General features: G+C 64.4%; 107 protein-coding genes and 2 tRNA genes (1 of these 109 running past the window's edge). 41 read left to right on the top strand and 68 right to left on the bottom strand.

The annotated features are described in order from the left end of the window. On the top strand, positions 1–819 hold the final stretch of the coding sequence (locus JQ616_RS08430) for a bifunctional diguanylate cyclase/phosphodiesterase (RefSeq protein WP_212014754.1). Its footprint begins 1,914 nt before the window's first position; 819 of the gene's 2,733 nt are visible here — the last part of the coding sequence; the start codon falls outside the window, past its left edge; the stop codon is at positions 817–819. 133 nt (positions 820–952) lie between these two features. On the opposite strand, the gene JQ616_RS08425 is transcribed toward JQ616_RS08430, so the two are convergent. Further along, complete coding sequence (locus tag JQ616_RS08425) at positions 953–2,311, bottom strand: S41 family peptidase (RefSeq protein WP_212013629.1); 1,359 nt, start codon at positions 2,309–2,311, stop codon at positions 953–955. Positions 2,312–2,497: 186 nt separating this feature from the next. Beyond that, entirely contained in the window at positions 2,498–3,685 is a 1,188-nt protein-coding gene (locus JQ616_RS08420; protein WP_212013628.1) for an NADH:flavin oxidoreductase/NADH oxidase, read from the bottom strand. A 195-nt stretch (positions 3,686–3,880) separates the two neighbouring features. Here JQ616_RS08420 and JQ616_RS08415 point away from each other — a divergent pair, with 195 nt between their 5' ends. After that, on the top strand, positions 3,881–4,972 hold the full coding sequence (locus JQ616_RS08415; protein ID WP_212013626.1) for a rhomboid family intramembrane serine protease: 1,092 nt from the start codon (positions 3,881–3,883) through the stop codon (positions 4,970–4,972). Between the two features lie 72 nt (positions 4,973–5,044). Here the strand turns inward: JQ616_RS08415 and JQ616_RS08410 are convergent, their stop codons facing one another. The 4 genes from JQ616_RS08410 to JQ616_RS08395 form a co-directional block, all read right to left on the bottom strand. Further along, positions 5,045–5,194 (bottom strand): hypothetical protein, encoded by a 150-nt coding sequence (locus tag JQ616_RS08410; protein WP_212013624.1) that lies wholly within the window; start codon positions 5,192–5,194, stop codon positions 5,045–5,047. Positions 5,195–5,559: 365 nt separating this feature from the next. After that, complete coding sequence (locus JQ616_RS08405; protein ID WP_349629972.1) at positions 5,560–6,576, bottom strand: ABC transporter substrate-binding protein; 1,017 nt, start codon at positions 6,574–6,576, stop codon at positions 5,560–5,562. Positions 6,577–6,736: 160 nt separating this feature from the next. Beyond that, positions 6,737–7,648, bottom strand: coding sequence for an amino acid ABC transporter substrate-binding protein (locus JQ616_RS08400; protein WP_212013623.1), 912 nt, complete (start codon positions 7,646–7,648; stop codon positions 6,737–6,739). A gap of 131 nt (positions 7,649–7,779) precedes the next feature. Further along, a complete protein-coding gene (locus JQ616_RS08395) occupies positions 7,780–8,712 on the bottom strand; it encodes a DUF3280 domain-containing protein (RefSeq protein ID WP_212013622.1) in 933 nt (310 codons plus the stop codon). 239 nt (positions 8,713–8,951) lie between these two features. Between JQ616_RS08395 and JQ616_RS08390 the strand changes: the two genes are divergently transcribed. Next, the gene (locus tag JQ616_RS08390) at positions 8,952–10,358 is read left to right on the top strand and encodes a sensor histidine kinase (protein ID WP_212013621.1); all 1,407 of its coding nucleotides are present in this window, start codon (positions 8,952–8,954) and stop codon (positions 10,356–10,358) included. Next, positions 10,355–11,017 carry a response regulator gene (locus tag JQ616_RS08385; protein ID WP_212013620.1) on the top strand — a complete coding sequence of 221 codons (663 nt, stop codon included), beginning with the start codon at positions 10,355–10,357 and terminating at the stop codon, positions 11,015–11,017. Before JQ616_RS08390 ends, JQ616_RS08385 begins: the two co-directional genes overlap by 4 nt. A 617-nt stretch (positions 11,018–11,634) precedes the next feature. On the opposite strand, the gene JQ616_RS08380 is transcribed toward JQ616_RS08385, so the two are convergent. After that, positions 11,635–12,210 carry a TetR/AcrR family transcriptional regulator gene (locus JQ616_RS08380; RefSeq protein ID WP_212013619.1) on the bottom strand — a complete coding sequence of 192 codons (576 nt, stop codon included), beginning with the start codon at positions 12,208–12,210 and terminating at the stop codon, positions 11,635–11,637. Positions 12,211–12,319: 109 nt separating this feature from the next. On the opposite strand from JQ616_RS08380, the gene JQ616_RS08375 reads away from it, so the two are divergent. The 9 genes from JQ616_RS08375 to JQ616_RS08335 all read left to right on the top strand — a co-directional run bounded on the left by JQ616_RS08375 (position 12,320) and on the right by JQ616_RS08335 (position 19,912). Further along, the gene (locus JQ616_RS08375; protein WP_212013617.1) at positions 12,320–13,162 is read left to right on the top strand and encodes an alpha/beta hydrolase; all 843 of its coding nucleotides are present in this window, start codon (positions 12,320–12,322) and stop codon (positions 13,160–13,162) included. A gap of 73 nt (positions 13,163–13,235) precedes the next feature. Then, positions 13,236–14,126 (top strand): alpha/beta fold hydrolase, encoded by an 891-nt coding sequence (locus tag JQ616_RS08370; protein ID WP_212013616.1) that lies wholly within the window; start codon positions 13,236–13,238, stop codon positions 14,124–14,126. 36 nt (positions 14,127–14,162) lie between these two features. Beyond that, positions 14,163–15,293, top strand: coding sequence for an acyl-CoA dehydrogenase family protein (locus tag JQ616_RS08365; RefSeq protein WP_212013615.1), 1,131 nt, complete (start codon positions 14,163–14,165; stop codon positions 15,291–15,293). Between the two features lie 10 nt (positions 15,294–15,303). Next, positions 15,304–15,726: a thioesterase family protein gene (locus JQ616_RS08360; RefSeq protein ID WP_212013614.1), complete on the top strand. Its 423-nt coding sequence runs from the start codon at positions 15,304–15,306 to the stop codon at positions 15,724–15,726. A 303-nt stretch (positions 15,727–16,029) separates the two neighbouring features. Next, a complete protein-coding gene (locus tag JQ616_RS08355; RefSeq protein ID WP_212013613.1) occupies positions 16,030–16,656 on the top strand; it encodes an HAD family hydrolase in 627 nt (208 codons plus the stop codon). Between the two features lie 25 nt (positions 16,657–16,681). Continuing rightward, positions 16,682–17,893 (top strand): molybdopterin molybdotransferase MoeA, encoded by a 1,212-nt coding sequence (locus tag JQ616_RS08350; RefSeq protein ID WP_212013612.1) that lies wholly within the window; start codon positions 16,682–16,684, stop codon positions 17,891–17,893. Positions 17,894–18,136: 243 nt separating this feature from the next. Further along, positions 18,137–18,841, top strand: a complete 705-nt coding sequence (lexA, locus tag JQ616_RS08345; protein WP_212013610.1) for a transcriptional repressor LexA — start codon at positions 18,137–18,139, stop codon at positions 18,839–18,841. A 257-nt stretch (positions 18,842–19,098) separates the two neighbouring features. Continuing rightward, a complete protein-coding gene (locus JQ616_RS08340) occupies positions 19,099–19,527 on the top strand; it encodes a hypothetical protein (protein WP_212013608.1) in 429 nt (142 codons plus the stop codon). A 157-nt stretch (positions 19,528–19,684) separates the two neighbouring features. Next, positions 19,685–19,912: a hypothetical protein gene (locus tag JQ616_RS08335; RefSeq protein WP_212013605.1), complete on the top strand. Its 228-nt coding sequence runs from the start codon at positions 19,685–19,687 to the stop codon at positions 19,910–19,912. On the opposite strand, the gene JQ616_RS08330 is transcribed toward JQ616_RS08335, so the two are convergent. The 3 genes from JQ616_RS08330 to JQ616_RS08320 form a co-directional block, all read right to left on the bottom strand. After that, on the bottom strand, positions 19,909–22,191 hold the full coding sequence (locus JQ616_RS08330) for a ComEC/Rec2 family competence protein (protein ID WP_212013603.1): 2,283 nt from the start codon (positions 22,189–22,191) through the stop codon (positions 19,909–19,911). The two genes, JQ616_RS08335 and JQ616_RS08330, sit on opposite strands and share 4 nt — an antisense overlap. A 125-nt stretch (positions 22,192–22,316) precedes the next feature. Beyond that, entirely contained in the window at positions 22,317–22,703 is a 387-nt protein-coding gene (locus JQ616_RS08325; RefSeq protein ID WP_212013602.1) for a YybH family protein, read from the bottom strand. Between the two features lie 46 nt (positions 22,704–22,749). Continuing rightward, positions 22,750–24,429, bottom strand: a complete 1,680-nt coding sequence (locus JQ616_RS08320) for a glutamine--tRNA ligase/YqeY domain fusion protein (RefSeq protein WP_212013601.1) — start codon at positions 24,427–24,429, stop codon at positions 22,750–22,752. 167 nt (positions 24,430–24,596) lie between these two features. Between JQ616_RS08320 and gltX the strand changes: the two genes are divergently transcribed. Both gltX and gltA read left to right on the top strand, forming a co-directional pair. Further along, complete coding sequence (gltX, locus tag JQ616_RS08315) at positions 24,597–26,018, top strand: glutamate--tRNA ligase (RefSeq protein WP_212013600.1); 1,422 nt, start codon at positions 24,597–24,599, stop codon at positions 26,016–26,018. 160 nt (positions 26,019–26,178) lie between these two features. Then, complete coding sequence (gltA, locus tag JQ616_RS08310; protein WP_212013599.1) at positions 26,179–27,480, top strand: citrate synthase; 1,302 nt, start codon at positions 26,179–26,181, stop codon at positions 27,478–27,480. A 32-nt stretch (positions 27,481–27,512) separates the two neighbouring features. Here gltA and JQ616_RS08305 read toward each other — a convergent pair whose 3' ends face one another. The 5 genes from JQ616_RS08305 to lpxA form a co-directional block, all read right to left on the bottom strand. Beyond that, a complete protein-coding gene (locus JQ616_RS08305) occupies positions 27,513–27,848 on the bottom strand; it encodes an ArsR/SmtB family transcription factor (RefSeq protein ID WP_212013598.1) in 336 nt (111 codons plus the stop codon). Positions 27,849–27,854: 6 nt separating this feature from the next. Beyond that, positions 27,855–28,514, bottom strand: coding sequence for an SRPBCC family protein (locus JQ616_RS08300; RefSeq protein ID WP_212013597.1), 660 nt, complete (start codon positions 28,512–28,514; stop codon positions 27,855–27,857). Positions 28,515–28,627: 113 nt separating this feature from the next. Next, positions 28,628–29,806, bottom strand: coding sequence for a lipid-A-disaccharide synthase (gene lpxB, locus JQ616_RS08295; protein ID WP_212013596.1), 1,179 nt, complete (start codon positions 29,804–29,806; stop codon positions 28,628–28,630). Beyond that, positions 29,806–30,663 (bottom strand): LpxI family protein, encoded by an 858-nt coding sequence (locus tag JQ616_RS08290; protein WP_212013594.1) that lies wholly within the window; start codon positions 30,661–30,663, stop codon positions 29,806–29,808. The genes lpxB and JQ616_RS08290 overlap by 1 nt, the downstream gene beginning before the upstream one ends. A gap of 19 nt (positions 30,664–30,682) precedes the next feature. Next, entirely contained in the window at positions 30,683–31,477 is a 795-nt protein-coding gene (gene lpxA, locus JQ616_RS08285) for an acyl-ACP--UDP-N-acetylglucosamine O-acyltransferase (protein WP_212013592.1), read from the bottom strand. A 109-nt stretch (positions 31,478–31,586) separates the two neighbouring features. Here lpxA and JQ616_RS08280 point away from each other — a divergent pair, with 109 nt between their 5' ends. Beyond that, positions 31,587–31,937 (top strand): KTSC domain-containing protein, encoded by a 351-nt coding sequence (locus tag JQ616_RS08280; RefSeq protein WP_349629971.1) that lies wholly within the window; start codon positions 31,587–31,589, stop codon positions 31,935–31,937. Positions 31,938–31,949: 12 nt separating this feature from the next. On the opposite strand, the gene fabZ is transcribed toward JQ616_RS08280, so the two are convergent. The 13 genes from fabZ to JQ616_RS08215 all read right to left on the bottom strand — a co-directional run bounded on the left by fabZ (position 31,950) and on the right by JQ616_RS08215 (position 48,849). Next, positions 31,950–32,408 carry a 3-hydroxyacyl-ACP dehydratase FabZ gene (fabZ, locus tag JQ616_RS08275; RefSeq protein WP_016841580.1) on the bottom strand — a complete coding sequence of 153 codons (459 nt, stop codon included), beginning with the start codon at positions 32,406–32,408 and terminating at the stop codon, positions 31,950–31,952. After that, positions 32,408–33,469 carry a UDP-3-O-(3-hydroxymyristoyl)glucosamine N-acyltransferase gene (lpxD, locus tag JQ616_RS08270; RefSeq protein ID WP_212013589.1) on the bottom strand — a complete coding sequence of 354 codons (1,062 nt, stop codon included), beginning with the start codon at positions 33,467–33,469 and terminating at the stop codon, positions 32,408–32,410. Before lpxD ends, fabZ begins: the two co-directional genes overlap by 1 nt. 32 nt (positions 33,470–33,501) lie before the next feature. Further along, positions 33,502–36,054 (bottom strand): outer membrane protein assembly factor BamA, encoded by a 2,553-nt coding sequence (bamA, locus tag JQ616_RS08265; protein WP_212013587.1) that lies wholly within the window; start codon positions 36,052–36,054, stop codon positions 33,502–33,504. A gap of 175 nt (positions 36,055–36,229) precedes the next feature. After that, positions 36,230–37,381 (bottom strand): RIP metalloprotease RseP, encoded by a 1,152-nt coding sequence (gene rseP / locus JQ616_RS08260; RefSeq protein WP_212014750.1) that lies wholly within the window; start codon positions 37,379–37,381, stop codon positions 36,230–36,232. Between the two features lie 44 nt (positions 37,382–37,425). Next, on the bottom strand, positions 37,426–38,652 hold the full coding sequence (gene dxr / locus JQ616_RS08255; protein ID WP_212013585.1) for a 1-deoxy-D-xylulose-5-phosphate reductoisomerase: 1,227 nt from the start codon (positions 38,650–38,652) through the stop codon (positions 37,426–37,428). Between the two features lie 4 nt (positions 38,653–38,656). Then, on the bottom strand, positions 38,657–39,547 hold the full coding sequence (locus JQ616_RS08250; RefSeq protein WP_433995958.1) for a phosphatidate cytidylyltransferase: 891 nt from the start codon (positions 39,545–39,547) through the stop codon (positions 38,657–38,659). Then, entirely contained in the window at positions 39,544–40,302 is a 759-nt protein-coding gene (locus tag JQ616_RS08245) for an isoprenyl transferase (protein WP_212013583.1), read from the bottom strand. The genes JQ616_RS08250 and JQ616_RS08245 overlap by 4 nt, the downstream gene beginning before the upstream one ends. A gap of 20 nt (positions 40,303–40,322) precedes the next feature. After that, positions 40,323–40,886 carry a ribosome recycling factor gene (gene frr, locus JQ616_RS08240; RefSeq protein ID WP_028334007.1) on the bottom strand — a complete coding sequence of 188 codons (564 nt, stop codon included), beginning with the start codon at positions 40,884–40,886 and terminating at the stop codon, positions 40,323–40,325. Positions 40,887–40,938: 52 nt separating this feature from the next. Continuing rightward, complete coding sequence (gene pyrH / locus JQ616_RS08235; protein WP_212013581.1) at positions 40,939–41,655, bottom strand: UMP kinase; 717 nt, start codon at positions 41,653–41,655, stop codon at positions 40,939–40,941. Positions 41,656–41,726: 71 nt separating this feature from the next. Then, positions 41,727–42,650, bottom strand: a complete 924-nt coding sequence (gene tsf, locus JQ616_RS08230) for a translation elongation factor Ts (RefSeq protein ID WP_212013579.1) — start codon at positions 42,648–42,650, stop codon at positions 41,727–41,729. Positions 42,651–42,777: 127 nt separating this feature from the next. Next, on the bottom strand, positions 42,778–43,770 hold the full coding sequence (locus JQ616_RS08225) for a 30S ribosomal protein S2 (RefSeq protein WP_212013577.1): 993 nt from the start codon (positions 43,768–43,770) through the stop codon (positions 42,778–42,780). Between the two features lie 223 nt (positions 43,771–43,993). Continuing rightward, a complete protein-coding gene (dnaE, locus tag JQ616_RS08220; protein WP_212013576.1) occupies positions 43,994–47,521 on the bottom strand; it encodes a DNA polymerase III subunit alpha in 3,528 nt (1,175 codons plus the stop codon). 593 nt (positions 47,522–48,114) lie between these two features. Then, a complete protein-coding gene (locus tag JQ616_RS08215) occupies positions 48,115–48,849 on the bottom strand; it encodes an outer membrane protein (protein WP_212013575.1) in 735 nt (244 codons plus the stop codon). 293 nt (positions 48,850–49,142) lie between these two features. Here JQ616_RS08215 and JQ616_RS08210 point away from each other — a divergent pair, with 293 nt between their 5' ends. Then, positions 49,143–49,436: a DUF3551 domain-containing protein gene (locus JQ616_RS08210; protein ID WP_249136581.1), complete on the top strand. Its 294-nt coding sequence runs from the start codon at positions 49,143–49,145 to the stop codon at positions 49,434–49,436. Between the two features lie 104 nt (positions 49,437–49,540). Next, a complete protein-coding gene (locus JQ616_RS08205) occupies positions 49,541–49,810 on the top strand; it encodes a DUF3551 domain-containing protein (RefSeq protein WP_212013573.1) in 270 nt (89 codons plus the stop codon). 112 nt (positions 49,811–49,922) lie between these two features. Here JQ616_RS08205 and JQ616_RS08200 read toward each other — a convergent pair whose 3' ends face one another. The 8 genes from JQ616_RS08200 to JQ616_RS08165 form a co-directional block, all read right to left on the bottom strand. After that, positions 49,923–50,621, bottom strand: coding sequence for an ABC transporter ATP-binding protein (locus tag JQ616_RS08200; protein ID WP_212013572.1), 699 nt, complete (start codon positions 50,619–50,621; stop codon positions 49,923–49,925). A gap of 9 nt (positions 50,622–50,630) precedes the next feature. Beyond that, positions 50,631–51,911: a lipoprotein-releasing ABC transporter permease subunit gene (locus JQ616_RS08195; RefSeq protein ID WP_212013571.1), complete on the bottom strand. Its 1,281-nt coding sequence runs from the start codon at positions 51,909–51,911 to the stop codon at positions 50,631–50,633. Positions 51,912–51,982: 71 nt separating this feature from the next. Then, complete coding sequence (gene proS / locus JQ616_RS08190; RefSeq protein ID WP_212013570.1) at positions 51,983–53,302, bottom strand: proline--tRNA ligase; 1,320 nt, start codon at positions 53,300–53,302, stop codon at positions 51,983–51,985. Between the two features lie 164 nt (positions 53,303–53,466). Then, positions 53,467–55,029: a copper resistance CopC/CopD family protein gene (locus tag JQ616_RS08185; RefSeq protein WP_212013569.1), complete on the bottom strand. Its 1,563-nt coding sequence runs from the start codon at positions 55,027–55,029 to the stop codon at positions 53,467–53,469. Positions 55,030–55,032: 3 nt separating this feature from the next. Further along, positions 55,033–55,560: a YcnI family copper-binding membrane protein gene (locus JQ616_RS08180; RefSeq protein ID WP_212013568.1), complete on the bottom strand. Its 528-nt coding sequence runs from the start codon at positions 55,558–55,560 to the stop codon at positions 55,033–55,035. 7 nt (positions 55,561–55,567) lie between these two features. Then, on the bottom strand, positions 55,568–56,089 hold the full coding sequence (locus tag JQ616_RS08175; protein ID WP_212013567.1) for a copper chaperone PCu(A)C: 522 nt from the start codon (positions 56,087–56,089) through the stop codon (positions 55,568–55,570). 38 nt (positions 56,090–56,127) lie between these two features. After that, positions 56,128–58,608, bottom strand: coding sequence for a TonB-dependent receptor (locus tag JQ616_RS08170; RefSeq protein ID WP_212013566.1), 2,481 nt, complete (start codon positions 58,606–58,608; stop codon positions 56,128–56,130). Positions 58,609–58,691: 83 nt separating this feature from the next. Next, a complete protein-coding gene (locus tag JQ616_RS08165) occupies positions 58,692–59,075 on the bottom strand; it encodes a DUF2946 domain-containing protein (protein ID WP_249136579.1) in 384 nt (127 codons plus the stop codon). 447 nt (positions 59,076–59,522) lie between these two features. Between JQ616_RS08165 and JQ616_RS08160 the strand changes: the two genes are divergently transcribed. The 8 genes from JQ616_RS08160 to JQ616_RS08125 all read left to right on the top strand — a co-directional run bounded on the left by JQ616_RS08160 (position 59,523) and on the right by JQ616_RS08125 (position 67,534). Continuing rightward, entirely contained in the window at positions 59,523–59,948 is a 426-nt protein-coding gene (locus JQ616_RS08160; RefSeq protein ID WP_212013564.1) for a globin, read from the top strand. 89 nt (positions 59,949–60,037) lie between these two features. Further along, positions 60,038–61,087 carry a sugar ABC transporter substrate-binding protein gene (locus tag JQ616_RS08155; RefSeq protein ID WP_212013563.1) on the top strand — a complete coding sequence of 350 codons (1,050 nt, stop codon included), beginning with the start codon at positions 60,038–60,040 and terminating at the stop codon, positions 61,085–61,087. Positions 61,088–61,096: 9 nt separating this feature from the next. Further along, positions 61,097–62,599, top strand: a complete 1,503-nt coding sequence (locus JQ616_RS08150; RefSeq protein WP_212013562.1) for a sugar ABC transporter ATP-binding protein — start codon at positions 61,097–61,099, stop codon at positions 62,597–62,599. A 102-nt stretch (positions 62,600–62,701) separates the two neighbouring features. Continuing rightward, the gene (locus JQ616_RS08145; protein ID WP_212013561.1) at positions 62,702–63,736 is read left to right on the top strand and encodes an ABC transporter permease; all 1,035 of its coding nucleotides are present in this window, start codon (positions 62,702–62,704) and stop codon (positions 63,734–63,736) included. Between the two features lie 231 nt (positions 63,737–63,967). Continuing rightward, entirely contained in the window at positions 63,968–64,915 is a 948-nt protein-coding gene (locus JQ616_RS39770; protein WP_212013560.1) for a helix-turn-helix transcriptional regulator, read from the top strand. A gap of 216 nt (positions 64,916–65,131) precedes the next feature. Next, entirely contained in the window at positions 65,132–66,139 is a 1,008-nt protein-coding gene (locus JQ616_RS08135) for an alpha/beta fold hydrolase (RefSeq protein WP_212013559.1), read from the top strand. 15 nt (positions 66,140–66,154) lie between these two features. Beyond that, positions 66,155–66,871, top strand: coding sequence for an SDR family NAD(P)-dependent oxidoreductase (locus tag JQ616_RS08130; protein WP_249136577.1), 717 nt, complete (start codon positions 66,155–66,157; stop codon positions 66,869–66,871). Positions 66,872–66,892: 21 nt separating this feature from the next. Further along, complete coding sequence (locus JQ616_RS08125; RefSeq protein ID WP_212013558.1) at positions 66,893–67,534, top strand: HD domain-containing protein; 642 nt, start codon at positions 66,893–66,895, stop codon at positions 67,532–67,534. 93 nt (positions 67,535–67,627) lie between these two features. On the opposite strand, the gene mtnK is transcribed toward JQ616_RS08125, so the two are convergent. From mtnK to JQ616_RS08020, 21 genes are all read right to left on the bottom strand, one after another. Further along, on the bottom strand, positions 67,628–68,932 hold the full coding sequence (mtnK, locus tag JQ616_RS08120) for an S-methyl-5-thioribose kinase (RefSeq protein WP_212013557.1): 1,305 nt from the start codon (positions 68,930–68,932) through the stop codon (positions 67,628–67,630). Between the two features lie 393 nt (positions 68,933–69,325). Continuing rightward, entirely contained in the window at positions 69,326–69,601 is a 276-nt protein-coding gene (locus JQ616_RS08115) for a DUF1467 family protein (RefSeq protein ID WP_212013555.1), read from the bottom strand. A gap of 6 nt (positions 69,602–69,607) precedes the next feature. Beyond that, a complete protein-coding gene (gene mce / locus JQ616_RS08110; RefSeq protein WP_016841811.1) occupies positions 69,608–70,012 on the bottom strand; it encodes a methylmalonyl-CoA epimerase in 405 nt (134 codons plus the stop codon). A 41-nt stretch (positions 70,013–70,053) separates the two neighbouring features. Then, positions 70,054–71,724 (bottom strand): ribonuclease J, encoded by a 1,671-nt coding sequence (locus JQ616_RS08105; RefSeq protein ID WP_212013553.1) that lies wholly within the window; start codon positions 71,722–71,724, stop codon positions 70,054–70,056. Beyond that, positions 71,724–72,530, bottom strand: a complete 807-nt coding sequence (locus JQ616_RS08100; RefSeq protein ID WP_212013551.1) for a biotin--[acetyl-CoA-carboxylase] ligase — start codon at positions 72,528–72,530, stop codon at positions 71,724–71,726. The genes JQ616_RS08105 and JQ616_RS08100 overlap by 1 nt, the downstream gene beginning before the upstream one ends. 60 nt (positions 72,531–72,590) lie before the next feature. Next, positions 72,591–74,027 (bottom strand): NADH-quinone oxidoreductase subunit NuoN, encoded by a 1,437-nt coding sequence (gene nuoN / locus JQ616_RS08095; protein ID WP_212013549.1) that lies wholly within the window; start codon positions 74,025–74,027, stop codon positions 72,591–72,593. Between the two features lie 10 nt (positions 74,028–74,037). Beyond that, positions 74,038–75,552 (bottom strand): NADH-quinone oxidoreductase subunit M, encoded by a 1,515-nt coding sequence (locus tag JQ616_RS08090; RefSeq protein ID WP_212013548.1) that lies wholly within the window; start codon positions 75,550–75,552, stop codon positions 74,038–74,040. Beyond that, a complete protein-coding gene (gene nuoL, locus JQ616_RS08085; RefSeq protein WP_212013547.1) occupies positions 75,553–77,625 on the bottom strand; it encodes an NADH-quinone oxidoreductase subunit L in 2,073 nt (690 codons plus the stop codon). It abuts the gene before it with no gap. Between the two features lie 7 nt (positions 77,626–77,632). After that, positions 77,633–77,941, bottom strand: coding sequence for an NADH-quinone oxidoreductase subunit NuoK (gene nuoK, locus JQ616_RS08080; RefSeq protein WP_016841823.1), 309 nt, complete (start codon positions 77,939–77,941; stop codon positions 77,633–77,635). Next, on the bottom strand, positions 77,938–78,576 hold the full coding sequence (locus JQ616_RS08075) for an NADH-quinone oxidoreductase subunit J (protein ID WP_212013546.1): 639 nt from the start codon (positions 78,574–78,576) through the stop codon (positions 77,938–77,940). Before JQ616_RS08075 ends, nuoK begins: the two co-directional genes overlap by 4 nt. A gap of 9 nt (positions 78,577–78,585) precedes the next feature. Continuing rightward, on the bottom strand, positions 78,586–79,080 hold the full coding sequence (gene nuoI, locus JQ616_RS08070) for an NADH-quinone oxidoreductase subunit NuoI (protein WP_018271854.1): 495 nt from the start codon (positions 79,078–79,080) through the stop codon (positions 78,586–78,588). Positions 79,081–79,087: 7 nt separating this feature from the next. Further along, positions 79,088–80,158, bottom strand: a complete 1,071-nt coding sequence (nuoH, locus tag JQ616_RS08065; protein ID WP_212013545.1) for an NADH-quinone oxidoreductase subunit NuoH — start codon at positions 80,156–80,158, stop codon at positions 79,088–79,090. A 10-nt stretch (positions 80,159–80,168) separates the two neighbouring features. Continuing rightward, positions 80,169–82,244 (bottom strand): NADH-quinone oxidoreductase subunit NuoG, encoded by a 2,076-nt coding sequence (nuoG, locus tag JQ616_RS08060; RefSeq protein ID WP_212013544.1) that lies wholly within the window; start codon positions 82,242–82,244, stop codon positions 80,169–80,171. A gap of 9 nt (positions 82,245–82,253) precedes the next feature. Further along, complete coding sequence (nuoF, locus tag JQ616_RS08055) at positions 82,254–83,579, bottom strand: NADH-quinone oxidoreductase subunit NuoF (protein ID WP_163153446.1); 1,326 nt, start codon at positions 83,577–83,579, stop codon at positions 82,254–82,256. A 19-nt stretch (positions 83,580–83,598) separates the two neighbouring features. Then, on the bottom strand, positions 83,599–83,811 hold the full coding sequence (locus JQ616_RS08050; RefSeq protein WP_212013542.1) for a hypothetical protein: 213 nt from the start codon (positions 83,809–83,811) through the stop codon (positions 83,599–83,601). Continuing rightward, the gene (gene nuoE, locus JQ616_RS08045) at positions 83,811–84,422 is read right to left on the bottom strand and encodes an NADH-quinone oxidoreductase subunit NuoE (protein ID WP_016847752.1); all 612 of its coding nucleotides are present in this window, start codon (positions 84,420–84,422) and stop codon (positions 83,811–83,813) included. The genes JQ616_RS08050 and nuoE overlap by 1 nt, the downstream gene beginning before the upstream one ends. Positions 84,423–84,463: 41 nt before the next feature. Continuing rightward, positions 84,464–85,660, bottom strand: a complete 1,197-nt coding sequence (locus tag JQ616_RS08040) for an NADH-quinone oxidoreductase subunit D (RefSeq protein ID WP_212013540.1) — start codon at positions 85,658–85,660, stop codon at positions 84,464–84,466. Then, positions 85,657–86,274: an NADH-quinone oxidoreductase subunit C gene (locus tag JQ616_RS08035; protein ID WP_212013539.1), complete on the bottom strand. Its 618-nt coding sequence runs from the start codon at positions 86,272–86,274 to the stop codon at positions 85,657–85,659. The genes JQ616_RS08040 and JQ616_RS08035 overlap by 4 nt, the downstream gene beginning before the upstream one ends. Positions 86,275–86,284: 10 nt before the next feature. After that, positions 86,285–86,875 (bottom strand): NuoB/complex I 20 kDa subunit family protein, encoded by a 591-nt coding sequence (locus JQ616_RS08030; RefSeq protein WP_163153433.1) that lies wholly within the window; start codon positions 86,873–86,875, stop codon positions 86,285–86,287. Continuing rightward, positions 86,866–87,231, bottom strand: coding sequence for an NADH-quinone oxidoreductase subunit A (locus JQ616_RS08025; protein WP_018271860.1), 366 nt, complete (start codon positions 87,229–87,231; stop codon positions 86,866–86,868). The genes JQ616_RS08030 and JQ616_RS08025 overlap by 10 nt, the downstream gene beginning before the upstream one ends. Positions 87,232–87,445: 214 nt before the next feature. Further along, positions 87,446–87,961, bottom strand: a complete 516-nt coding sequence (locus JQ616_RS08020) for a MarR family winged helix-turn-helix transcriptional regulator (protein ID WP_212013538.1) — start codon at positions 87,959–87,961, stop codon at positions 87,446–87,448. A 132-nt stretch (positions 87,962–88,093) separates the two neighbouring features. On the opposite strand from JQ616_RS08020, the gene JQ616_RS08015 reads away from it, so the two are divergent. Then, positions 88,094–89,284 (top strand): aromatic ring-hydroxylating dioxygenase subunit alpha, encoded by a 1,191-nt coding sequence (locus tag JQ616_RS08015; protein WP_212013537.1) that lies wholly within the window; start codon positions 88,094–88,096, stop codon positions 89,282–89,284. 53 nt (positions 89,285–89,337) lie between these two features. Beyond that, on the top strand, positions 89,338–90,630 hold the full coding sequence (locus tag JQ616_RS08010) for a spinster family MFS transporter (RefSeq protein WP_212013536.1): 1,293 nt from the start codon (positions 89,338–89,340) through the stop codon (positions 90,628–90,630). Here JQ616_RS08010 and JQ616_RS08005 read toward each other — a convergent pair. The 3 genes from JQ616_RS08005 to JQ616_RS07995 form a co-directional block, all read right to left on the bottom strand. Next, the gene (locus JQ616_RS08005) at positions 90,627–91,445 is read right to left on the bottom strand and encodes an alpha/beta fold hydrolase (RefSeq protein WP_249136574.1); all 819 of its coding nucleotides are present in this window, start codon (positions 91,443–91,445) and stop codon (positions 90,627–90,629) included. The two genes, JQ616_RS08010 and JQ616_RS08005, sit on opposite strands and share 4 nt — an antisense overlap. Before the next feature lie 133 nt (positions 91,446–91,578). After that, on the bottom strand, positions 91,579–94,752 hold the full coding sequence (locus JQ616_RS08000; RefSeq protein WP_212013535.1) for an autotransporter domain-containing protein: 3,174 nt from the start codon (positions 94,750–94,752) through the stop codon (positions 91,579–91,581). Positions 94,753–95,253: 501 nt separating this feature from the next. Then, the gene (locus JQ616_RS07995; RefSeq protein ID WP_212014740.1) at positions 95,254–96,267 is read right to left on the bottom strand and encodes a TRAP transporter substrate-binding protein; all 1,014 of its coding nucleotides are present in this window, start codon (positions 96,265–96,267) and stop codon (positions 95,254–95,256) included. Between the two features lie 200 nt (positions 96,268–96,467). On the opposite strand from JQ616_RS07995, the gene JQ616_RS07990 reads away from it, so the two are divergent. From JQ616_RS07990 to JQ616_RS07960, 7 genes are all read left to right on the top strand, one after another. Further along, on the top strand, positions 96,468–96,671 hold the full coding sequence (locus tag JQ616_RS07990; protein ID WP_212013533.1) for a hypothetical protein: 204 nt from the start codon (positions 96,468–96,470) through the stop codon (positions 96,669–96,671). A gap of 335 nt (positions 96,672–97,006) precedes the next feature. Next, complete coding sequence (locus JQ616_RS07985) at positions 97,007–97,996, top strand: UbiA family prenyltransferase (protein WP_212013531.1); 990 nt, start codon at positions 97,007–97,009, stop codon at positions 97,994–97,996. Positions 97,997–97,998: 2 nt separating this feature from the next. Next, complete coding sequence (locus JQ616_RS07980) at positions 97,999–99,624, top strand: hypothetical protein (protein ID WP_212013529.1); 1,626 nt, start codon at positions 97,999–98,001, stop codon at positions 99,622–99,624. Beyond that, positions 99,617–100,261 carry a haloacid dehalogenase-like hydrolase gene (locus JQ616_RS07975; protein WP_212013528.1) on the top strand — a complete coding sequence of 215 codons (645 nt, stop codon included), beginning with the start codon at positions 99,617–99,619 and terminating at the stop codon, positions 100,259–100,261. Before JQ616_RS07980 ends, JQ616_RS07975 begins: the two co-directional genes overlap by 8 nt. A 97-nt stretch (positions 100,262–100,358) precedes the next feature. Beyond that, positions 100,359–100,559: a hypothetical protein gene (locus JQ616_RS07970; protein ID WP_212013527.1), complete on the top strand. Its 201-nt coding sequence runs from the start codon at positions 100,359–100,361 to the stop codon at positions 100,557–100,559. A 14-nt stretch (positions 100,560–100,573) separates the two neighbouring features. Beyond that, a complete protein-coding gene (locus tag JQ616_RS07965) occupies positions 100,574–100,765 on the top strand; it encodes a hypothetical protein (RefSeq protein WP_212013526.1) in 192 nt (63 codons plus the stop codon). A gap of 166 nt (positions 100,766–100,931) precedes the next feature. Next, positions 100,932–102,233 carry a hypothetical protein gene (locus JQ616_RS07960; protein ID WP_212013525.1) on the top strand — a complete coding sequence of 434 codons (1,302 nt, stop codon included), beginning with the start codon at positions 100,932–100,934 and terminating at the stop codon, positions 102,231–102,233. A gap of 29 nt (positions 102,234–102,262) precedes the next feature. Here the strand turns inward: JQ616_RS07960 and JQ616_RS07955 are convergent, their stop codons facing one another. Next, positions 102,263–103,174, bottom strand: coding sequence for a class I SAM-dependent methyltransferase (locus JQ616_RS07955; RefSeq protein WP_212013524.1), 912 nt, complete (start codon positions 103,172–103,174; stop codon positions 102,263–102,265). 342 nt (positions 103,175–103,516) lie between these two features. Between JQ616_RS07955 and JQ616_RS07950 the strand changes: the two genes are divergently transcribed. After that, positions 103,517–103,702, top strand: a complete 186-nt coding sequence (locus tag JQ616_RS07950; protein WP_212013523.1) for a hypothetical protein — start codon at positions 103,517–103,519, stop codon at positions 103,700–103,702. A gap of 146 nt (positions 103,703–103,848) precedes the next feature. Here the strand turns inward: JQ616_RS07950 and JQ616_RS07945 are convergent. Next, positions 103,849–103,925 (bottom strand) — tRNA-Asp (locus tag JQ616_RS07945). A gap of 307 nt (positions 103,926–104,232) precedes the next feature. Between JQ616_RS07945 and JQ616_RS39765 the strand changes: the two genes are divergently transcribed. Together JQ616_RS39765 and pepT are read left to right on the top strand one after the other, a co-directional pair. Beyond that, the gene (locus JQ616_RS39765; RefSeq protein WP_349629985.1) at positions 104,233–104,556 is read left to right on the top strand and encodes an HU family DNA-binding protein; all 324 of its coding nucleotides are present in this window, start codon (positions 104,233–104,235) and stop codon (positions 104,554–104,556) included. Between the two features lie 158 nt (positions 104,557–104,714). Beyond that, positions 104,715–105,971, top strand: a complete 1,257-nt coding sequence (gene pepT / locus JQ616_RS07935; RefSeq protein ID WP_212013519.1) for a peptidase T — start codon at positions 104,715–104,717, stop codon at positions 105,969–105,971. On the opposite strand, the gene JQ616_RS07930 is transcribed toward pepT, so the two are convergent. The 3 genes from JQ616_RS07930 to JQ616_RS07920 form a co-directional block, all read right to left on the bottom strand. After that, positions 105,972–106,823, bottom strand: a complete 852-nt coding sequence (locus JQ616_RS07930) for a class I SAM-dependent methyltransferase (RefSeq protein ID WP_212013517.1) — start codon at positions 106,821–106,823, stop codon at positions 105,972–105,974. A 77-nt stretch (positions 106,824–106,900) separates the two neighbouring features. Continuing rightward, positions 106,901–107,164, bottom strand: coding sequence for a YciI family protein (locus tag JQ616_RS07925; RefSeq protein WP_212013516.1), 264 nt, complete (start codon positions 107,162–107,164; stop codon positions 106,901–106,903). Between the two features lie 22 nt (positions 107,165–107,186). Then, positions 107,187–107,477, bottom strand: a complete 291-nt coding sequence (locus JQ616_RS07920; protein ID WP_212013515.1) for a hypothetical protein — start codon at positions 107,475–107,477, stop codon at positions 107,187–107,189. 281 nt (positions 107,478–107,758) lie between these two features. Between JQ616_RS07920 and JQ616_RS07915 the strand changes: the two genes are divergently transcribed. Continuing rightward, complete coding sequence (locus tag JQ616_RS07915; protein ID WP_212013514.1) at positions 107,759–107,968, top strand: PRC-barrel domain containing protein; 210 nt, start codon at positions 107,759–107,761, stop codon at positions 107,966–107,968. Between the two features lie 162 nt (positions 107,969–108,130). Here JQ616_RS07915 and JQ616_RS07910 read toward each other — a convergent pair. Continuing rightward, positions 108,131–108,207: transfer RNA gene (locus tag JQ616_RS07910), tRNA-Val, on the bottom strand. A 55-nt stretch (positions 108,208–108,262) separates the two neighbouring features. Beyond that, the gene (locus tag JQ616_RS07905; protein WP_212014738.1) at positions 108,263–108,682 is read right to left on the bottom strand and encodes a GFA family protein; all 420 of its coding nucleotides are present in this window, start codon (positions 108,680–108,682) and stop codon (positions 108,263–108,265) included. 173 nt (positions 108,683–108,855) lie between these two features. Between JQ616_RS07905 and JQ616_RS07900 the strand changes: the two genes are divergently transcribed. Next, positions 108,856–109,524, top strand: a complete 669-nt coding sequence (locus JQ616_RS07900; RefSeq protein ID WP_212013513.1) for a GntR family transcriptional regulator — start codon at positions 108,856–108,858, stop codon at positions 109,522–109,524. A 1-nt stretch (position 109,525) separates the two neighbouring features. Further along, positions 109,526–110,737 carry an MFS transporter gene (locus JQ616_RS07895; protein ID WP_212013512.1) on the top strand — a complete coding sequence of 404 codons (1,212 nt, stop codon included), beginning with the start codon at positions 109,526–109,528 and terminating at the stop codon, positions 110,735–110,737. A gap of 112 nt (positions 110,738–110,849) precedes the next feature. Here the strand turns inward: JQ616_RS07895 and lon are convergent, their stop codons facing one another. Then, the gene (lon, locus tag JQ616_RS07890; protein WP_212013511.1) at positions 110,850–113,279 is read right to left on the bottom strand and encodes an endopeptidase La; all 2,430 of its coding nucleotides are present in this window, start codon (positions 113,277–113,279) and stop codon (positions 110,850–110,852) included. Positions 113,280–113,297 lie beyond the last annotated feature (18 nt).

The following is a 113,297-nucleotide window of genomic DNA, read 5'->3' as shown; positions in this document are numbered from 1 at the left end:
CGCCGCGAGCTCGAGGTGGAGTTGCGGCAGACGATCTCAGCCGGCAGCGGACTCGAAGTGTATTACCAACCCTGCGTCGACCTGCGCAGCAACGAGATCACCGGCTGCGAGGCGCTGGTTCGCTGGCGTCATCCGGTGCGCGGCATGATCTCGCCGGCGGAGTTCGTGCCGATCGCCGAGGAGACCGGCCTGATCAACCAGCTCGGCGAATGGGTGCTGATGACGGCCTGCAAGGAGGCCGTGAACTGGCCCGACCAGATCAGGCTCGCGGTCAACGTCTCGCCGGTCCAGTTCCGCAGCGGCACGCTGGCGCTCAAGGTGATCGCGGCGCTTGCGGCGTCGGGCCTGTCGGCGGGCCGACTGGAGCTCGAGATCACCGAGGCAGTGCTGATCCGCGACGACGAAACGGCGCTGGCCGCGCTGCACCAGCTGCGCGCCATCGGCATCCGGATCGCGCTCGACGATTTCGGCACCGGCTATTCGTCGCTGAGCTATCTGAAGCGCTTCCCGTTCGACAAGATCAAGATCGACCGCTGCTTCGTCACCGACATCGCCGACCCGCAGGGTTCGGCCGGCATCGTCGAGGCCGTCGTCAACATCGCCGCCGAGCGTAGCATGACCACGACCGCGGAAGGCGTCGAGACCGCGCAGCAGCAGAAATTGCTACGTGAGCTAGGCTGTTCGGAAATGCAGGGCTACCTGTTCAGTCCGCCGAAGCCGGCGGCGCAGATCCGCGAGCTGCTGGCCGGGCATCGCCGCGGCCCCGCGGCGGGTGCGGCCACGACGCGCCGGCGCAAACCTGTCGCGGGCGCGGCGTAGGCTTCGAACGGTTGGACTACTCAATCGCTCGTCATGCCCGGGCTTGACCCGGGCATCCATCGATTTGGAACCAGTTTTGCGAAGAGAGATGGATGGCCGGGTCAAGCCCGGCCATGACCTCGGAGATATTGGCCTAGTTCGGGACCGGCCGCTTCTGCGCGGCCTTGGTGTCGGCGTTCTTGGCGTCGGCATTCACGGTGACGCCCCGCAGCTGATTGAAGGCTGCTGCCAGCGCCTTGTCGTTCTTCTCGTCCGGCGGAACGTAGGACTGCGAACCGGTCTGCTCAGCACCCTCGGCCGAGAGATGGCCGCGCATCGAGGCCTCGCCCTTGATCTCGGAGCGGGTCTTGAACTCGTCCGGCACGTCCTGCAGCACCTCGATGTCGGGCTTGATGCCGAGCGCCTGGATCGAATGGCCCGACGGCGTGAAGTAGCGCGCCGTGGTCAGCGCCAGCGCGCCATTGCCGGTGCCGAGCGGAATGATGGTCTGCACCGAGCCCTTGCCGAACGAGCGGGTCCCGATCAGGGTCGCGCGCTTGTGGTCGTGCAGCGCGCCGGCGACGATTTCAGAGGCCGAGGCCGAGCCGCCGTTGATCAGCACGACCAGCGGCTTGCCCTTGGTCATGTCGCCGCCATGGGCGGTAAAGCGCTGGGTCTCTTCCGGATTGCGGCCGCGGGTGGAGACCACCTCGCCGCGCTGCATCAGGGTCGAGGTCACCGACACCGCCTGGTCGAGCAGGCCGCCCGGATTGTTGCGGAGGTCGATGACATAGCCGTCGAGCTTGTCCTGCGGGACCTGCTTCTGGATGTCCGTGATCGCCTTGTGCAGGCCCTCGGTGGTCTGCTCGTTGAACGAGGTGATCCGGATATAGCCGATGTCGCCGCCCTCGACGTGATACTTCACCGGACGGACGCGGATGATCTCGCGGGTGATCGTGAGCTCGATCGGCTTGTCGGCGTCCTTGCGGACGATCTTCAGCCGGATCGAGCTGTTGGGCGCGCCCTTCATCTTGTTGACGGCCTGGTCGAGCGTCATGCCCTGGATCTGGTCGTCGTCGATCGAGGTGATCACGTCGCCCGACATGATGCCGGCCCGCGAGGCCGGCGTGTCGTCGATCGGCGCCACCACCTTGACGAAACCGTCTTCCATGGTGACCTCGATGCCGAGCCCGCCGAACTCGCCATGCGTGGTCTCCTGCATCTCCGCCCAGCCCTTCTCGTTCATGTAACGGGAGTGCGGATCGAGCGAGGAGATCATGCCGTTGATCGCCCCTTCGACGAGCTTGGAGTCCTCGGGCTTCTCGACGTAGTCGGTCTTGATCTTCTCGAACACCTCGCCGAACAGATTGAGCTGCGAATAGGTGTTGGAGTTATCGGAATGCGCGGCGGCATTGGCGACGGCGAACAGATGCGCCCCCTGCGGCGAGGCCACGAGCAGGGTGAGACACGCTCCCGCAACCGTCCCGAGGAAGAAGCCAACATGTTTGCGCATTATCCGTGATCCCTTCGCTATCGGCCGGCAACGTTTCGCAACATTCGGCCCGCCTCACCCCGACGCGGGGCACCACACAACGGCTTTTTGGTCGGATCAAGGCCGCCTCGTCACCGGACCATTACGGTCCTGTCACGAGGCCCCGATCGCCGCCAAATCAGCACTTAGTCAGGCACTTGGTCGGCCTCAAGTCAGCTCCCGGTCGGCCTCTGGGCCAGTTTCCAGCAACCCGTTCTGCCAGGTCGAGGGCCGGGTCCCGAATCCGCGCTTGGCCCTGGTGCCCAGCCAATAGCCAAACTGCGGCGGAACATTGCGAAATGGCCCCTCAACCCCGAGTTTCAATGCCGCATCCATCGGCCAGTTGGGGTTATTGAGGATTTCCCGGCCGACCGCGATCAAATCTGCTTGTTTGTCACGCAGGATCTGGTCGGCCTGGTCACCATGGATGATCAGGCCGACCGCCATGGTCATGATATCGGCGTGGGTCCGGACATATTCCGCCAGCGGCACCTGATAGTTGTATTTGATCTCCTTGCCCAGGATCGGCGCCATCTCGCTGATTCCGCCCGACGAGCAGTCGATCACATCGACGCCCCTGGGCTTCAGGACGGTCGCCAGCCGGGCGCTCTGCTCCGGGCCCCAGCCGGCATTGTCCTCGACCGACAGCCGCACGAACAGCGGCTTGTGGTCCGGCCAGTGTGCGCGCACCGCCTCCGTCACCTCGATCAGGAAGCGCATCCGGTTCGATTCGGAGCCGCCATACGCGTCGCTGCGCTGGTTCGAGCGCCCGGACAGGAATTCATGCACGAGATAGCCGTGGGCGCCGTGCAGTTCCAGCACCTCGAACCCGGCTTCATGGGCGCGGCGCGCCGCCTGCCCCCAGGCAGCGACGAGGTCCTTCACCTCGTGCGTTTCCAGCGCACGCGGCACCGGCCAGCGCTCGCTATGGGCGATCGCGCTCGGCGCCACCGGCGTCCAGGCATCCCAATCCTCGATCTCGGGCGTGCGCTCGAGCGGACGGTCGCCCTCCCACGGCCGGCTCGCGCGCGCCTTGCGGCCGGAATGGCCGAGCTGGATGCCGGCGACGGCATTCTGCTGCTTGATGAAGCCCGCGAGGCGGCTGAGCGGCGCAATGAACTTGTCGTCCCAAATGCCGAGATCGCCGATCGTGCCGCAGCCGCGGCGCTCGACCTTGGTCGATTCGACGATCACGAGACCGGCGCCGCCGGCGGCGAACTTGCCGGCATTCATTAGGTGCCAGTCGGTCGGAAAGCCCTTCTCGGCGGAATATTGGTGCATCGGTGGCACCACGATGCGGTTCTTCAGCGTGACGCCGCGGATGGTCATCGGCGAAAACAGCAGCGTCTCGGACATCGCTTCCTCATCTGACGGTCAGGACCCGGCGCGCCGGGTTCGATACGGCCCGATTTTCACTTGGCCGATTTTTGATTTGCCGCCGACGATATACGCACCATGCGCCGGCCGATAGGGGCACGGAGAGGCCGGCGGACGTAGCAATTCTCGCAGCGCTTCGCTACGTTGGGGAACCCACCTCGCTTGGCTGTCACCATGGCCAGATTCCGTCCCGGCTTCTTCGAGATCCCTCACGCCGCGGTCTATGCGCTGATGACGCTGACCGTGCTGGCGTCGGGGTTCTGCTTCATCCAGGCCGGCGGCGCGGCGGCGCCGGCCGAGCTGCTGTTTCGCTATGGCGCGATGTACACGGGCGCGCTGGCGCGGCACGAATACTGGCGGCTGTTCGCCTACGGCTTCCTGCACGTCAACTTCGTTCATCTCGCCACCAACATGCTGTGCCTCGTGCTGTGGGGCGGACATCTCGAGCGGCGGGTCGGGCCGACCTATTTCATCATCCTGTATTTCTGCTCGATGGTGTTCGGTGCCATTGTCGGCAATGCGACCCACGCCACGCCCTATCTGACGGTCGGCGCCTCCGGCGCCACCTCGGGCATTCTCGGCGCCCTGCTGTGCCTATGGATCCTCGGCAAGCTCGATGTCCGCTTCGACTTCTTCGCCATCAATATCGGGCTGAACATCGCATTCGCGATCAGCAATTCGCGGATCGACTGGGGCGTGCATCTCGGCGGCTTCGCGGCGGGCCTGATCGGCTGCGCGCTGCTCGACCTCGTCGAGAAGCTCAACGCCTACCTGCTTCGCTGCCGGTTTCCCGAAGCCGTGAAACTCAATCTCGCACTGCTCGCCGGTGTCGCCGCAGTCGGGTTGTGGACTGCTCAAACGCAAATTGTGACGGCAAACCTGCCCGGATGGATCGCCGCCGCGGGCTTTGCCGGCGCATGTTGCGCCGTGATCAAGCTGGTCGACATCTTACTGTCGATCAAGAAGGGACTCGCCGCGGCCATCGTCGCGCTTGCCTGTGCCAACGCGGCATGCGTGGCGCTCGGCGGCTGGGCGCTGGCAGCAAGCTCGGTCTGTGTCGTGCGCCGATCAAGCGGGCCCGGGCCGCTCGACAACACGCTCGCTGCATTCTGCGGCAATCCGTTGCTCGTGACCGCATTGGTCGCGATCGGCGCCGTCGCGGTGACGCTGCTGCTCTGCTCAAAGGACATCCATCGCGGGATCGAGGACGTCGGCTTCGTCGGCAGCTCGCTGCGCGCCGAACGCAACCGGCGTCACGGACTGTGAGGCGCCGGCCTCCTCGCTATCAACCGAAGCGCCGCGACCCGCAATGAACCGTTGATCGGAGCCGGTCTGATTTCATTGAGCGGTCTTGCGGATCGCCGAGACGTCCGTCGGGCAGCCAGCTCCACATTCGGTCGACTTCTTCTGATCGGCAACGCGCCACACCAGCAACGCGACCAGGACAACGACGGTGACGGTGAGTTTGGCCAATGCGTCGTGATTCAATTTCAGCTCCGAACAACAATCGGCATCAACGAGAGAAACCCGCCGCAAGCACAATATGGCCCGGTGATCGGTCCCGGTCGTCGACTCGCGTTCGACACGAGTTATTCGACGTCATCATGATACGGACCTGGCGCGGCCTGCAACCGTCCCGCTCCGCATGGCAGCACGGCACAACCGGCCCGCGGCTGGAACCACTTCATCCATGTGACGTACGGTGGCCGTGCTCCGATCATTGCCCGGAGGCACACAACCGGTCCTGCGGACCCAACCGTCACGCCGGAGCCGCAATACAGCAAAGTTCCACGCGCAGCTGAATTTATTGATCGGGAGCACCTAGCCCATATGGGCTACGTTCCCGTCGGCCATCATGTCCGCGCGAGGCTGGCCGCACCCGCGGCGATCGCGTCGTTGAAGCTCGTGTCCCAGAATTTTCCAACCTCCGTGCGCGCATCGAGCACGCCGAGCTTGAGGAAGGTGTCGGCGACCTTCTGGTGGGTTTCCGGGACATCAGGCGTCACGCCGGCGAGCGAGAAGTCGTCGCTGCGACGGGCGAACTGGTCGAGGATGTCCTGCAGCGGCAAATGGGTTTCCGCCACCTGCGCGGCCGCATAGACCGGAAAGTTCTTGTTGGCGAACGCATAGGCGCGCTGGATCCGCAGCAACAGATCGCTCACCGCCGCGTGGCGCAGCGGATCGTCGACCGCCTTCGGATTGGCGTAGATCGGAAAATTCCCCGAGAGATAGCCGGCACCGGTCTTGAGCAGGCGCGCGCCCTGCTTGGCGATCGCAAGCTGCCCGTTATAGCCATAGATCGCCCAGGCATCGAGCTTGCCGGAGGCGAACGCCGAGTAACCGTCCGACGGCGTCAGATTGATGGCCTCGATATCGCTGAACGCGAGGCCGGCTTCCTCGAGCTGCTTGGCGAGAAAATAATGCGCCGTCGTCGCCCGCACATAGCCGACGCGTTTCCCCCTGAGATCGGCGATCGAATGGATCGGCGCGTCCTTCGCCGCCACCGTGACCTGGATGTTGAGATCCTCATGGGTAACCGCGATGAATCGCACCTTGGCATTCTGGCGCGCGGCGAACATCGCCGGAATCTCGCTGCCCGACCCGATGTCGAGCGCATCGCCGTTCAGGGCCTCGATATGGAGCACGCCGTTGTTGAGCTCCTTCCATTCGATGCTGTACGGCGTCTTGTCCTCGCCGGCTGCCTGCAACAGCTGACGCCAGCCGCCCTTGTAATAGGCAACCCGCAGCGTGACGCCGCCGAGATCGGGGCCCACGCCCGCCCCGGTCGCCGCGCGCACGCCGCCCGCGACCAGACCTCCGGCGAACACGCCGAGCGCGGAACGTCGAGAAAGAGGCAATCGCTTGGACACCGGCGGCTCCTGATCAGCAGTCACAACTGCTACAAGCTTAGGAGAAAACCCGCCGATGTATATGAGACGCTATTTCGTTTTTCGCCGCGCGCGCGAAAAGCCGTTCCAAGGATCGACGGCTTGACGCGACGATCCGTTTTCTCCGTCGGCCGAACGTCCGCTACCTCGCGACCTCATACACATCCGGATCGAAGCTCGAGTTCGGATGGGCGAATGCGTGGCGCAGGGCCGGCGACATCGGCACGTTGTAATTGATGCCTTTCGGCGGCGTCGGCTGCTCCAGCCACTTCTTGTACATGACCTCGATCTCCGGGCTCTGGTAGAGCTCTGCCGTGGCGCGGTCGGCGAGCGCCTTGAACGGCGCGTCCTCCCGGCGCAGCATGATGCCGAACGGCTCGGCCTTCGAGAACGCCTCCTCGCTGATCATGTAGAGCGCAGGCTCCTTCGACCGCGCAATCGCGACCGCCAGCTGGACGTCGTCGAGCGCATAGGCCTGGGCGCGATCGGTCTCCAGCATCAGGAACGCCTCGGCCTGGTCCTTGGCCGGCAGCACGTTGATGCCGAGCTTGCGGTCGGTATTGACCTTGATGAGCTGCGTGAGGTTCACCGAGCCCGCAACGGCGGTGACCGACTTGTCCTTGAGGTCGTCGATCGTGTTGATCCCTGCCGATTTCTTGGCGGCAAAGCGCGTCGCGCTCAGGAAATGCGTGTTGGTGAAGGTCACCTGCTTCTGGCGTTCGGCGCTGTTGGTGGTCGCCGAGCAGTGCAGATCGAGCGTGCCGTTGACCATCAGGGGAATCCGGTTTGACGAGGTCACCGGGAGGTAGTCGACCGCGATGTCGGGCATGCCGAGCTGCTTCTTCGCCGCGTCGACGATCTTCAGGCAGATGTCGAGCGCGAAGCCGATCGGCCGCGCATTGTCGTCGAGATAGCTGAACGGAACCGAGGCCTCCTGAAAGCCCAGCGTGACCTTCTTCGTCTCCTTGATCTTCTGCAGTGTGCCCGACAGCTCCTCGGCCGCCACAGGGCTTGCAGCGAGCGTGAGAGCGAAAAAGACGACGGGCAAACGCATTGGCAGCTCCTGTGCGGGATAAGGCGGCGGTGATAGCGCACAGATCAGCCCGGAGCCAGATGACGGTGTGTCTAGCAGCTATCGCGCTTTTGCTATGGTTTGCCTGCCAAGCTTGCCGCCTCGAACAATCGCTACCTCTGCGCCCCGCCCTCGAGCAGGCGGTCGCCGACCAAATGCACCGCGCCGCGGGTCCAGGAATAATCGGCGCCCATCCGCAGGCCGCTATCGCCACGCGCGACGACCGCGCCGCTGCGGGCGTCGCGCACCTGGAAGCCGACCGTGTATTCGGTCCGGCTGACCCGCCTGATGACGCCGATCAACGATTGATCGGCGCCGAGCCGTTGCGCGATCGCAGCCTCGCAACCATCGCAGTCGCGCAGCGCGCGCGCCTTGACCGGCTCCGCGGTCATACCGCCGGTATCGACCAGGCGGTAACGCCCCGACTGCGCAATGCGGTCGCGCACGCCCTTCGTCACATCGGCGAGCGTGGCCACGTCGGAGCCGGCAGGGCCGGACGAAGGTGCCGCTGAGTTATCCTCGAGCTCGAATTCGAACACCGCAAGCCCGATCGGCGCCGCGGCGGCGGCCGCTTCCGGCGGCAGCGCGGCCGCAAGGGCACCGCGCACCTCGCGCGACACGAACATCGCCGCGTGGTCCCATGCCTCATCGGTGTCGCCACGGAACGTGTAGAGCTTTTCGTACAGCACCTGGCTCGCGCTGACATCGATGACGGCGACCTTGGCCCACTGGATCAGGGTACTCATCTTCTGCACACCGCCGATCACCTTGATCCGGGCCTCGCCCGCGGGCGCCGCCGCCGGGACCAGATGATAGCGCGGCTCCGCGGCAACATCGGCGCGCAACTTCTGCATCAGCGCATCCAGCCGCTTCTGGTGCGCGGCGGTCTGGTCGATCACCTCGCCCGACGTATCGAGATAGCTGAAATCGTCGATGCTGACGCTGAGCGGGGCCGCCGCTGCGCCGGTCTCGGCGCGCAGAGGGCCAATCCCGGCCAGCAGGCCGATTAGGGCAACGGAGAGCAAGACGAGGCGGGACTGGCGCATGATCGAGGCCTTTCAGCTGTTGGTGCGGGCGGATCGATCGCAACCTAGGCCGGCCGGCCTCCGCGCCGCAGCGGCACGCCTCCCGGCCGGTGCCGGGAAAATTTCACGACGATGATCTTCGGCCAAAGAACGCCAATGGCGGCGCTTCTCGGCGCGTCCGTTCTGCCGTTTAATGTGCGGGACGGCCCTGCCCGCGACCGGGCGCTGGAGGCCGTCTGCGACCCCTTGAGGATGCGCCGATGTGGATTTGGTCCGGAAGCGATCTGAAGCTGCGGCTGACGCTGCGTGTCGCGCTCGTGACGGCGCTCTGCTTTGCCGCCATCGCCGGCTACTTCCTGATCGACTCCGACCGTGCGGTGCGTGCCAGGATCGCGGCCGTTGCCGACGTCGCCGCCAAGACGCTGGAGCTGCAGCAAAGCAAGATCCAGTGGCTGAACAATCCGCGCTCCGAATTCCCCGATCTCGACAGCGTTGCCGGCTCGGTCATGGCACCCGGCCTGTGTCTCGCATTTCGCAGCACGAGCGGCGAGATCAGCCAGCGCTTCTGCGGCGGCGCGCAGACCGATGCGGCCGCGCCGCCGCAGGCCTTCGCAACGCTCTATCGCCGCCTGTTCGATCCCGGCCGCGAAGCCGTCCGCCCGGTGCTGTCGCGCGGCCAGGCGATCGGCGAGGCCGTGGCCTGGGTCGATCCGGCCGTGCTGACCGCCGAGGCCTGGCACGACGCCGGCCGCCTGATGGCGGCACTGATGATCGCGCTGCCGCTGCTCTGTGCCCTGGTCTATGCCGCACTGGCGCGCGCGCTGCGTCCGACGCGGCTGATCCGCGACGGGCTCGAGCGGATCGCCACAGGCGACCTCGCCGCGCGCCTGCCGCCGTTCGATCTCGCCGAATTGTCGGCAATCGGCGACGTCTTCAACCAGCTTGCCGAGCGCCTTGCCACCACGCTCTCCGAGCGCAACGCGCTGACGCAAAAACTGATCCTGGTGCAGGACGAGGAACGCCGGCACCTCGCGCGCGAACTGCATGACGAGTTCGGGCAGTCGCTGGCCGCGATCCGCGCGCTCGCCGCCTCGGCACGCCTGACCGCGGTTCAGGATTGTCCGCCTTTGCTCGCCGAATGCGACGGCATCGCACGGACCGCGACCGACATGATGGAGACGTTGCGCGGCGCCCTGTTCAGGTTGCGCCCGCCCGATGTCGACGAACTCGGACTTGCCGCCAGCCTGGAAGGCCTGATCGCCGGCTGGAACGGCCGCAGCCGGGGAACGCCGCGATTCGAGATCGTCATGGCGGGATCGTTCGAGCATATTCCCACCTCGGTCAGTGCCAACCTCTACCGCATCGTCCAGGAGGCGCTCACCAATGTGGCCAAGCACGCCGGCGCCACCCGCGTGACGCTGCGGCTTCAGATGCGCGAGGCCTCACCAGGCGACGCCGGCGAAATCGCGCTCGCGATCGACGATGACGGCCGGCCCGGCGATTCCCCGGTCAAGTCCGGCATGGGCCTGCTCGGCATGCGCGAACGGGTCGCTGCGTTGGGCGGGCGACTGAGCTTCGAGACCCGACAGCCCGACGGCTCTGCACTCCGCGTCACCGTTCCCATCGTAGCTAGCCCAGGCGTCGCACGGATAGAATGCACGGCATGAGCAATACGGCGCGAACCATCATGCTGGTCGACGACCACGCCGTCGTTCGCGAGGGCTACCGGTCGATGCTGCAGAAGCAGCCGGGCCTCCGCGTCGTCGCCGAAGCCTCCGGCGGTGCCGAGGCCTATCGCCTCTACAAGGAGACCGGGCCCGACCTCGTGATCATGGACCTGTCGATGCCCGGAATCGGCGGCATCGAAGCCATCCGGCGCCTCCGGCAATGGGACAAGCACGCAAAAATCCTGGTGTTCACCATGCACCAGAATGCGGCCTTTGCGGTGCAGGCGATCCGCGCCGGCGCGAGCGGTTATGTCACCAAGACCAGCCCACCGGAAACACTGGTGCACGCCGTGATGGATGCGTTGTCCGGCAAGATCGCGATCAGTCCTGATATCGACCACGAGCTTGCGCTCAGCCATCTCGCCGGCGAGACCGCCGCCGCCGACCTGCTGACCGCGCGCGAGTTCGAGGTGCTGCGCATGCTGCTCGCGGAGAAGACCACCGACGAGATCGCCGAGGTGCTGCACCTCAGTCCCAAGACGGTCGCGAACCTGCATTCCCTGATCAAGGACAAGCTCGGCGTCGGCACCGATATCGAGCTGGTCCGCCTCGCGCTGCGGCAGGGCATCCTGACACAGATAGATCTGGGTGAACGCTGAGCTACTGCGGCCCCGGCCTGTGATGCATGCCATCACTCACCAAGATTTTTCGGCGCAAAGAGAGGCCCCAGCGAGGGGTACACACGCCGGGGCCAGAGCAACTCAGTGACGCGATCCTAAGCCATGCCGCGATAGTTTCATCTGCCCCTCCGGAGTACCGGAATCGTACGGGGTCGAAGATGCGAACCTTTTTGCTCGCTCGTCCGTATCCGTACAGGTCAGGATTTTGTCATCCCTCCTGGGACTAGAACCAGCGCCGTCCGCCTTATTTCAATGCGGGCGGCGTTGCTCATTTCTGGTCGGGAACAGGATGAGGCGGGGACGAGCTGGCGCCGCCGACAACATCGAAAGTTCCCGGACAGGAACCGGAACGGATACTTACCCATGTTAGTTGGACAGAATGATTTCGAGAGATGGAGCGTCCGACGCCGTGACCCGGAAAACCTTGCAAGCGCGTTCAGAGCAGGCGCTCGTCGTTGTCATTCTCAGCACCGGCGCGCTGATCGCCTATCTTGGCCTGGCGCTCTCCCGGATGTGAGAGCCCGATCGACCCGGCCCAGCTGAACGAGTTCCCTTCCCGCTTCCTCAAGAACTGCCATTCCGGAAAATGACCGGGCTCAGCGCGAACTGTCGATCAGGTCTCCGAGCTGCCTTGCGGTGATCAGGATGGGCTCGCTGCTTCGCGCAATCCGGGACTGAATGAGGGCCCCCTGGATCGCTGACGTGCAGAGGATGGCAAGCGCTTCCGCACGGCTCTGGGTAAAGCCATCGCCGATCAAGCGCTCCTTCAGGATCGCAATCCTCCCGGCATAGGCTTCTCGTCCCGCCTTGGTGACCGCCCGATCTTCGGGGGCGAGTTCCAGAAGAACCGTGGTGATCGGGCAGCCATCGCGATAACCCGACTTGCTCATCCATCCCGACAACAGACGCGCGTGAGACTGCAGCAGGTCTGACGTTGACGCGGCGGTCTCGGCCAGCTTGCGCAAGGTCACTTCAAGCCGCTGACCGGCCTCGATCACGGCCGCTTCCGCGATGGATGGCTTCCCGTGAGGAAAATAATAATAGACCGATCCCTTCGGAGCGCCGCTGGCATCGACGATGTCGTTCAGGCCGGTGGCCGAATATCCGCGCCTCCTGAACAGCGTCACGGCCGAGCGGACGATGGATTCCTTATGCATGGGGCGGCGCGGCATGAGATTTCCTGAGGGTCGAACGCCGTAAGGACGGTTCGCCGATTATATTGACTGGTCTATTTCCCATGGTCAATGAGACATCCAGCCAAACGGTCGTTGGAGGCTGAGAATGCTGGATAGATTGATCAAATCGACGATCAGGTGGATGCCGACCGGCGCGGCCCTTGCGTGCGCAAAACACCTGGCGTCGCGCCCGCCGCGACCGCCTATCAGCGAAGCGGAAGGTGCCGCGATGGCGAAGGCCACCAGACTTGCCGGCTTGAAGTGGAACGGCGATGCGGTCTGGAGTTGGGGCACGGGACCCACCGTCCTTCTCGTCCACGGCTGGGGTGGCCGTGCAGCCCAGATGGCGCCGATGGCCCTGACAATCGCTCAGCACGGCATGCGCGCGGTTGCCTTCGATATCGCCGGACACGGCAGTTCGCCGGAGCCGCTGGCGAAGTGGGAATTTTTTATTCGCGATATCGGCGTGATGTCACACCGGCTCGGCAACGTTCATGGGCACGTCGGGCATTCTGCCGGCGGCCTCTCCATGATGGCGGCACGACATCTCTACGCATTGGCACCGTCGAAATTCGTCTGCATTTGCGCGCCGTCTCACCCGCACCCTCCTGTGCGCGGCCTGGCCCAGCGGTTGAATCCGCGAGCGTCGGTGCTGGAACGATACAAGACGTTCCTTGCCAACCAATTCCAGTCGTCCTGGTCGGATCTCGAAGCTGGCGCGGCCTACAGGGGTGCGGGCGCCGACCTTCTGCTCTGTTACGACCACAAGGATCGGTTCGTCGATCATTCCGATGGCGACAGAATCCAGAGCTTCTGTCCCGGATCGCAGCTGCTGAAAACCAAGGCTCACGGTCACACCCGGATTCTGGCCGCGCCTGATGTCATTCAATCGGTGACCGACTTCCTGGCTCCGTCGCCGGCGAAGCAGCGGATGACTGCCGTTGCATGATTGCAGATTGATCCGGGCACCGGATTGATCAGGCAGATCTCAGGAAAGAACCCACAATCAGGAGAAACGACCCATGTTCGACGGGTTCACACTTCAAAAGCGAACGATCGATCAAATCGAGATTGCCTACAGGGTTGCGGGCGAAGGGCCGCCAGTCTTGTTGCTGCACGGCTTTCCGCAGAACATGACGATGTGGGCCTATATCGCGCCGCTGATCGTCAAGTCCGGCTATACTGTCGTCTGCGCGGATCTTCGCGGGTACGGTGACTCCGCGAAGCCGAAATGCCTGCCCGACCTGACGAACTACAGCTTCCGGGCCTTCGCGCAGGACCAGATCGGGCTGATGCGTGAGCTCGGCTACGACAGGTTTCACGTCATCGGGCACGATCGGGGCGCGCGGACCGGCCACCGAATGGCGCTCGATCATCCTGAGGCCGTCCTGAGCCTGGCAATCCTCGACATCGTGCCGACCTACACCATGTTCATGGACGTCAACCGGCACGTCGCGAAGGCCTATTGGCACTGGTACTTCCTGACCCAACCCGAACCGTTTCCGGAAACGATCATCGCAAGCAATCCCGACGCCTTCTATGGATCGTGCCTGTTCGGCATGGGACGAATCGATCTCTCCGGCTTCGATCCGCAGCAGATCGCGGATTACCGACGTTGCTGGCAGACGCCGGAGATGATCCACGGATCATGCTCGGACTATCGCGCGGCCGCGACGGTCGATCTTGAGCTCGACAGCGCCGACATCGACCGCAAGGTCGATTGCCCGTCCCTCGTCTTCTTCGGCGCCAAGGGCCACATGGCCCGGCTGTTCGACATGCCGAAGGAATGGAGCAAGCGGCTTTCGAACATGACGCACGCTTCGTTGCCGGGCGCTCACTTCTTTCCGGATGAATTCCCGCGCGAGACCGCCGACGAGCTCATCCGTTTCCTCGACGCAAATCGCAACCAGTGAATGCCGCAACGTTCGGGACCGGCCAGGGAGCTCACGATGTCGAACAATGACCACATGGTTCAGGCGCGGAACGCCGCGGTCGAGGCGATGCCGCGCGTCGATCCCGATAGCGCAGGACCGGACACGGTCGCGCGGGTATTGGACATCTTCGCGGCCCACAATCTCCTGACCTTCGGCTTCTCGCACCCGGGAGCAACAGGTCCGCAGGCCGGCGACATGCGGAAGGCCTGTACGGTCATCGCCGAACTGGCGAGCCATTCCGGCGCGCTCGCCACCATCTTCATGGTGAGCGGCCTGCTCCCTCCGCTATGTGTCTCCTATGGCGGGAGCCCCGAGCAGAAGGCGGACCTGATGCCGAAAGTGGCGGCCGGGAAACTCCAACTGGCGTTCGCGATGACGGAGCCCGGCGCAGGCTCGGACGCCGCCGGCATCGCGACCGAAGCGTTCGCCAATGCCGATGGCGGCTACATCGTGCAAGGTGAGAAAATCTACATTACGGGCCCCGCGACCGCCGACTTGATTCTCACGATCGCGAAGACGTCGCCGATCAATCCAAAGGCCTTCGGAATCGTGATGGTACCGAAAGCGTCGGCGAACCTGACCGTCGAACCCTTGGCCAAGCTCTCTGGCAATGCCATGCCCTCCTGCAAGGTCACGTTCGACAGTGTTTCCGTTCCATCGACGAGTATTCTTGGCGGGCCGGCAGGCCTCGAGAATGCATGGTCGCTGCTTCGCAACACCGGTTCGCTCGAGCGACTATTGGTGGCCGCGATGGCCTGCGGGCTCGCGCGCGCAGCCACGCGCCGGGCGACCGAGTTCATTCGAGAGCGCCGCCAGTTCGGCAAGGCGCTGAGGGATTTTCAGGCGATCCAGCACTCGGTTGTCGAGATGACGACCCTGACGAAGGGCATGGAGTTGTTCCTGGAGAATGCCGTGCAGATGAACGAGAGCGGCGAAGACGCGACGCAGGCGATCTCCATGGCGAAGTATTTCTGCTCGGAGCAGCTCCAGCGCGTGGTCGAAATCGCCGTCCGCGTGCTCGGCGGCCGCGCCTATTTCGAATTCGAGCCGGTCTCGCGCATGTACCGCGAAGCGCCATTCTGCCTGTTTGCCGGCGGGACCGTCGAAATCCAGAAGATGCTGATCGCACGCACCCTCTCGATATAGGAGCCATCCGGTGACCACTCAGCCTCTTGCAGTCGGCATCCGCCATACGCTCACGGTCCCGGTCGATGGCCGCCTCACGGTGCCGGCCGTGGCTGCGGCTTTCACGGGGTTCGCCGACATGCCGCCGGTCTTCGCCACGGCGTTTCTGGTTGGCTTCGTCGAATGGGCGTGCATCGAGGCTCTGAAGCCTCATCTGGAGTCGGGACAGAAGACCGTGGGCACCCACGTCGATCTGAGCCACAGCGCCGCGACGCCGGTCGGCATGAACGTCACGGCCGAGGTCGAACTGATTTCGATCGAAGCACGAAAACTGCGCTTCAAGGCCATTTGCCGCGATGAGGTCGAGATCATCTCCGAGGGCTTCCACGAACGCGCCATTGTTGACGTCGGCCGCTTCCTGGGGCGCCTGGAGAAGAAGGGTGCGGCCCGCTGAGGGCGCGCGTCGGACGGTGACGTGTTTGCGCGCGTGTGCTGACTGGACACGACGCGCAACTCAGCAAAAACCTGTCAATCCCGCCCCCTGCTTCAGAGCGACGAAACGAAGGCAAGACTCGGACAATCCATGTCGCAAGAAACGCGAACTTATGACCCACCAGCGGCGCCACGCACTCGGCCGGGACGACGGTAGTGTACGCGGGATCAGTCTCGCGAAGGATGGATCGCCAGGCCCAAACACATGTCATTGAAATCGAGGACATTGCCGGCTGCCCGCAATTTTCGTACATGGTTTCACGCAATGACCTCGCATCTCTCCCCCGATTCCGTCGACGTGCTGCTGTTCGATATCGGCCGCGTCGTGCTCGACATCAACTTTGACAAGGTGATGGCGCACTGGGCGCAGCATGCCGGCTGTGCGCCGTCCGACCTCGCCACGCGTTTTGTCGTCGACGACAGCTTCAAGCACCACGAGATCGGCCGGATCGACGATGCGGCGTTCTTCGAGAACCTGCGCCGGACGCTCGGAATCGACATCACCGATGCGCAATTCCTCGAAGGCTGGAATTCGATCTTCACCGGCGAGATGCCCGATATCGCCCCCCTGCTCGCGGCCGCGGCGAAGCGGATGCCGCTCTACGCGTTCTCCAACACCAATCCGGCCCATGTCGCGCATTTCTCGGTTGCCCATGCCGAGCTGCTGAGCCATTTCCGCACCGTGTTCCTGTCCTCGAGCATCGGCCATCGGAAACCCGACGCCGAGGCATACGATCATGTGGTAAAAGCCATCGGCGTGTCGGCGTCGCGGATCCTGTTCTTCGACGACCTGGCCGCCAATATCGAAGGCGCGCGAGCGCGCGGCCTTCATGCGATCCACGTGACATCGACGGATGACGTGGCAAGGGCGCTGACCGCGCTCGGTATTTGAACCCTGGACTTGAGGAGCTCCGAGCGTGGCCCTGATGCCGGTTGCCGATGCCCTGTCCGCCGTCCTAGCCGGCGCCGAACCGCTGCCGGAGGAGATGGTCGCGCTCGATGCCGCCTATCACCGCACCCTGGCACACGACCTCGCCGCGCGGCGCACCCAGCCGCCGCAGCCGATGTCGGCGATGGACGGCTATGCGGTGCGCGCCGCCGATGCGGCTGACCTGAAGGCGCGGCTTAAGGTGATCGGCGAAGTCGCCGCCGGCCGGCCGTTCGAGCGGACGGTCGCGTCAGGTGAAGCGGTGCGGATCTTCACTGGCGGGGTGATCCCTGACGGCGCCGACGCCGTCATCATCCAGGAAGACACTGCCGTCGACGGCGACCGCATCACGATCACCGAGGCTGCCGCCGTTGGACGGCACATCCGTCCCGCGGGGGTCGACTTCCGCGAGGGCGACGTGCTGCTCGCTGCCGGCAGCCGCCTCTCCGACCGGGCGCTGTCGCTGGCGGCCGCCATGAACCATCCGGAACTCGCCGTCCGCCGCCGACCGAAGGTCGCCGTGCTCGCCACCGGCGACGAGCTGGTGATGCCGGGCTCGCAGCCCGGTCCCGGCCAGATCGTCTATTCCAACGGCTATGCGCTGCGGGCGCTGGCACGCGCCGAAGGCGCCGAGACCGTTGATCTCGGGATTGCCGCCGACACGGTGGAATCGACCACCGCCGGCATCCGCCGGGCGCGGGACACCGGCGCCGATATCCTGATCACGACCGGCGGCGCCTCGGTCGGTGACCACGACCTGGTCAAGCGGTCGCTGGAGGCCGAGGGCGTCGACATGGCGTTCTGGCGGATCGCGATGCGGCCCGGCAAGCCGATGATGCATGGCCGGCTCGGGGCAATGCGGGTGATCGGCCTGCCCGGCAATCCGGTGTCGTCCTATGTCTGCGCCTTCCTGTTTTTGGTGCCATTGATTCGGGCATTGAGCGGCCAAAAAACGATTCATCATGCCCGCGCGAGCGCTTTGCTCGGCCGCGACCTCGCCGCCAACGACCAGCGCGAGGACTATCTGCGCTCGCGTCTCGAAGAGCGCGAGGACGGCACGCTGATCGCAACGCCCGTGATGCAGCAGGATAGTTCGCTGCTCGGGAATCTCGCTGCGGCACGGGCACTTCTCGTGCGTCCGCCGTTTGCGCCGGCCGCCGTCGCAGGCAGCGAATGCGAGATCCTGACGCTGCCCGAATAGGGTTTTCTCACCGCGCCGATTGTGCGCCGCCGAGCGTGTTCACCGGAAATTAAGTGGTTGCGGAACACATATCGAACATATAGTGTCCGTTCATGATTTGTTTCGAGTACTGGTGTCTACAATCGGGAGGCCGCCAGGGAGCGCTTGCAACAAGCAGCATGCTCCTGAGGTCAGGCCCGGCCTGCAGGCCCCACTGAAGAGTCTCGGAATCGAACGACGCTATCAACCGGGGGAATACTCGAGATGCTCACGCGCAAACAGTACGAACTTCTGCGTTTCATCAATGAACGTCTGAAAGAGGCCGGTGTGCCGCCCTCCTTCGATGAGATGAAGGACGCACTCGACCTGCGCTCGAAGTCCGGTATCCACCGCCTGATCACTGCTCTGGAGGAGCGCGGCTTCATCCGTCGCCTGCCCAACCGCGCCCGCGCCATCGAAGTCATCAAGCTGCCCGAGCTGGCGGCCGGCGGCGGCAACGGCCGTCGCGGCTTCACGCCGAGCGTCATCGAAGGCACCCTCGGCAAGCGCACCAGCACGCCGCCGGTCGCCGAGGACGACGGCAACCGTCCGGTCGCGGTCCCCGTCATGGGCCGGATCGCCGCCGGTACCCCGATCGAGGCGTTGCAGACCCGCAGCCACACCATCAGCGTACCGCCCGACATGCTGGGCTCCGGCGAGCACTATGCGCTGGAAGTGCGCGGCGACTCGATGGTCGACGCCGGCATCCTCGACGGCGACATGGCGCTGATCCAACGCAACGACGTCGCCAACACGGGCGACATCGTCGTGGCGCTGATCGACGAGGAGGAAGCCACCCTGAAGCGCTTCCGTCGCCGCGGTGCATCGATCGCGCTGGAGCCGGCCAACACCGCCTATGAGGTGCGCATCCTGCCGCCGAACCGGGTTCGCATCCAGGGCAAGCTGATCGGGCTCTATCGCAAGTACTAAGATTGCAAATACTTGCGACGGCGAGGAACGAGCGGCAGATCGGACCGTTCCTTGGAAGATAGCGCAACGTGCAGCCTGCCCGACGCGCTCCGATACCTCTCGCGCAGCGTCGCGTGTTTGTGATCGGAGCGTTCGGCCGGCCAGTCGTACAATCGCCCAGAAACGGGCAGACGCTCGTTCGCTATCGTCCACTCTGGTAGAGGCCCTATGCCTCAAAGAGAGGCACGGGTCGCTACCTCGATATGAGGAGCCATCCGATGTGTGACTATAGTCTGCACGCCGTGGCATCGCGCCCCGCCATTGTCGGAGAGACGCTGATCACCACGACCTTCCGCGGCACGTCGACCCGCGGCTTTGCTTCGGAGAACGATCCTACCGTCGCGGTCTGCATGCTGCCGGGCACCGAGCTCGCTTTCGCCGAGAACGTTCGCTACGACAGCCGCTGGATCTGGACCAAGACGCTGAACTATCGGGTCGGCGTGTTCAATGAGGTCGAGCCCGACGTGCCCGATCGCCATCATGACGCGGTCGAATTCCCCGACGGCAGCCATGTGCTGGTGACCCAGCTGGTCGAGGGACAGCGTGTCAGCGTGCTGCAATTGCCGGCGCTGCATCCGCCGGTCGCACAGAAGCCGAAGGTTGTGGAGCGGCGGCCCTCCGCATTCGCGTCGCTGTTTTTGGGTTGAACGCATCGTCGCCGCAGGATGAGCCAGCGGCGAGTGACCGAAACGATTTCGAGCGACCCCGGACATCGGGTTCCGGGGCGCGGTAGGAGATTTGCGTCGGCGGCCACCTTGGCGCATCATCGGGCACAGAGGACGTGCACTCACGGAAACCTGCTCGGTGGTCGATAAGGTCACATGGCAAAAGGCTGGACGCGTCACGGAGCCGGGCCGCTACATGTTCCGGTTCGGCTGGCTGACGGTCACGGCTGACGACCTGAAGGTCTGGGAGCAGTTTCCCGAGGCGTCGTTCACCCTCGTCAAGAAGCCCGACGCCGGCCCCGATTCCGACGAGTACCATCTCGGCCTGTTCGAGCTGCCTTCCGGCCCCTCACCCGACCCCAGCTAATCCTCACCCTGCAAATCGGTCTCCGCGGGCGTCGCATCGATGGCCGGCCGTGGCGCGGGGGCGCGGAGCGTCGTCTCGGCCTCGCCGTCGCCGGGAACCGCTGGCGACCACGGCCGGTCGATCCCGCCGGGCTTGACCGCATCGATGGCGTAGCCGTCGCGGGTCCTGCGCAGCACCAGAGCACCGTGGCGCCGCAACCGCTCGGCGTCGACCACTGAGGCCGCGCAGCCCCGCGGCGGCGGCGGCCGGGCTGTGACGATCAGCGCCGCGCGCTCGCAATCGTCAACCAACGCCTCCGGCCGGGTCGCCAGCGCGACGAACGCGCCGCCGGGCCCCTGGACCACGCAGCCGCTCGGATCGCAGGAGACGCCCTCACCGAGCGATGCGTCGGTCACGGTCCGCGCATCGGCATCCGCCGCCAGCCATTCCTTGACGAGGAATGCATCCTTGGCGCTGTGCATCAGATGCAGCCGCCCGTCGCCGCCGCGCACTGCGACGTTGCGGCCGTCGGCGGAAATCAGCACGTCCGGTTGCGGCACAAGCAGCGCCCAGACCGATGCCACGACCAGAAGCACCGCGCCCGACCAGCGCAGCGGCGTGCGCAGCAGCCCGAGCAGGATGAGGCCCGCGCTGGCTGCGATCAACGGCCCGATGCCGAACGCCGCCATCCGGCCGACCGCGCCGGGCAGCGCGGCGACCCATTGCGTCACCAGGATCATCCAGTCGATGCCAAAGCCCATGATCGCCCAGAATACGCCGTCGAAGCCGAATGGCATGGCGAGCAGCCCGAGCAGGCCGGCCGGCATCACGACTGCCGACACCACCGGCATTGCCGCGAGGTTGGCGAGCAGCCCGTAGGGCGTCACGCGATGGAAATGGAATGCGGCATAGGGCGTCGTCGCCAGCCCCGCCACCAGCGAGGCCAGCATCAGCATCGTCAGCTCACGCCCGCCCCACAGCGCAACGCGCGCGGTCGCCGAATGATCCGGCGACGCCAACAGGTTCGGCAGCCCGATCTGCACCAGCGCCACCAGCCCGAGCGTCGCGGCAAACGACATCTGAAAACTGGGGTGCACCAGAGCCTCCGGCGCGATTGCGAGCACGACCAGCGCCGCCACTGCCAGCGAGCGGAAGGTGATCGCGCGGCGATCGACGATAACGGCAATCAGCACCACGGCCGTCATGAAGAACGATCGTTGGGTCGCGACCTCGGCTCCCGACAGCAGGAGATAGAATGCCGCCGCGACGAGCGCGGCCGCGGCGGCCCATTTCTTGATCGGGTATCCCGCCGTCAGCGCCGGAAACAGCGCCAGCAGCGCGCGGATCGTGAAGAACACGACACCGGCAACGACGGCCATGTGGTAGCCGGAGATCGACAGCACATGGCCGAGCCCCGAGATGAACATCGCGTCGTTGACCGGTATCGTGATCGCATCGCGCCGGCCGGTGAGCAACGCGGTTGCGATCGCGCGCTGGTCGCCGTCGAGCGTGGTGCGGATGCGCGCGTCGATGGCGTCACGCAGCCCCTGCATGAAGGCGGCATAGCGCAGTGCAAGCCCGCCGGCGGCCGGCGGCTCCCTGGTCTTCACCGCGCCCATCACGAAGCCAGAGGCGCCGATGCCCTGGAAGTAGAGATCGCGGCCGAAATCATAGGAGCCCGGACGCTGCGGCCCGAGCGGCGGCATCAGTCGCGCCTTCAATTCGACGAAGCTACCGACCTCGGGCGCAGTGCCCTTCTTCACCGAGAGCCTGACGCGCTCGAGTTTTGGCACCTCGCGCTGGCTCTCCATCGACACGACGCGCAGCACGAAGCGGTCAGTCTTCTCCCTGATGTCGCGCGTCTCGACAAAGCCCGTGAGCGCCACGGAGAATATCGGACGCGCCAGCACGCCATGGGCGATCCGCGCCGTCTTCCATGTCGCCATCGCAAAGCCGGCGGCGACCGCAGCGAGCATCACGATGGTGGCAAACGCCTTGTAGCGCCGCGAGAAGACCGCCAGCACGCAGAGCGCGATCGCGACGCTCGCCGCGACCGACAGCACCGGCTCGTGCTCAGCCGCAAAATAGAACGCGATACCGGTGCCGAACGCCACCGGCACCCACGGCAACAGCCGCCCGGCGCCAGCCTCCGCACGTGCCCATTGCCGCAATGTCTCGACGAAAGGCCGCCAGATGCTGGCGCGTGCCGGGATGTAGCCGCCGGCCGGCGCAGCCGCGCGCGGCGGCCACGTCCCCGCGTAGCCGCGTTTGCCGCCCGGCGTGATGCCCTGCTCCGCCATTCCGCTTGCGATCCCTGCCGGGTGACAGGCTAGCGAATGCCGCAGTCAGCCGGCTAGTAGAACGGAACCGAAACACGCAACCGAAGGCTGTGACCTGCGGGGATAGCCGGACGCGCTGAGGCGCGCTAGATCAACGGCGTCTGTGACGAGACGTGATGGCAGGCGATCTTCCAGTCGCCGTCCTCGCGCGCGATCACCCAGGTGATCTTGACGGTGAGCGAAGGCGCATCGCCGTCGAGAAAGAACGACGCGATGCCCGCCATGTTGACGAGATCGGCGTTGACCCGCTCGGTCCTGACCTCGCTGAACCGAACGCGCGGCCCCTGCCAGCGCGGCAGGCCGTCAAAGTAGGCTTTGACGCCATCGCGACCGCGATACAGAGTCGGGTTCGAGCCGAAGAAGAACGCATGCCGCGAGTACAGCGCGGCCAGCGTCTCCGCATCGAGCTTGCTGAAACCCGCGGACCATCTCGCGATGATGGCGGAGGCGATCTCGTCGGTTTCACTTGGCATCGATCGCCTCCGTCAGCTGTCCTTGCTGGCCTATTCTAGCGCTTGTCTAACCCTTGCCGCCGACTTCCTTGGCGAAGGTGTCGCGCAGGCCGATGGTGCGGTTGAACACGAGCTTGTCCGGCGTCGAGTCCGCGTCGCGCACGAAATAGCCTTGCCGCTCGAACTGCATCACCTCGGGCGAATTGCTCTCGGCGATCGCAGGCTCGACCCGCGCATCGCTGAGTACTTCCAGCGACTGCGGGTTGAGGTCGGCGGCGAAATCGGCAGCGTTCGGGCTCGGGTTGGCGAACAGCTGATTGTAGATCCGGATCTCCGCCTGCTTCGACTGCGCAGCCGGCAACCAGTGCATCGTCGCCTTGACCTTGCGGCCGTCGGGCGCGTTGCCGCCCTTGGTCAGCGGATCGTAGGTTGCGCGCAATTCGACGATCTCGCCGGCGTCGTTCTTGATCACGCCGGTGCACTTGATGAAGTAGGCATAGCGCAGCCGCACCTCATTGCCGGGCGAGAGGCGGAAGAACTTCTTCGGCGGGTTCTCCATAAAGTCGTCGCGCTCGATATAGAGCTCGCGGCCGAACGCGATTTTGCGGGTGCCGGCTTCCGGATTGTCGGGGTGGTTGATCGCCTCGAGCTCCTCGACCTGCCCTTCCGGATAGTTCTCGATCACCACCTTGAGCGGCCGCAGCACCGCCATGCGGCGCAGCGACGTGCGGTTCAGCTCCTCGCGGATGCAGAATTCGAGCATGCCGACATCGACCACGCTGTTGGCCTTGGCGACGCCGATGCGCTTGATGAACTCGCGCACCGCGGCCGGCGGCACGCCGCGGCGCTTGAGGCCGGCAACGGTCGGCATCCGCGGATCGTCCCAGCCCGAGACGTGGCCGTCACGGACGAGCTGGGTCAGCACGCGCTTGGACAGCAGCGTGTAGGTCAGGTTCAGCCGGGCCATTTCGTACTGGCGCGGCTTCGACGGCACCGGCAGCTTGTCGAGCAGCCACTCATAGAGCGGACGGTGATCCTCGAACTCCAGCGTGCAGATCGAATGAGTGATGCCTTCGATCGCGTCCGACTGGCCGTGGGCGTAGTCGTAGCTCGGATAGATCGACCATTTGTCGCCGGTGCGCGGATGGTGGGCGTGCAGGATGCGGTACAGCACGGGATCGCGCAGGTTGATGTTGCCGGCCGCCATGTCGATCTTGGCGCGCAGCACGCGTGCACCGTTCGGAAACTCCCCGGCCTTCATGCGGCGGAACAGGTCGAGGTTCTCCTCGACCGAACGGTCGCGGAACGGCGAGTTCTTGCCGGGCTCGGTCAGCGTGCCGCGGGACGTGCGGATCTCCTCCTGCGACTGGTCGTCGACATAGGCATAGCCGGCCTTGATCAGGCCTTCGGCCCAATCATACAGGCGCTCGAAATAGTCAGACGCGAAGAAGAGGTTTTTGCCCCAATCGTAGCCGAGCCAATGGACGTCGGCCTGGATGGAGTCGATGTATTCCTGCTCCTCCTTGGTCGGATTGGTGTCGTCGAAGCGCAGATTGCACTGGCCGCCGAACTCCTGCGCGATGCCGAAATTCAGGGCGATCGACTTGGCGTGCCCGATATGCAGGTAGCCGTTCGGCTCCGGCGGGAAGCGGGTCACGATCCGGTTGTGCTTGTGGGAGGAGAGATCGGCCTGGACGATGTCGCGGATGAAGTCGCGCCCTGCCTCTGCCGTCGTGTCAGTCGTCATCAATGGGTTCCCTGGAGGAGTCAGCTCAACCTTCTGCCAAATTCGTGCGGTCCGGCCAAGGTCTGGTTTCAAGTCTGGTTTGGCCGGCAAAAGGTCAACCGAGGCTTTAGTTATGTCCGGTTCCTGCTATACACCACCGCCCATTCCAGCATACGTCGCACTCGATCATGACCAATTCCGTCGTTACCCGCTTCGCCCCCTCACCGACCGGCTTCCTCCACATCGGAGGCGCCCGAACCGCGCTGTTCAACTGGCTCTATGCCAGGAAGCTCGGCGGCAAGATGCTGCTCCGGATCGAGGACACCGACCGCGAACGCTCCACCAAGGAGGCGATCGACGCCATCCTGGACGGCCTGAAGTGGCTGGAGCTCGATTGGGACGGCGACGTCATCTACCAGTTCAGCCGCGCCGCCCGCCATCGCGAGGTCGCCGAGGGCCTGCTGGCCGCCGGGCGGGCCTATTACTGCTACGCCACGCCGGCGGAGCTGACCGCGATGCGCGAGAAGGCGCGCGCCGAGGGCCGCACCCGCCTCTATGACGGCATGTGGCGCGACCGCGATCCGGCCACCGCGCCCTCGGACGTCAAGCCGACCATCCGCCTCAAGGCGCCGCAAACCGGCGAGACCGTGATCGAGGACCAGGTCCAGGGCCGCGTGGTCTGGCAGAACGAGAACCTCGACGACCTTGTCCTGCTGCGCGGCGACGGCACCCCGACCTACATGCTCGCGGTCGTGGTCGACGACCACGACATGGGCGTCACCCACATCATCCGCGGCGACGACCACCTGATCAACGCCGCGCGCCAGAAGCAGATCTACGACGCGCTGGAGTGGGAGCTGCCGAGCATGTCCCATATCCCGCTGATCCACGGCCCCGACGGCTCGAAACTGTCGAAGCGCCACGGCGCGCTCGGCGTCGACGCCTACCGCGCCCTCGGCTATCTGCCGGCCGCCTTGCGCAACTACCTCGTCCGGCTCGGCTGGAGCCATGGCGACCAGGAGATCTTCTCGACCGAGGAGATGATCGACGCGTTCGATCTCTCGGGCATCGGCCGCTCCGCAGCGCGGTTCGATTTCGCCAAGCTGGAGAACCTCAACGGGCACTACATCCGGCAGAGCGACGATCAATCCCTCGTGACCCAGTTCGAGCGCGTGCTGGATTATGTTCCTGAAGGCGCCGCGCTGAAGGCCAAGCTCAACGACACGACCCGTGCGCAATTGCTGCGGGCGATGCCGAGCCTGAAGGAGCGCGCCAAGACGTTGATCGAGTTGATCGCGGGCGCCTACTTCATCTTCGCCGATCGGCCGCTTGAGCTCGATCCGAAAGCGGCCGCGCTGCTCACGCCGGACACGCGCGCGTTGATCGGCCGTCTGCGAACTGCGCTGGAAGCCGTCAACGACTGGACGGCGGAGAACACTGAGACCGCCATGCGGAATTTCGCCGAGCAGAACAATCTGAAACTCGGCGCCGTCGCCCAGCCGCTGCGGGTGGCGCTGACCGGACGCACAACGTCGCCGGGCATCTTCGACGTGCTGGCCGTCCTGGGACGCCAGGAGTGCCTCGCCCGCCTCGCCGATCAGGCGGTGTGATCCTGCATGGACCCCCTCCAGGGTCCATCTTGCAGCGCACATTGCAATGAGCTACCCAATCCCGGACGCCTTCTCAACAAGCCGTTCCGCCCCGCCATGGGCCGCAATTTAGCGACTGGGCAAGGTCGGTTTTCGCAACGAATTCATCGGGGATATCGCGATGGACGCAAAATCCAGCAAGACAGCCACACTCACCATCGGCAACAAGAACTACGATTTCCCGATCCTGAGCGGCACGATTGGGCCTGATGTCATCGACATCGGCAAGCTCTACGGCCAGGCCGGGCTGTTCACCTACGACCCGGGCTTCACCTCGACCGGCAGCTGCCAGTCGAAGATCACCTACATCGACGGCGACGCCGGCATTCTCGAATACCGCGGCTATCCGATCGAGCAGCTCGCCGAGCACGGCGACTTCCTCGAGACCTGCTACCTCCTTCTCCGCGGGGAGCTTCCGAGCCCGGCGCAGAAGAAGGAGTTCGACTACATGGTCACGCACCACACCATGGTGCATGAGCAGATGGCCCGCTTCTTCCAAGGCTTCCGCCGCGACGCGCATCCGATGGCGATCATGGTCGCGGCCGTCGGCGCGCTGGCCGCGTTTTATCACGACTCCACCGACATCAACGATCCGAAGCAGCGCGAGATCGCCTCGATCCGCATGATCGCGAAGATCCCGACGCTGGCTGCAATGGCCTACAAGTACACGGTCGGCCAGCCCTTCGTTTATCCGAAGAACTCGCTGTCGTTCGCCGAGAACTTCCTCAACATGTGCTTCGCGGTGCCCTGCGAGGAGTACAAGATCAATCCGGTGCTCGCCGACGCGCTGGACAAGATCTTCATCCTGCACGCCGACCACGAGCAGAATGCCTCGACCTCGACGGTGCGCATCGCGGGGTCCTCGGGTGCCAACCCGTTCGCCTGCATCGCGGCCGGCATCGCCTGCCTGTGGGGCCCGGCACATGGTGGCGCGAACGAGGCCGCACTGGCGATGCTCGCTGAGATCGGCACGGTCGACAAGATCCCTGAGTTCATCGCCAAGGTGAAGGACAAGAACAGCGAAGTCCGCTTGATGGGCTTCGGTCACCGGGTCTACAAGAACTACGACCCGCGCGCCAAGATCATGCAGAAGATGTGTCACGCGGTGTTGAAGGAGACCGGCCACGGCGACGATCCGATGCTCAAGGTCGCGCTTGAACTCGAGAAGATCGCGCTCAGCGACCCCTATTTCATCGATCGCAAACTGTATCCGAACGTCGACTTCTATTCGGGCATCACGCTGAAGGCGATGGGCTTCCCAACCTCGATGTTCACCGTGCTGTTCGCGGTCGCTCGCACCGTCGGCTGGATCAGCCAGTGGAGCGAGATGATCGAGGATCCGCAGCAGAAGATCGGTCGTCCGCGCCAGCTCTATACCGGCGTCGCGCGCCGCGACTACGTGCCGATCGACAAGCGCAAGTAAGCTGCATCACTGCGAGTACCGAGACGGCGCCATCATTCCCGATGGCGCCGTTTTCGTTTGCCCCGCGCGACCTCGGTTGCGAGCGCATCGAGGCGCGGCAGCCAGAACGCGCGGAACCGGTCGAGCCAGTCGTCGACCTCACGCAGCCGCCCCGGCTCCACGGCATAGATGCGGCGTGTGCCGTCGGCGCGCACCGACGCAAAGCCGGCGTCCCGCAAGATCCGCAGCTGCTGCGAGACCGCCGACTGGGTGATGCCGAACTCGCGCTGCACGACCACAACGACGTCGCCTGAACTGTGCTCACCGGTCGCCAGCAGCTCCAGGATGCGCCGTCGGACGGGATCGCCGAGAATGTCGAAGGCGTGCATGGGCCGCTAGCCCCCGCCACCCGGCTCGGGCTCGCCGCAGTAGAACGCTGTCGTGTTGGCTCCGGCCCTGCGCGCCGCCGCCTCGTCCGTGCCTGCCTTGATCGAGGCGCTGCACCAATCCGAGCTGCTGCGGCGAATGAAATCCTTGCCGTCCTCCGAACCGGGCCACGCCGCCGCGGCTGCGCGATCGAACTGCCCGCCGAGGCCTGCGGCGATGTAGAGCGCGAACCCCATCAAAGCAAGGTCCCAGCCGACGCCGACGGCGCCGGGCCCATAGCGATCCCAGAAGTCGCCCTCGATCAGCGAAAGATGCTCCAGCTCGAGCCGCGTGCCGCCGGCGCTATCCTCGGCCAGGGTCACTGTAACCCAGCTGACGGTACCCATCGCCTCCCAGGTCACCGCAAGGCGACGTGGCGGTTCGCAGGTCGTGATCTCGCCGCCCGCCTGCCCCTGGAACTGGTAGCGGCCACCAAGCCTCAGATCGCCCGAGATCGGCAGGAACCAGCGCGGAATGCGCTCGGGATTGGTCAGCGCATCCCAGAGATCGGCGATGTCGGTGTCGTAGCTGCGGGTCGCAATCACCGCTCGCGCGGGTTTGCCATCGCGTTCCCGGACGGCGACGTCGCGAACGACGGCTCCGACATAGGCAACCGGATCGATCTTCATCGTGGGCTCCTCACTAATATTAGCTTTAGCTAATATTAGTGCAGTCTAAATATTCAACGCAAGCGGAACCGTTGCGGCAGGATGTCGCCGCAGACGAGGTGATGATCGATTGGCTAGCTCGAGCGGCGGTCTATTTCCGCCAGCACGATATCGGCGGCGCGCACGCTCGGTGGCTGGTCGCCGGTCGACATCTTGCCGTCGATTGTTCCGAACGCCACGAGCTGCCGCAGGCGATCGGGCGAATCCTTGAGCACCTCACCCAGCGCCTGTGCGAGCTTATCCGGCGTGCAGTTCTCCTGCAGGAACTCGGGGATGATATCGCTGCCAATCACGAGATTGGCGAGGATCACCGACGACACCCGAATGGCGCGGCGCAGGATGAATGCCTCGGCGGCGCCGACGCGATAGGCCGTCACCATCGGAATGCCTGATAGCGCGAGCTCCAGCGTCACCGTGCCGGACTTCGCGAGCGCCGCGCGGGCTGTGCGGAACGCGGCGCGCTTCTCGGTCTCGCCGATGGCGAGGCGCGGCGCCACCGGCCACGACGCTGTGCCTTCGCGCACCATCGCGTCGAGATGCGGCATCGTGGGCAGCACGAGTTCGAATTGGGTCTGCTTGTTGAGCTGGCCGAGCGCCGCGCCGAACAGCGCGAGATGATGCCTGATCTCGCTGCGCCGGCTGCCCGGCAGAACCAGCAGGACCGGCGGTTGCGCGTCGCGCCGCTTCTGCTCCTCCTCGTTCGGCCGGAGCGAAGCGAGCTGCTCGGTCAAGGGATGGCCAACATAGCTGCAAGGCGGTCCCTGCAGCTTGCGGTATTCCTCCGGCTCGAACGGCAGCAGCGCGAGCACATGGTCGACATAGGCTCGCATCGCGCGTGCCCGGCCCGGCCGCCAGGCCCACACCGATGGCGACACGTAGTCGACGATCGGGATGTCCGGATTGCGCGCGCGGACCCGGCGCGCGACGCGATGCGTGAAGTCGGGGCTGTCGATGATGACGAGCATGTCGGGCGCGTCGGCGAGCACAGCATCGGCGGTGCGGCGGATCAATTGCAGGATCTTCGGCAATTGCTTCACGACCGCGGCAAAGCCCATGATCGAGAGCTCCTCGATCGGAAACAGCGGGGCGATGCCCTCGCTTGTCATGGCGCGGCCGCCGACGCCGGAAAACGTCACGGCATCACCGAGCCGTTCGCGCAGCACCTTCATCAGCGCCGCACCGAGGCGATCACCGGATTCCTCGGTCGCGATGAGGAAGATCTTGCGGCCGGTGCTGGGACCAGGCGTCTGCATCAGCCGGCCAGTCCGATGACGAACAATCCCTTGGCGTCGGCAGCCTCGATCAGTGCCTGCGGCTCGGCGGCGAGCGTGTTGCCGGCGATCACGGCGATACCCCCGATGCCGGCCGCTGCCGCGCCCTCGACCGTGCGCGGGCCGATGGTCGGCAGATCAAAGCGCAGGTCCTGCTTGCTCTTCGGCGCCTTCACCAGCACGCCGCGGCCGGCCTTGGCGCGAATGCGGCCCTCGGCGCGCAGCCGCGCCACGCGCGCGAGCAGCCCATCGGTGCCTTCGATGTCCTCGACGGCAACCACATGGCCGTCGATCACGACGGCCGCCTGGCCGATGTCGAACGGGCCGAGCGCGTCGAGCACGCCGCGACCGCGCGCGATATCGGCGAGCGCGGCGCTGTCGGGCGTCGCGCGCGTCACGGCGCCTTCCGGCATCAGGAGATCCGGCGCGACATCCTTGATGCCGACCATGCGAAAGCCCTGCTGCTCGAGGATGCGGCCGACGCTCGACAGCAGATGATCGTCGCCACCACGAAACGCGCGCACGACGTGACCGAGCAGGCGCAGCGTGCCCCAGTCGAGCCGGATCTCCGACAGCGCGGGACGCACCAAGGTGCCGATGAAAATCAGGTCGCGGCAACCTTCATCGCGGAACAGCCGCGTCGCCCGCCCGAGCTGGCCGACCGAGATCCAGCGGTGACGAAACTTCTGCAGACGCGCGGGATCGCAGGCGCCGCGCAGCGCGAACAGCACCGGCGTGATGCCGCGCGCGATGAGCTGATCCGCTACCGCGAACGGCATGGCGCCGCCGCCGGCGATCACGCCGACCGGCGAGGAAAGCGAGGGAGCCGCTGACGTCATGCTGGCGGCCATCCCCTGCTCAGTTCGTATCGGCGGGAAGGCAGAGCGGCCGGTGCTTGCCGCCCTCGATGAAGGTCAGGATTTCCGCGATGGCGGGATCTTCGCTCGCGAGCGGCTGCACCGACGCCAGCCGCTCGGCGAAGATGCCAGTCCCGTGGAACAGCTTCTGATAGAACGCGCGCACCACAGCCAGTCGCGCCTTGGTGAACTGGCGCCGCCGCATGCCGACGATGTTGAGGCCTTCGAGGGCCGCGTACTGACCGTTGGCGAGCCCGAACGGAATGATGTCGCCGCGCACGCCGCAGACGCCACCGATCATCGCCTGCGAGCCGACGCGGGTGAGCTGGTGCACCGCCGACAGGCCGCCGATATAGACGAAATCGCCGATCTCGCAGTGGCCGCCGAGCGTCGCCGAGGTCGCGAAGATCGCGTTGTTGCCGACGATGCAGTCGTGGCCGACATGGCTGTTGTTCATGAAGAAGCCGCGATCGCCGACGCGGGTGAGCCCGCCGCCCTTGATCGTCCCGACGTTCATCGTCACGCCCTCGCGGATCGTGCAGGCCTCGCCGACTTCGAGACGGGTCGGCTCGCCGCGATAGCTGAGATCCTGCGGCGGTCCGCCGAGTGCTGCGAACGGCGAGATGACGCAGCCGGCGCCGATCTTGGTGTGCCCGCTGACGGTGACATGCGCGATCAGCTTGCAGTTCTCGCCGAGCACGACATTGGGGCCGATGATGCAGTACGGACCGATCTCGGTGCCGGCCCCGATCACAGCGCCATCCGCAATCCGCGCGGTGGGGTCGATCATGCTCATGTCGTTACGGTCCGGAATTCGTTAGTGGCGCCAAGGTGCTATCAGTCGATTTGAGCGGTCGTTAGCGCGACTATGCCCGCCCTGTCCAGTGACGTATCATGACCGCCTGTTGCAAGAGAAGGTCGCAACCGATCCCATGGTCCGGGCCGCCGCGCTGATCCTCAGCCTGTTCTCTCTGCCGATCGGCCCGGAGACCGTCGATCTCGGCAACAGCACGTCCGTCTATCTCTCGCGCTTCGAATGCCGCGACATCAATCGCAGCACGATCGTGCAACGGGTCTGCTACAGCGCCGGCGAGCGCACGCTGCTGGTCGCGGTCAGAGGCAGCTACCAACGCTATTGCGGCGTCCCGGCTGCGACCTTCGACGCGCTGATGAGCGCGCCGTCGATGGGCGTCTACCTCAATCGCGTGTTACGAATCGCGGGCGCGGACGGCCGATATAACTGCACGACGTCGTAACGGCTGCTCGGCTTAATCCGTCAGCATCGCGCCGACATCGGCCTCGGCAACGACCTGGCCGTTGACCTTGGCATCGCCGTGAAACCACCACATCGTCTTGCGGCGGCCGAGCGAGCGCATGTGGTATTCGATGGTGTCGCCGGGCATCACCGGCTTCCTGAACTTGCACTTGTCGATAGTGAGGAAATACACCGCGCGCGGCTTCTCGGTACCCTCGACCGACTTGATGCCGATCACGCCGGCGGTCTGCGCCATTGCCTCGATCATCATGACGCCGGGGTACACCGGCCGGTCCGGGAAATGTCCCTGGAACGGCGGCTCGTTGAAGGTGACGTTCTTGATGCCGATGCCGCTGTAGTCGGTGCGGATCTTGATCACGCGGTCGATCAGCAACATCGGAAAGCGATGCGGGAGCGTCTTCAGGATATCGTTGATATCCACGAGCTCGAATTTGACCGGTGCCTCCTCCATCACTCCTGTTCCTTGCCTTTGGCTTCGTTGTCGCGCACCAGGCGCTCGACCGCGAGAATTTCCCTGAACCACTGCTTGGTCGGCTTGGCGAAATGCCCGCCCCAGCGGCCGTTGGGTGGGATGTCGTCCTTGACCGCGCTCATCGCCGTCACCTGCGCGCCGTCGCCGATCTTGAGGTGGTTGTTGATGCCCACCTTGGCGCCGAGCGCGACATTGTCGCCGATGGTCAGGCTGCCGGCGAGCCCGATCTGAGCCGCGAGCAGGCAGTGCCGGCCGATCGTCACATTGTGGCCGATCTGGACCTGATTGTCGATTTTAGTGCCCTCGCCGATCACGGTGTCGCGCAGCGAACCGCGGTCGATGGTCGAGGCGGCGCCGACCTCGACGTTGTTCTGGATCACCACGCGGCCGGTCTGTGGCACCTTCACATGCCCGGCCGGGCCGAAGAAGATGAAGCCGTAGCCGTCCTGGCCGATATTGCAGGCGGGGTGGATCAGTACGTTGTTGCCGATCAACGCGAACTGAATGGTGGTCTTGGCGCCGACATTGCAGTCGCGGCCGATCTTGACGTCGGCGCCGATCACCGCGCCGGCGCCGATGATGGTGCCCGCGCCAATCTCGACCCGCGGGCCGATCACGACCAAGGGATCGACGATGACGCCGTCTTCGAGACGCGCGGTGGGATCGATGATAGCCGACGGGGCGATACCTTCGGTCCCGAACCAGGATTGCGGCCGCAGCGCGTCGGCATGCCATTCGCGGGCGAGCTCGACGAACACCTGGAACGGCTTGGCGGCCCGCAGCACCGCGGTGCCCTTCGGCACCTGCGCCTCGAAGCGCGGGCTGACCAGGCAGGCGCCGGCCTTGGTCGCGGCCAGCTGGTCGGCGTATTTGAGATTGTCGAAGAACGCGAGATGCATCGGACCGGCCTCGTCAAGCGAGGCCAGCCCCCTGATCTGAAGCGCGCCCCTTTCGGGGTCGACCAGTTGCGCCTTCGTCAGCGTGGCAATGTCAGCCAGCGATGACGAAGGAGGACTTTTGAAGAAGATCGGCTGCGCCATTCCATCCGTCGCAGTCCGGTCGAGCAGCGGTATTAGAACGTCGTACCGCCGCCAAACCGGAATTCTTGCACGCGGTCATACGCACCCTTGGTCAGCGGCACTGCGTAGTCGAAGCGCAGCGGACCAAACGGCGACTGCCAGATCAGACCGACACCGACCGAGGTACGGACAACCTTGCTGTCGTCATACTGCAGGCCAAGGCAGGTGCCCGGAGACGGCGGGTTGTTGGTCGGCTTGATACAGCCGGGCGTGTTGACTTCGCCCGTCGCCGTCCACGACGTCGGTCCCTGGTAGTCGTACAGGCCGCCGGCGTCGGCATAGACCGCGCCCTTGAGCCCGACTTCCTTCGGCAGGAACCAGAACGGCATCTGCAGTTCCGCCGACACGCCCCAATACTTGGTGCCGCCGATCGCGTCCTGGGTACCGTAGGGGTTGATGTCGCGCGGACCGATGCCGTTCGGCGCGAAGCCGCGAACCAGGTTCGGACCCATCTGGAAGTGATCGAGCATGCGCAGCTCGGTGCTGCCCATCTTGTTCAGGATACCGCCCTGGGCGTGGATCACGCCGACGATGTCGGAGACCAACGGGGTGTAGTACTTCGCGTCGATCGCGCTCTTGATGTAGCTGACGTCGCCGCCAACACCCGCGAAGTCCTGCTTGAAGTCGATGATCAGACCGTCGGTCGGGTTCTTGTTGTTGTCGAGCGTGTTGTAGTTGAGCGTGTAGCCCAGCGCCGAGGTGATGGTCGCACCGGCCGCCAGTTCCTTGCGGACCGGCAGCGAGGCTTCGCCATCGCTATAGCACCACAGGCCATTGGCCGAGGCGTCGGTGGCACCGAGCGCGTTGGCAGCCGCTGCACCGTTCGCCTGCACCCAGGCCGGCGACGGGTTGAACGCCAGCAAGCCGTTGCTGGTGTTCATGTTACAGTTGGCCAGCGTCGACGGCAGGGTGATTTCCTGCTGATAGATCGAGTAGCGCAGCTGCAGCGACAGGTCTTCCCGCAGGCTGAAGCCGAGGCGCGGGCTGAAGCCGAGCGTCTTGGTGCCGTAGGCGATGTAGCTGTTGGACAGCTGCTGGCGCTGATAGAAGTCGAGACCGAGCGCGACGCGGTAGTCGAGCAGATAGGGCTCGACGAACGACAGCGAGTAGCCGCGGGCATACTGGCCGTAGGTGACCGACGCCTTCGCGAACAGGCCGCGGCCGAGCAGGTTACGCTCGGAGACGCTGACTTCGGCCAGCGCGCCGTCGGTGGTCGAATAGCCGCCCGACACCGAGAAGTCGCCGGTCGATTTCTCCTCGAGATCGACGATCAGGATGACGCGATCGCTGGAGGAGCCCGGCTCGGTGGTGATCTTCACCGTCTTGAAGAAGTCGAGGTTCTTCAGCCGGCGCTCAGCGCGGTCGACCAGCGCCCGGTTGTAGGCGTCGCCTTCCGAGATGTCGAATTCGCGGCGGATCACGTAGTCGCGGGTGCGGCTGTTGCCGCGGATGTTGATGCGCTCGATATAGGTGCGCGGGCCTTCGTCGATCGCGAACGTGATCGACACCGTGTGATTGTCGAAATTGCGATCACCGCGCGGCCGGACCACCGCGAAGGCGTAGCCGCGGCGAGACGCCTCGATCTGCATTTCCTCGACCGACTTCTCCAGCGCCTCGGCGTTGTAGAGCGAGCCGACATTAACCCGCGAATAGGAGCGCAGCGCGTTCGGATCGAGAGTATTGATCGACGAGGTGAAGTTGACGGACGCGACGCGATACTGCTGGCCCTCTTCGATCTTGAAGGTAACCAGGAAGCCCTTCTTGTCGGGATCGTATTCGGTCAGCGCGGCCACGACCTGGACGTCGGCATAGCCGTTCTTGAGGTAGAAGCGGCGCAGCAGGTCGCGGTCGGCCTCGACCCGGTCGGGATCGTAGACGTCGTTGCCGCCGAGGAAGCTCAGCAGGTTCGATTCGCGGGTCTTGATGACGTCGCGCAGACGGGACGCCGAATAGGCGTTATTGCCGATGAATTCGATCGAGCGCACGCCGGTCTTCACGCCTTCATTGACCTCGAAGATCAGGTCGACGCGGTTGTTCGGCTGCTCGATGATCTGCGGATTGACCCGCACGTCGTAACGGCCCGAGCGCCGGTAGATTTCAGCGATCCGCAGCGCATCCGACTGAACCATCGGGCGCGAGAAAGTGCCGCGCGGCTTGGACTGGACTTCGGCGGTGAGCTGCTCGTCCTTGATCTTCTTGTTGCCCTCGAAGGCAACGCGGCCGATCACCGGGTTCTCGACCACCACGACGACGAGGCGGCCGCCCCGTTGATCAATGTGAACGTCCTGAAACAGGCCGGTCTCGATCAGCGCTTTCAGACCGTCGTCGATCTGGGCCTGGCCCAGCCGACCGCCCGGTCCGGGATGGAAGTAGGAGCGGATGGTTTCGAGTTCAACGCGGCGGTTCCCCTCCACCGTGATCGAATCGACAGACTGCGCTTGCGCAGGCGCAGACACAGTTACAGCCGCCAAGGTGGCAGCCACCGGCGCGGCGAACATGACCAAGGCGGCAAACAGCCCCCCCCTCACTCGCATTCCAAACATCATGCGCGACGCGCCCTTATCTTAGCAATGCCAGATCGTTCCCCAACGACCCGACAGATTCCCAACCTGCCGCTCAGCTTGTAACGAAGTTTGCCAAGGGGGCAAACTTACTACAGCAGAACATTTCCATTTTCATACCAAGACGTTGCCCATCGGCAACGCCACAAAAAAGCCTGTTTCAGGACCCGGCGATCCTGAGGATGTCGTTGTAGGTCGCAAACACCATCAACATCAGAACCAAACCCAGCCCGATTCGGAAACCCACCTCCTGCGTCCGCTCCGACAACGGGCGGCCGCGAAGCGCCTCCGCGCTGTAGAACAGGAGGTGCCCGCCATCCAAAAGCGGGATCGGGAACAGATTCAGCAGCCCGATCGAGACCGACAGGATGGCGCAAAGATTGACCACGAACTGGAACCCGGCGCTTGCGGCCTGCCCGGACAGCTTGGCGATTCCGATGACCCCGCTCACCTCGCCCGGATTGCCGGTCCCGACGAACAGGGATCCCAGGAACTTGAAGGTGCTGGCAATGATGTACCAGACCTGCTGGACGCCGATCTTCAGGGCTTCAAAGACGCCGACCGGGGCGCTGGATGATTCGCCGACCTGAGCCTTGTGCTCGATTCCGAGCACGCCGATTCGATGGGCATTGCCGAACGGGTCCTTGACCTCCTTCAGCGCAGGCGCCGCCTTGAGCGAAACGATCGCGCCATCCCGCTTCACCTTGAAGCCAAGTTCTGAACCAGCGTTCGAAGCTACGATCCGCTGCATGTCGGCAAAGCTCTGGATCACGCTGCCGTCGATCTCCACGACGACGTCGCCAACCTTGAAACCCGCATTCGCGGCGACGCTCTCGGCGACCAGGCCGTCAACCCGGGCGATCGTGCTCGGCTTGCCGTAATAGAGCGCCATGCCCGCGAAAATCAGGGCGCCGAGAATGAAATTCGCGATCGGCCCGGCCGCGACGATGGCGGTGCGCTTTCCGACCGATTTGTGATGAAAGCTGCCCTCGCGCTCCTCCGCCGTCATGGCGGCGAGCGATTCGGTCGACGGCGTCGATGCCTCGGTGTCGTCACCGAAGAACTTGACGTAACCGCCGAGCGGAATCGCCGAAATCTTCCAGCGCGTGCCATGCCGGTCATTGAAGCCGGCAAGCTCCGGTCCGAAGCCTAGCGAGAAGGTCAGAACCTTCACGCCGGCCCAGCGCGCGACCAGGAAATGGCCGAGCTCGTGAAAGAAGACGACAATGGTCAGGACGAACAGGAAAGGAACGATGTAACCCAGGAGCCCATGACTCAACGCATTGATACTATGAAGAAAATACTCGGGCATCAGATTCCCCTCGACAAGAGCCATCAGGCTCCGTCCCCAACCCTCTAGGTTGCCTTTAAGGCAATTTGAGGCAATAGGGCGGCAGCTTTATTTCTCGCGATATGGTCAACGGAAATCGCGTCGTCCGCCGAGTGCAGTGGTGGCTGATTCCCGGACCGGTTCCAATCGTTCATCGTCGCTTCGACCAGCCGGGCGATCGCACCGAACTTGATCTTGCCAGCGATAAACGCGGCGACCGCGATCTCGTTCGCGGCGTTGTAGACCGTCGTCGCACCGTGTCCGAGCCGCAGCGCCTCGTAAGCCAGCCGCAGCCCCGGAAAGCGCTGGAAGTCCGGCGCCTCGAAGGTGAGCTGCCCGATCTTGGCGAGGTCGAGCTTGGCGGACGGGCCGACGACGCGGTCGGGCCAGCCGAGGCAGTGCGCGATCGGGATCCGCATGTCGGGGGTGCCGAGCTGGGCCACCACCGAGCGGTCGGAGAACTCGACCATGCCGTGGATGATCGACTGCGGGTGCACCAGCACGTCGATCTCGTCGGGCGTCAACGCGAACAGATAGGATGCCTCGATCACCTCGAGGCCCTTGTTCATCATCGACGCGGAATCGATCGTGATTTTCTGCCCCATGCTCCAGTTGGGATGCTTCAGCGCCTGCTCCAGCGTCGCCTGCTCGATGTCGGCCGGAGCCCAGGTGCGGAACGGCCCGCCGGACGCGGTGATGATGACCCGCGTCAGTTCTTCGCGATTGCCGGACGCCAGCGCCTGGAACAGCGCATTGTGCTCGGAGTCCGCCGGCAGGATGCAGGCGCCGGCCTTCTTGGCCCGCTCCATGAAGATGTCGCCAGCACAGACCAGGCACTCCTTGTTGGCGAGCGCAACGGTGGCGCCGCGATCGACCGCCGCGAGCGCGGGCTTCAGTCCGGCCGCGCCGCTGACCGCCGCCATCACCCAATCCGCCGGCCGCGCGGCCGCCTCGATGATCGCGCTCTCCCCGGCCCCACATTCGATCCGGGTCCCAGCCAGCGCGTCCTTCAGCGCCGAAAGCTTCGTTGAATCGGCAATCGCGGCGAAGCGCGCGCCGAACTCTTTGGCCAGCTTGGCGAGACCCTCGACATTGCTGTTCGCAGTCAGCGCCTCGACCTGATAGCGGTCGCGCGCACCGCGCAGCAGATCCATCGTGCTGTCGCCGATCGAGCCGGTGGCGCCGAGGACGGTCACGGTCCGCACGGCGGACGCCGTCACGGCCTTGTTGTTACGCAACGGTACTGCGCTCATCTCATCACCAAACCATAAGACCGCGGCCGACGCCATCGGCGCCACCACGGAGAAAGCCGAAAATCGCCGCCACAATGACGGCCGCGACAAATCCGTCCAGGCGGTCCAACAGGCCGCCATGACCGGGAATGATGTGGCTCGAATCCTTCACTCCGAACCGCCGCTTCACCGCGGATTCGAAGAGATCGCCAAGCTGCGAGACCACCGACAGCACGGCGCCGAGCACCAGCAGCGGCCCGGTCGTCCCGATCTCGAAGGCGGCAAAGCCGGCCGCAACCACCAGGCTCGCCACGAAGCCGCCGATCGCACCGGCCCAGGTCTTCTTCGGACTGACCCGCACCCAGAGCTTTGGCCCGCCGATGCTGCGGCCCGCGAAATAGCCGCCGATATCAGTGACCCATACGATCAGCAACACGAACATCAGCGCGGCGAATCCCTTCGCCGGATCATTGCGCAGCAGCACCGATGCAATCTCGGCAGCCGCGGCATAGAGCAATCCCGCAATGGCCCAGCTGCGCCGCACTCCCGATGTCAGCGCGACCGCAACCACACCGACCAGAAGCATGTCCAGGGCCGCATCGATGCGGCCGGCCATCAGGCAAAGTCCGGCAAGCAGCAGCGCGAGGGCACCGGGCACCACGACGCGCAGCTCCCGTCCGAGCCCGGTGACGACAAGCCATTCCACGTACAATCCGACGGCCACCACCGTCGCCAGCAGCGACCAGGCGATGCCACCCAGATAAGCCAGCGCGATCGCGACCGGCGCCAGCACCAGCGCCGCAACCACGCGCATCACGAGGTTGCGCGACCCTTGCTCATTTGCTGCCGGCGGCTGCTCACCAGCTGCCGGCCGTTGCTCGCTTGCTGCCGCCGACGCGGCTTCGCCCTCGGTCACGAGCCGGTTTTCGCGGCGAGGCCGCCGAACCGGCGCTCGCGCTTGCCGTATTCCGCAATCGCGCCTTCAAGCGCCGCCTTGTCGAAATCCGGCCAGTGAATTGGCACGAACACCAGTTCGCTGTAGGCGGCCTGCCACATCAGGAAGTTCGACAGCCGCTGCTCGCCGCTGGTGCGGATAATCAGATCCGGATCCGGAATGTCGGGCGCATCGAGATACTGCCCGAGCGTGTCGGCATCGATGGAGTCGGCGTCGCGCTTGCCCTCGGCGACCTCGCGCGCAAGCCGTCGCGCGGCCGCAGCAATCTCCGCACGCGAGCCGTAGTTGAAGGCGACAACGAGGTTGAGCTTGGTGTTGTTCCGCGTCAGCTCCTCGGCTTCGTTGAGCAGCGCGCAGATGTCGGCATCAAGTCCGTCACGCTCGCCGATCACGCGCACCCGTACGCCGTCACGATGCAGCGTCGCCAGATCGTTGCGGATGAAGCGGCGCAAGAGGCCGAACAGATCGCCGATCTCGGTGGCGGGCCGCGACCAGTTTTCCGAGCTGAACGAAAAGATCGTGAGATAGACGATGCCGAGTTCATGGGCGGCGCGCACCACGCGGCGCAGCGCCTCGACGCCGCGGCGATGGCCCTCGACGCGCGGCAGGCCGCGCGATGCGGCCCAGCGCCCGTTGCCGTCCATGATGATCGCCACATGCAACGGACTGCCGGAGCGATCCGGTCCGTCAGTTGCTGGGGCGGCGGCGTTCGACATCGGCTGGTTCCCGTAAGCCCTCAGACCGTCAGGATTTCCTTTTCCTTGGCGGCAAGCAGCTGATCGACTTCGGCGATCACGCCGTCGGTTGCCTTCTGCACCTCGTTCGACAGGCGCTCCTGATCGTCCTCGGAAATCTCGTGATTCTTCTCGAGCTTCTTGATGACGTCGAGACCGTCGCGGCGCACATGGCGTACCGCGACCTTGGCCGCTTCGGCGTATTTGTGCGCGACCTTGACGAGCTCCTTGCGGCGCTCCTCGTTGAGTTCGGGAATCCGCAACCGCAGCACCTGGCCTTCGGTCGCCGGCGACAGGCCGAGATTGGAATCGACGATCGCCTTCTCCACCGCCTTGACCATCGTCTTGTCCCAGACCTGCACCGAGAGCAGGCGCGGCTCGGGTACGCTGATGGTCGCAACCTGGTTGAGCGGCATATGCGAGCCGTAAGCCTCGACCTGGACCGGCTCCAGCATGGACGCCGCGGCGCGGCCGGTGCGCAGGCCACCGAGCTCGTGCTTGAGCGATTGTGTGGCACCCTGCATGCGGCGCTTCACGTCGTTGATGTCAAAACCAGCTGCGGCCATGACGCTTCTCCCTTCACTAGAAACCGGCTACCGAGGCCCGGAGGCGCGGCAATCAGCCGGCGACGACCGTACCGTGTCCGGTACCGCGCAGAATCGCACCGATCGAACCGGGCTCCGCGATCGAAAACACGATGATAGGCAGCGACGTCTCGCGGGCAAGTGCGAAAGCGGTCGCGTCCATGACCTTGTAGCCGCCCTCGATCGCCTGCGAATGGGTCAGGCGGTCGAAGCGCTTGGCTTTGGGATCCTTCTTCGGATCGGCGCTGTAGACGCCGTCGACATTGGTGGCTTTGAGCACCGCCTGCGCGCCGATCTCGGCCGCGCGCAGCACGGCGGTGGTATCGGTGGTGAAGAACGGGTTGCCGGTTCCACCGCCGAGCAGGACGATGCGTCCCTCGGCGAGATATTTGTGCGTCGCAGTACGGGTGAACAGCTCGGAAATCTCCGGCATCACGAAGGCCGACAAGGTCCGCGCCGGGCTGCCCTTGCGCTCGATCGCCGCCTCCAGCGCGAGGCAATTCATCATCGTGGCGAGCATGCCCATCGTGTCGCCGGTCGGCCGCGACACGCCGCGTGAGGAGACCTCGACGCCGCGGACGATATTGCCGCCACCGATCACGACGGCGACCTCGATACCGAGTTTGCGGGCTGCGATGAGGTCGTCGGCGACGCGGTCGACCGTCGGTTGATCGATACCGAAGCCCTGGGAGCCGGCGAGATATTCGCCGGACAGCTTGATCACCACGCGACGATAGATCGGCTCGGCCATGATGCGATCGCTTTCCTATCCCGCGCAGGCAGGCCTCCGGCGCAAAGCGCCGGACGCCCTGGTGTCAGCGGTTACTTCTTGCCGCTGGCGGCCGCGACTTCGGCGGCGAAGTCGCTTTCCTGCTTCTCGATTCCCTCACCGAGAGCATAGTTCACAAAGCCAGCGATCTTGATCGGCCCGCCGATCTTACCCTCAGCTTCCTTCACCGCCTGGGCAACGGACTTGCCGCTGTCGTGGATGAAGGCCTGATCGAGCAGGCAGACCTCCTTGTAGTAGGTCTTCAGGCCGGAATCGACGATCTTCTCGATCACGTTCTCCGGCTTGCCCTGCTGGCGGTACTTGTCGGCCAGCACGTCCTTCTCGCGCTTGACGGTCTGCGGATCGAGCCCAGCCGGATCGAGCGCCAGGGGCTTCGCCGCCGCCACGTGCATGGCGAGCTGGCGGCCGAGCACGGCGAGTTCGTCGGTCTTGCCGGTCGACTCCAGCGCCACGATCACGCCGATCTTGCCGGCGCCATCGACGACGGCGTTATGGACGTAGCTCGACACCACGCCTTGGCTCACCTCGAGCGAAGCGGCGCGGCGCAGCGTCATGTTCTCGCCGATGGTGGCGATCGCATCCGAGATCGCGGTCTCGACGGTAACGTCGCCGACCTTGGCCGCCTTGATGGACTCGACATTGGCGCCATGCTTCAGCGCGACCTGGGCGATCATCTTGACCAGGCCCTGGAACTGCTCGTTGCGCGCAACGAAGTCGGTCTCGGAATTGACCTCGACCAGCACGCCCTTGGTGCCGGCGGTCAGCGCGCCGATCAGGCCCTCGGCCGCGACGCGACCGGCCTTCTTGGCGGCCTTGGAGAGACCCTTCTTGCGCAGCCAATCCTGCGCGGCGGTCATGTCGCCGTTGTTCTCGGTCAACGCCGCCTTGCAATCCATCATGCCCGCGCCGGTCGACTCGCGGAGATCCTTGACCATCGCTGCTGTGATCGTTGCCATCGTTCAATGTCCTTCTTGCCTGTGCAGAAACCGCGGCGCCCGATGGCGCCGCTGGCTGCGACAGGGAAATCGTTGTTCGTGGAAGCAAAGCGGCGGCCGGGTGAGACCCGGCCACGCCGCGTAACTTTTATTCCGCTTCGGCGAGCGTCTTGGCCTGGGCGACCCAGGCGTCGGCACGGCTCGGCAGACCGACTTCTTCGCCGATCTTGTGCGCGGTGTCGTGGTCGAGCTCGGCGAGCTGCCAGTAGTGGAAGACGCCGAGGTCGTTGAGCTTCTTCTCGATCGCACCGGACACGCCGGTGAGCTTCTTGAGGTTGTCGGCAGTGCCGCGCGGACCGGCGAGGCCCTGGAAGCCGGACGGCGCAGCCGCCGGGAGGTCTTCCTGCACGGGCGCAGCCGACGCACCGATATCGATTCCGGAATCGCCCTGGGCGCGGGAGATGCCGTCGATGGCGGCGCGCGCCACGAGGTCGCAATACAGCGAGATCGCGCGGCCGGCGTCGTCATTGCCCGGCACCACATAGGTGATGCCCTTCGGGTCCGAATTGGTGTCGACGATCGCGGCGACCGGGATGTTGAGCCGCTGGGCTTCCTGGATCGCGATGTCTTCCTTGTTGGTGTCGATCACGAAGATCATGTCGGGCAGACCGCCCATGTCCTTGATGCCGCCGAGCGAACGGTCGAGCTTGTCGCGCTCGCGCTGCAGCGTCAGCCGCTCCTTCTTGGTGTAGGAGCTGGCTTCGCCCGACGACAGCACGTCGTCGAGGTGACGCAGGCGCTTGATCGAGGCCGAGATCGTCTTCCAGTTGGTCAGCGTGCCGCCGAGCCAGCGCGAATTGACGAAGTACTGCGCCGAACGCTTGGCCGCATCGGCAACGCCGTCCTGGGCCGAGCGCTTGGTGCCGACGAACAGGATGCGGCCGCCCTTGGCGACGGTATCGCTGACCGCCTGCAGGGCACGGTGCAGCATCGGCACGGTCTGCGCGAGGTCGATGATGTGAATGTTGTTGCGGGCGCCGAAGATGTAATCCTGCATCTTCGGATTCCAGCGGTGGGCCTGGTGGCCAAAGTGAACGCCAGCTTCAAGCAACTGACGCATAGAAAAATCGGGCAGCGACATAGTGATAATTCTCCGGTTGGTTCCTCCGGAAACGTGTGAGCAGACGAGCCTTATGGCCCGGCTGCCACCGGACGGCCTTTTGAGCCATGTTTCCGTGTGAGATGGCGCGCTATATAGCGCGATTTGCGCCAGAAGCAAGGAAATACGGCCGGTTACACCGGCCGGCTGGGCCCAAATCGTGCCGAAACGGCCCTGTTTGGCGTCCCGGAGGCCCGTTTTCCCGTTACAGCGTCTGGACGTCGACCACGCCCGCGACCGCCTTGATCGCGCCGGCGATCTGCGGCGAGACCTTGTAGCGGCCGGGCAGCTTCATCTCCACCTCGGTTTCGAGGTCGAGCATCATCACCAGCGAGACGTCGCCGTCGGCTGCACCTGCCGGCGGCGCGGCTGCCGGCGCGGGCTTGGCCGCCAGCGGTTTTGCAGCAGCGCCCGGCGCGGGTGCGGCGTCCGGCATGTTGAGCCGGCGGGCGATCGAATCCAGCGGCTTGGTGTCGCGCACGAAGATGCGCAGGCCCTTCTGCGTCTTGGCCGCGGCATGATCCAGCGGTTCGGCGTGCAGCACCCTCGCCCGCACATCCTCGCCCTGTAGCTCGGCGCCGAGCTGCAGCAGCACGGCCGCGCCCGGCTCCAGCACGTCGCGATACTGCGCCAGTCCTTCGGAGAACAGCACCGCCTCGAAATGACCGGTCGGGTCCGACAGGCCCATGATGCCCATCTTGTTGCCGGTCTTGGTGCGCCGCTCCATGCGCGACACCACGGTTGCCGCGACCTTGCCCGCGGTGGCGCCGGTCTTCACCGCGCGCGAGAACTCCGCCCAGGATTGCACCCGCAGCCGCTTCAGCGCGGTGGCGTAATCGTCGAGCGGATGGCCCGACAGGAAGAAGCCGATCGCGTCGTATTCGCGCCGCAGCCGGTCCGCGGGCAGCCACGGCTCGATCTGCGGCAGCATGATGCTCGGCGCGTCCGGCGCGCTGCCGAACATGTCGTTCTGGCCCGAGGTCGCCGCCTCGTGGCTGCGCTGACAGGCGGCGAGGATCGCGTCCGCTCCGGCGAACACGCGCGCCCTGTTCGGGTCGAGCGTATCGAAGGCACCCGCCGCGGCGAGGCTCTCGATGATCCGCTTGTTGACCGCGCGCGGGCTCACCCGTGCGGCGAAATCGGCCAGCGAGGTGAAGACGCCACCCTTGTTGCGCTCGGCGATGATCTGCTCGACCGCCTGGATGCCGACGCCCTTCAGCGCGGCCAGCGCGTAGTAGATCGTGTTGCCGCTGACCTCGAAGGTCGGGCCGGAGCGATTGATGTTGGGCGCTTCGACCTTGATGCCGAGCCGCTGCGCCTCGGAACGGAATTCGGACAGCTTGTCGGTGTTGTTGAGTTCGAGCGTCATCGACGCCGCGAGGAACTCGACCGGGTAATGCGCCTTCATGTAGGCGGTGTGGTACGACACCAGCGCATACGCCGCCGCGTGGCTCTTGTTGAAGCCGTAGTCGGCGAACTTGGCGAGCAGTTCGAAGATCGTCTCGGCCTGGCCTTTCGGCACGGAGTTCTTCATCGCGCCGGCGACGAAGATGTCGCGCTGCTTGTCCATCTCGGCGCGGATCTTCTTGCCCATGGCGCGGCGCAGCAGGTCGGCCTGGCCGAGCGAGTAGCCCGCCATCTGCTGGGCGATCTGCATCACCTGTTCCTGATAGATGATGACGCCGAAGGTCTCCTTCAGGATCGGTTCCAGGATCGGATGCAGATATTCCGATTCCTCGTCGCCGTGCTTGCGCGCGCAATAGGTCGGGATGTTCGCCATCGGACCCGGGCGATACAGCGCCACCAGCGCGATGATGTCCTCGAAGCGGTCCGGCCGCATGTCGATCAGCGCGCGTCGCATGCCCTGGCTTTCCACCTGGAACACGCCGACGACGTCGCCCCGCGCCAGCATCTGGTAACTCGGCGCATCGTCGATCGGCAGTGTGGCGAGATCGACATGGACGTCGCGCTGCTTGAGCAGTTTCACCGCGACGTCGAGCACCGTCAGCGTCTTGAGGCCGAGGAAGTCGAATTTCACGAGGCCGGCCGGCTCGACCCATTTCATGTTGAACTGGGTGACCGGCATGTCCGATTTCGGATCGCGGTACATCGGCACCAGCTCGCTCAGCGGCCGGTCGCCGATCACGATGCCGGCGGCGTGGGTCGAGGCGTGGCGGGTCAGGCCTTCGAGGCGCTGCGCGATGTCGAACGCACGCGCCACCACCGGATCCTCGTCGCGGAATGCCTGCAGCTTCGGCTCGCCTTCGATCGCCTGCGCCAGCGTCACCGGAGCCGCGGGATTTTGCGGCACCAGCTTGGTCAGCTTGTCGACCTGGCCGTACGGCATCTGCAACACGCGGCCGACGTCGCGCAGCACGCCGCGCGCCTGCAGCGTACCGAAGGTGATGATCTGCGCCACCTGCTCGCGGCCATAGCGCTCCTGCACATACTGGATCACCTCGCCGCGGCGGTCCTGGCAGAAGTCGATGTCGAAGTCCGGCATCGAGACGCGCTCGGGATTGAGGAAGCGCTCGAACAGCAGCGCGAAGCGCATCGGATCGAGGTCGGTGATGGTGAGCACCCAGGCGACCAGCGAGCCGGCGCCCGAGCCACGGCCCGGTCCGACCGGAATGCCTTGCGCCTTGGCCCATTTGATGAAGTCCGACACGATCAGGAAGTAGCCCGCGTATTTCATCCGCATGATGACGTCGAGCTCGAAGGCCAGCCGCTTGCTGTAGTCCTCCTCCGTCATTCCCGGCGACAGGCCATGCACCCGCAGGCGATTGGCAAGCCCCTCCTCGGCCTGGCGCTTCAGCTCGGCGGCCTCGTCGGCGGCGGCATCGGCGCTCGCCGCACCACCAACCGTGAAGAACGGCAGGATCGGCTTGCGGGTCTTCGGGCGGAATGAGCAGCGTTCGGCGATCTCCACCGTCGAGGCCAGCGCCTCCGGGATATCGGCGAACAGCACCGCCATTTCCGCGCGGGTCTTGAAGCGATGATCGGGGGTCAATTGCTCGCGGTTGGTCTCGGCGATCAGATGGCCACCGGCGATGCACAGCAGCGCATCATGCGATTCGTAGTCGTCATTGCTGGCGAAGTACGGCTCGTTGGTCGCAACCAGCGGCAGCCCCTTCGCATAGGCGAGATCGATCAGCCCGCCCTCGGTGCGGCGCTCCTTGTCGATGCCATGGCGCTGCAATTCGATGTAGAGCCGGTCGCCGAACAGGCTGGCCAGGCGCTCGCAGCGGGTGGTCGCCAGCGCCGGCTGTTCGGCACGCAGCGCCAGCGCGATCGGCCCGTCGGGGCCGCCGGTCAGCGCGATCAGATCCTCGGCGTGGTCGGTCAGCCAATCGATCTTGATGTGCGGCGTCTGGTTGACCGGGGTCTCCAGAAATGCCCGCGAGTTCAGCCGCATCAGGTTCTGGTAGCCGCGCTCGCGCGCCGCCAGCAGCACGATTCGCGTAGGTCCGGTCGTCGCCAGGATGCTCCGCGTATTCAGGTCGACGTCGCCGAAATCCACTGCAACCTCACAGCCGACGATCGGCTGGATGCCGTAGCCGGCCATCTTGTCGGAGAATTCCAGCGCCCCGAACATGTTGTCGGTATCGGTGAGCGCCAGCGCCGGCTGGCGGTCGGCCTTCGCGAGTTCGCCGAGCTTGGCGATCTTGATTGAGCCCTTCAGCAGCGAATAGGCGGAATGAACGTGAAGGTGGACGAATCCGGCATTCGGCATGGCTGCTTACGGGGATCTCTTGAGGCAGGGATGGCGCGAGTGTCAGAGCCCGAGCTCGAAAGCATCAGGCCCGACTCGCCTCCCCATCGTGGGGCCTCGACCCCGCCAAGTCCACGCCGAACCGGGCGTGGCGGCAGGTCCTCCCGCTTTTCCCCAGGGGGCACCGATGCCCCTGTGCCCGCGGGCACAATTTCAGAACTGGGTGATCAGCTGGGCCCAAACCGCGATCATCCCCACGAACAGCGTGATCGATGCCAGCGCCGCAGCTTCCTGCACGAAAATCTTCAACATGGCCGCTCTCCCTGAACTGGAACGTATGCAGAACATTGTTCCTTTTTTGTTCTAGGAGTCAAGCAACCGCGTTGGGCGGTTTGAAAACTGCCCCTCGAAAGAATTCCCTTGGTTAATCATGGCGGGAGTTGGCAGCGAGGCCTATCGCCCAGCAGCCGCGAGGTTGCCGGGCGCTTCCCCCAGTCGTCGGCCGGTGGAGATGCCGCAGGGGCCAGGGCAATCCGTCTAGCCAACAAAAAACCCCGGGCCGAAGCCCGGGGTTTTCGTCGTCGCTTGGATCAAGCGAGCAATCAGTACTCGGCTCAGTACTTCGCGATGATCGGACCACCGAACTTGTAGTTCAGACGGCCGAGGACCATGTCGGTGTCGCCACCGGTGTGGAAGCCGGCAACCGCAACACCGGCCGGGGTGACGAAGGTCGCGCCGTGGGTGTCTTCGAAGATGTGGTTGTATTCGACGCCGAGCGACCAGCCCTGAGCGAAGGCGAATTCGAGGCCAACGCCAACCGTCGGGCTCCAACGGGTGTCGTAGCCGGTCGAGGACGCCAGCGCGCCGCCGGGAGCCAGGAACTCGTAGTTGCGGTCGGTGACCGCAGCACCGCCCTTGGCGTACAACAGGACGTTGTTCCAAGCGTAGCCGATCTGGCCGGTGAACAGGCCGAACGCATCGGTCTTCGAGCGAACGACGCCGCCCGGGACGACCAGGTTGCCGGTGCTGCCCGAGAAGTCAGCCCAGTTGCCCTGAGCTTCCAGACCGAACACCCAGCCGCCGGTCTGCCAGCGGTAGCCGACCTGGCCACCGACGGTGCCGCCGTTGGCATCGTAGCTGCCGACGCCACCGAGGCCGTCGACCGAACGGTTGTCGTGGCTCTGGCCCCAACCACCGTTGATACCGATGTAGAAGCCGGTCCAATCATAAACGGCGGCAACCATGGGCGGCGGAGCCTTGGTGTAAGGGCGAGCCGCGAGGTCAGCCGCGGAAGCAGCGGTCGCGCTGAGCGCGATCAGGCTGGCGGTGACAAGCAAAATCTTCTTCATTTTTCCCGTTCCAACTTTTTCTACAGGCCCCCAAGGCCGCGAGACACCCTCATAGCAGCCCGGAACGGAATTGCTGTAACTTCGCTGCAACAGGCAGGCTCAAACGACTTCGCTCAAATTTGAAGTTAATACTGTATTACAAGTACTTCTTGGAACTTTTGCCACATAGCTGCCGCACAATTTTCACAATTCAAATCCGCGTGCGCAACGGCGCGCAAGATCGTGTTGACCGGAACCAGCTTGTCCGATTTGGATCGTCGTCGAGATCGAATCTTCGCAGCAAAGGAATGCACATGCGGACGATGATATTTGCTGCAGCGGCTTCTGTGGTCGCACTCGCCGCGCTCGGCACTGCGCCGTCGCATGCCGTCGGCGTGCGCTACCCGTTCTGCATTCAGGGCGACCGCTATCCCGGTCTGAGCAATTGCTCGTATCCGTCCTATCAGGCGTGCCTCGCGACGGCCAACGGCATCGGCCAGACCTGCATCGCCAACCCCTATTATGCCGGCGACAACGACCCGCGCTCGTATCTTCATACGCCCGCGCGGGAGCGCGGTGACAGCTTCTTCGATCTGTTCATCCACTGACGGACCGCGCTTCGGGCAACGGCAACCGGAATGTGCCTTGATGCACATTTCACGCAAGGGCGCCTGTGACGCGCCCGCCGGCACCTGATCGACAGGAGATTCTGATGCGCAGCTTGATTCTGGCACTCGCGACCCTTGGCATCATCGCCAGCGCGCCCGCCGACGCGCAGAAATACGATTCGACCTCGCCGGTCTGCAAACGCAACTACCGCTGGGGCGGTGAGGACACCGACTGCGGCTACACGTCGCTGGCGCAGTGCCAGGCTTCAGCGTCCGGGCTGGCGGCGATGTGCATCGACAACCCCTACTATGCGGGGCCGCCGATCGACCATCGGACGAAGGCATCCGGCAGACGGTCCCGCCCTGCCTATTGAGAATTCAAGCGCTTTCCGCGCCGCTTAAAGCGCGGCGAAAAAGGCTCCGAATTCCGGATCTTAGCGTGCATTCCTCACGCGGATCGTCATCCGCTTCGCGTAAACAGTGCCGCTATTCGAGCTCGACGATCTGTCCGTCCGACAGCGACACTCTGCGATCCATCCGCGCCGCGAGATCCATGTTGTGGGTCGCGATCAGCATCGCAACGCGAGTCGCCTTCACCAGCTGCATCAGCGCGTTGAAGACGTGATCGGCCGTTCCCGGATCCAGATTCCCGGTCGGCTCGTCCGCAAACAACACCCGCGGCGCGTTGGCCACCGCGCGTGCGATCGCCACGCGTTGCTGCTCGCCGCCCGAGAGCTCGGCCGGACGATGGGTGATGCGGTCGCCAAGTCCGAGATAGGCCAGGATCTCGGTCGCCCGTTTGACGGTTTCGGAGCGTTTGAGGCCGCGAATCATCTGCGGCAGCATGACGTTCTCGAGCGCCGAGAACTCCGGCAACAGCCGGTGCGATTGATAGACGAAACCGATATCGGAACGCCGAATCTGCGTGCGGTCGACATCGGACATCTGCGAGGTCGGCGTGCCCGCGACATAGACCTCGCCCTCATCGGGGGTCTCCAGCAGACCCGCGATGTGCAGCAGCGTCGACTTGCCCGATCCTGACGGCGCCACCAGCGCCACCGATTGGCCGGGCCACAGCGCCAGCTTGGCGCCGTTCAGGATCGTCAGCGTCGCTTCGCCCTGCCGGTATTCCCGCTTGATGTCATGAAGATAGATGACCGGTGTGTCTTCCGCCCCCTCCGCCATGTGCGCTCCTTACTCGTACCGGAGCGCGTCGACCGGATCGAGGCGCGCGGCGCGCCACGACGGGTAGAGCGTCGCAAGGAAGGACAGCGTCAGCGCCATGATCACGACGGCGAGCGTCTCACCGAAATCGACCTCAGCCGGCAGCTTGGAGAGGAAGTACAGCTCCGGCGAGAACAGCTCGGTGTTGGTCAGCCACGACAGGAACTGCCGGATCGATTCGATGTTCAGGCAGATCAACATGCCGACCGCAAAGCCGGTCAGCGTTCCGACCACACCGATCGAGGCGCCGGTGATCAGGAAGATCCGCATGATCGAGCCCTGCGAGGCGCCCATGGTGCGCAGGATCGCGATGTCCTGCCCCTTGTCCTTCACCAGCATGATCAGCCCGGAGACGATGTTGAGCGCTGCGACCAGCACGATCATGGTCAGGATCAGGAACATCACGTTGCGCTCGACCTGCAGCGCGTTGAAGAAGGTCGAATTGCGCTGCCGCCAGTCGACCAGGAACACCGGCCGCCCGGCCGCCTCCGTCACCAGCTTGCGGTAGGTGTCGATCTTGTCCGGATTGGTGGTGAACACCTCGATCGAGGACACGTCGTTGTTGCGATTGAAATAGGCCTGCGCCTCGGCCAGCGGCATGAACACGAAGGTCGAATCGTATTCCGACATGCCGATCTCGAACACCGCGGTGATCTTGTAAGGCTTGATGCGCGGCGTCGTGCCCATCGGCGTCACCGCGCCCTTCGGCGACACCAGCGTGATCATGTCACCGGCGTGCAGCGAGAGCTGGTCGGCGAGCCGGCGGCCGATCGCGACCCCCTGCCCCTCGTCAAAGCCCTCGAGCGTGCCCTGCTTGATGTTCTTGGCAATCGAGGTGAGGTTGTTGAGGTCGTCGGCGCGGATGCCGCGGATGAAGACGCCGGCGGCGTTGAACGGCGATGAACCGAGCCCCTGCCCGTCGACGACAGGTGCGGCAAGGCGGATACCCTGCACCTGGCTGATGCGGTCGGCGACGTCCTTCCAGTCGGTCAAGGGCGATTCCAGCGGCTGCACCAGCAGGTGCCCGTTGAGGCCGAGGATCTTGTCGAGCAGTTCCTTGCGGAAGCCGTTCATCACCGCCATCACCACGATCAGCGTGGCAACACCGAGCATGATGCCGAGGAACGAAAAGCCGGCGATGACCGAAATGAAGCCTTCCTTGCGGCGCGCGCGCAGATAGCGTCCGGACAGCAGCCATTCGAATGGCGCAAAAGGCGGGGTGCGGACTGGCTCGGTCATGGTCTCATCCATCTCTCGATAATCCCATGATTCGGGCCAAATGTGGCCGGATTACCCCGCCGACAGCGCAGCGTGAATAAACTTTAACCCGCGAGCTTGGCGACCACGTCGGCAGGGCTCATGGTGTCGCGCGAGCCATCGCTGCGGCGCTTTACCTCGACCTTGCCTTCCGCAAGCCCCTTCGGTCCGACCAGGATCTGCCAGGGGACGCCGATCAGATCGGCGGCGGCGAACTTGGCGCCGGCACGCTGATCGGTGTCGTCGTAGAGCACGTCGACGCCCTTAGCCGAGAGCTCGCGGTAGAGCTGCTCGCAGGCGCCGTCGACCGCGGCGTCGCCCTGCTTGAGGTTGAGGATCGCGGCGCGGAACGGCGCGACAGCCTCAGGCCAAATGATGCCGGCGTCATCGTGACAGGCCTCGATGATCGCGCCGACCAGGCGCGACACGCCGACACCGTAGGAGCCGCCATGGATCGGCACGTCGACGCCGTCGGGCCCCGCCACCATCGCCTTCATGGTCTCGGAATATTTGGTGCCGAAATAGAAGATCTGGCCGACCTCGATGCCGCGGGTGTTCAGCCGCTTTGCTTCGGGCACTTCCTGTTCGAAGCGCGCAGCCTCGTGAACGTCCTCGGTCGCAGCATAGACCGAGGTCCACTGCTTGATGATCGGCGTGAGATCGCCATCATAATCGACGTCCTCACCCGGTACCGGCAGATCCAGCACATCGCGGTTGATGAAGACGCCGGACTCGCCGGTGTCGGCGAGCACAATGAACTCGTGGCTGAGATCGCCACCGATCGGACCGGTCTCGGCCCGCATCGGGATCGCCTTCAAGCCCATCCGCGCAAAGGTGCGCAGGTAAGCCACGAACATCTTGTTGTAGGAGCGCCGCGCGCCGGCCTCGTCGAGGTCGAACGAATAAGCGTCCTTCATCAGGAATTCGCGGCCACGCATCACGCCGAAGCGCGGACGCTGCTCGTCACGGAACTTCCACTGGATGTGGTAGAGGTTGAGCGGCAGGTTCTTGTAGGACTTGACGTAGGAGCGGAAGATCTCCGTGATCATTTCCTCGTTGGTCGGCCCGTACAGCAGCTCGCGCTTGTGGCGATCGAGGATGCGCAGCATCTCCGGACCGTAAGCGTCGTAGCGGCCGCTTTCGCGCCAGAGATCGGCGAGCTGCAGCGTCGGCATCAACAGCTCGAGCGCACCGGCGCGGTCCTGCTCCTCGCGTACGATTTGCTCGATCTTCTTCAGCACCCGGAAGCCGAGCGGCAGCCAGGCATAGATGCCGGCGGCCTCCTGCCGCATCATGCCCGCGCGCAGCATCAGCCGATGCGAGACGATCTCCGCCTCTTTCGGGTTTTCTTTCAGGATGGGCAGGAAAAACCGCGACAATCGCATGGTGTTACTCGGGAATCAGGAAAGCCTGGGAAGAGCTGCAGTGAAACCGGATCGGGTGTGAAAACACAAGGCCGCCGAATGACAAAAACCCTTCAAATCAGGCGATTTTCGGCCATTTGAATGAATTGCGTCCCGCCAAAGCACCGGGCTTGCTGACCGCGGCTTTACCTGACCTCGAAATCGTCTTCCAGTGTCACTTTCTTGAAATCGCTCACCAGGGCGTCGATCTGCATGTGCCAGCGGCCCGGGACCGTCAACGGCACCTTGCGCACGTGCCAATAGCCGTCAGGACCGCGCGCGGCCGCGCGTTCCATCGGTTCGATGCCACGCTCGGGCAGGCTCAGCGTCAGCGTTGCCTCCTTGGCGGCGAACGGGCTGGCATCGCCGTTCATCAGCTGCAGCACGAAGTCGTTCTGCCCGACCTTGCCCGGCCCGATCAGCACCTGGAACATGGCGGCATCGGTGTGGATGTGGACCGCGAGCGGAACATCGGCCGACATCGCCAGCACGCGCGGCGGTGGCGTGAAGCGCCACAGCGCGACGAGACCGAGGATGGCGATCATCAGCACGAATTCGACCGCGATCGAACGCTGCAGCGGCCGTGTCCGATGAAATTCGCGCTCGATCGCCGGTGTGAACACCAACCGGTTCAGCGCGGCGAACCCGAGCAGCAGCACCACAAGCACAAGCTTGGCGACCAGGACGTTGCCGTATGCGGTGTCGATCAGCGCGCCAAAGCCTTCGAGCTGGACGATCGCGAGCGCCAAGCCCGACGCCGCGATCAACGCGACGACCGGCACCGCGAGCGTCGAAAATCGGCGGAGCACCCGCAGCAGCGTATCCTTGCGCTGCCAGGCAAGCACCGCCAGCGGCGCCAGCGCGCCCATCCAGAACGCCAGGCCGATGCCATGGATGAACAGCGCCGTCCGGGTCAGCCATTGCGGTGAGGCGGTCGCGGCGTGGCCACTGACCGCGAACGACAACCCGACGCAGATCATCGCGACCGCGGTGCGGATAAAGGCCGCGCGGAACGACGGGCTGCGCCAGGCGATCGCCGAAATCAGCATTGCGGCAATCGCCAGCAGCAGCGCCGGAAACAGGCTGGTGCCGGCGGCGCTGGCCCATGCCGCCCATGTCAGGAGTCCCGAGAGCGGCAGGTTCAACAGGTCGACGCCCTGTAGGCCGAGCGAAGCGACCGCGCCGACAAGACCGATCTTCAGCGCCCACATGATCAGCCGCTCGCCGGCCGGGCCCTGCCCGATCCAGGCCGCAAAGAACACACCGCCGACGCCGGCAAACAGCCCGAAATAGAGCGCGAGCCGCGCCAGCCAGATCAGCGCGTCGAGCACGCCGTCGCTCGACGGCGCCGCCGAGCCGGTGACGACGCCGATCGAGAACAGCAGCGAGCCGGCGACCGGGTGGCCGTCCTGCGACACCACGCGATAGCTGACCACCTGCGTGCCCAGCGGCAGGCCTGCCGGCAGGGTCACGATCACCGATTGGTCGACGGCGCGGATCGCGACATCGCGCGGCTTGCCCGCAGCGTCGAGCAGGCTGACCGCAGTCGGCGCCACCGCTTCGTTGAAGTGAAGCACCACCGTCGTCGGTGCTTCCGCCACCACGCTGCCGTCCGCCGGCTCGGCCCCGATCAGGACGGCATGCGCATGGGCCGCGGTCGCAAGGCACAGCGCCACCAGCAGCGCAGCTAGCGTTGCGACCAACCGCACGGTTTACGACTTCGGCAGCAGCTTGACGCCGGGCGCCGGTGTCTTGCTGCCGTGCTCATGCCCGCCGCCCTGCCCGTCGGCCGGGATATCGATCCAGCGGCTGACGCCCTGCTCGCACTCCTGCACGACGGGGAAATACAGCGTGGTGTTGGGCTTCAACGTGTCGGTGAGAAACGTCTGCATCACGAACTCGTCGTAGTTCTGGTCGGAGAGCTTGCCACCGCTCCAGGCGACTTCCGTGACGCCCTCGGAGAGCTTGGCGCCATGATAGTCGTATTGCGCGGCGTATTTGCCGGTGACCGTATCGAGATTCCAGCCGGGCTTCGGCATCGGCTTGACCCCGATCACGCCCTCCGGAATCTGCACGCGGATCTTGACCGTCGCCGATCCCGCGCAGCCATGCGGCACGGCGAACACCGCCTTGTAGTACGAACCGACCGTCGCCTGCTTTCCTTCGAGCGTGATATGCGCGACCGCAGGCGACGCTGCGAGCAGCGCCGCCGTGGCAATCAGGAGCGTGTGTGACCGCATGGCCGCCTCACATCTTCTTCATGTCCATGTGACCGGAATGGTCGCCATGGCCGGAATGATCGCCGCCGCCCGGCGCCTGCGCGCCAACTGCTTGCACATCGAGTGAGACCGGGACCTTGCCGGCCTTCTCGAATTCGAGTGTGACCGGCACCTTGTCGCCCTGCTTCAACGGGCTCTTCAGGTCGAACATCATCAGATGATAGCCGCCGGGCGCGAGCTTGACCGTCTTCCCCGGCTCGATGGCCAATCCCTTATCCAGCGCGCGCATCTTCATCACGCCATTGTCCATCGACATCTCGTGGACTTCGACCTTGCCGGCAATATCGGCCGAGCCCGACACCAGTCGGTCAGGCGCCGTCCCTTTGTTCTCGATCGTCAGATAGCCGCCGCCGATCTTGGCACCGTTCGGCGTCGCGCGCGTCCACGCCTGGGTGATCACGAGGTCGCCGGCCTTGACGTCCTCGGCAGCGGCAGGCGCGATCAGAGCCAGTGCGAAAATCGTAGCAAGCCCAGCCAGTGTTTTCTTCATGTCGAAGCTCCTTTTGTTGTTGCGGACGGCCCGCCAGCTCAGAAGGTGTATTTCCCGGCCAGGACGAAGGTCCTGCCCGGGAACGGGTGGAACAGGAAATACTGCTCGTTGAAGATATTATCGATGCCGAAATCGAACGCGAAATTCGCCGTCGCGTTGTAGTGGATCTTCATGTCGACGACGAAGAAATTGTCGAACGCGCCATAGACGTTCGAAACCCGGTCGGTGTTGTCGAGCGTCGAATACTGCTTGCCACTGTAGCGCGCTGCCACGGTGTAGGCCCAGCTTTCGTTCGGCCGGTAGGTCATGCCAATCTTGGCGCGCCAGTCGGGCACATACGGAACGCGTTTGCCGACCACGGTGGTCGGCAAATTAGTCAGCGGATCGACGCCGGCCCAGCTCGCATCGGCAAGTATTTTTGAATCGACATAGGTGACGCTGCCGAACAACTGCAGGCCGGCCACGAACACATTGTCCTTCTCTGCCGATAGCTCGACGCCTTGCATCCGGATCGCGTCGACATTGCTCACGACCGTGGTCGGGGTTTGGGCGCCGGTAGCCGGGTTGGTCACAGTATTGGTTTGCGAGATGATCGCGTTGTTGGTCCGCTCAGAGAACAGCGTCAGCCGCACCCGCCCGTCGGTCCATTTGCGTTCAATGTTCAACTCGCCGGTGAAGTCCTGTTCCGGCTTGAGGAATGGATTGGCAAAGGTAGCGACGCCGCCGACGGTGATGTTCTGGTAGAGCTCGGTCACTGTCGGATAGCGATAGGCCTCACCGAAATTCGCTGTGATGTTCCAGTCCTTGTTCGGATCGAACGACAGCGACGCCTTTGGCGAGAAGTTGGTCGAGTTCAGCCCCGGCTGGTTGATCGCTGCCGTCGAAATGATCCCGCCGGCAGCATTTGTCGTCGTGTTGAGGTTGAAGCCGTCGAGCGACTGCCAGCTCTCCAGCCGTCCGCCCAGCGTCAGCTTCAGACTCGGATTGATCTTCCAGGCGTCCTGCAGCCACAGCGCGCCAGTGCGGGTTTCGCCGACGCCCGTCGAATAGAGCGCGCCGGTGCCGGTCGAGGATGTCGCGTTCCAGATCGACGAGGCATAGACCGGGTTCTCCAGCCGGTAGCGATCGCCGTGAATGCCGAAGCTGATCTCGTGCGGCCCATCATAACCGAACGGCCGCCAGATGCCCTTGGCATCCACGTTCTGCCAATTGGTGCCGTCCATCCGGGTGATCTTGCCGTTCGGCGAGAAGCCGATGCCGGTTGCGGCGACCGTGAACGGATTGAGCTGGGTGTCCTGCAGATAGTTGTAGCTCGAGGCCGACAGATCGAAGTCATAGATGCCCTTGGTGTCGCTCTTCAGCGCAACCGCGTTGCTCAGGTGCGTTTGGTCCCAGACGTATTTGCCGGTGGCGAAGCCTGAATTGCTCGCGAAGGTCGGCGCGCCTGCCGCCGACCGCAGGTAGGTTTGGGGATCGGAGACCTGATGGTTGTTCCAGATGCCGAGCGAATAGGTCGCCTGCACCAGCGGGGACACGTCATAGGCAAGCCGCAGATTGGCAGACGTCTGCTGGGAATGTGCAAGAATGCCGGTGCCGATGACATTCGCGGGCACGCCCTGCTTGTTGAGCGCCGGAAACGCGCCGGTGGTGCCCGCCGGGATCGTTGCGCTCGTCGTGTAGGTCAGCGGCTGCTGGTAACTGTCAAGATAGTTGGCGCTGACCAGCCAGGACAGCTTGCCATCGCGATTGCCGGCCGCGGCGCTGGTCTGGCTCGTCACATAGGTATCCTTGGTGCCGTACTGGCTCCATGGCATCACCGACACCGTCTCCTTCGCCACGGCGAACGGCTTATCCGGCATCTTCGACGAGATCAGCAGAACACCGCCGATCGAATTGCCGGGATAGGCCGCCGCGAACGGGCCATTGAGGTAGTCGATCCGGCCGATCGCTTCCGGCGAAATCAGGTTCCACTTCGGCGAGGCGCTGGTGTTGTTATTGCCGATCAGCGCCGACACCAGCAGGTCGTCATAATAGATCAGCGAGCGCGCGCTCGAATTGACGCCCCAGCTCCGGGTCGCCAGCACTGCCATGTTGTCGCCGTCGTTGCGCTTCCGCACGAACAGGCTAGGCATGTATTTGATCGCGTCTTCGGGGTCCTTGAGGTTGACGGTCTCGTCGACCTGCCGGGACGTGATGCTGAAGGTTTTCTGCGGCAGCTGGAACCGCGCCACGGCGGGTGGCGTCCCGAGCGACGTGTTGGCGCCCGCTCCGGCGGCATCGACGGCTACATTCGGCCGGCTTGGCGCGGCCGCAGCTATCGGGGCGGTCCGATGCCGGGTGACAGCGGTGCGATTGACCGGTTTGCGCGCAGCCGGCTTGGCCGGCCGCGGCGCCTCGATGATGACAGGCGGCAGCGCTCCCGGCTCGCCACTCTGCGCATAGGCCATCTCGACCGACGCCAGCAGCGCGGCCTGGATGGCCGCGATGCTCACGCCACTGATGGCATGAAACCGAAACATGGATGAATCCTGACACCGGCTCTTCGGCCGGCTTGTTCAAGGGCACTCGCCGGCGCGGACGTGCACCGGCAGCGGGAACGTGGTCAGGAGAACAGCGGCGGCGCGCGAGCCTGCGCGGAGAGGCCCGCTCGCGAACGATCGAGCTCGCTGGCGAAATCGAGCCAAGCGATCCGGCTGGGCACACGTTCGACGGCCTGGTTCGCAACTTGCGGATGATCAACCGGCGCACCGGTCTGCAGCACGCTGCAGGCGGAGCAACAGCCGTCATGGGCGTCGTGACCGGTCTGATCACCCTGCCCGGCTCCGGAACCGGCATCGCCGTGGCAGATAGAGGCGGCCGCGAGCGGATCGGACAGCGCAAGGCTCGTCGCCCAGCAGGCCCCGATCGGTGCGAAAATCTGCACCAGCAGGGCAACCAGGACGATTGGCAGAAAATTCTTCAGCCGCCGGCGCATCGCAAAATCCATCCGGAACGGACCTAACCACCACGGCAGTCGGAAGTCGAGATCGCCGACACTCCCGGTTTCTTCCAACGGACGGAATTAGCTGAGCGTGACACTTGCGTCACGGCTGCTCCACACAAGGTCGTATCTCCTTACCCCATCACGTGTTTTCAACCAATTTTCGCAACCGGCGGTGGCACCATCCCAATCATTTCGCAAATTGCTCGAAATTTGAACAATCGTTGCCGAAAATGGTGACAAGGCTGGAAAGATGGTCTACCAATTCGGGCGCAGGTCAGCCGCGAGGTGTGTCCTGGTGGTCCAAGTCTCGGGAGGAGCCCGACGCGCACAAGCAGCGTCACCCCATTAATCAAGATCAAATCGAATTCTTGGGGCAAATAGGGTCGACACAATTTTTGGAGCAGGGCTTGGAGCCCTGCTCTTTTTTTTGCGTGATGATCGCATCGAACAATGACCTCATCATCGAATCCAATCGAACGCAGCTTCGAACTTGCCGCCGTCGCTTGCGATGATCTGACGCCGCACGTGTACCGGCGACTGTTTCGCGAACATCCCGAGGCGCAGGCGATGTTTCGCAGCGAAGGCAGCGAGCCGGTGAAGGGATCGATGCTGTCGCTCACGATCGAAGCCATCCTCGATTTCGCGGGCGAGCGCCGCGGGCATTTTCGGCTGATCGAATCGGAAGTGTTCTCTCACGATGCCTACGGAACGCCGCGCGAACTGTTCGTCGCGTTCTTCGCCGTGATCGCGGCTTGCTTGCGCGACATTCTCGGCGAGCAATGGTCCAAAGAGATCGATGCTGCGTGGCACAAGCTGCTCCGCGACATCGAGGCCATCGTGCTGCAACAGAAACATCTCGCGGAAGACAGCCCGTAGCATCGTCGTTCTGATTGTGACACACTCCCTTTATCCGCGGCGCGTGCAACTGACGCCGACGGAGAGAAAAAATGAAGAGGGAGCAGACAATGTCAGGAACCGACAAGGGCATCGACAAGGGGATGGACAAGGCGTCGACGACGCGGCGCGACCTTCTGCAGATGGCGGCGGCAGGTGGAGCAGCAGCCGGCCTGCTCGGCGGAATGGGCATGACGACGTCCGCGCTCGCAGCCGAGACGGGACGTTCGGAAAAGCCGCTGAAGGCCGCATTCTCCAACGCCGGACTACAGGCGACGTGGTGTGCACAGGGCAAGAAGGCCGCCGAGTTCTGGGGCAAATTATTCAACGTCGAGGTGACCTGGTTCGACGGCCAGCTCGATGCCGTCAAGCAGCGCGCTGCGATCGACAACATGGCCTCGCAGAAATGGGACTTCGTCGCGATCCAGGCGTTCGGCATCGGCACGCTGACCCAGCCGGTGCAGAAGATGATCGACGCCGGCACGCCGGTGATCGACATGGACACGCTGATCGCGCCGCTCGACCAGATCAACGTCCACTCGTTCCTGGCGCCCGACAACGAGTTCATGGGTGCCTCGGTGACGCAGGCGCTGTGCAACGCGATCGGCGGCAAGGGCAAGGTCATCATGACCCAGGGCGCGCTCGGCCACACCGGTGCGCAGGGCCGCGCCAAGGGCTTCAACTCGGTCGTGAAGCAATTCCCGAACATCGAGGTGCTGGATACCCAGCCCGCCGACTGGGACGTCTCCAAGACCGCGCGGCTCTGGGAAACCTACCTGACGAAATATCCGCAGATCGACGCCGCGTTCTTCCACAATGACGACATGGCGCTCGCCGCCTACAACATCATGAAGGCGCACAACCGCACCAACATCCTGATTGGCGGCGTCGATGCCATGCCGCCGGCGATCCAGGCGGTCAGCGAAGGCCGCATGTTCGCGACCGTCCGCAATCCGTCCTGCCGCATCCATGGCGGCGCGATCGTCGCGGGCGTTGCCGCCGTGGTCGGCGGCGAGAAGAGCGGCCAGGGCATTCCGAAGAACGTCGTGACCGACGGTCCCGTCGTGACCAAGGCCAACGCCGCCGGCATGCAATGGATGGAGGATCACTTCCTGATCTGAGCAGTCCTCATGTCGCAGGGACGCTCGGCGATCCTCGAGTTGAACCAGATCACGAAGGCCTTCGGCGGTGTCGAAGCCCTACGTGGGGTCGACTTCGCGCTTCACGCCGGCGAGATCCATGGTCTCGTCGGCGAGAACGGCGCCGGAAAAAGCACGCTGATGAAGATCATCGCCGGCGTGCACCCAGAGTTCTCCGGCCGCTTCATGCTCGACGGCAAGGAGACCCGGTTCCGCTCCACCCGCGACGCCCACGCCGCCGGCATCGGCATGGTGCATCAGGAGCTCAGCGTCGCGCCTGACCTGACCGTCGCCGAGAACGTCTTCCTCGGCAACCAGCCGACCAACCGCCTCGGCTTCGTGCAGTGGCGGCGGATGGCACGCGAGGCCGGCGAGCAGCTCGCTCGCTTCGGCATCGACGTCGATCCGATGACGCGGCTCGGCGACCTGCCGATCGGCCTGCAACAGCTGATCGAGATCGCGCGCGTGCTGTTCTCCGGCGCGCGTATCATCATCCTGGACGAGCCGACCTCCGCCCTCTCCCCGCCCGAGGTCGAACGCCTGTTCACGACGCTGCACAAGCTGCGGGACGAAGGCACCAGCATCGTCTTCATCTCGCATTTCATCGAAGACATCCTGCGCGTCTCCGACGTGGTGACCGTGTTCCGCAACGGGCGGAAGATCGCCGAGACCGCCTCCGCTGATACGACCAAGGGCGCGCTGATCGAGGCGATGATCGGCCGCGGCGGCGAGGCGCTCGAACACAGCTACACCGACGACCTGATGCTCCCCGAATCGGGCGGCGGTTCGGCCGTCCTGAAGGTCGACCAACTTTCGCTCGGCCGCACCCTGCAGGACGTCTCGTTCGAGGCTCGCGCCGGCGAAGTGCTCGGCATCTACGGCTTCATGGGCTGCGGCCAATTGGAGCTGTCGCGCATCCTGTTCGGCAAGCTGCGGCCCGACGGCGGAACGCTTGCGGTCGACGGCGCCGCGAAAACCTTCCGCAGCACCGCGGCAGCCCGGCGCGCCGGCGTTGCGCTGGTGCCCGAGAGCCGCCGCGCCATGCTGTTCCACCAGGAGCCGGTCTACAAGAACATCTCGATCAGCATCCTCGATCGGATCTCCGCGCTGCTGCTCAAGCCGGTGCGCGAGCGCGCCATCGCCCAACGCCAGGTCGAGCAGTTGCAGATCAGGCCACCGGTGGTCGGCCTCGATCTCGGCATGCTTTCCGGCGGCAATCAGCAGAAAGTGGCGCTGGCGAAATGGCTGACCTACCCGCCCAGGCTGCTGGTGCTGTGCGAGCCCACCCGGGGCATGGATGTCGGCGCCAAGAACGACGTCATCAACATCGTACGCGACCTCCGCGCCAAGGGACTTGCGATCATCGTGCTGTCGACCGAGCCGGAAACGGTGCTGTCGCTGGCCGACCGGATCCTGGTGTTGAAGCGCGGCGCAGTGGTGCGCGAATTCGCAGGCGAAGCGGTCAGTAAGGACCGGCTGCTGGAAGCCGCGTAAAGCATGATCCGGAAAAGTGCGAAGCGGTTTTCCGATAAGATCATGCGCAAACAAATCGAGAAAGCGCGATGACCATGTCATCGCGCTTAATGGAGAGACATAATGGCAAGCAGTGACAGCGCGACGGCACCTGCGGATCACAAGCGGCCGCGTGGACTGGCGTCTTTCCTGCGCTCGCAGATGCGCAATATCGCGCCGTTCCTGACGCTGATCTTCCTCAGCGCCTTCTTCGCGATCGCGAGCCCGTCGTTTGCGACCATCGACAATGTCGGCAATATCCTCACCCAGGTGTCGGTCACCGGCATCATCGCGGTCGGCCTCACTTTCGTGATCCTGTGCGCCGAGATCGACCTGTCGATCGCCAGCATCGCCAATGTGACCGGTATTGCGGTGGCGTATTTCACGCTGCAGGAATCCTACGTCAACATCGCCAACGTCCCGATGCCGGGGATCGTCGCGATCCTGCTGGCGCTGGCGCTATGCGCGCTTCTCGGCCTCGTCAACGCGCTGGGGCTGACCATGATCGGCATCCCCTCCTTCATCATGACGCTCGCCATGATGCAGATCGCGGCCGGCGTCTCTGCGCTTTTGGTCCGTGGCCAGATCGCCTACAAGGTGCCGGACCTGATCACGACGCTCGGCTCGGGCTCGATCGGCGGCATTCCCTGGATCGTGATTGTCGCCGCGATCATGCTGCTCGGCGGCCATCTGGTGCTGACCTACACGCGGTTCGGCCGCTACGTCTACATGGTCGGCGGCAACCGAGAGGCCGCGGAATTTGCCGGTCTCAACGTCAAGCTCATCCTCGGCAGCGTGATGGTGATCTCCGCAGTCTGCTCGGGGATCGGCGGCATGCTCGGCGTCGCGCATTTCGGCAGCGCGCAGCAGAACGAATTCGACACGTATCTTTTGGATTCGATCGCGGCCGTGGTGGTCGGCGGCACCAGCCTGTTCGGCGGCCGCGGCGGCATCGGCAACACCGTCGTCGGCCTGTTCGTGCTCGGCGTGCTCAACAACGGCCTCGACCACGTCAACATCGACAGCTTCCTGAAGATCCTGATCCGCGGCCTGATCCTGCTCGCCGCGCTGATCATCAACGTCTACGCGCAGCGGCTGCGTGAGCAGACGGCGGATTGAGTTCTGGATAGCGTTGCGCATTCGGTCCGCACGATGACAGGTCCCGGAACGTCTTTGGACCGTCATCCATGCGCAAAGGCTTGCCTTTGTCGCTGGAGGTGCGAGCTTCGAAGGATGTAGGGCTACCAGCCGGGCCGCAATTTCGATTTGGCGTTCGCATTGCCGGCCGTCTTCAGCTATTCTCGGCCTGTTGGAATTTCCGGGCTCCAATGGAGGGGGCGGGAAATGAGAGTGCGGGCGCTCGACGTGACGGTTTCCAGCCTTGAGCCGCGGGTTCCCAACCCAAAGATCCGGTCGGTGCCGGAGATCAATTTCATCAACGGCCCGAGCGTGCAATCCGTTCGAACGGAGGGATTGATTGCCCGATGTTTCCGCACGACCTGTCTGGAGCCGAAACCCGACATCTTCCTGGGCTTTTGCGCCGAAGACATCTACATGGTCAGGCTCTTTCTGAAGTCACATCCGGCAAACACGTTGGTCCAGGGGCGACGGCGCATCAGCCTGCCTCCGCGGGGCTCCATGCAAAGCGCGATCAGGCACGTTTGCGAGCCATTCTGCTGGAAGATGAGCCACGCGGTCGATGTCATCAATTTTGAGATTCCGACGATGGCAATCCACGACCACCTGCAAGGCCGTCGCTCTCGCCAGGTCAGTCAATTGAAGGTCGATCAAAACGCGAGCCTGGCCGATCCGACCATCGCCTCTTTCGGCCTTGCAACGCTACAGGTCCTCGGCGCGGAGAAGCAATTCACCCAGTTCTTCGTGGATCATATCGTCGACGGCCTCTGCAAGCACGTCGCGCTTCAGTATTTCGGAGCGAACACCCTCGAGGGGCGACGCGGCGGATTGGCTCCCTGGCAAGAACGTCGCGCGAAAGACCTGATGTATTCCGCGATCGGTCGCGCCCTCTCCCTGCAGGAAGTTGCGGAGGCGTGTGGATTGTCAGTCGGATATTTTTCGCGGGCATTCAGGAAATCGACCGGCTATTCGCCGCACAAATGGCTCATGGAGAAGCGCATCGAGATGGCGCTCTCCCTTTTGTCCGATGACAAATTGTCTTTGACCGATATCGCCGCGCGATGCGGCTTCGTCGATCAGAGCCATCTGACAAGGGCGTGCAACCGCCATATAGGAATGCCCCCGGGCGTCTACAGAAGGCTCGCGGCTTCGGCAGAGTAATCCGCACACTTCAGGATCGAAATATCCAAATCGGGCTGCATCGTACAAGACGATGGCCGGCCAGCGGCCGATATTGTTGACGAGGCGACGGAAATAGCCCGATCCGGCCGCCTCCGCCGACGATTCAGGCGTGGCGTCAACCGCGTAGATTTGGGCTTCCGGGCCCGCTAGCTGTCGAAGGCTCCAATTGGCACAAACTTGGAAGGGGATTGCGAGATGAACCCTCTCACCGATGCAAATCTTGCTTCCCGCCGTGACGTGATGCTTGCGACGGCTGGAGGCCTGGCACTTGCTCTGGCGTCCCATCCAGCCCGCGCAACGCAAGCTAAAGCCAATATTGAAGCGCCGATGGCATCGAGCGTGCCATATACCGAGCATCGCATATCCAGCGGCGGCGGCATGGTCTATGCCCGCGAGTATCCCGGCCAGGATCCGGCCTTTGTCATGATGCACGGATTCCCGGATAATCTGCACATCTACGATTATCTGGTGCCCTATTTGACCCGCGCCGGCCGGCGGGTCGTCGTATTCGACTTCCTCGGGTTCGGCCAGTCGGAGAAGGTCGCCGCGGAAGGCTACCAGTACACGTTCATGCAGCAGGTCGGAGACTTGGCCGCTGTCGTCAACGCGCTGAAGATCGACACATTCGTTCCGGTCGGTCACGACTCCGGCGGACCGTGCGCGGCCAACTACGCCCTCGACAATCCCGATCGGGTTGCCTGGTTGTGCCTGATGAACTGCTACTATTCGGACTCGCCCACATGGCGCCTGCCCGAAATCATTGAAGTGTTTGGCGACCCCTGGCTCAAGAACCTTGCCCTCGCGTTCCTGAGCAGCCCCGACCAGATGAGCTGGCTGATCACGTTTCAGGACAAGCATTTTCAAGTCAACATGCCGCCTGAGTTGAGGGAGCGCTTTGACGGCATCGTGCGACCGATTGTTGACGGCAATTTTGCCGAGGGAGCCGGCCCCGCCTTTGCGCAGATGACCGCTCAGGTTCGCGACAGCGTGGCCTACAACACGTCGCGGTTCCCGGACATTCGTCGCTTCGGCAAAAGGGTCAACCTGATCTGGGGCGTCCAGGACCCCTATTTGACCTCAGTTACCGCGACTGCGATTGCCGCGACCTATCCTCGAGGCGTCGTCAAATCGGTTGAAGCCGGCCACTGGCTGATGATCGACAAGCCGGCCGAGGTTGCGCAGCTCTTGCTTACATCGAGCTGAGATCGGAGAAGGCTTATGATGGACGTCAAGAACGCGACGGTCTTCATTACCGGCGCCAGTCGCGGCCTGGGCCTGGCTTTTGCACGAGAGGCCCGTCGCCGCGGGGCAACCAAGGTGTATGCGGGTATGCGCAACGCGGCCCGTTTCGAACAAGCCGGCATTGTCCCGGTCAGGATCGATGTCACGGATACGGCATCGATCGCCGCGGCCGCCGCGCTTGCGGCCGATACCACGCTGCTGATCAACAACGCCGGCATCGCTGCCCTGATCGACGGGCCGCTTTCGGTAGATGTCGCGACACAATCGGCCCGCATGTTCGACACCAACTACTACGGCGTCGTGCGCGTCACCCAGGCCTTCGAGCGGATCTTGCTCGCCAAGCCGAACGCCGCCATCATCAACGTGCTCTCCGACATCGTATGGCTTCCAAGGCCCTATCTCACGCCCTATGCCGCATCAAAGGCGGCGGCATGGAGCTTCACCAACCAGCTTCGCTTCCAACTGCGCGAGCCCGGCATCCAGGTCCTCGGTCTGCATGTCGGATTCATCGATACCGATCTGACCAACGGCATTGATGTGCCAAAGGCCAGCCCGGAGGACGTGGTGCGCCAGACCTATGACGCTCTCGCCGCCGGCAAGAGCGAGGTGATGGCCGATCAGGGCACCGCGTTGCTGAAGAGCACGCTGGCGGCGGAGGTACCCGGCTACATCACGCCGCCACCAGGGCTTTGACGCGGATTCCGAGGAGGACACATGAGTGCGGCCGTCAGCATCGGAGGCATTACTGCCCCGGATTCCGATCTCGCTCGCAAGGCTGCGGCGCTCGCGAAGCAGGCGCATTCCAAGGTGCTGCTCAACCATTTGCACCGGACTTGGTGGTTTGCCGAGTTCATCGGTCGAAAGCGGGAGATGAAATACGATCGCGAGCTCCTCTATATCGCATCGCTGCTGCATGACCTCGGCCTTTCGCCATCGCACGCCGCTGACAAGCGCTTCGAAGTCGATGGCGCCGATGCCGCAAGCCGCTTCCTGCGGGCGCATGATTACCCGACGTCGAAAGCCGACATCGTGTGGGATGCAATTGCGCTGCACTCGGTCGCCGACATCGCCGATCGCAAGCAGGCGGAAGTCGCGCTGGTCCACTTCGGTGCTCACGTCGATGTCATGGGACTTCGAATGGCGGAAATCACGCCATCCCTGATCGACGACACCCTCGCCCTCTACCCGCGGATTGGCATGAAGGCCGCCTTCACGGAGGCGTTGGCTGAGGTCGCCAGAAAGAAGCCCCAGACGGCGATCGGCACCGGCTTGGCCGACATCGGCCGGCGCCTCGTGCATGGTCTCGAGATTCCGAACGTCTGCGATCTCATCCACGCCGCGCCGTTCGACAGTTGAGGTGCACTCGGCACAACGCGCGCGTCGGTCACAGCCAACAGCTGAATCCGCGTGGCATGCCGAGGGCCCGATTCCGGGCCCGGCTCATAGCCGCTACCTCGCAAAATCCGGTTGCCAGTGGCGCAGTTCGCGCGCGGCGTAGGTGACGGTGCCGATCGTCGTGAAGGATGCCGCCTCCAGCATCATGTTGCGCGCAAGCTTCAGCGCCCGCGCCTCGCAGATCGCGCGCTGCTTCTCGTCGGCGATCCATTCGAAATCGATGTTGTGCGCGAGGCCGAGGATGCGCCGGATAGTCTTGGCCGCGGCGAAGCCGACCGTGTCCTGGAACAGCCGCGCCATGTAGGCCTGCCGTTCCGCCTCCAGCCGCGCGGCGCCCGCCTCGCCTGCGAACAGCGACACCGGATAGCCGTCGCCCTTCGCGTCGCTACGCCACAGCGCGAGAAACTTTCGCGAGAATTCGGTCCAGACGCCCTCGATGGTTTCCAACAGCCACGCCTCGAACGAGGCGCGATCACCCGGCGTGCGCTCGTGGCCGGCGGACGCCAGATAGGCCATCAGGAGATTGCCGACCACGGCGCCGATATCGAATCCCATCGGGCCATAGAAGGCGAATTCGGGATCGATCACCCTGGTCTCGGTCTCCGTGACCATGATCGAGCCGGTGTGCAGATCACCGTGCAGCAGCGCCTCCGGGCTCGCCATGAATTTCAGCTTGAGCCTGGAGATCGCGACATGGAGGTCGAGGTCGTCGCGGAACGCCGCCGCCGTCGCGTCGAGATAGGGCATGGTCCAGTGGTTCTGCTCGGCGACGCGGTAGGGATCGGTGAAGATCAGGTCCTCGGTGATCTTGCAGAGCGCGTGGTTGCCGGCGAAATCGGCGATCCCCTGCTTCTTCTCCGCGGCCGACAATGCGAGATCGGACGAGAAGAACGACGTCTGCGCCAGGAAGGTCGAGATATCCTCGACAAAGCGCGGATAGCGCGTGGCGCCGATCAGGCCCTTGCGCATGATGATGTGCGGCTCGAGCAGCTCCATCGCGGTGAGCGCGAGCGGCTCGTCGTGATGCAGCACCGCGGGTACCAGCTTCGGCGCCAGCCGCGCCTGATGCACCAGCGCCAGATGTTCATAATGCGCCCGCGACAGCGGCAGCGGCCAGCTCTCGCCGACCAGCCGCACGTAAGGTAGTGCCTGCTTGACGGCGATGCCGCCGCCCGGTCCCTTGACGATGAAGACGAGGTTGAGGTTGCCGTCGCCGACCTCGCTGATCGACCAGTCGGCAGGCTGGCCGCCGAGGTGTGTCGCGATGGCGGGATGGCTCGCGAGATAGTCGCGCAGATCGGCTTCCCGCAGGATTCGATATGTGCTCTGCCCGGAGCCCGGCTGGGCCTGCAGGTTCATCGTGGTCGCCTCCTCCGCATCGCCAGGGTGAGGTTGATCCTCACTCCGTTCCATGAAGTCTAACGCATGATGAGCTCAGGTCGAGTCATAGCGACGCGGAAGGTGCTTCTCCTCCGACCAGAGGGCCTCCAAGCGGAAGATGTGCAGTTGGTAGCCCGGCAGGGCAATCGCAATTGGCAACGGCCACGTCCCTTAGTGTGGGGTCAGACGCGCCTGCTTGGTTTCGGAATAATAGAATAATGCCACTGATTTGCCCGACATGTCAAGTTGCCATGTCGAGTGCCGGCATACCGCCGGCTACTTTGCATGGGGTTGTTTTCGATGTTTTGACGGTGCGGCCCTGCGGAGGCCGGCTAGCCCCGCCGCACGCGGCGCGAGGTGAACCGGAGAGTCCTAGAACGGCATTCCCATCAGTCGCGACAGCCGCTCGACCGAGAGATAGCCGGCATAATAGGCCCACATCCCGATCGCGAAGATCACGGCCGACAGCAGCGTGGTCCACAGCAGCTTGCGGCCCATCCGCGCCATGATCGGCGCGCCGGGGTCGGTGCCGGGCGCGCCGACGCCGTCCTCGTGCTGGCTGCGCACGCCGAACGGCAGCGTCAGGAACAGCACGAGCCACCACAGCACGAAGTAGATCGCAAGGCTGGTGGAGATTTGGTACGCCATGTGGCCTCAGGCCTGCTCGATCTCGACCAAGGCGCCGGAAAAGTCCTTGGGATGGAAGAACAGCACCGGCTTGCCATGCGCGCCGATCTTGGGCTGGCCGTCGCCCAGCACGCGGGCGCCCTCGGCGATCATGCGGTCGCGCGCCGCGATGATGTCGGGCACGTCGTAGCAGACATGGTGGATGCCGCCGTCGGCGTTGCGCTCGACGAATTTCGCGATGGGCGAGGCCTCGCCGAGCGGCTCGATGAACTCGATCTTGGTGTTCGGCAGCGTCACGAACACGGTGATGACGCCGTGCTCCGGCAGCGGCACGGCATCGGAAATCTCGGCGTTGAAGGCGGTGCCGTAGATCTTCGCAGCCTGCTTGGCGTCCTTGACCGCAATGGCGACGTGATTGAGCCGTCCCAGCATCTCTCTCTCCCTTATCGAAGCGCGCGGTTCGAAGCCGCGCGTCAAACCGTCAGAACGTGCACGACGCAGATCGGCTTCTTGCCCCATTGCTCGTTCAGCGCGGCCCGCACGGCCCGCCGCACCGATTCACCCAGCGCATCCGGATCGCGCCGCCGCGGCTTCGGCAGGCCCTCGATCGTCGATACCACCACGTCGAACACGATGTCGTCGAGCAGTTCGCCCGCCGCATTGTTCTCCGGCATGCCGACCAGATCAACCTCGGGATCGTCGACCAGCTCGCCCTGCGCGGTCATCGCGATGGCGATGAAGGCGCAGCCGGCAAAGCCCATCCGCCGCCGCTCGACCACGGCGCGCGACTTGGAATCCTCCAGGATGGTTCCATCCTTGTAGAGCCGGCCCGCCGGCACTTCGCCGACAATGCCGGGGTCGCCAGGGCCGAGCTTGACCAGGTCGCCATTGCGGCAGGTCAACACCTTCGGAACGCCGGCGGCGCGCGCCAGCTTGGCGTGCTCGGAAAGATGCAGCGCCTCGCCATGCACGGGGATCAGCAGCTGCGGCCGCACCCAGGAGATCATATCGCGCAGCTCGTCGCGGCGCGGATGGCCGGAGACGTGCACCAGATGCTCCCGGTCGGTGATGATCTCGACGCCCTGCATGACCAGGTTGTTGATGATCGAGCCGACCGCCTTCTCGTTGCCGGGAATGGTGCGGGAGGAGAAGATCACGGTGTCGCCCTTGTTCAGGGTGACCTGCGGATGGTCGTCATTGGCGATCCGGGCCAGCGCGGCACGCGGCTCGCCCTGGCTGCCGGTACACAGCGCGAGCACCTTGTCGGCCGGGAAATGGCCGTAATAATCGGCGCTGCGGAACTTGTGCGAGGCATCGAGATAGCCGCATTCGCGCGCCACCTGCACCACGCGCTCCATGGCGCGGCCGACCACGACGACCTCGCGATCGGCGGCATTCGCAGCATCCGCCACCGCCCGCACCCGGGCGACATTGGAGGCGAAGGTCGTGACCGCGACCCGGCCCTTGGCGGCCTTGACCAGCTTCTTGATGGTGGCGGCCACCTCGGTCTCCGACGGTGAACGGCCGTCGCGCACCGCGTTGGTGGAATCGCCGACCAGCGCCAGCACGCCTTCGTCGCCGAGCTCACGCAGCCGCCGCTCGTCGGTCGGCTGGCCGATGATCGGGGTCGGATCGATCTTCCAGTCGCCGGTGTGCAGCACGGTGCCGACATCGGTCTTGATCGCCAGCGCGTGCGATTCCGGGATTGAATGCGCGACCGGGATGAACTCGACATTGAACGGGCCGATGTCGACCCGCCCGCCCGACGGGATCACGGTGACCGGGATCTTCGGCGGATTGCGCTCGGCGGCGCATTTGGCCTCGAACAGCGCCGCGGAGAACTGCGTCGCGTAGATCTTGCAGCCGAGCTTCGGCCAGAGATCGATGATGGCGCCGAAATGGTCCTCATGGGCATGCGTCAGCACGAGGCCCATCAGATTGTTGCGTTCCTTCTCCAGGAAACGCACGTCGGGCATGATCAGGTCGATGCCCGGCAGATGTTCCTCGTCGCCGAAGGAGACGCCGAGATCGACCGCGAGGAACGAGCGCTGGTGGCGGTTGCCGAGGCCGTAGATCGACAGGTTCATGCCGATCTCGCCGACGCCGCCGAGCGGTGCAAAGGTAAGCTCGTCGGGTCGCGCCATCAGATCGCCCTCTTCGAGGCTGCGTTGCCGAAATAGACCTCGCCGGCTGTCACGGGCATGCGCTGGCCGTCAGCGGTGCGGACGATCAGGCAGCCGGTCTCGTCGATCGTATCGAAAGTGCCCTCGAGCGTCGCGCTGCCGGTCTGCACCGCGACCCTCTCGCCGAGCCCGGCGGCGCGCTCGAGCCACAGCCTGCGGATCTCGGGGAAGCCGCGGCCATCGTCCCAGATGCCGCGAAACTCGACCCAGGCGTCCGACAACGCTGCGAACAGCTCCTCGGCGCCGATCTGGATGCCGAGCGCGGCGAGCGATACCGCCGGCGTCGGCGTCCCCTCGGGCGCGGCGATGACGTTGGTGCCGATGCCGACGACGACCGCAAGCCGATCGCCGACCGCCTCGGCCTCCAGCAGGATGCCGGACAGCTTCTTGCCGTTGGCGAGCACGTCATTCGGCCACTTCAGGGTGAATTTCGGGCTGTCCGGTCCGAGCCGCAGCGCCGCCTCGATGCTGACGTTCTGGAGTGCTGCTTCGAGCGACAGCCCTGCGGCGAAGCCGAGCGTGGCGGCCACCGCCGGCTGGACGTCCGTGATCTCAAGGATGCTGCTGGCAAGGTTGCCCCGCGGCGCGACCCAGGCCCGCTGGCGGCGGCCGCGGCCGGCGGTCTGCTCCGGCGTGACGAACCACATCGGCCCCTGCTCCCCGTCGCGGGCGCGCAGCATCGCCTCGGCATTGGTTGAGCCGATCTGATCGAAGGCGGCGAGCCGATAGCCCGCCGCAATGGCCCGGGGTCCGAGCGTGAAGGTCATATCGGAGTTATGCGCATGATCCGTTCCGAAAGCCAGCATCCCGTTTCGGAACCATACGCATCAGAATAGCGACTTCGCCGCCGCCGTGGCCACGCTCACCAGCGGGCCCGGATAGGCGAAGAAGAAGATGTTGAAGATGCCGGCGACCGCGAGCACGGTGCGCAGCTCGACGCGGACCGGGTCGAGCTTGCCGAGCGGCTGGTCGAAATACATCACCTTGACGATCGACAGGTAGTAGAACGCGCCCACCACGCTGGTCAGCACGCCGATTACCGCGAGCGTGAACAAATTGGCCTTGATCGCGGCGACGAACACGTACCATTTGCCGAAGAAGCCCGCGAGCGGCGGCACGCCGGCCAGCGAGAACAGCAGCATCGCGAAGATGAAGGCGATCAGCGGGTTGGTGCGTGAAAGCCCGGCGAAATCGCTGATCTGCTCCAGCGCCACGCCGTTGCGCTTCATCGCGAGGATGATGGAGAAGGAGCCGAGCGTCATCGCGACATAGATTGCGATGTAGATCAGCACGCCCTGCGCGCCCTCGACGGTGCCGGCGGCCAGGCCGACCAGGGCAAAGCCCATATGGCCGATCGAGGAATAGGCCATCAGCCGCTTGATGTTGCTCTGGCCGATCGCGGCGAACGAGCCCAGCGCCATCGAGGCGATCGCCACGAACACCAGGATCTGCTGCCACTGGGTGACGATGCCCGGGAATGCGGTCAGCGTCGCGCGGGTGAACACCGCGAGCGCAGCGACTTTCGGAGCGGAGGCAAAGAAGGCGGTCACCGGGGTCGGCGCGCCCTCATAGACGTCGGGCGTCCACATGTGGAACGGCACCGCCGAGACCTTGAAGCAGAGGCCAGCGAGCAGGAACACTAGGCCGAACACGATACCGATGCTGCCTGATGTCGCGGCCGCCGCGATGCCGGCGAAGCTGACCGTGCCGGTGAAGCCGTAGATCAGTGAGGCGCCGTAGAGCAGCATGCCGGACGACAACGCGCCGAGCACGAAATACTTCAGGCCGGCCTCGCTCGACTTGGCATTGTCGCGGGCGCTGGCGGCGACGACGTAAAGCGCAAGGCTCATCAGCTCGAGGCCGAGATAGAGCGCGATCAGGTCGCCGGCCGAGATCAGCACCATCATGCCGAGCGTCGACAGCAGCACCAGGATCGAGAACTCGAAGTTGCGGGTCGACGGCTGCGACAGGTACTCGGTCGACAGGATCAGCGTCGCAGCCGACGCGATCAAGGCCAGGACCTTCAGGAAGCGGGCGAAGTCGTCGACGATGAAGCTGCCGCCGAAGGTCACGAGCTTGCCGGCCGGCAGCCAGAGCTCCAGCACGCCGGTCAGGACCAGCAGACACACCGCGAGCGTCGTGACGAGGCGTGTGGTGCCCTGCCCGCGATAGGCTCCGATCATCAACAGCACCATGGCGCCGACCGCGAGCACCAGCTCCGGCAGCACCGGCTGCAACTGATAACCTGCACTGGAAAAGCTCATGACGAGGGCCTTACTGGACGGTCAGCGCGGCTGCCTTCACGGCAGTCACGGCGGTTTGGTAATTGTTGACGAGCTGCTGGACCGAGGCGGCCGACATGTCGAGCACCGGCTTCGGATAGACGCCGAACAGGATGGTCAGCGCGATCAGCGGGAACAGCGTCACGCATTCGCGGAAGGTGAGATCCTTGATCGACATCAGCGACGGCTTGACCAGCGCGCCGAACACGACCTTGCGATAGAGCCAGAGCGCGTAGCACGCCGACAGGATCACGCCGGTGGTGGCGAAGAACGCCGTCGGCAGCGAGATCTTGAAGGTGCCGAGCAGCGTCATGAACTCGCCGACGAAGCCAGAGGTGCCGGGCAGACCGACATTGGCCATGGTGAAGACCATGAAGGTCAGCGCGTAGAGCGGCATCCGGTTGACGAGGCCGCCATAGGCCGCGATCTCGCGGGTGTGCATGCGGTCGTAGACGACGCCGACGCAGAGGAACAGCGCGCCGGAAACGATGCCGTGCGAGACCATCTGGAACATGCCGCCGGCGACGCCCTGCGTCGTCACCGCGAAGATGCCCATGGTGACGAAGCCCATATGCGCGACGGAGGAGTACGCGATCAGCTTCTTCATGTCCTCCTGCATCATCGCCACCAGCGAGGTGTAGATGATGGCGATGACGGACAGCGTGAACACGAACGGCGCGAAGTCGTGCGAGGCCAGCGGGAACATCGGCAGCGAGAAGCGCAGGAAGCCGTAGCCACCCATCTTCAGCAAAATCGCAGCCAGGATCACCGAGCCCGCCGTCGGCGCCTCGACGTGCGCGTCAGGCAACCAGGTGTGCACCGGCCACATCGGCATCTTCACCGCGAACGAGGCGAAGAACGCCAGCCACGCCCAGGTCTGCAGCGAGCGCGGCACCGCGGTGTGCATCAGGGTCGGGATGTCGGTCGTGCCGGCGTTCCAGTACAGCGCCATGATGGCGAGCAGCATCAGCACCGAGCCGAGGAACGTGTAGAGGAAGAACTTGAACGATGCGTAGACCCGGCGCGGGCCACCCCAGACGCCGATGATCAGGAACATCGGGATCAGGCCACCCTCGAAGAACAGATAGAACAGCACGAGATCGAGCGCCGAGAAGGTACCGACCATCAGCGTTTCCAGGATCAGGAACGCCATCATGTATTCGCCGACGCGGCTCGTCACCGACTTCCAGCTCGCGATAATGCAGAGCGGCATGATCGCGGTGGTCAGGATGATCAGCGGCAACGAGATGCCGTCGACGCCCATGTGATAGGTGATGCCGGTGGCAAGCCAGGACGCCTTCTCGACGAACTGGAAGTCAGTCGAGGACGGATCGAAGCGCGACACCAGGATCAGCGACACCGCGAAGGTGATCAGCGTGGTCCACAGCGCGATCCAGCGCGCCGTGCGGTTGGCGCTCTCGTCGCCGCCCCGCGCCAGCAGGTAGACCAGGATCGCGCCGAGCGTCGGCAGGAAGGTCGTGACGGAAAGGATGGGCCAGGTTGTCATTTACTGGCCTCCCAAGCCGAACATGAACCAGGTGATCAATCCGGCAGCCCCGATCAGCATCGCGAACGCGTAGTGATAGAGGTAGCCGGTCTGCAATTTCACGACATTGCGGGTGACGTCGAGCACGCGGGCCGAGACGCCGTCGGGACCGAAGCCGTCGATGACGAAGCCGTCGCCCTTCTTCCACAGCGTATAGCCGAGCCACTTGGCCGGACGCACGAAGATCCAGTCGTACAGCTCGTCGAAGTACCATTTGTTGAGCAGGAACTGGTACAGCATCGGTTGCTGGTTCGCGAGCTCCACCGGCAGATACGGCCTGCGGATGTAGAACAAATACGAGATGAACAGGCCGAGCGCCATCATCACGGTGGGCAGCGGCGCGAGCCAGCTCGGCATATGCTCCATGTCCTCGAGGATGTGCGGGTTCATCTTGATGGACTCGCGGAAGAACTCCTCGACGCCGTGCGGGCTGGCGAACACTTCCTTGAACGGCAGACCCGCGAGGATCGAACCGGCGGCAAGCACGCCGATCGGCACCAGCATCCAGACCGGGCTCTCATGCGCGGCCTCGTAGTGCTTCTGGTCGTGCGGCTCGCCGAAGAACGTCTTGAAGATCAGACGCCAGGAATAGAACGAGGTCAGGCCGGCGGCCACGATCGTCAGCAGATAGGCATAGGTCGCGAACGGGTTGTGCGCCGCGTAGGCGGCCTCGATGATCGCGTCCTTGGAGAAGTAGCCGGCGAACAGCGGGAAGCCGGTCAGCGCCAGGGTGCCAATGCACATTACCGCGAAAGTGTACGGGATCTTGCGCCACAGGCCGCCCATATTGCGGATGTCCTGCTCGTGGTGCATCGCGTAGATCACCGAGCCAGAGCCCAAGAACAGCAGCGCCTTGAAGAAGGCGTGCGTGAACAGGTGGAACATGCCGACCGAATAGGCCCCTGCTCCCATCGCCACGAACATGTAGCCGAGCTGCGAACAGGTCGAATATGCGACGATGCGCTTGATGTCGTTCTGCACCAGGCCGATCGTGGCGGCGAAGAACGCCGTGGTCGCGCCGAAGAACATCACTACAGCCTGAGCGGTCGGCGACAGCTCGAACAGCGGCGACAACCGTGCCACCATGAAGACGCCGGCGGTGACCATGGTCGCGGCGTGGATCAGCGCCGACACCGGGGTCGGGCCTTCCATCGCGTCCGGCAACCAGGTGTGCAGCAGGAACTGGGCCGACTTGCCCATCGCGCCCATGAACAGGAACAGGCAGGTCAAGGTCAACGCGTCGACGTGATGGCCGAAGAAGTTGACGGTCTTGCCGGTCAGCCCGGGCGCGGCGTGGAAGATGGTCTCGAAATCGGTCGAGCCGACCAGCGCGAAGATCGCGAAAATGCCGAGCGCGAAGCCGAAGTCGCCGACGCGGTTGACCACGAAGGCCTTGATCGCGGCCGCGTTCGCCGACGGCTTCTGGTACCAGAACCCGATCAGCAGGTAGCTCGCGAGACCGACGCCCTCCCAGCCGAAGAACAGCTGCACGAGGTTGTCCGAGGTCACCAGCATCAACATCGCGAAGGTGAATAGCGAAAGATAGCCGAAGAAGCGCGGCCGGTTCGGATCCTCGTCCATGTAGCCGATGGAGTAGAGGTGAACGAGCGCCGACACCGTGTTGACCACGACCAGCATCACGGCGGTCAGGGTGTCGACCCGCAGCGTCCAGGCCACCTGAAGGTCGCCCGAGGTGATCCAGGGCAGCAGCACGACGCGTGCGTCATGGTGCATGAAGCCGACATCGACGAGAGTGAACCAGGACAGCGCCGCCGAGACGAACAGCAGGCCAGTCGTAATCAGCTCGGCCAGCCGCGAACCGGCCGCCGGCGGCTCAGAGACGTGGTGGTCGTCGTGACCATGGTCATCATGAGCATGATCGTCATGGGCGGCGGACGCATGGGCGTCGCCATGCGCATCGTCGTGGTGATCGACGGTATCGCCGCTCGGGCAGCGCGCATGCGCACCCGTCAGCGCGATAATCCCCGCAAGGATGGCGCCGAGCAGCGGCAGGAAAACAATTGCCTGAACCATGACTGCTCTAGCCCTTCATCAGATTGACGTCTTCAACCGCGATCGAACCGCGGTTGCGGAAATACACCACCAGCACAGCGAGGCCGATTGCGGCCTCGGCCGCCGCCACCGTCAGCACCAGCAGTGCGAACACCTGGCCGACGATGTCGCCGAGGAAGGTCGAGAACGCCACCAGGTTGATGTTCACCGAGAGCAGGATCAGCTCGATCGACATCAGGATGACGATGATGTTCTTGCGGTTGAGGAAGATGCCGAGGATCCCCAGCGTGAACAGGATCGCGGCGACCGCCAGATAGTGCCCTAGCCCGATCGTCATTTCACCCACTCCGCCGCATCGGCATCCTGCAGGCCCTGCCCCGACGCCACCTTGCGCATCGCCATCGCCATGTCTGGCGTGCGCGCGTTCTGCACGTTGATGTTCTGCCGCTTGACGTTGGCCTTGTGGCGCAGCGTCAGCACGATGGCACCGATCATCGCGACCAAGAGCACCATGCCGGCGAGCTGGAAGTAATGGATGTACTTCGTATAGAGCACGAGGCCGAGCGCCTCGGTGTTGCTGACATTGGTCGGGATCGCTGCGGTAATCGTCTTGGTTACGGCCGGGTTGATCACCCAGGCACCGACCACGAGCAAGAGCTCGAACAGGAAGATGCCGCCGATCACGATGCCGATAGGCAGATACTGAATGAAGCCCTCGCGCAGCTCGACGAAGTCGACGTCGAGCATCATGATCACGAACAGGAACAGCACCGCGACGGCGCCGACATAGACGACGATCAGCATCATCCCGAGGAACTCGGCGCCCATCAGGATGAACAGGCCCGAGGCGTTCACGAACGCCAGGATCAAATACAACACCGAGTGCACGGGATTGCGCGAGACGATCACCATGACCGCGCAAGCCACGCAGATCGTGGCAAACAGATAGAAGAACAGCGCCGGAAGGATCATGCCCTCACCTCACCGGTACGGCGCGTCGAGCGCGATCGACTTCGCAATCTCGCGCTCCCAGCGGTCGCCATTGGCGAGCAGCTTCGCCTTGTCATAGTACAGTTCCTCGCGGGTCTCGGTCGCGAATTCGAAATTCGGTCCCTCGACGATGGCGTCCACCGGGCATGCCTCCTGGCACAGGCCGCAATAGATGCACTTCACCATGTCGATGTCGTAGCGCACGGTGCGGCGGGTGCCGTCGTTGCGGCGCGGGCCGGCCTCGATCGTGATCGCCTGCGCCGGGCAGATCGCCTCGCACAGCTTGCAGGCGATGCAGCGCTCTTCGCCGTTCGGATAGCGGCGCAGCGCGTGCTCGCCACGGAAGCGCGGCGAGATCGGCCCCTTCTCGAAGGGATAGTTCAGCGTCGGCTTCGGCTGGAAGAAATAGCGCATCGCCAGGAAGAACGCCGAGACGAATTCCGAGAGCAGAAGCGAGCGGGCTGTTGCGTTGACATTGACACTCATGACGGCCTCACTTCGGCGCGATGCCGGCGAACTGCAGCACGCCGGCCACGATCACCACCATCGCCAGCGACAGCGGCAGGAACACCTTCCAGCCGAGCCGCATCAGTTGATCGTAGCGGTAGCGCGGCACGATCGCCTTCGCCATCGCGAACATGAAGAACATGAAGAACACCTTCAGGGCGAACCAGACGATGCCCGGAATCCAGGTGAACGGCGGCAGGTTGACCGGCGGCAGCCAGCCGCCCAGGAACAGGATCGACGCCAGCGCGCACATCGTGGTGATCGCGACATACTCGCCGAGCATGAACAGCAGATACGGGGTCGAGCCGTATTCGGTCATGAAGCCGGCGACCAGCTCGGATTCGGCTTCGACCAGGTCGAACGGCGGACGGTTGGTTTCCGCCAGCGCCGAGACGTAGAACACCACGAACATCGGGAACAGCGGCCACACATACCAGTTCAGGATGGTGAGCTGCGGCAGACCGATCAGGTGCGCGAGCCCGCGGGTGTTCTGGGCCTCGACCACCGCCGACAGGTTCAGCGAGCCGACGCAGAGCAGCACGGTGATGATGACGAAGCCGATCGAGACTTCATAGGACACCATCTGCGCCGCCGAGCGCAGCGCGGCCAGGAACGGATACTTCGAGTTCGACGACCATCCGGCCATGATGACGCCGTAGATCGACAGCGACGAGATCGCGAAGATGTAGAGGATGCCGACATTGATGTCGGAGATCACCCACCCGAGATTGAACGGGATCACAGCCCAGGCGGCCAGCGCCAGCACGCACGAGACCAAGGGCGCCAGCAGGAACACGCCCTTGTTGGAGCTGGACGGGATCACCGGCTCCTTCAGCACGAACTTCAGCAGGTCGGCGAAGGATTGCAGCAATCCGAACGGTCCGACGACGTTGGGGCCGCGGCGGATCTGCACCGCCGCCCAGATCTTGCGGTCGGCGAGCAGGATGTAGGCGATCGCGATCAGGAGCACGACGAGCAGCAACAAGCTCTCCGCGACCATGATGATCAGCGGCCAGAGGAAGCCGGTCCAGAACGAGCTTGCGAAGAAATCAGCCATCAGGTCACGCTCACTCCGCTGCCGTCAGCATTTTGCCCGACGCCAGCCGCGAGCATTCCGCCATCACGGCAGACGCCCGCGCGATCGGGTTGGTCAGATAGAAGTCCTCGACGGTCGGCTTGAAGGCCGCCTTGTCGACGCTGCCGCCCTTACCGGCCAGCGCCTTGACGTCATCAGCCTTGCCGGCCTCGATCTGGTCGAGCCGCATCAAATGCGGATAGGTCTTGAACATCGCCTGGCGCAGCGCTTGCAGCGAGTCGAACGGCAGCTTCTTGCCGAGCACGTCGGACAGCGCGCGGATGATCGCCCAGTCCTCGCGGGCTTCGCCCGGCGGGAACGCGGCGCGGTTGGCGATCTGCGCCCGGCCCTCGGTGTTGACGTAGATGCCGGACTTCTCGGTATAGGCGGCGCCCGGCAGGATCACGTCGGCACGGTGCGCGCCCTGATCGCCATGGGTGCCGATATAAACCACGAAGGTGCCGTCCGGCGCCTTGATCTCGTCGGCGCCGAGCAGGAACAGCACGTCGAGCGTGCCGAAGGTCGTCATCTGCGCCGTGGTCAGGCCGCCGGCCGAAGGCGAGAAGCCGATGTCGAGCGCACCCGCGCGCGAGGCGGTATCCTGCAACACCGCAAAGCCGTTCCAGCCGTCCTTGAGCGCGCCAACGTCGGCGGCGAGCTTGGCCGCTTGTGCCAGCACCGCGGCGCCGTCATGCCTGGTGTAGGCACCGGGGCCGACCAGGATGATCGGGTGCTGCGCGTTCTTCAGCACATCGGCAAAGGAGTGCTTGCCGGCCACGAGGTCGGCGAGCGTATCGGTGCCGGCGCCGAGATAGTCATGGTCATAGGTGAAATCAGACTTGGCGCCGATCATGCCCACCTTGAGCCCGCCGGCGCGCCAGCGCTTGCGGATCCGGGCGTTCAGCACGGCGGCTTCCTTGCGCGGGTGCGAGCCGATGATCAGGATCGCATCGGCCTGGTCGATGCCGGCAATGGTCGGGTTGAAGATATAGGAGCCGCGGCCCGCCTTGGCGTCGAAGGCATCGCCGCCCTGCACCGCCAGATTGACCGAGCCGAACGCAGCCAGCAGCTGCTTCAGCGCGTACATTTCGTCGACCGCGGCGAGATCGCCGGCGATCGCGCCGATCCGCTTGCCGTCGCTGCGGCCGGCCTTGGCGGCGATGGCGGCGAAGGCTTCCTGCCAGGTCGCAGGCCTCAGCTGGCCGTTCTCGCGCACATAGGGCCGGTCGAGGCGCTGCGTGCGCAGGCCGTCGACGACGTGACGAGTCTTGTCGGAGATCCACTCCTCGTTAACGGCCTCATTGATGCGCGGCAGGATGCGCATCACCTCGCGGCCGCGGGTGTCGACGCGGATCGCCGAGCCGACGCCGTCCATGACGTCGACCGACTGCGTCTTGCCGAGCTCCCACGGGCGTGCGGCGAAAGCGTAGGGCTTCGAGGTCAGCGCGCCGACCGGGCAGATGTCGACGAGATTGCCTTGCAGCTCCGAGCTCAGCGCATGCTCGAGATAGGTGGTGATCTCCATGTCCTCGCCGCGGCCGGTCGCACCCATTTCCGGGGCGCCGCAGACTTCGGCGGAGAAGCGGACGCAGCGCGTGCACTGGATGCAGCGGTTCATCGAGGTCTTGACCAGCGCGCCGAGATACTTGTCCTCGACCGCCCGCTTGTTCTCGGCGAAACGGCTGGTGTCGACGCCGTAGCCCATCGCCTGGTCCTGCAGGTCGCACTCGCCGCCCTGGTCGCAGATCGGGCAGTCCAGCGGATGGTTGATCAGCAGGAATTCCATCACGCCTTCGCGCGCCTTCTTGACCATCGGCGAACGGGTCGAGATCTCCGGCGGCTCGCCCTTCGGGCCCGGACGGCAGTCGCGCACGGCCCAGGCGCAGCTGGCGACCGGCTTCGGGCCACCCTTCACCTCGACCAGGCACATCCGGCAGTTGCCGGCGATCGACAGCCGCTCGTGATAGCAGAAGCGCGGAATCTCGGCGCCGGCCGCCTCGCACGCCTGCAACAGCGTGTACTCAGCCGGCACATCGATCTCTTTGCCATCGACGATGATCTTGCTCATGTGTCTTCTCTACTCCGCCGCGACCATGTGGACGGGATCACGAACGCCCTGATCGTCGAGATCGGCCTTGTGCGAATACTGATCGATGCGCTCTTCAATCTCGTGACGGAAATGCGCAATCAGACCCTGGATCGGCCACGCCGCGGCGTCGCCGAGCGCGCAGATCGTGTGACCCTCGACCTGCTTGGTGACCTCCAGCAGCATGTCGATCTCGCGCTTGTGGGCGCGGCCGTCGGCCATGCGGGTCAACACGCGCCACATCCAGCCCGTACCCTCGCGGCACGGCGTGCACTGGCCGCAGCTCTCATGCTTGTAGAAATAGGAGATGCGCGCGATCGCACGGATCAAATCGGTCGACTTGTCCATGACGATCACGGCCGCGGTGCCGAGGCCCGAGCGCAGCTTGCTCAGCGAGTCGAAATCCATTGGCGTATCGATGATCTGATCGGCCGGCACCATGCGCACCGACGAGCCACCGGGGATCACGGCCTTCAGATTGTCCCAGCCGCCGCGAATGCCGCCGCAATGCTTCTCGATCAGCTCGCGGAACGGAATCCCCATCGCCTCTTCAACGTTGCAGGGCCGCTCGACATGACCGGAGATGCAGAACAGCTTGGTGCCGACATTGTTCGGACGGCCGATGCCGGCGAACCAGGCGGCGCCGCGGCGCAGGATGTCGGGCGCGACCGCGATCGACTCGACGTTGTTGACGGTGGTCGGGCAGCCATAGAGGCCGACATTGGCCGGGAACGGCGGCTTCAGCCGCGGCTGGCCCTTCTTGCCCTCGAGGCTCTCGAGCAGCGCGGTTTCCTCACCGCAGATGTACGCGCCGGCGCCGTGCGCGACATAGATGTCGAACGGCCAGCCGTTGATGTTGTCCTTGCCGACCAGCTTGGCCTCATAGGCCTGGTCGATCGCGGCCTGCAGGCGCTCGCGCTCGCGGATGAACTCGCCGCGGATATAGACGTAGCAGGCATGCGCGCCCATCGCGAAGCTGGCGAGCAGACAGCCCTCGACCAGGAGATGCGGATCGTGCCGCATGATCTCGCGGTCCTTGCAGGTCCCGGGCTCGGACTCGTCGGCGTTGACGACGAGATAGCTCGGACGACCGTCCTTGGATTCCTTGGGCATGAAGGACCACTTCATGCCGGTCGGGAAGCCCGCGCCGCCACGGCCGCGCAGACCCGACGCCTTCATCTCGTTGATGATCCAGTCGCGGCCCTTGTCGATGATCCCCTTGGTGCCATCCCAGGCGCCTCTGCGGCGCGCGCCCTCGAGGCCCCAGTCATGGAGGCCGTAGAGGTTCTTGAAGATGCGGTCCTTGTCGTCGAGCATGCTCAAAACTTTCCGAACATCACCGATTGGCTTGGGAGTAAGCGAGCCCGGCAGCGCAGCCGCCGAACACGATGGCCCACAACAGGCTGGATTCCAGCGTGGCGCTCAGGCCGTAACGTTGCAGCAGGAACATGAAGCCGGCCGCGACGGCGGTATGCAGCGCGATCGTGCGCCAAGCCTTCATCGCAGCCGCCCTCCTCGTTCCGCTCGCCAGCACCTGAGAGCCCCGCATCAGGTGGTCTCCTTCAGCGTCGTCGGCCCACCTGCGGGCGCCGAGAACTGACGGTCGATCTGCGGGCCCGGCTTCGGCGGATTGCCGGCGGCAAAGCCGTCGAGCACCTTGCCGAAGCTTTCCTTGGTCAGGTCCTCATAGGTATCCTTCCAGATCAGCACCATCGGCGCGTTCACGCAGGCGCCGAGGCATTCGACCTCTTCCCAGGAGAAGTTGCCGTCCTTCGACAGCTGGAAGGGATCGTGATGGATGCGATGCTGGCAGACCTCGATCAGGTCGGCGGCTCCGCGCAGACGGCACGGCGTGGTGCCGCACACCTGCACATGCGCCTTCTTGCCGACCGGCGAGAGCTGGAACATGGTGTAGAAGGTCGCGATCTCGAGCATGCGGATATGCGGCATCTCGAGCAGGTCGGCGACGGCGCGGATCGCGGCTTCCGACACCCAGCCGTCATGCTGCTCCTGCACGCGCCAGAGGATCGCGATCGCGGCCGAAGCCTGGCGGCCGGGCGGATATTTCTCGATCTGCTTCTTGGCCCAGGCCAGATTTTCGTCCGTGAACGTGAAGCTCGCGGGCTGCAATTCCTTCGGGGCAAGGCGGCGGACGGACATCGATCAGACTCTCATTGCGCGCGGTTCGGATGCGAACATCGTCACCGGTCGACCTCGCCGAACACGATGTCCAGCGAGCCAAGGATGGCGGAAACGTCGGCCAAGAGATGGCCCTTGCAGATGTGATCCATCGCCTGCAGATGGGCGAAGCCCGGCGCGCGGATCTTGCACTTATAGGGTTTGTTGCTGCCGTCGGCGACGAGATAGACGCCGAACTCGCCCTTCGGCGCCTCGACCGCGGCGTAGACCTCGCCGGCCGGCACGTGGACGCCTTCGGTGTAGAGCTTGAAGTGATGGATCAGCGCTTCCATCGAGCGCTTCATGTCGCCACGGCGCGGCGGCGCGATCTTGTTGTCCTCGACGACGACCGGGCCCTGCCCGTCGGCTGCCTTCAGCTTCTGCACGCACTGCTTCATGATGCGCACTGACTGGCGCATCTCTTCCATGCGGATCAGATAGCGGTCGTAGCAGTCGCCGTTCTTGCCGATCGGAATGTCGAAATCCATTTCGGCGTAGCACTCATAGGGCTGCGACTTGCGCAGATCCCAGGCCGCGCCCGAGCCACGCACCATCACGCCGGAGAAGCCCCACTCCCAGGCCTCCTTCAGCGGCACCACGCCGATATCGACGTTGCGCTGCTTGAAGATGCGGTTGCCGGTGAGCAGCCGGTCGAGGTCGTCGACCACCTTGAGGAACGGATCGCACCACGCGTCGATGTCGTCGATCAGCTTCGGCGGCAGGTCCTGGTGCACGCCGCCGACGCGGAAGAATGCCGCGTGCATGCGCGAGCCCGAGGCGCGCTCGTAGAACACCATCAGCTTTTCGCGCTCTTCAAAACCCCACAGCGGCGGGGTCAGCGCGCCGACGTCCATCGCCTGCGTGGTGACGTTGAGCAGATGCGACAGGATGCGGCCGATCTCGCAATACAGCACCCGGATCAGCTGGCCGCGGCGCGGCACGGTGATCCCGAGCAGCTTCTCCGCCGCGAGGCAGAACGCATGCTCCTGGTTCATCGGCGCGACATAGTCGAGCCGATCGAAATAGGGAATCGCCTGCAGATAGGTCTTGTGCTCGATCAGCTTCTCGGTGCCGCGATGAAGCAGGCCGATGTGCGGATCGACGCGCTCGACGACTTCGCCGTCGAGCTCCAGCACGAGGCGCAGCACGCCGTGCGCCGCCGGATGCTGCGGACCGAAATTGATGGTGAAGTTGCGAAGATTTTGCGGTTGCTCGTTCATGGCTTCGGCTCCGCCTTGGCCTTCTCGTCACCGGGCAGCGGATAGTCCGCGCCTTCCCAGGGCGAAAGGAAGTCGAACTTGCGGAATTCCTGGTTGAGCCGGACCGGCTCGTACAGCACCCGCTTCTCCTGATCGTCGTAGCGAACCTCGACGAAACCGGTGAGCGGGAAATCCTTGCGCAGCGGATGGCCGTCGAAGCCGTAATCCGTCAGCAGGCGCCGCATGTCGGGATGGCCGGTGAAGATCACGCCATAGAGATCGTAGGTCTCGCGCTCGAACCAGTCGGCACCCGGGAAGACGCCAATGATCGATGGCACCTGCGTGGTCTCGTCGGCCTGGCCGCGCAGCCGGATGCGGGTGTTCAACGTCGGCGACAGCAGGTGGTAGACGACGTCGAAACGCTTCTCGCGGGAGGGATAATCGACCGCGGTCGCATCGGTGAAGTTGACGAAGCGGCAGCCGGCGTCGTCACGCAGAAAAGTGACGACGTCCACGATTCTGCCAATCTCGACATCGATAGTGAGTTGATTGAACGCGACCGAGTGCGCCGTGGCGGCGCCCGGAAGCGCGCTCACGATCGTCTGCCCAAGGGCGTCGAGCTTGCCGTCGTCCATGCCTGAAACCTTAGCGTTCGATAGTGCCGATACGGCGAATCTTCTTCTGCAGCAGCAGCACGCCGTAAAGCAGCGCCTCCGCCGTGGGCGGGCAGCCCGGCACGTAGATGTCGATCGGCACGATGCGGTCGCAGCCACGCACCACCGAGTAGGAGTAGTGGTAGTAGCCGCCGCCATTGGCGCAGGAGCCCATCGAGATGACGTAGCGCGGCTCCGGCATCTGGTCGTAGACCTTGCGCAGCGCCGGCGCCATCTTGTTGGTCAGCGTGCCCGCGACGATCATCACGTCGGACTGCCGCGGCGAAGCACGCGGCGCAAAGCCGAAGCGCTCGACGTCGTAGCGCGGCATCGAGACCTGCATCATCTCGACCGCGCAGCAGGCGAGACCGAAGGTCATCCACATCAAGGAGCCGGTGCGCGCCCAGGTGATGAGATCATCGGCGGCCGCGACGAAGAAGCCCTTGTCGGACAGCTCGTGATTGACCTCGAGGAAAAACGGATCATTGGCGCCGACCGGCTTGCCGGTCGACGGATCGAGAATACCCCGCGGCGCCTGCGCGATCGCCGGCTGCGAGGTTGCGGCGGTGGGGCTCAATCCCATTCGAGCGCGCCTTTCTTCCATTCATAAGCGAAACCGACCGTCAGCACGGCCAGGAAGACCATCATCGACCAGAAGCCGGTCGCGCCGAGTTTTCCGAACGCCACCGCCCAGGGGAACAGGAACGCCACTTCGAGGTCGAAGATGATGAAGAGGATCGCCACCAGATAGAAGCGGACGTCGAACTTCATGCGGGCGTCGTCAAAAGCGTTGAATCCGCATTCATAGGCGGACAGCTTTTCCGGATCGGGTGATTGGAACGCGACCAGGAACGGAGCGATCAGGAGCGCCAGACCGATCAGGCTGGCAACTCCGATAAAGACCACAAGTGGGAGGTAATTCTGCAGGATGCCGGTCATCGGCGAGGCCTTCTTGCTGCGGTTTCGGACGTCCCGCAGATTCGTTGATTGGAATTGTTCTTGAGGCTTTAGCGCAGCGCAACAGGGGGCGCAAGACAAGCTATTTTGACGCTTTTACCGTCCCTTCCCGCGGCTCTTGGCCTCATCGGGCGGATGCGCGTGCCTCAATAGCCAACGCTGTGGCGGCCATGCTGTGCCCTGCGCTGTCGCCATATCAGCCCAGCTCCCGCTCGACAGCGAGCATCTCGGCGGCCGTGGCGGTCAGCCGGTCGATGTGCCCAAGCAGCAACTCAAGTTCCTGTGGATCAAGCCGTTCCAGCAGGTGCCGGTTTCGCTCCTGCGCGCCGGCCACAATGGCGTCATGGGCGGCAAGGCCTGCCTTGGTCAGGGAGATCAGGGTCTCCCGGTTGTCGCGCGGGTTGGCCGCCTTGGACACCAGCTTGCGCGAAACGAGTTCGGCGAGCGCCCGGCTGATCTGTCCCTTGTCCATGCCGACGGCCTCGGCCAGCCGCACCACGCTCATCGGCGGCCGCCGCCCGAGCGAGACCACCAGGCCGAACTCGACCGAGGACAGGCCGGTCAGGCGCTTGTAGCGCAGCATCGCGCCGCGCCTCAGCAGGTTCGCCAGCACCATCAGCCGCGACGACATCATCGCAGTGACCGGCGCGAGCTCCGCGTCGGTGATCACCTCCGGCGGCAAGGCCCCCTCAGTCCTGAGCTTCTCGATCATCGCCAACCTCTGCCAACAAAGCCCGCCGCTGCCAAGCTAGACGAGATCGTTGACAATGTCATCGATATATCGTTGACTTCATCAACGACACAGCGACCGCAGGCAACAGTCCAGCGGCGGGAGGAGACGGACATGACGATCACCCAGCGGGACCGCGACCTTGGCACGGCCTATGCGATGAAGCCGTCCAGCACCCGGACCGAGCTCACCTCGGTGGTCCGCGGCACGCCGATGGGCGAGCTGCTGCGGCGCTATTGGCATCCGATCGGCCTCGCCGGTGACGCCACCGATATCCCCAGAAAAGTCCGCGCGCTCGGCGAAGACCTGATCCTGTTCCGCGACAAGCATGGCCGGGTCGGCCTGCTGCATGCGCGCTGCTGCCATCGCGGCACTACACTCTATTACGGCAAGGTCGAGGAAGACGGCATCCGCTGCTGCTACCACGGCTGGAAGTTCGACACCGAGGGCCACTGCCTCGAACAGCCCTGCGAGCCCGACGGCGGCCTGTTCAAGGACAAGGTGCGCCAGCCCTGGTATCCGGTGCAGGAGCGCTACGGCCTGATCTTCTCGTACATGGGCCCGGCCGAGAGGAAGCCGGTACTGCCGCGCTACGAATGCCTGGAGAATATGGACGACGGCGAGTTCGTCGAGGCCGACGATTCCTCGATCGGCGGCGGCGGCCCGGCCGTGATCCCCTGCAACTGGCTGCAGCATTTCGAGAACGTCGCCGACCCCTATCACGTGCCGGTGCTGCACGGCTCGTTCTCGGGACCGCAATTCACCAACATGATGGCCTCGATGCCCGAGGTGAAGTTCGAGATGTCGCCGCGCGGCGTCGCGGTGCGCTCGATCCGCAGGCAGGACGACGGCAAGGTGTTCTATCGCGTCACCGAGGCCGCCCTCCCCACGCTCCGCGTCGTGCCCAATCCGCGGGTCGCGCAATTCGCCCGCGTCGAATCGATCGGCTGGACCTTGCCGATCGACGACACCTCGTTCCGGATCTACGTCGCCGGCCGGGTCAAGAATTCAGGCGACATCGGCCGCATGCGCTCGAAGTTCAACGGCAAGTTCTGGTGGGACATGACCGAGCGGGAGCATCAGCAATTCCCCGGCGACTACGAGGCCCAGGTCGGCCAGGGGCCGGTGACTGTTCATTCCGAAGAGCATTTCGGCCAGAGCGACCGTGGCATCCTGATGATCCGCCGGATGCTTTCCGATCAGCTCGAGGCCATCGCCGCCGGTCGCGACCCGATCGGGGTGTCGTTCCACGCCGATTCTGGGCCGGTCGAGTTCGAAGCGGGGAACTACATCCGCGAGGCCTGAGGCCCGCGCGCAAGCAAACAAGAAAAACAAAAAGACAAACGGGGGAGGAAGTCATGGTCGATGTCGCACCGCGGGCGGCTGCACCAACGCAAGCCGCGGCCGCGCCCTCGGCGCGCCGCTACTACGTCCTTGCGCTGCTCACCATCATCTACGCCCTCAACTTCCTCGACCGCACGATCTTCAATGTGCTGATCGAGCCAATCAAGAAAGAGTTCGCGCTCAGCGACACCACGATGGGCCTGCTGGCCGGGTTCGGCTTCGTGCTGTTCTATTCGCTGCTCGGCATTCCCATCGCGCGGATGGCCGATCGCCTCAACCGCCGCAATATCGTCGCCCTCGCCTTCGCCTTCTGGAGCGCGATGACCTATCTCTGCGGCATGGCCTCCAGCGTCACGACGCTGGCGCTGGCCCGGGTCGGCGTCGGCATCGGAGAGTCCGCAGGCACGCCGGCCTCGCAGTCGATGATCGCCGATCTGTTCGACAAGAACGAGCGTCCGCGCGCGCTCGGCATCTACGCGATCGGCACCTATCTCGGCGTCTTCCTCGGCTATTTCATCGGCGGCTACATCAACCAGCACTATGGCTGGCGGATGGCCTTCTTCACCGCGGGCCTGCCCGGCATCGCGCTCGCCGCGGTGCTGTGGCTGACGATCTCCGAGCCAAGGCGCGGTGCGATGGCGGAGACCTTCAAGGCCGAGCCGATCGGGCCGACCTTGGGTTTCCTCGCTTCGCAGCCAAGCTTCGTCATCGTGCTGATCGGCTTCTGTCTCACGACCTACACCAACTACGCCACCGCGGTATGGATCCCGCCGTTCCTGGCGCGCATCCATCATCTCAGCAGCTCCGAGATCGGCAGCTATGCCGGCACCTTCAAGGGTCTCGCCGGCATGGCGGGCACCTTGATCGGCGGTCTCGTGGTGGCGCAGATCGGCCAGCGCGACGACCGCTGGAAGCTGTGGGCGCCGGCAATCATGTCCGGCCTCGCCGGCCCGGTGTTTGCGCTGTGCATGCTGACGCAAAGCTTCACGCTGATGGTCGCCACCCTGGCGCTGACCTCGTTCATGGTCGGCTTCCATCTCGGCCCGATCTTCGCGATCGCGCAGACCGTCGCAAAGCCCAGCATGCGCGCGCTGGCCTCGGCGCTCGTGCTGCTCACCGCGACCTGCTTCGGCCAGGGCGTCGGTCCGCTTGCCGTCGGTATGATCAACGATGCCCTGAAGGGCAGCTACGGCGTCGACGCGGTGCGCTACTCGCTGCTGTCGGCAGCGGTAACGACGACGCTCGGCGCGCTGCTGTTCGTCTGGGCGGCGCGCTCGATCCGTGCGGATATCGCGCGCGCCAGCTAGCTATCGATGAAGGCCAGCAGGTCGGCCATCAAGCGCGCGCTGTGCGTCAGCGGCAATGCGTGTGGCGCGCCTTCATAAACGACGAGCTTGCTTCCCTTGATCAGCTTTGCGGTCTTCGCAGCCGTCAGCTCCAACGGCGCGCTGGCATCCTTGTCACCATGTACGATCAGCGTCGGACGATCGATGCTCTTCGCCGCGGCACGCAGATCGGCAAAGGAAATGGTCTTGCGACAGGCCAGCGCCACCGGCAGCGGCACGCTCAGCATCATCTCCCTGATCCAGGCCCGCGTGGCCTCTGATGTATCAGGCATGAAGAACGGCGCCTCGTTCTCGCCCATCCATTTTGGGAAGTCCTGCGCGATCGCGGCATTCTGCGCCTCGACCATCGCTCGCGGCACCGCGTCCGGATTGTCCTCGGTCTGGACGAGATACGGCGTGGTCGGCGCCACCAGCACCAGCCGCGCGATACGGTCGGCGCCGTGACGCGCCAGATAGTTCACCGCTTCGATCGATCCCATCGAATGCGCGACGATGGTGAGCTCGCGCAAATCGTGCTGCTCGATCACGGCAGCGACGTCATCGGTCAGCGTGTCGAGATCGTATCCCGTCATCGGCAGATCGGAGCGGCCATGGCCGCGCCGATCCGGCGCGACGCAGCGATAACCTTTCGCATTCAGCGCAACGATCTGGCTGCCCCATACACCTGAATTGAACGTCCAGGCCGCCAGGAACAACACCGGCCGGCCCGAACCCCAATCCTGCACGAACAGTTTCGTGCCGTCCCCAGCGGTCGCATAAAGCGGTTGGCTCACCATCACGTATCTCCCGTGCCGATCGACCGGCGCCATCGCCGCCGATGCACCGACCATCGCAAAGGGAGATCGCTTGCGCGATTACGCCTCAGGTAATCACACGCGTGATGTCAGACTGTCCGAAGCGGAAACGATTTCACCACTGATACCGCACCACGCCTTTGCCGGCGTAGCTCGAGGTGACGTTGGAGAACTCGCCTTCGAATGTCCCCGCCACTGACCAGCCGTTGCGCCATTTCATCTCGACCGATGCCGTGGTCAGCGCTGAGTCGCTGGCCTGCGCCGCGCCGTTGACGACAAAGCTGGTGCCGGGCAGCGCCTGGAAGGTCGCGGCGACCAAGCGGTCGGGGTTATAATCGTGGGCCCAGGCGAAGCGGGTGCGTAACGTCAACATGCCGTCCTGCACCGCGAACGACTTGTCGGTGCGCAGGCCGAGTTCGCTGCGCGTGTCGGTCACGCTCTTGCTGCCGTAGGTCAGCGCAAAGGTCGACAGGCCCGAGGTCACCCGCTCGGCATAGGCCGGCAGGTCGAAACTCGTGAACTGGCCCGCCGCATAGGGCGTGATGCCGACGCCGCCGGTCCACGGCGCCACAAACCGATAGCCGCCCTCAAGCCTGCCGGAATAGGCATTCGCATTGAACTCGGCACGGAGTTGGTCGGTGCCGGCGGCCGTCACGGTGCGGTCGGTGGTGATGTCCTGCCATCCATAAGCGAGCGCGGCGGAAACATAGGCCGGCCCCTCGGTGTGGCGAACATAGACGCCGGCCTGGAACAGATCGGACCGGCCGCTGCCGCTGTTGACGACGGAGAAGTTGGTGCCGCCGCCCGCGATCGCAAATCCCGCAATCGTGTTCGGCGAGAACAGATAATCGGCGCCGACCGCAGTGCCGTAAACACTGCTGGTGGTGTTGTTCGACCCGATAATGGTGTTGCCGCTGGTCGATTGCGAACCGCCGAAGCCTGCGGCCCAAACGCTCCAGCGCGGCACGAACGGCACCGGCGGCGCCTTGGTGAACATCGCGAACGCGTCGGTCTTCCTCGTTGCGGCATAGGCGCTCGTATCACCCTCGCTCGCATAACCGGTCACGCCGGGCATCGATCCCGATCCGCCGGTACGGTTCATGAAGGGGTCGGTCAGCAGCCCCATAAACAGGTTCATGGCATCGAACGTCGTCTGCTGCGAGCCGGTCGCCAGTTCGCCGGAGGCCTGTGTCAGACCCGACGGTGAGAGTGTGCCGAACACCGTCGGAATGCCGCCGGTCGTGTTGAAGTAGTTGACCAGCGTGTTGGCGACGTTCTGCTGGTTGATGGAGAGGCCACCGCCGAAATTGGGAGACGGAAAGTTCAGCGCGAGATTGAGATAGGCGTGGGTCGCGTCATAGCTCAGCGTGTCATTGAAGTTCCGCGGCAGGTTCGCATTGACGATGTTCGGCGCGAAGGTGCCGGACACACCGCCAGCCGCGGTCAGGATTGTGTACTGCCTGGAGATGTAGCTGCCGTTGGCGAACACCGCATTCACGGTGGCGCCGCCGAGCGTCGCCGTCCCGCTGACGTTGGTCGATGCCGAAGCGGCGGGCGTGACCTGCACCAGATAGATCGCGCCGGACTGAAAGGCGAGATTGCCGGTGATGGTCAGCGTGCCCGTGGGGTTCGCCGCGTTACCCGGTGCCAGCGTGCCGCCGCTCATGATCGTGGTGGTCGTCGGATCGACGATGCCGGTGCCGCTCAGGGTGCCACCGGAATTCACGGTGACGGACGACGAGCTGGCGATCGAGCCATCCACCTCCAGCGTGCCAGCATTGACGGTGGTTGCGCCGGTGTAGGCGTTGGTGCCGGTCAGGACAAATACGCCGGTGCCGACCTTGGCAAGCCCGCCGGGACCGGAGATCGCGCCGGCAAAGGTTGTGCTGGTGTTGTCGACGCCGGTCGTGAGCGTTGCGGAGCCGAGCGTGACGGCGCCGGTGCCGGCGAGCGAACCGATAGTCTGGTTGAAGCTGTTGAGATCGAGCACCGCGCCGCTGGAAATCGTATAGGCGCTGTTGGCCGAAAAGGCATTACCGGCGCCAGCCTGCAGCACGCCGGCTTTCACCGCTGTGGCTCCCGAATAGGTGCCGGAACCGGACAAGGTCAGCGTGCCCAAGCCGATCTTCGTCAACCCACCGACGCCGCTGATTCCCCCTGACAGGGTCGCATTGTTGCCGGCGGTGTCGAAGATGCCGCCGGCGGCCAGGAGCGTAATCGGCAGCGCGCTTACGATGTTGGCGCCCGCGAATTGCAAAGTGCCGCCGCTGAAGACGGGTCCGTTTGCGCCGGTCGGGCCGGATGCCTGGGTGCAGGCCAGCGCGCCTGAGGTGTTGGCCTTGAAGGTCAACCCGCTCGCCAGCAATGCGTTGCCGTTTGAGCAAATCCCCGAAAGCAATGGGGTATTTCCGACGGCGAGCGTCTGGATGACGGTATCGGTTGCGGTATTGATGATGGAAACTGTGCCGGCGCCGGAGTTCTCGATATAGGCGCGCGCCCCATCGGGGCTGAAAGAGACACCGCCGGCGCCCGAGCCGACGGCGATCGTCGTAACGACGGTGTTTGTGGCGGCGTTGATCACGGCGACCGAGCCGGCAACGCCGCCGTAGGTCACGTAGATCTGCTGGCCGTTCGGACTGACCGCAACCCCATAGGGAAGAGCACTCACCGGAATAGTCGCGACCACCGCATTGGTCGCGGTGCTGATGACGGAAACAGAGTTGCCGAACTGATTGGTGACGTAGGCGGTTGCACCGTTCGGACTGACCGCGATGTCGATCGGCCGTATGCCGACCGGAATCGTGGCGATGACCGTGTTGGTGGCGGTGTTGATGACGGAAACGCTGTTGTTCCCGTTGTTCGCCACATAGGCAAAGGTGCCATTGGGGCTCAACGCGACGCCGTACGGGCTCCCCCCGACATTGACAGTTGCGACCACCGTGTTGGTGGCAGTGTTGATGACCGAAACAGTCCCGCTATCGAAGTTGGAAACATAGACGTTGGCGCCATTGGCGCTGACCGCGAGCGCGCCCGGTCTGAGTCCGACGGCAACCGTCGCGACGACCGCATTGGTGGCGGTGTTGATGACTGAGACTGTATTGCTGCCATCGTTGGCAACATAGGCAATGGACTCGTCACCTCGCACGGCCACAGTCGTCGGCGCCGTGCCGACCGTCACCGGCGCCCCCGAGACGGTGTTGCTGAATGTATCGACGACCGAGACGGTGCCGTCGCCGAAATTGGGCACGTAAAGGAACGGGCCGGTCTGCGCGCGAGCCTCCGCAGCCACGAACAGTGTTGCCAGGACGGTTGCCGTCGCCAACGCGGAGCGCAATTCGTATCCACGCCGGCGTGCCTGCGGCGGAGAAAGGTTCGTATTTTTAACCATCAGACACCGCCCCTAATCCGTGCCCTTTATTGCCCGCCTGCACCGATCCGCCACACGGCCAAGTCCCCGCCGGGCATGCGATCCGCGCTGCTTCTGAAAGAACGGATCGAAGGCGCAATGCACTCGACCGCTTTCACGAAAGGCGGGCTTAACAATTTGAAGTATCGATCAATCAACAATCGGCTACACAACACACAATTGGAACACAGCTGCCAAGTTCCCGAATCAACGAGACGCGTGAATTAAGTGTAGCAGTGCCAAATCGGCAACGCTCGTCGAGACGGGGCGTTCTGTCGGAAGCCCTCCCGCCTCTCCACTGATAGCGAACCACGCCCTCTCCGATCGTGCATCGCGTTGCTCGCGCGATCGGCCGCAACGTTGCTGTGAACGATCGGTGCGCCGTCAGGTCAGCTTGCCGGTATATTTCTCCAGTGCCGCCCAGGCGTCCGCGCCATAAGTCTTCTGCCACTGCGTGTAGAAGCCGGCCTTCACCAGCGCTGCTCTGAACTGCACGGGATCGGGCTTGTTGAAGGTCATGCCCTTCTCGGTGAGCTCTGCCTGCAACGAGCGATCCATCTCGACCAGATCGGCACGCTCCTTCACCGCGGCCGCGTCGAACGCGGTGTTGATGAGCTCGAGCAGATCGGGGGGCAGGCTCGCCATGGCGCGGCGGTTGCCGATGATCCAGTAGCCGCTCCAGCAATGGTTCGACAGCGCGCAGTATTTCTGCACCTCGTAGAGCTTTCCGGTCGAGACCTGCGCCAGCGGATTCTCCTGCCCTTCGACGATGTGGGTCTGCAGCGCCGAATAGAGCTCGCTGTAGGAGATGCTCGACGGCAATGCGCCGAGGCCGGAGAACAGCGAGGTCAGGAGTGCGGTCACGGGCACGCGGATCTTGAAGCCCTTGAGATCGTCGACGCTGTTGAGCTGCCGGCTCGATGACGAGGTGATCTGGCGGAAGCCGTTGTCCCAGACCTTCTTCAGCGGCACGACGCCAGACTTGGCGATCGCCTCGCGCACGAGATCGCCGACGCCGCCGTCCATCGCGGCCCAGACCTGATCGTAGGACTGGAAGGCAAACCCGATGCTAGGCAGCCCGGAAAGCGGCACCAGGATCGACAGCGTCAGGCTCGGCGCCGCCATCAATTCGATACCGCCGGCCCTGACCTGCGACAGCATCTCGGGATCGCCGCCGAGCTGGCTGTTCGAAAACACCGTGATGTTGACGCGGCCGGACGACCGCTCCGCGACCGCCTTGGCGGCCTCAACGAGGCGGATTGTCAGCGGGTGGGTTTCCGGGGTGTCAACGCCAAGCTTAAAGTCGAACTCGGCCGCGGCAACGGCTGGTTTGCCAAACATCGTCGCTGCGACCGCGCCGGAGCCGGCGCCCAGCAGGCGCCTGCGGGTTATCATCATTGTTTTCATTATTGTTTTTCTCCCCGACGCCTTGACGCGCCAGCTGCCAGTTACAGCCCTCCGCCTGTGTGACGCAAGGCACGGTGAAACCAATCCGCCTGTGGCACGAAACCATTTCCGGGAACTCATGAAACGATCCGGAAACAGATGGGGCTTACCAGTAGCTGCCATAGACGGCGCATAGACGCCCGGAGGCGACCATGAACCACTCGATCCATTCAGCCGATCGCGCGACCCACCTCAAGATTGTGGTGGTTGCCCTCGTTGCCGCGATCGGGATTGCAGCTTTCGGTATTTCGGCCCGCAACAACGCGGATTTCACCCAGACGGCCCAGACCACCCAGGTCATCAAGGCCGGCAAGCCGGTGGCGATCACCTCGTCGGGCACCTCGACCGTTCGCTAGGATTGCATCAGGCTTTCCGCAGACAAGACGGCCGCCTTCGGGCGGCTTTTTTGTTGCGCTCGTCGAACTGAAACAGCTGTCCCAATCCGGCGCAGGCCCACCAAACGGCGATCACCGCGACCAAGCAACGGCCCCCGCCCGATCAGCTCCAACGCGGCCCGACGAGGCCGGAATCTGCAGCAACTGCTTTCTCAACGACCGGCGTTAACCGCGTTGCGTGCCTGACGCCGCTACCGGCGGCCATGTTACGCGCTGCGGCACGATCGCTGCCCCCTGCAGACCGTCTCACCCCGCTCGCGCCCCGATGCGGGACAGGCAGAGTCTGGAGGTTTGCGATGTCCGTCACCAACCACGCCCCGCCGGCTGCCGGCATCACCGATTACATTGCGATCGCCAGACCCGACCACTGGATCAAGCATGTGCTGATCATTCCCGGCGTCGCCTTTGCGCTGATCATGTCGCAGACCGGGCCGATCGAGCTTGCAACGCTCGCCGAGCGCCTGATCATCTGCCTGTTCGTCGCGATGGCGCTGTCGTCGGCCAACTACACCATCAATGAATGGCTCGATGCGCCGTTCGACGCGATGCATCCGACCAAGCGGGCGCGCCCCGCGGTGCAGACCGCGATGTCGCCGACCATCGTGCTGGCGCAATACGTCGTGCTGACCACCGTCGGCATCTGGGCCGCCAACCGGCTCGGCTATGCCTTCGCCGCCACTGCGACCGTGTTCGCGGTGTTCGGCGTGATCTACAATGTGCGTCCGATCCGCGCCAAGGACCGCGCCTTCATCGACGTCATCGTCGAGTCCCTCAACAATCCGCTGCGCTTCCTGTTCGGCTGGTTCGCCGTGGTGCCGAGCATCGCGCCGCCGGTGTCGATCCTGCTCGCCTACTGGTTCGGCGGCGCCTTCCTGATGGCAGCCAAGCGGGTCTCCGAGCATCGCGCGATCGTCGAGGCCGGCGGCACCGCCAACCTCGCCGCCTACCGGCCCTCCTTCGCGGTCTATACCCATTCGAGCCTGGTCACGAGCTGTCTGGTCTACGCCCAGGGCTTTGCGTTCATGATGGCGATCTTCCTGCTGAAATATCGCATCGAATATCTCGTCGTGGTGCCGATGCTGATCGCGCTGTTCGCATCCTATATGCGGCTGGCGCTGACGCCGGATTCCGCCGCCGCGCGGCCGGAGGAGTTGATGCGGCAGCCGGCGATGCTGATCGCGGCCGCCGTCACCATGGCGCTGTTCGGCGTGCTGACCTTCGTCGATCTGCCCTGGCTGAACAGCCTCACGAGCTCCGACCTGATCCGTCTCGGCGGGATCCGCTGACCATGTCGATCGCAACGCCGTTCGAGACGCCGAAGGCCAATGTCGGTGTCGTCGCCGTCGCGCTGCTGTTTGCAGCGTTGCTGGTGCTGCTGGATGGTCCGATCTGGCTGGTGAAGCTGGTGCCGACCCAGGACGGGCCGGTGCATCTGGCGCAGGCCGATTTGATCGCGCGGTTCGGCTGGGGCGGCACGCTCGAGGGGCCGGCGGCGGCATTCTACCAGTGGAATCCGCGGATCGAACCGAATTCAGCGATCTATCTCCTGCTCGCCGCGCTGATCCGGTTGACCGGCGATGCACTGGTCGCCAACAGCCTGTTCCTCAGCCTCTACGGTTTCGTCTGGATCGTTGCGGCGTTCGCGGCAAGCCGCGCGGAGACCGAGCGGCCGCTGCTGCCCGCGCTATTGCTACTGCCGATCGCTTTCGGCGTCTTCATCCATTGGGGCTTCTACAATTTCGCGCTCGGCATTCCGCTGTTCCTGCTGTTCGCGCGCTTCTGGCGCGGCCTCAACGGACGCCGCGACGCGTTGGCCTTCGTTGCGACCGGGCTGTTTCTCGCCACCCTCTATCTCACCCACATCACCTCGGTTGTTGCGGCATGTCTGCTGCTTGCCGCTGACGGCATCGCACGCGCCGCGGCGACGTTCGAACGACAGGGCACCAGGGCCGCCGTGCAGCGGTTGCTGCGCGACGGCGTATGGGCTGCTGCGGCGGCGCTGCCGGTCCTGCTGCTGATCGCAAGCTTCCTCTTCGCCTACCAGAACATTGCCGGCGAGACCGCCAGCACCGAAGGCGGCATCGCCCAGATCATCCGCCGCATCGTGGCGGCGACCTATCTGTTCACCTTCACCTGGTGGGAGGTGATCGCGCTGGCGCCGGTGCTCGGCGCGATCGTGCTGACAGGTTTCATCGCGTTGCGGCGCTTCCGTTCCGGCGACCTGCTGTGGCCGGTCTTCTTCGCCCTCGTGCTGGCGCTGTCGCTGCTCAATCTCAAGACCGGCTCGGCGCTGCTGTCGGAGCGCCTTGCACCCTATAGCGGGATCGCCATCGTGCTCGCGATCGCAAGCTGCCAGCCCGCTCCGGCGCTGGCGCGCGCGCTCTGCCTCGCGGCCTTGTCCGGGCTGATCGGGCAAACCGCAGTCCGCGCCCTCGCCTACAAGAGCTGGGCGCCGACGCTGGAAAGCGAACTCGCCGCCGGCCGCGACAATCCCGGCGCGAGCTTTGCCAATGCCGATCTGATCGCGCAGCGCGACAGCCATTTGTTCGCCTGGCGCATCCGACCGACGCTGCACGCTGCACAGACTGCCGCGCTTGCGGGCCGCGGCGTCGGCCTGTCGTCGCCGCTGCCGTCGACGCGCTATTTCGGCTACTTCCCGCTGCAATATATCGAGACGCGCGATTTCATGCGCGCCACGGCCGATTGGCAGGACACGCCCGATGTCGCATCGGTCGCCAAATTCCGCGCGGCAAATCGTGGCGCGCCGCAGGTCCTGATCGTCTCGGGCTCCGATCAGGATGGTGTGGCCTTTGCCGGCAAGTTCGGCTACGGCGATTGCAGGACCACCGAGACCGGGGCGCGCGAGATCGACGTGTGCAAGGTCGCAACCCGGCTGAGCGCCGCGAATGACTGAGCCTCGCCTGCCCGGCGAAACTGTTGCAGAGCCACACGACACGTCCCACCCCGACGGGTCGCGCACGCTGCTTGGGCTGCCGACATCGCTGCCGCTGGTGCTGGACCTCGACGGCACGCTGATCAGGGGCGACCTGCTCTATCTCAGCTTCTTCTCGATCCTGCGCCGCAATCCGCTGATCGTCCTGTCGTGCGCGGCCTGGCTGACGCGTGGCCGTGCAGCGCTGAAGCGGCAGCTCGCGCTGCGTCAGCGCATCGACTGGAGCCGGATCGAACTGCAGCAGGACGTCGTCGCGCTCGCCGAGCGCGAGAAGGCAGCCGGCCGCCGCGTCGTGCTGGCGACCGCGGCCGACGCCTTGCTCGCGGACCAGCTGGCATCGCGCTTGCCCTGGATCGACCAGGTGCTCGCCTCCGACGGCGAGCACAATCTCAAGGGCCCGAACAAGGCCGACCTGCTGTGCAAGACCTTTCTGGAGGGCTTCATCTACGCCGGCGACAGCGCGTCCGACCTCGCGGTCTGGGCGCATGCGTCCGGCGTGATCACCGTCAATGCGCGGGAGAGCGTGCGCGCCGACGCTGCCAGGCTCGGCAGGCCGATGCTGCATTTGCCGGGCCGCGCGGCGGCGGCGAAATCTTAACCCCGTCCTAACGCGGTCGTTCGATTGCAATCCGCTCCGCGATCCCCGTTTTAAAAATTGTTCCCTATGGTTGGCGTCAACAGAGGCGCAGGCCACAATGAATTTACAGCAGCAAGTCATTTCGAGCGGCTTCAAGATCATCTGCACGGATTGCGGCAGCCTGGCGATCAAGGTCGTCGATCCCGCGCACGCGTCCGGCGATACCATCATCGAATGCCGCCGCTGCAGCGCGGTGCGCGGTACGGTCGCCGACCTGCACATCCTGGCGCGGCGCGGCCGCGACCTGTTCGAATTCTAACCGCGGCGACGCCGATGCTGTCAGACCCGAAAGCGACCATGCAGAGCGACGTTCCCATGGACACGGTCTGGTCGATCCTGGAGGCCGCCAACGAATTGGGCGACAGCCACACGGTCGAAGCCTGCCGCCGCGTGATCGACGCGAATTTGCGCGGCGATACTCCTGGACAATCCGACCTGGAGGCGGTCGCCGCTTTCTTTGCCTGATCACGGCAACATGCTGCCGTGCTGGTGAACGCAATATGGCACCGCGGTGACAGATCGCCGGGCGGACACATACCAACACAGACAGAGACGTCGCTTAACGTTGCGTAACTTGCATCGGCCGAGGCCGGCTGGCTAGCTGCGACCAGCTTTCGATTCGGACCTGCCGATGCAATTGACGCGCGATGATCTGGCTGTCGGGGTCACGATCGCTGGGTTCTTCGTCCTCAGCGTCGCCTCGATGATCGTCTGCGGGCACGCGTTCCCGGCGATGCACGTCTGGCGATCCGACCTCACGGCGCAGGCGGTGCTTGGCACCGCGATCATGGTCGTGTTCATCCCGGCGTTCGTCGCGGGGCGATTCAGCTTCGGCTATCTGGTGAGCTTTTCGCTGCTGTCGGCCGTGTTCGGCTTCGTCTGGCTCAGCTTCTTCAGCGCGTTCGATTATCCGCACGCGACCGCCCGCTGGGCCATGATCGCCGCACTGGCCGCCGCGACGATCCCTCTGCTGCTCCAGACTGTCCCGCTCTGGCGGCCCGACCTGTCCGATGTGGCCATCAAGCGCATCGCCATCGTGCTGCTGGCATCGTCGTTGGCGGTGCTGATCGGGGACATCTCCTATGGGGCCAATTTCGGCAATCCCTACGGCGCGGCCCGTAACGCCGTGGCGCGGCCGGCGCTGTTGAACTATCTGACCGGAATCATCATCGGAGCGGTGCTGCCCTATCTGTTTGCGCATTTGGCATCACGCAGGCAATGGCTACCAGCTGCCGGCGTGCTGCTGATTGCGCTCAGCTTCTATCCGGTCGTCAACAACAAGACCGTGCTGCTGTTGCCGGTCTGGCTGCCGTTCCTGTTCTGGCTGTTCAGCCGGTTCGAGCCGCGGCTGGCCACGGTGCTCGCCTTCGTCATTCCGATGATCATCGGCCTGGCGGCGTTCGTCGCACTCGGCGCCGACAAGGACTATGTCGTGTTCAGCGCCATCAATCTGCGCTTCATCGCGATCCCGTCGCTCGCGCTCGATCAATACGCCGACTTCTTTGCGCATCGCGAGCTCACCAGGTTCTGCCAGATCACCGCGCTGCGCCAGGTGATCGGCTGTCCGTATGGCGAGCTCGGGCCGACGCTCGGCGCGATCTACCGGGACGGCAATTTCAACGCCTCCTTCCTCGCCACCGAAGGCATCGCCTCGGTCGGCCTCGCGCTTACTCCGGCGTCGGCGCTGGTCTGCGGCGTGATCCTGTCGGTGGGATCGATGGTTTCGCGGCATCTGTCGCCACGCTTCATCGCGGTGTCGTCAGGCATCGCCGTGCAGGCGGTCATGAACGTGCCGCTCACGACCGGCCTGCTGTCGAACGGGATTGCGCTGCTGTTCCTGCTGTGGTGGCTGACGCCCGAACAGCAGGCGGCAGCTTCGCATCATCAGCAACAGTCAACGCAGCCGATTGAGGCCGTCGGTCTCGCCGCCTGATCGTACGCGACCCGCCCGATCGGCAACCGTCACGAAAGCGACGCGTATCCGAGCCTGTCGGCTCGCTTCTTTCGGAGCACGATGATGCTCTGATATGGCGAGATCCCATTCATGCCGACATCGACAAGATCGAACCTGTCGGTCCAGTGCTCCTCGATGTACTGTTTGGAAATGATCGTCTCGCCGTACGTCATTTCGCCATCGACGGGATAGCTTTGCGGATAGAAGTAGAACCCATCTCGCCGCACGGTCTCCGTGATCTTCTGCTGATCCCAGTCGGGCAATTTGGAAATCGGTTCATAGAAGGCGTAGGCCGGCGGTCGAATGGTCAGCAGAAAGAGGCCACGATCTTCCAGCGATGCGTGGACCGCGTCCAGACACGCCTCGCTCGCGGCCGGCGACAGATGCGTCCAGATCGACAGGGCGTAAGCCACGTCGAATTTCTGGTTGAACGGAAGACGTCTCGGCAAACTGTCCGACAGCACGATATCGGCACGCGGGTTGGAACGTTGCGCGACCTGGATGATGCCCTTGTGAGGATCGCAGCCATGCAGATTGTGCAGCGGCACGTCCTTCATGAAATATCTGAGCACACTGCCCCAGCCGCAGCCATAGTCCAGCACCGAGCATTCATCGAACGGCTTGTCCAGATGAAGCCTGAGCTTGTCGCGCATGAGCCGATAAGTTTCGACGACGGCCGCACCCAGCTCCATCCCGGAACGGCCGCTCCAGTTTTTCTGCGTCCCGGCATCCGGTGGATCGGGAATGGTGGCCTTGATCGCCTCGAAGCCGTCGTATTCCTTCCAGAGCAGCACGTTCCACAAATAGGGATCGTCGATCCATTTGAATGCATCGTATGCAGACGCCGCTCGTCCGCACGCGGCGTTCGTTCTGTCCAGTTCGTCCTTGTAGTATTCGTTGAGCCACGAACTCCAATTCATCGACACGCCTCCGTGCTATGGTTTCATCAGCCCTCGCCCGCGCTGGCGCCATTTGAATGCGTGCCTCGACTGTCTCCGGTTTCTCCGGCAACTTTAAGACACGTCGAAGGCGTGTGAGTTCCGGAAGACAATGGAACCGCGAACGCCGTTCCTGCTCAAAGTCGTTGCAGCCGCTGTCGCAACGAGAGTCAGGTTGACGTCAGGCTCAAGCGTTACGCTGCGCACAAGAATCGAGATTTTCCGTACTGCTGTTTCTCAGGTGGCGATAGTCACTACCGCATCAGCCCATGTGGTGCTCGCTTGGGACGCAAACCGAATGGCTGGCCTCCAGGAAGCATGTCGATGAAAGTCCGCGAGCTCATCCAGGTGCTCGAGCTGCTTGAGGATCAGGACGCAACGGTCGTGATCGGAGAAGGAGCGAAGCCGGACACCTGGCTGATCGTGTCAGGTGTCGCGGAATGCCGGATTGCGCGCGTAAATGATGATCACGCGATTGCCGGGAACGAGCCCGCCATCGAGATTGTCTGAGGGATCGCGAGCATCGGCGCCCGCTTGCTCGCAAGTGCTGATGCGCGCCGGCAGGCGCCGGGGAAAACGGCATTCAAAGCCGTCATGGCGGCGCGCCGTGCGACACGTCTCAAATCTGGAACTTGGGGCTAAGTCCTTGATAAGACTGGCGCGAGAGACGGGACTCGAACCCGCGGCCTCCGCCGTGACAGGGCGGCGCTCTAACCAACTGAGCTACTCCCGCGGATGCTGATCATCGATTGATCCGCGCAGGACCGAGGGCATAAAGGCCCGCATCTCGTTAGTCAAGGACGTTCCGGACCCCTGCACAGCACAGCAGATTTTGCGCTGTGGGACGCGCGTTGTCGGCTGTTTTCGGGGGAAACGGTGGTGTCAGCAGCGCCCCGAATCGAATAAGGCCTGATACGTCTGGGTTTCCTGTGGCCGGCCCGGCGCTGCCCGTCCCCAGGACCGGCGGTTTTCAGGACTTTTCCGGACGCATTTTCCCGACGCGAACGGCGCGCCATTCGCGTGAAAGCAGCAATCCAGCCATTCAGCAACGAGGAGGGCCACACATGGCGAAGAAAGCAGCGACCCCGGCGACGATCACGCTGAAGCACCTGGCGGCGGCCATCGCCGAAGAGCAGGAGCTGTCCAAGAAGCAGGCCGAGGCGATCCTGACCGACATGGTCACCCGGATCACCAAGCACCTCAAGAAGGGCGAGCGTATCAGGATCGTCGGCCTCGGCATCCTCCAGGTCCGCAAGCGCGCCGCCCGCATGGGCCGTAACCCGGCGACCGGCGAGCAGATCCAGATCAAGGCGAGCAAGAAGGTCGCCTTCCGCGCCGCCAAGGAGCTGAAGGAAGCGATCTAACGGCTTTACGCTCCGTTGATCTCAAGCGCCATTCCGGCTCGCGCGCGGCCCCGGAGTGGCGCTTTTCTGTTATAGGTCTGTCTCCTGATCCATCCTGCCTGCGCGAACCAAACTCGCCCAGGCGCTTTTTTCCCGTCCCCTCTCCTTGCGCGGTCTCCATGCTGGCACCGGCCCTCGACTTCAAGCACACCGTCACCGAGCGCTTCCTGCGTTATGTCGTGATCGACACCCAGTCCGACCCGGATTCACCAACCACGCCATCCACCGAGAAGCAGAAGAATCTCGGCCGTATGTTGGTCACCGAATTGCAGGCGATGGGGATCTCCGACGCGCATCTTGATCCGCACGGATACGTTTACGCGACGATCCCGGCCAACACCGCCAAGACGGTGCCGGTGATCTGCTTCTGCTCGCATATGGACACCTCGCCGGATTGCACCGGCAAGAACGTCAAGCCGCAGATCGTGAAGAACTACCGCGGCGGCGACATCGTGCTGCCCGCCGACGCCTCGCAGGTGATCCGCGCCGCCGAGCACGAAGCGCTAGCCGACCAGATCGGCAACGACATCATCACGACCGACGGCACCACCCTGCTCGGCGCCGACAACAAGGCCGGCCTCGCCGAGATCATGGATGCCGCGCATTTCCTGGTCACCAATCCGCAGGTGAAGCACGGCACGATCAAGATCCTGTTCACACCGGACGAGGAGATCGGCCGCGGCGTCGACAAGGTCGACATCAAGAAGCTGGGCGCCGATTTCGGCTACACCATGGATGGCGAGACCGCCGGCCATATCGAGGACGAGACCTTCTCGGCCGACGGCGCCAGCATCATCATCGAAGGCGTCGCGACCCATCCGGGCTTCGCCAAGGGCAAGATGGAGCACGCGATCAAGATCGCGGCCGCAATCGTCGACCATCTGCCGAAGGACACCTGCTCGCCGGAGACCACCGAAGGCAAGGAAGGTTTCCTGCATCCAGTCGCGATATCAGGCGCGCTGGAAAACGCGCGGATCGATTTCATCGTGCGCGACTTCACCGAGGCCGGGCTGAAGCAGAAGGAAGCACTGCTCGAAGCGATCGTGAAGGACGTCATGAAGGGATATCCGCGCTCGACCTATCGCATGGAGGTCAAGCAGCAATACCGCAACATGAAAGAGGTGATCGATCGCCACCCCCAGATCGTCGCCTATGCGATCGAGGCGATCGAGCGCGCTGGGCTTGCGCCGCTGAAGACCTCGATCCGCGGCGGCACCGACGGCTCGCGGCTGTCGTTCATGGGATTGCCCTGCCCGAACATCTTCGCCGGCGAGCACGCCTTCCACTCGCGGCTCGAATGGGTCAGCCGCCAGGACATGGAGAAGGCCGTGCAGACCATCGTGCATCTGGCGATGATCTGGGAAGAACGGGCCTGATCAGGCCCGCGCAGTCACGATCCAGATCGCGCCCGGCAGCAACACCGAATCGCCTTTGGCGAAGGGCGCCAGCGCCTCACGCATCGACGCGATCGCGGCGGCACGCACCTCATCCGGATGCCCTTCCAGCGCGCGGCTGGCCGGCCCGATCTCGAGCGCGCCCTGGATCGCGGCATCGATACCGCGATTCGTGGCAACATCGAGCTCGACCCTGCATGGCTCCATGGCGATGCCGGAGAAGCCGGCTTCGCCAAGGATTCGCTTCACCCGGGCCTCCGAGGCAAACGAAAACGGGCCGGGATCCTCAGGCCCAAGCTGCGGCAGCTTCGGCACGTGTTTGTAGACCGCTTGTAGCGGCGCCATGAAGAACGGGTTCTCGCGCGGCTCCTGCCAGCAGGCGAAGGCAAGACGGCCCGCCGGCTTCATCGCCTTGTGCAGATTGGCAAAGGATGCAGCCGGATCGGCGAAGAACATCACGCCGAAGCGCGAGGCCAGCAGGTCAAAGCTCCCGGGCGCGAACGGGTAGACGGTCGCGTCGGCCAGCGTGAATTCGACCGGCAATCCCTGCGGCGCGCTCTGTCGCGCCCGCGACAGCATCGGCTCCGAGACGTCAACACCAAGCACCCGGCCCTCGGGCGCAACTTTCGCCGCCAGCGCGAAGCTCGAGGCCCCGCTGCCGCAACCGACATCGACCACGCGCTCGCCAGCCTTCGGCGCGGCGCGATCGATCAGGAGATCGAGCACCGGCTGCAGCACGATGTCCTGCGTGGCCTGCCGCGTGGCCCAGCGCTGCCCGCCCGGCCCGTTCCAATATGCAATCTGATCAGCGTTTTGCGGGTGACCTGCGTTCATCGGATCAAACCTCGTTGAGAAAGCGTCCGGCGATGCTAGCAGCTCTCGCGCGTCGCGGCGCGCAGCATCGGGATGACCTAATAGGTGAATCCGGCATTGGCCCTGGTGACGGGATCGTTGGCGACAATCTCGGCCGGATCGGCATCGTCGGATAGTTGCAGCACGCCAAGCCCCCAGACGCCGGCGGGATCGGCGACCGGTCCGAAGATCAGAGCCTTGCCCGCCCGCAGCAGCTCACCGCAATAAGCGACGTGCGCCTGCATGATTGCGGCTTCCTGCGGCGTCATGTCCTGCGGAAAGGTCGGGCGCGGTCCGGTCAATTTGCAGACGTAGTACTTCATCGACCGGGTCCGCGCGCGGGGATCATTTGGCCGCTGCGCTCGCGGGCTTGGCCTGTTTCGGCGCGACCGTCTTCGCGGCATTCGACTTGGGTGCACCCTGCGCGTCGGGGCGCGCAATGCCCCACGGGTCGGTCGGCTTCTGATCCGGCACGCCGCTGAGGGCGCGCTGATAGGCGCGCTGCTGCCGCGCTTCGTTGGCCGCATCCGCCGGCGATTTCTCGACCTCTTCGCGATAGCGCTGGACGTGGTCCGACTCCGCGAATGCAGGTCCGGCAATCATGGTGAGCAGAAGAATCGCGGCGAGTTTGCGCATGCATCAAGTTCCCGGTTAGGCGGCGAGAATAGCATCGCAGCAGCGTCGGCATCAAACCCGGGCGGCATCACGTCGGCGGGAACCCGCTCCCCGACGAAATCGTGACTTTCGGCATCTTTTCCCCGATCGGACATCGAATAGCATTTCGACGCCAGCGCGGAGCAAGCGCGGTCCCGGCCACCCCACAACTACCCCAAGGCCGGGATCGCGCCCTTTCCACGCGCGCACGGAGGGGCCGAGCAATGGCCTTGCTACGTAGAGCTCATCAGCCCGAGGCCGCCTTGCAGCTCGTGAAACACCGCGCCATCGTCATCCTGCGCGAGTACGTGCAAGTGGAGGCTGAACTGGTCGGAAGGGCTGTGGTCCTTACCGATGGCACTGCGGGGACCGTCGAGGACGTGGTTCTGGACGAGTCTCATGGGCTGCGCATATCGATCAAGGGCCACATCGGGAAGTGGCCGATCTCGACAATCAGGATGCTGCAACCATAGAGCTGGATTCCGTCGGGGGAAGCACGCCCGCGCGTTCGGGCAACCAGTCCGCCTTCGCCCTTCGAGCTTCGGCGTGACAGCCTTCGCCCTGCGGTACCGAGCAAGCGGACGAATTCGTGCTCAAAGGCTGGCTTGCCCAGCCGTAGCCCGCAGGGCGAAGGCTGGTAGGCGGCGAGAGATTCGAACTCCCGACCCTCTCGGTGTAAACGAGATGCTCTAACCAGCTGAGCTAGCCGCCCTTACCTGCGCGCCTCTTTAGCCTCGCCCGCCCCTGAGGTGCAAGGCCGCAAAGCCTCAATCCGTTGGCTCCCATCCTTCGGAGCGTGCCGGCAATCCCTTGAGATCATTGATCCAGGAGGCGGCGGAGCGGCACCAGAGCTGGCGTCGCGGGGTCAATTGGCCGCGCTGACGGATGCTGCCCCAGCGGATACCCCAGTCGTCGGGGCCGCCAAGATCGCCGCTCGTGAACAGCGGCGAGCCGCAATCGGCGCAAAAGTGCTGGAAGCGAATCCGGCCGTTATCGCCCCGTTTGCCGTACACTTTCGGCTGACGTCCGGTCAGCCGGACCTGCTCGGCAGCGCAGATCACCGTGACGCGATAGGGCGAGCCGGTCAGCGCCTGGCAGTCGGTGCAATGGCAGATCGACACAAGCTCGGGGTTGATCTCGGCCTGATAAGTCACCGCCCCGCAATGGCATTGCCCGTCGATCCGCATCCGCGTCCTCCCAATTTCCGTCAAACAAAGCAGCTCGCCCAGGTGCGGTTCCACCCTCCACAGCCTGGCTTTCCAGCCTGCCACGTCGCGGCGCAAAGCTGGTATCCCGGATTAGCCTTGTTTGGGATACCAAACTGGGATACGTCGAACGCCAGACCCAAGGACGGCGCCCGATGTCGCAGATGCTGCAAATCCACGACCAGCTTCGGGAAATGATCCTCTCGCTCGATCTCGGCCCCGGCGAGCGGCTGACCGAGCGTTGGCTGGAGAGCCGGTTCGAGGGATCACGCACCCCGATCCGCGCCGCGCTGGTCCGGCTCGAAGGCGAAGAGCTGGTCCGCCGCGACGGCCGCAACTGGATCGTCGCACCGATCGACCTAGGTGAGCTGGAAGCGCTGGCCGAGTTCCGGATCCCATTGGAGACGACCGCCGTCCGTCTCGCCTGCGCGCGGGCGAGCGCAGCCGACATCGCCGCTGTCGAAGAGATGCTCGATGCCTGTCAGTCCGGCGCACCGCGCGAGGAATGGCACCGGGTCGGCACCGACTTCCATGTCGAGATCGCCCGGCTCTCCGGCAATCCCTTCATCGTCAAGGCGATCAAGGGCGCGATGACCCGGCTGTCGCGGGCACGCTGGCTCGAAGTGTGGACGGAGCCGTCGCGCGAGCAGGCCTGGCGCGAGCACCGGCGCATCCTCGGCTTCATCAAGGCCAACGATCCGGAAGCCGCCGCGCGCGAGGCCGCCGATCACATCACCGATACCCGCGATCGCCTGCTGCGCTCGCTGAACGAGGATCGCCGCGGCCTGCGGGCGCGCGGCTTCGCCGTGATCGGGTTGCGCTGAGATGGATATGGAAGTCGATCGCGAAGCCTTGCTCGACGCCGGCCCCTGGAAGCGCAACCTGATCGTCTGCGTGTTCGGCTCCTTCACGACCATCGTCGGGATGACGCTGCTGCTGCCGTTCCTGCCGCTCTATGTCGAGCAGCTCGGTGTGTCAGACCACGCGGCCATCGTGCAATGGTCTGGGATCGCCTACGGCGCAACCTTCTTCAGCGCGGCGCTGACCGCGCCGCTGTGGGGACGGCTCGCGGATCGCTACGGCCGCAAGCTGATGCTGATCCGGGCCAGTCTTGGCATGGCGATTGCGATGTCGCTGATCGGAATGGCGCATAACGTCTACGAGCTGGTCGGCTTGCGCCTGCTGACTGGCCTGCTCGGCGGCTACGCGTCGGGCTCGACCGTGCTGGTCGCGGCACAGACGCCGAAGGCGCGATCCGGCTGGGCAATCGGCGTGCTGTCGGCCGGCATCATGGCCGGCAGCCTGGTTGGTCCGTTGATCGGCGGCGTGCTGCCAAACCTGATCGGCATCCGCGCCACCTTCTTCCTGATCGGCGGCGTCATCTTCTTCACCTTCCTCGGCACGACGTTCCTGATCCGCGAGGAAGCACGCCCGAAGACCGCAAAAGGCAGCAAAGCGCGCGGCGGCTGGGCACTGGTTCCGGACAAGCGCCCGGTGATCGCGATGTGGGGAACCGGCCTGCTGCTGATGATCGCCAACATGTCGATCGAGCCGATCATCACGGTCTATGTCGCGCAACTGGTCGAGGCGCCGCAGGTGACGTTCGTCGCCGGCATCGTGATGTCAGCGGCGGCTTTTGGCAGCCTGCTGTCATCGTCGCATCTCGGCAAGCTCGCCGATCGTGTCGGTCATTGGCGGATCATCACCATCTGCCTGGCCGCCTCGGCGCTGCTATTGATCCCGCAGGCCTTCGTGGTCAGCGGCTGGCAGCTGATCCTGCTGCGCTTCCTGATGGGGCTCGCGCTCGGTGGCCTGTTGCCCTGCATCGCCAGCGTCATCAGGCACAACGTGCCCGACGCCGTCACCGGCAGCATGCTGGGCTATTCGATTTCCGCGCAATATGCCGGCCAGGTGATCGGCCCGCTCGCCGGCGGATTCATCGGCGGCCATATCGGCATGCGCGCGGTGTTCGTCGGCACCAGCGTCCTGATGGCACTCGGGGCAATCGGCAATTTTGTCGTCGAGAAAAAGAAGTAGTCGTCCTCGACGCGGCCATCATGTCTGCGGCGAAAGATCCGCCGCGTTCGCAAACCACCAAAACAAAAACGGCGCCCGAAGGCGCCGTTTTCTATTTCAACTGGACCTTGCTTCAGTGCGCCGTCAGGCCACCGGAGGCTTCATCCGAAGCATCGGGCTTGACGTCGACCTTGCTGGTCTCCTCTTCCCAGACGATCGGCGTAGGCACGCGGACCAGCGCCTTGGCGACGACCTCATCCAGCCGCGAGACCGGAATGATCTCCATGCCGCCCTTGATCGCATCGGAAATCTCCGTGAGATCCTTGGCGTTGTCCTCCGGGATCAGCACCGTCTTGATGCCACCGCGCGCGGCAGCCAGGAGCTTCTCCTTCAGACCGCCGATCGGCAGCACGCGACCACGCAGCGTGATTTCGCCGGTCATCGCGACATCGTGGCGGACCGGAATGCCGGTCATGACCGAGATGATCGCGGTGGCCATCGCGACACCGGCGGACGGACCGTCCTTCGGGGTTGCGCCCTCCGGCACGTGAACGTGGATGTCGCGCCGGTCGAACATCGGCGGTTCGATGCCGTAGTTGATCGCGCGCGAGCGGACGTAGGACGCCGCCGCGGAGATCGACTCCTTCATCACGTCGCGCAGATTGCCCGTGACGGTCATCTTGCCCTTGCCGGGCATCATGACGCCTTCAATGGTCAACAGCTCGCCGCCGACATCGGTCCAGGCCAGGCCCGTGACGATACCGACCTGATCCTCGTCGTCGATCTCGCCGAAGCGGTACTTCGGGACGCCGAGGAACTCTTCGATGTTCGCCTCGGTGACCTTCACCGACTTCTTCTTGGAGATCATCAGCTCCTTCACCGCCTTGCGGGCGAGTGTGGAGAGCTCACGCTCCAGGTTACGCACGCCCGCTTCGCGGGTGTAGCGGCGGATCATCAGCAGCAGGGCCGCGTCGTCGATCGACCATTCCTTGGAGTCCAGACCGTGCTTGGAGAGCGCGCTCGGGATCAGATGCTTGCGCGCGATCTCGACCTTCTCGTTCTCCGTGTAACCGGCGATCCGGATGATCTCCATGCGGTCCATCAGCGGGCCCGGAATATTCAGCGTATTCGCGGTCGTGATGAACATCACGTTGGACAGGTCGTAGTCGACCTCGAGGTAGTGGTCGTTGAAGGTCGAGTTCTGCTCGGGGTCCAAAACCTCAAGCAGCGCCGACGACGGATCGCCGCGGAAATCGGCGCCCATCTTGTCGATCTCGTCCAGCAGGAACAGCGGGTTCGAGGTCTTCGCCTTGCGCATCGACTGGATGATCTTGCCGGGCATCGAGCCGATATAGGTGCGGCGGTGACCGCGGATCTCGGCTTCGTCACGCACGCCGCCGAGCGACACACGCACGAACTCGCGGCCGGTCGCCTTGGCGATCGACTTGCCGAGCGAGGTCTTGCCGACGCCGGGAGGCCCGACCAGGCACAGGATCGGTCCGGTCAGCTTGTTGGCGCGCGACTGCACCGCGAGATACTCGACGATCCGGTCCTTGACCTTCTCGAGCCCGTAGTGATCGGAGTCCAGCACCGCCTGCGCGGCCTCGAGGTCCTTCTTGACCTTGGACTTCTTGCCCCACGGAATCGACAGCAGCCAATCCAGATAGTTGCGCACGACGGTCGCTTCCGCGGACATCGGCGACATCTGGCGCAGCTTCTTCAGCTCGTGCTGCGCCTTCTCGCGTGCTTCCTTGGAAAGCTTGGTCTTGGAGATCTTCTCCTCCAGATCGGCCAGCTCGTCGCGACCTTCGTCGTCGCCGAGCTCCTTCTGGATCGCCTTCATCTGCTCGTTCAGGTAATACTCGCGCTGGGTCTTCTCCATCTGGCGCTTGACGCGCGAGCGGATGCGCTTCTCGACCTGCAGCACCGAGATCTCGCTCTCCATAAGGCCCAGCACCTTCTCAAGGCGCTGCGTGACCGACAACGTCTCCAGGATGGCCTGGCGATCGGCGATCTTGACCGCGAGATGCGAGGCGACGGTGTCGCCGAGCTTGGCGAAATCAGTGATCGCCTGGACCACGCCGACGACCTCGGCGGAGATCTTCTTGTTCAGCTTCACATAGCTTTCGAAATCGGACACGACCGACCGCGCCAGTGCCTCGGCCTCGACCGAGGTGGCGTCCGTGTCGGAGAGCGCGACTGCGGTCGCTTCGTAATATTCGCTGCGGTCGGAATACTTCTCGACGCGCGCGCGCTCAAGGCCCTCGACCAGCACCTTCACGGTGCCGTCGGGCAGCTTCAGCAGCTGCAGGACGCTGGCGAGCGTACCGGTCTCGTAAATTGAATCGGGCGCCGGATCATCATCGGACGCGTTCTTCTGCGTCGCGAGCATGATCAGCGCGTCGTTCTTCATCACCTCTTCGAGGGCGCGGATCGATTTCTCGCGGCCGACGAAGAGAGGCACGATCATGTGCGGGAAGACGACGATGTCGCGGAGTGGCAGCACCGGATAGGAGTGGCTTTCGCCGTGGACGATCGTTGGCCGGGGTTTTGAGGTCGTCATGGCCTATTCCTTTTGTTT

Origin of the sequence: Bradyrhizobium tropiciagri, assembly GCF_018130545.1 — a bacterium.
Taxonomy (GTDB): Bacteria; Pseudomonadota; Alphaproteobacteria; order Rhizobiales; family Xanthobacteraceae; genus Bradyrhizobium; species Bradyrhizobium tropiciagri_A.
The sequence above is the reverse complement of the archived record's forward strand: the minus strand, read 5'-3'. Positions and strand labels throughout refer to the sequence as shown.

Excerpts from the sequence above, each read along its gene's own strand:
- JQ616_RS08425 (WP_212013629.1), bottom strand. The coding sequence starts at position 2,311 with ATGCGCAAACATGTTGGCTTCTTCCTCGGGACGGTTGCGGGAGCGTGT.
- JQ616_RS08420 (WP_212013628.1), bottom strand. The coding sequence starts at position 3,685 with ATGTCCGAGACGCTGCTGTTTTCGCCGATGACCATCCGCGGCGTCACG.
- JQ616_RS08415 (WP_212013626.1), top strand. The coding sequence starts at position 3,881 with ATGGCCAGATTCCGTCCCGGCTTCTTCGAGATCCCTCACGCCGCGGTC.
- JQ616_RS08400 (WP_212013623.1), bottom strand. The coding sequence starts at position 7,648 with ATGCGTTTGCCCGTCGTCTTTTTCGCTCTCACGCTCGCTGCAAGCCCT.
- JQ616_RS08395 (WP_212013622.1), bottom strand. The coding sequence starts at position 8,712 with ATGCGCCAGTCCCGCCTCGTCTTGCTCTCCGTTGCCCTAATCGGCCTG.
- JQ616_RS08390 (WP_212013621.1), top strand. The coding sequence starts at position 8,952 with ATGTGGATTTGGTCCGGAAGCGATCTGAAGCTGCGGCTGACGCTGCGT.
- JQ616_RS08385 (WP_212013620.1), top strand. The coding sequence starts at position 10,355 with ATGAGCAATACGGCGCGAACCATCATGCTGGTCGACGACCACGCCGTC.
- JQ616_RS08380 (WP_212013619.1), bottom strand. The coding sequence starts at position 12,210 with ATGCCGCGCCGCCCCATGCATAAGGAATCCATCGTCCGCTCGGCCGTG.
- JQ616_RS08375 (WP_212013617.1), top strand. The coding sequence starts at position 12,320 with ATGCTGGATAGATTGATCAAATCGACGATCAGGTGGATGCCGACCGGC.
- JQ616_RS08370 (WP_212013616.1), top strand. The coding sequence starts at position 13,236 with ATGTTCGACGGGTTCACACTTCAAAAGCGAACGATCGATCAAATCGAG.
- JQ616_RS08365 (WP_212013615.1), top strand. The coding sequence starts at position 14,163 with ATGTCGAACAATGACCACATGGTTCAGGCGCGGAACGCCGCGGTCGAG.
- JQ616_RS08355 (WP_212013613.1), top strand. The coding sequence starts at position 16,030 with ATGACCTCGCATCTCTCCCCCGATTCCGTCGACGTGCTGCTGTTCGAT.
- lexA (WP_212013610.1), top strand. The coding sequence starts at position 18,137 with ATGCTCACGCGCAAACAGTACGAACTTCTGCGTTTCATCAATGAACGT.
- JQ616_RS08340 (WP_212013608.1), top strand. The coding sequence starts at position 19,099 with ATGTGTGACTATAGTCTGCACGCCGTGGCATCGCGCCCCGCCATTGTC.
- JQ616_RS08330 (WP_212013603.1), bottom strand. The coding sequence starts at position 22,191 with ATGGCGGAGCAGGGCATCACGCCGGGCGGCAAACGCGGCTACGCGGGG.
- JQ616_RS08325 (WP_212013602.1), bottom strand. The coding sequence starts at position 22,703 with ATGCCAAGTGAAACCGACGAGATCGCCTCCGCCATCATCGCGAGATGG.
- JQ616_RS08320 (WP_212013601.1), bottom strand. The coding sequence starts at position 24,429 with ATGACGACTGACACGACGGCAGAGGCAGGGCGCGACTTCATCCGCGAC.
- gltX (WP_212013600.1), top strand. The coding sequence starts at position 24,597 with ATGACCAATTCCGTCGTTACCCGCTTCGCCCCCTCACCGACCGGCTTC.
- gltA (WP_212013599.1), top strand. The coding sequence starts at position 26,179 with ATGGACGCAAAATCCAGCAAGACAGCCACACTCACCATCGGCAACAAG.
- JQ616_RS08305 (WP_212013598.1), bottom strand. The coding sequence starts at position 27,848 with ATGCACGCCTTCGACATTCTCGGCGATCCCGTCCGACGGCGCATCCTG.
- JQ616_RS08300 (WP_212013597.1), bottom strand. The coding sequence starts at position 28,514 with ATGAAGATCGATCCGGTTGCCTATGTCGGAGCCGTCGTTCGCGACGTC.
- lpxB (WP_212013596.1), bottom strand. The coding sequence starts at position 29,806 with ATGCAGACGCCTGGTCCCAGCACCGGCCGCAAGATCTTCCTCATCGCG.
- JQ616_RS08290 (WP_212013594.1), bottom strand. The coding sequence starts at position 30,663 with ATGACGTCAGCGGCTCCCTCGCTTTCCTCGCCGGTCGGCGTGATCGCC.
- lpxA (WP_212013592.1), bottom strand. The coding sequence starts at position 31,477 with ATGAGCATGATCGACCCCACCGCGCGGATTGCGGATGGCGCTGTGATC.
- fabZ (WP_016841580.1), bottom strand. The coding sequence starts at position 32,408 with ATGGAGGAGGCACCGGTCAAATTCGAGCTCGTGGATATCAACGATATC.
- lpxD (WP_212013589.1), bottom strand. The coding sequence starts at position 33,469 with ATGGCGCAGCCGATCTTCTTCAAAAGTCCTCCTTCGTCATCGCTGGCT.
- bamA (WP_212013587.1), bottom strand. The coding sequence starts at position 36,054 with ATGATGTTTGGAATGCGAGTGAGGGGGGGGCTGTTTGCCGCCTTGGTC.
- rseP (WP_212014750.1), bottom strand. The coding sequence starts at position 37,381 with ATGCCCGAGTATTTTCTTCATAGTATCAATGCGTTGAGTCATGGGCTC.
- dxr (WP_212013585.1), bottom strand. The coding sequence starts at position 38,652 with ATGAGCGCAGTACCGTTGCGTAACAACAAGGCCGTGACGGCGTCCGCC.
- JQ616_RS08245 (WP_212013583.1), bottom strand. The coding sequence starts at position 40,302 with ATGTCGAACGCCGCCGCCCCAGCAACTGACGGACCGGATCGCTCCGGC.
- frr (WP_028334007.1), bottom strand. The coding sequence starts at position 40,886 with ATGGCCGCAGCTGGTTTTGACATCAACGACGTGAAGCGCCGCATGCAG.
- pyrH (WP_212013581.1), bottom strand. The coding sequence starts at position 41,655 with ATGGCCGAGCCGATCTATCGTCGCGTGGTGATCAAGCTGTCCGGCGAA.
- tsf (WP_212013579.1), bottom strand. The coding sequence starts at position 42,650 with ATGGCAACGATCACAGCAGCGATGGTCAAGGATCTCCGCGAGTCGACC.
- JQ616_RS08225 (WP_212013577.1), bottom strand. The coding sequence starts at position 43,770 with ATGTCGCTGCCCGATTTTTCTATGCGTCAGTTGCTTGAAGCTGGCGTT.
- dnaE (WP_212013576.1), bottom strand. The coding sequence starts at position 47,521 with ATGCCGAATGCCGGATTCGTCCACCTTCACGTTCATTCCGCCTATTCG.
- JQ616_RS08215 (WP_212013575.1), bottom strand. The coding sequence starts at position 48,849 with ATGAAGAAGATTTTGCTTGTCACCGCCAGCCTGATCGCGCTCAGCGCG.
- JQ616_RS08210 (WP_249136581.1), top strand. The coding sequence starts at position 49,143 with ATGCGGACGATGATATTTGCTGCAGCGGCTTCTGTGGTCGCACTCGCC.
- JQ616_RS08205 (WP_212013573.1), top strand. The coding sequence starts at position 49,541 with ATGCGCAGCTTGATTCTGGCACTCGCGACCCTTGGCATCATCGCCAGC.
- JQ616_RS08200 (WP_212013572.1), bottom strand. The coding sequence starts at position 50,621 with ATGGCGGAGGGGGCGGAAGACACACCGGTCATCTATCTTCATGACATC.
- JQ616_RS08195 (WP_212013571.1), bottom strand. The coding sequence starts at position 51,911 with ATGGATGAGACCATGACCGAGCCAGTCCGCACCCCGCCTTTTGCGCCA.
- proS (WP_212013570.1), bottom strand. The coding sequence starts at position 53,302 with ATGCGATTGTCGCGGTTTTTCCTGCCCATCCTGAAAGAAAACCCGAAA.
- JQ616_RS08180 (WP_212013568.1), bottom strand. The coding sequence starts at position 55,560 with ATGCGGTCACACACGCTCCTGATTGCCACGGCGGCGCTGCTCGCAGCG.
- JQ616_RS08175 (WP_212013567.1), bottom strand. The coding sequence starts at position 56,089 with ATGAAGAAAACACTGGCTGGGCTTGCTACGATTTTCGCACTGGCTCTG.
- JQ616_RS08170 (WP_212013566.1), bottom strand. The coding sequence starts at position 58,608 with ATGTTTCGGTTTCATGCCATCAGTGGCGTGAGCATCGCGGCCATCCAG.
- JQ616_RS08165 (WP_249136579.1), bottom strand. The coding sequence starts at position 59,075 with ATGGATTTTGCGATGCGCCGGCGGCTGAAGAATTTTCTGCCAATCGTC.
- JQ616_RS08160 (WP_212013564.1), top strand. The coding sequence starts at position 59,523 with ATGACCTCATCATCGAATCCAATCGAACGCAGCTTCGAACTTGCCGCC.
- JQ616_RS08155 (WP_212013563.1), top strand. The coding sequence starts at position 60,038 with ATGTCAGGAACCGACAAGGGCATCGACAAGGGGATGGACAAGGCGTCG.
- JQ616_RS08150 (WP_212013562.1), top strand. The coding sequence starts at position 61,097 with ATGTCGCAGGGACGCTCGGCGATCCTCGAGTTGAACCAGATCACGAAG.
- JQ616_RS08145 (WP_212013561.1), top strand. The coding sequence starts at position 62,702 with ATGGCAAGCAGTGACAGCGCGACGGCACCTGCGGATCACAAGCGGCCG.
- JQ616_RS08135 (WP_212013559.1), top strand. The coding sequence starts at position 65,132 with ATGAACCCTCTCACCGATGCAAATCTTGCTTCCCGCCGTGACGTGATG.
- JQ616_RS08130 (WP_249136577.1), top strand. The coding sequence starts at position 66,155 with ATGATGGACGTCAAGAACGCGACGGTCTTCATTACCGGCGCCAGTCGC.
- JQ616_RS08125 (WP_212013558.1), top strand. The coding sequence starts at position 66,893 with ATGAGTGCGGCCGTCAGCATCGGAGGCATTACTGCCCCGGATTCCGAT.
- mtnK (WP_212013557.1), bottom strand. The coding sequence starts at position 68,932 with ATGAACCTGCAGGCCCAGCCGGGCTCCGGGCAGAGCACATATCGAATC.
- JQ616_RS08115 (WP_212013555.1), bottom strand. The coding sequence starts at position 69,601 with ATGGCGTACCAAATCTCCACCAGCCTTGCGATCTACTTCGTGCTGTGG.
- mce (WP_016841811.1), bottom strand. The coding sequence starts at position 70,012 with ATGCTGGGACGGCTCAATCACGTCGCCATTGCGGTCAAGGACGCCAAG.
- JQ616_RS08105 (WP_212013553.1), bottom strand. The coding sequence starts at position 71,724 with ATGGCGCGACCCGACGAGCTTACCTTTGCACCGCTCGGCGGCGTCGGC.
- JQ616_RS08100 (WP_212013551.1), bottom strand. The coding sequence starts at position 72,530 with ATGACCTTCACGCTCGGACCCCGGGCCATTGCGGCGGGCTATCGGCTC.
- nuoN (WP_212013549.1), bottom strand. The coding sequence starts at position 74,027 with ATGAGCTTTTCCAGTGCAGGTTATCAGTTGCAGCCGGTGCTGCCGGAG.
- JQ616_RS08090 (WP_212013548.1), bottom strand. The coding sequence starts at position 75,552 with ATGACAACCTGGCCCATCCTTTCCGTCACGACCTTCCTGCCGACGCTC.
- nuoL (WP_212013547.1), bottom strand. The coding sequence starts at position 77,625 with ATGGTTCAGGCAATTGTTTTCCTGCCGCTGCTCGGCGCCATCCTTGCG.
- nuoK (WP_016841823.1), bottom strand. The coding sequence starts at position 77,941 with ATGACGATCGGGCTAGGGCACTATCTGGCGGTCGCCGCGATCCTGTTC.
- JQ616_RS08075 (WP_212013546.1), bottom strand. The coding sequence starts at position 78,576 with ATGATCCTTCCGGCGCTGTTCTTCTATCTGTTTGCCACGATCTGCGTG.
- nuoI (WP_018271854.1), bottom strand. The coding sequence starts at position 79,080 with ATGAGTGTCAATGTCAACGCAACAGCCCGCTCGCTTCTGCTCTCGGAA.
- nuoH (WP_212013545.1), bottom strand. The coding sequence starts at position 80,158 with ATGGCTGATTTCTTCGCAAGCTCGTTCTGGACCGGCTTCCTCTGGCCG.
- nuoG (WP_212013544.1), bottom strand. The coding sequence starts at position 82,244 with ATGAGCAAGATCATCGTCGATGGCAAAGAGATCGATGTGCCGGCTGAG.
- nuoF (WP_163153446.1), bottom strand. The coding sequence starts at position 83,579 with ATGCTCGACGACAAGGACCGCATCTTCAAGAACCTCTACGGCCTCCAT.
- JQ616_RS08050 (WP_212013542.1), bottom strand. The coding sequence starts at position 83,811 with ATGCGGGGCTCTCAGGTGCTGGCGAGCGGAACGAGGAGGGCGGCTGCG.
- nuoE (WP_016847752.1), bottom strand. The coding sequence starts at position 84,422 with ATGTCCGTCCGCCGCCTTGCCCCGAAGGAATTGCAGCCCGCGAGCTTC.
- JQ616_RS08040 (WP_212013540.1), bottom strand. The coding sequence starts at position 85,660 with ATGAACGAGCAACCGCAAAATCTTCGCAACTTCACCATCAATTTCGGT.
- JQ616_RS08035 (WP_212013539.1), bottom strand. The coding sequence starts at position 86,274 with ATGGACGACGGCAAGCTCGACGCCCTTGGGCAGACGATCGTGAGCGCG.
- JQ616_RS08030 (WP_163153433.1), bottom strand. The coding sequence starts at position 86,875 with ATGGGATTGAGCCCCACCGCCGCAACCTCGCAGCCGGCGATCGCGCAG.
- JQ616_RS08025 (WP_018271860.1), bottom strand. The coding sequence starts at position 87,231 with ATGACCGGCATCCTGCAGAATTACCTCCCACTTGTGGTCTTTATCGGA.
- JQ616_RS08020 (WP_212013538.1), bottom strand. The coding sequence starts at position 87,961 with ATGATCGAGAAGCTCAGGACTGAGGGGGCCTTGCCGCCGGAGGTGATC.
- JQ616_RS08015 (WP_212013537.1), top strand. The coding sequence starts at position 88,094 with ATGACGATCACCCAGCGGGACCGCGACCTTGGCACGGCCTATGCGATG.
- JQ616_RS08010 (WP_212013536.1), top strand. The coding sequence starts at position 89,338 with ATGGTCGATGTCGCACCGCGGGCGGCTGCACCAACGCAAGCCGCGGCC.
- JQ616_RS08005 (WP_249136574.1), bottom strand. The coding sequence starts at position 91,445 with ATGGTGAGCCAACCGCTTTATGCGACCGCTGGGGACGGCACGAAACTG.
- JQ616_RS07995 (WP_212014740.1), bottom strand. The coding sequence starts at position 96,267 with ATGATGATAACCCGCAGGCGCCTGCTGGGCGCCGGCTCCGGCGCGGTC.
- JQ616_RS07990 (WP_212013533.1), top strand. The coding sequence starts at position 96,468 with ATGAACCACTCGATCCATTCAGCCGATCGCGCGACCCACCTCAAGATT.
- JQ616_RS07985 (WP_212013531.1), top strand. The coding sequence starts at position 97,007 with ATGTCCGTCACCAACCACGCCCCGCCGGCTGCCGGCATCACCGATTAC.
- JQ616_RS07980 (WP_212013529.1), top strand. The coding sequence starts at position 97,999 with ATGTCGATCGCAACGCCGTTCGAGACGCCGAAGGCCAATGTCGGTGTC.
- JQ616_RS07975 (WP_212013528.1), top strand. The coding sequence starts at position 99,617 with ATGACTGAGCCTCGCCTGCCCGGCGAAACTGTTGCAGAGCCACACGAC.
- JQ616_RS07970 (WP_212013527.1), top strand. The coding sequence starts at position 100,359 with ATGAATTTACAGCAGCAAGTCATTTCGAGCGGCTTCAAGATCATCTGC.
- JQ616_RS07965 (WP_212013526.1), top strand. The coding sequence starts at position 100,574 with ATGCTGTCAGACCCGAAAGCGACCATGCAGAGCGACGTTCCCATGGAC.
- JQ616_RS07960 (WP_212013525.1), top strand. The coding sequence starts at position 100,932 with ATGCAATTGACGCGCGATGATCTGGCTGTCGGGGTCACGATCGCTGGG.
- JQ616_RS07955 (WP_212013524.1), bottom strand. The coding sequence starts at position 103,174 with ATGAATTGGAGTTCGTGGCTCAACGAATACTACAAGGACGAACTGGAC.
- JQ616_RS07950 (WP_212013523.1), top strand. The coding sequence starts at position 103,517 with ATGAAAGTCCGCGAGCTCATCCAGGTGCTCGAGCTGCTTGAGGATCAG.
- pepT (WP_212013519.1), top strand. The coding sequence starts at position 104,715 with ATGCTGGCACCGGCCCTCGACTTCAAGCACACCGTCACCGAGCGCTTC.
- JQ616_RS07930 (WP_212013517.1), bottom strand. The coding sequence starts at position 106,823 with ATGAACGCAGGTCACCCGCAAAACGCTGATCAGATTGCATATTGGAAC.
- JQ616_RS07925 (WP_212013516.1), bottom strand. The coding sequence starts at position 107,164 with ATGAAGTACTACGTCTGCAAATTGACCGGACCGCGCCCGACCTTTCCG.
- JQ616_RS07920 (WP_212013515.1), bottom strand. The coding sequence starts at position 107,477 with ATGCGCAAACTCGCCGCGATTCTTCTGCTCACCATGATTGCCGGACCT.
- JQ616_RS07905 (WP_212014738.1), bottom strand. The coding sequence starts at position 108,682 with ATGCGGATCGACGGGCAATGCCATTGCGGGGCGGTGACTTATCAGGCC.
- JQ616_RS07900 (WP_212013513.1), top strand. The coding sequence starts at position 108,856 with ATGTCGCAGATGCTGCAAATCCACGACCAGCTTCGGGAAATGATCCTC.
- JQ616_RS07895 (WP_212013512.1), top strand. The coding sequence starts at position 109,526 with ATGGATATGGAAGTCGATCGCGAAGCCTTGCTCGACGCCGGCCCCTGG.
- lon (WP_212013511.1), bottom strand. The coding sequence starts at position 113,279 with ATGACGACCTCAAAACCCCGGCCAACGATCGTCCACGGCGAAAGCCAC.